Annotated in this window: 86 protein-coding genes and 1 tRNA gene; 65 read left to right on the forward strand and 22 right to left on the reverse strand. The window is 65.7% G+C overall.

Translation table 11 applies throughout. The features are described from left to right. Nucleotides 1–5 precede the first annotated feature (5 nt). The 28 genes from rpsC (at nucleotide 6) to ACQR1L_RS15135 (ending at nucleotide 19,304) form a co-directional block, all read left to right on the forward strand. Nucleotides 6–716 carry a 30S ribosomal protein S3 gene (gene rpsC / locus ACQR1L_RS15000; RefSeq protein WP_434858701.1) on the forward strand — a complete coding sequence of 237 codons (711 nt, stop codon included), beginning with the start codon at nucleotides 6–8 and terminating at the stop codon, nucleotides 714–716. A 40-nt stretch (nucleotides 717–756) separates the two neighbouring features. Further along, nucleotides 757–1,170 (forward strand): 50S ribosomal protein L16, encoded by a 414-nt coding sequence (gene rplP / locus ACQR1L_RS15005; RefSeq protein WP_006611845.1) that lies wholly within the window; start codon nucleotides 757–759, stop codon nucleotides 1,168–1,170. Between the two features lie 5 nt (nucleotides 1,171–1,175). Next, nucleotides 1,176–1,382, forward strand: a complete 207-nt coding sequence (gene rpmC, locus ACQR1L_RS15010) for a 50S ribosomal protein L29 (protein ID WP_006611846.1) — start codon at nucleotides 1,176–1,178, stop codon at nucleotides 1,380–1,382. Between the two features lie 10 nt (nucleotides 1,383–1,392). Continuing rightward, on the forward strand, nucleotides 1,393–1,641 hold the full coding sequence (rpsQ, locus tag ACQR1L_RS15015; protein WP_008963469.1) for a 30S ribosomal protein S17: 249 nt from the start codon (nucleotides 1,393–1,395) through the stop codon (nucleotides 1,639–1,641). Nucleotides 1,642–1,741: 100 nt separating this feature from the next. After that, complete coding sequence (rplN, locus tag ACQR1L_RS15020; protein ID WP_006611848.1) at nucleotides 1,742–2,110, forward strand: 50S ribosomal protein L14; 369 nt, start codon at nucleotides 1,742–1,744, stop codon at nucleotides 2,108–2,110. Further along, nucleotides 2,110–2,424 (forward strand): 50S ribosomal protein L24, encoded by a 315-nt coding sequence (rplX, locus tag ACQR1L_RS15025; RefSeq protein WP_006611849.1) that lies wholly within the window; start codon nucleotides 2,110–2,112, stop codon nucleotides 2,422–2,424. Before rplN ends, rplX begins: the two co-directional genes overlap by 1 nt. Then, complete coding sequence (gene rplE / locus ACQR1L_RS15030) at nucleotides 2,417–2,974, forward strand: 50S ribosomal protein L5 (RefSeq protein ID WP_006611850.1); 558 nt, start codon at nucleotides 2,417–2,419, stop codon at nucleotides 2,972–2,974. The genes rplX and rplE overlap by 8 nt, the downstream gene beginning before the upstream one ends. A gap of 46 nt (nucleotides 2,975–3,020) precedes the next feature. After that, entirely contained in the window at nucleotides 3,021–3,326 is a 306-nt protein-coding gene (gene rpsN / locus ACQR1L_RS15035; protein WP_006611851.1) for a 30S ribosomal protein S14, read from the forward strand. Between the two features lie 12 nt (nucleotides 3,327–3,338). Beyond that, entirely contained in the window at nucleotides 3,339–3,737 is a 399-nt protein-coding gene (gene rpsH / locus ACQR1L_RS15040; protein ID WP_012045037.1) for a 30S ribosomal protein S8, read from the forward strand. Nucleotides 3,738–3,750: 13 nt separating this feature from the next. Further along, nucleotides 3,751–4,284, forward strand: coding sequence for a 50S ribosomal protein L6 (gene rplF, locus ACQR1L_RS15045; RefSeq protein WP_434858702.1), 534 nt, complete (start codon nucleotides 3,751–3,753; stop codon nucleotides 4,282–4,284). An 11-nt stretch (nucleotides 4,285–4,295) separates the two neighbouring features. Beyond that, the gene (rplR, locus tag ACQR1L_RS15050) at nucleotides 4,296–4,658 is read left to right on the forward strand and encodes a 50S ribosomal protein L18 (protein ID WP_008963474.1); all 363 of its coding nucleotides are present in this window, start codon (nucleotides 4,296–4,298) and stop codon (nucleotides 4,656–4,658) included. A 48-nt stretch (nucleotides 4,659–4,706) separates the two neighbouring features. Further along, complete coding sequence (rpsE, locus tag ACQR1L_RS15055; protein ID WP_006611855.1) at nucleotides 4,707–5,279, forward strand: 30S ribosomal protein S5; 573 nt, start codon at nucleotides 4,707–4,709, stop codon at nucleotides 5,277–5,279. 45 nt (nucleotides 5,280–5,324) lie between these two features. Continuing rightward, the gene (gene rpmD / locus ACQR1L_RS15060; RefSeq protein ID WP_434858703.1) at nucleotides 5,325–5,516 is read left to right on the forward strand and encodes a 50S ribosomal protein L30; all 192 of its coding nucleotides are present in this window, start codon (nucleotides 5,325–5,327) and stop codon (nucleotides 5,514–5,516) included. A gap of 11 nt (nucleotides 5,517–5,527) precedes the next feature. Further along, nucleotides 5,528–6,013, forward strand: coding sequence for a 50S ribosomal protein L15 (rplO, locus tag ACQR1L_RS15065; protein WP_015667606.1), 486 nt, complete (start codon nucleotides 5,528–5,530; stop codon nucleotides 6,011–6,013). Nucleotides 6,014–6,170: 157 nt separating this feature from the next. Beyond that, nucleotides 6,171–7,508 (forward strand): preprotein translocase subunit SecY, encoded by a 1,338-nt coding sequence (gene secY / locus ACQR1L_RS15070; protein ID WP_434858704.1) that lies wholly within the window; start codon nucleotides 6,171–6,173, stop codon nucleotides 7,506–7,508. Between the two features lie 87 nt (nucleotides 7,509–7,595). Further along, complete coding sequence (locus ACQR1L_RS15075) at nucleotides 7,596–8,504, forward strand: adenylate kinase (protein ID WP_434858705.1); 909 nt, start codon at nucleotides 7,596–7,598, stop codon at nucleotides 8,502–8,504. 194 nt (nucleotides 8,505–8,698) lie between these two features. After that, entirely contained in the window at nucleotides 8,699–9,067 is a 369-nt protein-coding gene (gene rpsM, locus ACQR1L_RS15080) for a 30S ribosomal protein S13 (RefSeq protein ID WP_008963796.1), read from the forward strand. 129 nt (nucleotides 9,068–9,196) lie between these two features. Beyond that, entirely contained in the window at nucleotides 9,197–9,586 is a 390-nt protein-coding gene (gene rpsK, locus ACQR1L_RS15085; protein WP_006611861.1) for a 30S ribosomal protein S11, read from the forward strand. A 115-nt stretch (nucleotides 9,587–9,701) separates the two neighbouring features. After that, entirely contained in the window at nucleotides 9,702–10,733 is a 1,032-nt protein-coding gene (locus ACQR1L_RS15090; RefSeq protein WP_009029162.1) for a DNA-directed RNA polymerase subunit alpha, read from the forward strand. Between the two features lie 133 nt (nucleotides 10,734–10,866). Continuing rightward, entirely contained in the window at nucleotides 10,867–11,280 is a 414-nt protein-coding gene (gene rplQ / locus ACQR1L_RS15095) for a 50S ribosomal protein L17 (RefSeq protein ID WP_006611863.1), read from the forward strand. A 119-nt stretch (nucleotides 11,281–11,399) separates the two neighbouring features. After that, nucleotides 11,400–11,846 (forward strand): hypothetical protein, encoded by a 447-nt coding sequence (locus ACQR1L_RS15100; RefSeq protein ID WP_434858706.1) that lies wholly within the window; start codon nucleotides 11,400–11,402, stop codon nucleotides 11,844–11,846. Nucleotides 11,847–12,046: 200 nt separating this feature from the next. Next, on the forward strand, nucleotides 12,047–12,841 hold the full coding sequence (locus tag ACQR1L_RS15105; RefSeq protein ID WP_434858707.1) for an SDR family NAD(P)-dependent oxidoreductase: 795 nt from the start codon (nucleotides 12,047–12,049) through the stop codon (nucleotides 12,839–12,841). Nucleotides 12,842–12,861: 20 nt separating this feature from the next. Continuing rightward, nucleotides 12,862–13,158, forward strand: a complete 297-nt coding sequence (locus ACQR1L_RS15110) for a DUF1330 domain-containing protein (RefSeq protein WP_434858708.1) — start codon at nucleotides 12,862–12,864, stop codon at nucleotides 13,156–13,158. Nucleotides 13,159–13,179: 21 nt separating this feature from the next. After that, on the forward strand, nucleotides 13,180–14,499 hold the full coding sequence (locus ACQR1L_RS15115; RefSeq protein ID WP_434858709.1) for a chloride channel protein: 1,320 nt from the start codon (nucleotides 13,180–13,182) through the stop codon (nucleotides 14,497–14,499). 273 nt (nucleotides 14,500–14,772) lie between these two features. Further along, entirely contained in the window at nucleotides 14,773–15,828 is a 1,056-nt protein-coding gene (locus tag ACQR1L_RS15120) for an ABC transporter substrate-binding protein (protein WP_434858710.1), read from the forward strand. Between the two features lie 249 nt (nucleotides 15,829–16,077). Further along, the gene (locus ACQR1L_RS15125; RefSeq protein WP_434858711.1) at nucleotides 16,078–16,962 is read left to right on the forward strand and encodes an ABC transporter permease; all 885 of its coding nucleotides are present in this window, start codon (nucleotides 16,078–16,080) and stop codon (nucleotides 16,960–16,962) included. Continuing rightward, nucleotides 16,962–17,750 (forward strand): ABC transporter ATP-binding protein, encoded by a 789-nt coding sequence (locus ACQR1L_RS15130; RefSeq protein ID WP_434858712.1) that lies wholly within the window; start codon nucleotides 16,962–16,964, stop codon nucleotides 17,748–17,750. Before ACQR1L_RS15125 ends, ACQR1L_RS15130 begins: the two co-directional genes overlap by 1 nt. 15 nt (nucleotides 17,751–17,765) lie before the next feature. Next, nucleotides 17,766–19,304, forward strand: coding sequence for an amidohydrolase family protein (locus tag ACQR1L_RS15135; RefSeq protein WP_434858713.1), 1,539 nt, complete (start codon nucleotides 17,766–17,768; stop codon nucleotides 19,302–19,304). Nucleotides 19,305–19,469: 165 nt separating this feature from the next. On the opposite strand, the gene ACQR1L_RS15140 is transcribed toward ACQR1L_RS15135, so the two are convergent. Then, a complete protein-coding gene (locus tag ACQR1L_RS15140; protein ID WP_434858714.1) occupies nucleotides 19,470–20,486 on the reverse strand; it encodes a zinc-binding alcohol dehydrogenase family protein in 1,017 nt (338 codons plus the stop codon). 117 nt (nucleotides 20,487–20,603) lie between these two features. On the opposite strand from ACQR1L_RS15140, the gene ACQR1L_RS15145 reads away from it, so the two are divergent. The 3 genes from ACQR1L_RS15145 to ACQR1L_RS15155 are packed head-to-tail and all read left to right on the forward strand — an operon-like array spanning nucleotide 20,604 to nucleotide 23,766. Further along, nucleotides 20,604–20,981 (forward strand): winged helix-turn-helix transcriptional regulator, encoded by a 378-nt coding sequence (locus tag ACQR1L_RS15145; RefSeq protein WP_434858715.1) that lies wholly within the window; start codon nucleotides 20,604–20,606, stop codon nucleotides 20,979–20,981. Nucleotides 20,982–21,040: 59 nt separating this feature from the next. After that, complete coding sequence (locus ACQR1L_RS15150; RefSeq protein ID WP_434858716.1) at nucleotides 21,041–22,435, forward strand: DegQ family serine endoprotease; 1,395 nt, start codon at nucleotides 21,041–21,043, stop codon at nucleotides 22,433–22,435. Continuing rightward, entirely contained in the window at nucleotides 22,432–23,766 is a 1,335-nt protein-coding gene (locus ACQR1L_RS15155) for a replication-associated recombination protein A (protein WP_434858717.1), read from the forward strand. The genes ACQR1L_RS15150 and ACQR1L_RS15155 overlap by 4 nt, the downstream gene beginning before the upstream one ends. A gap of 345 nt (nucleotides 23,767–24,111) precedes the next feature. Here ACQR1L_RS15155 and ACQR1L_RS15160 read toward each other — a convergent pair whose 3' ends face one another. Further along, nucleotides 24,112–25,062: an alpha/beta hydrolase gene (locus ACQR1L_RS15160; RefSeq protein ID WP_434858718.1), complete on the reverse strand. Its 951-nt coding sequence runs from the start codon at nucleotides 25,060–25,062 to the stop codon at nucleotides 24,112–24,114. Nucleotides 25,063–25,168: 106 nt separating this feature from the next. On the opposite strand from ACQR1L_RS15160, the gene ACQR1L_RS15165 reads away from it, so the two are divergent. Then, nucleotides 25,169–26,575, forward strand: a complete 1,407-nt coding sequence (locus tag ACQR1L_RS15165; protein WP_434858719.1) for an RluA family pseudouridine synthase — start codon at nucleotides 25,169–25,171, stop codon at nucleotides 26,573–26,575. Between the two features lie 148 nt (nucleotides 26,576–26,723). On the opposite strand, the gene ACQR1L_RS15170 is transcribed toward ACQR1L_RS15165, so the two are convergent. Next, entirely contained in the window at nucleotides 26,724–27,164 is a 441-nt protein-coding gene (locus ACQR1L_RS15170; RefSeq protein WP_434858720.1) for a hypothetical protein, read from the reverse strand. A 90-nt stretch (nucleotides 27,165–27,254) separates the two neighbouring features. On the opposite strand from ACQR1L_RS15170, the gene ACQR1L_RS15175 reads away from it, so the two are divergent. The 5 genes from ACQR1L_RS15175 to ACQR1L_RS15195 all read left to right on the forward strand — a co-directional run bounded on the left by ACQR1L_RS15175 (nucleotide 27,255) and on the right by ACQR1L_RS15195 (nucleotide 32,341). After that, nucleotides 27,255–28,037, forward strand: coding sequence for an ATP12 family chaperone protein (locus ACQR1L_RS15175; protein ID WP_434858721.1), 783 nt, complete (start codon nucleotides 27,255–27,257; stop codon nucleotides 28,035–28,037). A 62-nt stretch (nucleotides 28,038–28,099) separates the two neighbouring features. Further along, complete coding sequence (locus tag ACQR1L_RS15180) at nucleotides 28,100–29,713, forward strand: flagellar hook-length control protein FliK (RefSeq protein WP_434858722.1); 1,614 nt, start codon at nucleotides 28,100–28,102, stop codon at nucleotides 29,711–29,713. After that, on the forward strand, nucleotides 29,710–29,994 hold the full coding sequence (locus ACQR1L_RS15185) for an EscU/YscU/HrcU family type III secretion system export apparatus switch protein (protein WP_434858723.1): 285 nt from the start codon (nucleotides 29,710–29,712) through the stop codon (nucleotides 29,992–29,994). Before ACQR1L_RS15180 ends, ACQR1L_RS15185 begins: the two co-directional genes overlap by 4 nt. A gap of 82 nt (nucleotides 29,995–30,076) precedes the next feature. Continuing rightward, nucleotides 30,077–30,895, forward strand: a complete 819-nt coding sequence (blaOXA, locus tag ACQR1L_RS15190; protein ID WP_434858724.1) for an OXA-1091 family oxacillin-hydrolyzing class D beta-lactamase — start codon at nucleotides 30,077–30,079, stop codon at nucleotides 30,893–30,895. 144 nt (nucleotides 30,896–31,039) lie between these two features. Further along, the gene (locus tag ACQR1L_RS15195; RefSeq protein WP_434858725.1) at nucleotides 31,040–32,341 is read left to right on the forward strand and encodes a sulfotransferase family 2 domain-containing protein; all 1,302 of its coding nucleotides are present in this window, start codon (nucleotides 31,040–31,042) and stop codon (nucleotides 32,339–32,341) included. On the opposite strand, the gene ACQR1L_RS15200 is transcribed toward ACQR1L_RS15195, so the two are convergent. Then, nucleotides 32,330–32,815: a hypothetical protein gene (locus tag ACQR1L_RS15200; RefSeq protein WP_434858726.1), complete on the reverse strand. Its 486-nt coding sequence runs from the start codon at nucleotides 32,813–32,815 to the stop codon at nucleotides 32,330–32,332. The genes ACQR1L_RS15195 and ACQR1L_RS15200 overlap by 12 nt on opposite strands. Nucleotides 32,816–32,915: 100 nt before the next feature. Then, nucleotides 32,916–33,992: a dienelactone hydrolase family protein gene (locus ACQR1L_RS15205; protein WP_434858727.1), complete on the reverse strand. Its 1,077-nt coding sequence runs from the start codon at nucleotides 33,990–33,992 to the stop codon at nucleotides 32,916–32,918. A gap of 299 nt (nucleotides 33,993–34,291) precedes the next feature. Here ACQR1L_RS15205 and ACQR1L_RS15210 point away from each other — a divergent pair, with 299 nt between their 5' ends. Next, nucleotides 34,292–35,008: a hypothetical protein gene (locus ACQR1L_RS15210; protein WP_434858728.1), complete on the forward strand. Its 717-nt coding sequence runs from the start codon at nucleotides 34,292–34,294 to the stop codon at nucleotides 35,006–35,008. Between the two features lie 58 nt (nucleotides 35,009–35,066). Here the strand turns inward: ACQR1L_RS15210 and ACQR1L_RS15215 are convergent, their stop codons facing one another. Then, entirely contained in the window at nucleotides 35,067–36,668 is a 1,602-nt protein-coding gene (locus ACQR1L_RS15215; protein ID WP_434858729.1) for an alkaline phosphatase D family protein, read from the reverse strand. A 1,241-nt stretch (nucleotides 36,669–37,909) separates the two neighbouring features. Here ACQR1L_RS15215 and ACQR1L_RS15220 point away from each other — a divergent pair. From ACQR1L_RS15220 to ACQR1L_RS15250, 7 genes are all read left to right on the forward strand, one after another. After that, nucleotides 37,910–39,091, forward strand: a complete 1,182-nt coding sequence (locus ACQR1L_RS15220; protein ID WP_434858730.1) for an efflux RND transporter periplasmic adaptor subunit — start codon at nucleotides 37,910–37,912, stop codon at nucleotides 39,089–39,091. Nucleotides 39,092–39,121: 30 nt separating this feature from the next. Further along, nucleotides 39,122–42,265 carry a multidrug efflux RND transporter permease subunit gene (locus ACQR1L_RS15225; protein WP_434858731.1) on the forward strand — a complete coding sequence of 1,048 codons (3,144 nt, stop codon included), beginning with the start codon at nucleotides 39,122–39,124 and terminating at the stop codon, nucleotides 42,263–42,265. 238 nt (nucleotides 42,266–42,503) lie between these two features. Then, on the forward strand, nucleotides 42,504–44,036 hold the full coding sequence (locus ACQR1L_RS15230; protein WP_006613293.1) for an acyl-CoA carboxylase subunit beta: 1,533 nt from the start codon (nucleotides 42,504–42,506) through the stop codon (nucleotides 44,034–44,036). Nucleotides 44,037–44,268: 232 nt separating this feature from the next. Beyond that, a complete protein-coding gene (locus ACQR1L_RS15235) occupies nucleotides 44,269–44,721 on the forward strand; it encodes a hypothetical protein (protein WP_434858732.1) in 453 nt (150 codons plus the stop codon). A 176-nt stretch (nucleotides 44,722–44,897) separates the two neighbouring features. Beyond that, on the forward strand, nucleotides 44,898–45,617 hold the full coding sequence (locus ACQR1L_RS15240) for an alpha/beta hydrolase (RefSeq protein ID WP_434858733.1): 720 nt from the start codon (nucleotides 44,898–44,900) through the stop codon (nucleotides 45,615–45,617). 56 nt (nucleotides 45,618–45,673) lie between these two features. Beyond that, entirely contained in the window at nucleotides 45,674–45,988 is a 315-nt protein-coding gene (locus ACQR1L_RS15245) for a hypothetical protein (protein WP_434858734.1), read from the forward strand. Nucleotides 45,989–46,107: 119 nt separating this feature from the next. Further along, the gene (locus tag ACQR1L_RS15250) at nucleotides 46,108–46,362 is read left to right on the forward strand and encodes a GCG_CRPN prefix-to-repeats domain-containing protein (RefSeq protein WP_434858735.1); all 255 of its coding nucleotides are present in this window, start codon (nucleotides 46,108–46,110) and stop codon (nucleotides 46,360–46,362) included. Between the two features lie 61 nt (nucleotides 46,363–46,423). On the opposite strand, the gene ACQR1L_RS15255 is transcribed toward ACQR1L_RS15250, so the two are convergent. Both ACQR1L_RS15255 and ACQR1L_RS15260 read right to left on the reverse strand, forming a co-directional pair. Further along, nucleotides 46,424–47,428, reverse strand: a complete 1,005-nt coding sequence (locus ACQR1L_RS15255) for an alpha/beta fold hydrolase (RefSeq protein WP_434858736.1) — start codon at nucleotides 47,426–47,428, stop codon at nucleotides 46,424–46,426. Nucleotides 47,429–47,539: 111 nt separating this feature from the next. Then, nucleotides 47,540–48,214 carry an ArsR/SmtB family transcription factor gene (locus tag ACQR1L_RS15260; RefSeq protein ID WP_434858737.1) on the reverse strand — a complete coding sequence of 225 codons (675 nt, stop codon included), beginning with the start codon at nucleotides 48,212–48,214 and terminating at the stop codon, nucleotides 47,540–47,542. A 99-nt stretch (nucleotides 48,215–48,313) separates the two neighbouring features. Here ACQR1L_RS15260 and ACQR1L_RS15265 point away from each other — a divergent pair, with 99 nt between their 5' ends. Next, the gene (locus ACQR1L_RS15265; protein WP_434858738.1) at nucleotides 48,314–48,628 is read left to right on the forward strand and encodes an NIPSNAP family protein; all 315 of its coding nucleotides are present in this window, start codon (nucleotides 48,314–48,316) and stop codon (nucleotides 48,626–48,628) included. Nucleotides 48,629–48,674: 46 nt separating this feature from the next. Next, nucleotides 48,675–49,490 (forward strand): isocitrate lyase/PEP mutase family protein, encoded by an 816-nt coding sequence (locus ACQR1L_RS15270; RefSeq protein WP_434858739.1) that lies wholly within the window; start codon nucleotides 48,675–48,677, stop codon nucleotides 49,488–49,490. Nucleotides 49,491–49,560: 70 nt separating this feature from the next. Here ACQR1L_RS15270 and ACQR1L_RS15275 read toward each other — a convergent pair whose 3' ends face one another. Further along, the gene (locus ACQR1L_RS15275; RefSeq protein ID WP_434858740.1) at nucleotides 49,561–49,872 is read right to left on the reverse strand and encodes a hypothetical protein; all 312 of its coding nucleotides are present in this window, start codon (nucleotides 49,870–49,872) and stop codon (nucleotides 49,561–49,563) included. Between the two features lie 193 nt (nucleotides 49,873–50,065). Then, a complete protein-coding gene (locus ACQR1L_RS15280) occupies nucleotides 50,066–50,488 on the reverse strand; it encodes a hypothetical protein (RefSeq protein ID WP_434858741.1) in 423 nt (140 codons plus the stop codon). Between the two features lie 156 nt (nucleotides 50,489–50,644). Between ACQR1L_RS15280 and ACQR1L_RS15285 the strand changes: the two genes are divergently transcribed. The 11 genes from ACQR1L_RS15285 to ACQR1L_RS15335 all read left to right on the forward strand — a co-directional run bounded on the left by ACQR1L_RS15285 (nucleotide 50,645) and on the right by ACQR1L_RS15335 (nucleotide 65,707). Then, nucleotides 50,645–51,289 carry a trimeric intracellular cation channel family protein gene (locus tag ACQR1L_RS15285; protein WP_434858742.1) on the forward strand — a complete coding sequence of 215 codons (645 nt, stop codon included), beginning with the start codon at nucleotides 50,645–50,647 and terminating at the stop codon, nucleotides 51,287–51,289. Between the two features lie 313 nt (nucleotides 51,290–51,602). After that, nucleotides 51,603–55,094, forward strand: a complete 3,492-nt coding sequence (locus tag ACQR1L_RS15290) for an indolepyruvate ferredoxin oxidoreductase family protein (protein WP_434858743.1) — start codon at nucleotides 51,603–51,605, stop codon at nucleotides 55,092–55,094. Nucleotides 55,095–55,324: 230 nt separating this feature from the next. After that, nucleotides 55,325–55,882 (forward strand): hypothetical protein, encoded by a 558-nt coding sequence (locus ACQR1L_RS15295; protein WP_434858744.1) that lies wholly within the window; start codon nucleotides 55,325–55,327, stop codon nucleotides 55,880–55,882. A gap of 788 nt (nucleotides 55,883–56,670) precedes the next feature. Next, nucleotides 56,671–57,819, forward strand: a complete 1,149-nt coding sequence (locus ACQR1L_RS15300) for a thiolase domain-containing protein (RefSeq protein WP_434858745.1) — start codon at nucleotides 56,671–56,673, stop codon at nucleotides 57,817–57,819. After that, entirely contained in the window at nucleotides 57,819–58,208 is a 390-nt protein-coding gene (locus ACQR1L_RS15305) for a Zn-ribbon domain-containing OB-fold protein (protein WP_434858746.1), read from the forward strand. The genes ACQR1L_RS15300 and ACQR1L_RS15305 overlap by 1 nt, the downstream gene beginning before the upstream one ends. A gap of 249 nt (nucleotides 58,209–58,457) precedes the next feature. Further along, nucleotides 58,458–59,318, forward strand: a complete 861-nt coding sequence (locus ACQR1L_RS15310; RefSeq protein ID WP_434858747.1) for a MaoC/PaaZ C-terminal domain-containing protein — start codon at nucleotides 58,458–58,460, stop codon at nucleotides 59,316–59,318. Nucleotides 59,319–59,515: 197 nt separating this feature from the next. Beyond that, entirely contained in the window at nucleotides 59,516–60,394 is an 879-nt protein-coding gene (locus tag ACQR1L_RS15315) for an SDR family oxidoreductase (protein ID WP_434858748.1), read from the forward strand. Nucleotides 60,395–60,551: 157 nt separating this feature from the next. Next, a complete protein-coding gene (locus tag ACQR1L_RS15320; RefSeq protein WP_434858749.1) occupies nucleotides 60,552–61,505 on the forward strand; it encodes a dihydrodipicolinate synthase family protein in 954 nt (317 codons plus the stop codon). A 2-nt stretch (nucleotides 61,506–61,507) separates the two neighbouring features. Further along, the gene (locus ACQR1L_RS15325) at nucleotides 61,508–62,311 is read left to right on the forward strand and encodes an NUDIX hydrolase (RefSeq protein ID WP_434858750.1); all 804 of its coding nucleotides are present in this window, start codon (nucleotides 61,508–61,510) and stop codon (nucleotides 62,309–62,311) included. 114 nt (nucleotides 62,312–62,425) lie between these two features. After that, a complete protein-coding gene (locus ACQR1L_RS15330) occupies nucleotides 62,426–65,107 on the forward strand; it encodes a PAS domain-containing protein (protein WP_434858751.1) in 2,682 nt (893 codons plus the stop codon). 138 nt (nucleotides 65,108–65,245) lie between these two features. Beyond that, nucleotides 65,246–65,707, forward strand: coding sequence for a hypothetical protein (locus ACQR1L_RS15335; RefSeq protein WP_434858791.1), 462 nt, complete (start codon nucleotides 65,246–65,248; stop codon nucleotides 65,705–65,707). Nucleotides 65,708–65,722: 15 nt separating this feature from the next. On the opposite strand, the gene ACQR1L_RS15340 is transcribed toward ACQR1L_RS15335, so the two are convergent. Further along, a complete protein-coding gene (locus ACQR1L_RS15340) occupies nucleotides 65,723–66,106 on the reverse strand; it encodes a VOC family protein (RefSeq protein WP_434858752.1) in 384 nt (127 codons plus the stop codon). Nucleotides 66,107–66,325: 219 nt separating this feature from the next. On the opposite strand from ACQR1L_RS15340, the gene ACQR1L_RS15345 reads away from it, so the two are divergent. The 5 genes from ACQR1L_RS15345 to ACQR1L_RS15365 all read left to right on the forward strand — a co-directional run bounded on the left by ACQR1L_RS15345 (nucleotide 66,326) and on the right by ACQR1L_RS15365 (nucleotide 69,180). Further along, on the forward strand, nucleotides 66,326–67,033 hold the full coding sequence (locus ACQR1L_RS15345; RefSeq protein WP_434858753.1) for a hypothetical protein: 708 nt from the start codon (nucleotides 66,326–66,328) through the stop codon (nucleotides 67,031–67,033). Between the two features lie 115 nt (nucleotides 67,034–67,148). Beyond that, nucleotides 67,149–67,628: a hypothetical protein gene (locus ACQR1L_RS15350; RefSeq protein WP_434858754.1), complete on the forward strand. Its 480-nt coding sequence runs from the start codon at nucleotides 67,149–67,151 to the stop codon at nucleotides 67,626–67,628. A 149-nt stretch (nucleotides 67,629–67,777) separates the two neighbouring features. Next, nucleotides 67,778–68,188, forward strand: coding sequence for a DUF3775 domain-containing protein (locus ACQR1L_RS15355; RefSeq protein WP_434858755.1), 411 nt, complete (start codon nucleotides 67,778–67,780; stop codon nucleotides 68,186–68,188). Between the two features lie 68 nt (nucleotides 68,189–68,256). Continuing rightward, complete coding sequence (locus ACQR1L_RS15360; RefSeq protein ID WP_434858756.1) at nucleotides 68,257–68,703, forward strand: host attachment protein; 447 nt, start codon at nucleotides 68,257–68,259, stop codon at nucleotides 68,701–68,703. A 237-nt stretch (nucleotides 68,704–68,940) separates the two neighbouring features. After that, nucleotides 68,941–69,180 carry a hypothetical protein gene (locus tag ACQR1L_RS15365; RefSeq protein ID WP_434858757.1) on the forward strand — a complete coding sequence of 80 codons (240 nt, stop codon included), beginning with the start codon at nucleotides 68,941–68,943 and terminating at the stop codon, nucleotides 69,178–69,180. A gap of 25 nt (nucleotides 69,181–69,205) precedes the next feature. Here the strand turns inward: ACQR1L_RS15365 and ACQR1L_RS15370 are convergent, their stop codons facing one another. The 4 genes from ACQR1L_RS15370 to ACQR1L_RS15385 all read right to left on the reverse strand — a co-directional run bounded on the left by ACQR1L_RS15370 (nucleotide 69,206) and on the right by ACQR1L_RS15385 (nucleotide 71,370). Next, complete coding sequence (locus ACQR1L_RS15370) at nucleotides 69,206–69,466, reverse strand: hypothetical protein (RefSeq protein ID WP_434858758.1); 261 nt, start codon at nucleotides 69,464–69,466, stop codon at nucleotides 69,206–69,208. A gap of 81 nt (nucleotides 69,467–69,547) precedes the next feature. Continuing rightward, nucleotides 69,548–70,765 carry an acyltransferase family protein gene (locus tag ACQR1L_RS15375; RefSeq protein ID WP_434858759.1) on the reverse strand — a complete coding sequence of 406 codons (1,218 nt, stop codon included), beginning with the start codon at nucleotides 70,763–70,765 and terminating at the stop codon, nucleotides 69,548–69,550. 154 nt (nucleotides 70,766–70,919) lie between these two features. Continuing rightward, nucleotides 70,920–70,996: transfer RNA gene (locus ACQR1L_RS15380), tRNA-Arg, on the reverse strand. Nucleotides 70,997–71,109: 113 nt separating this feature from the next. Beyond that, nucleotides 71,110–71,370 (reverse strand): hypothetical protein, encoded by a 261-nt coding sequence (locus ACQR1L_RS15385; protein ID WP_434858760.1) that lies wholly within the window; start codon nucleotides 71,368–71,370, stop codon nucleotides 71,110–71,112. 216 nt (nucleotides 71,371–71,586) lie between these two features. On the opposite strand from ACQR1L_RS15385, the gene ACQR1L_RS15390 reads away from it, so the two are divergent. After that, a complete protein-coding gene (locus tag ACQR1L_RS15390; RefSeq protein ID WP_434858761.1) occupies nucleotides 71,587–72,030 on the forward strand; it encodes a hypothetical protein in 444 nt (147 codons plus the stop codon). A 140-nt stretch (nucleotides 72,031–72,170) separates the two neighbouring features. Here the strand turns inward: ACQR1L_RS15390 and ACQR1L_RS15395 are convergent, their stop codons facing one another. Next, nucleotides 72,171–72,458, reverse strand: coding sequence for a histone (locus ACQR1L_RS15395; RefSeq protein WP_434858762.1), 288 nt, complete (start codon nucleotides 72,456–72,458; stop codon nucleotides 72,171–72,173). Nucleotides 72,459–72,528: 70 nt separating this feature from the next. Further along, complete coding sequence (locus ACQR1L_RS15400) at nucleotides 72,529–73,974, reverse strand: cryptochrome/photolyase family protein (RefSeq protein ID WP_434858763.1); 1,446 nt, start codon at nucleotides 73,972–73,974, stop codon at nucleotides 72,529–72,531. 125 nt (nucleotides 73,975–74,099) lie between these two features. Between ACQR1L_RS15400 and ACQR1L_RS15405 the strand changes: the two genes are divergently transcribed. Next, nucleotides 74,100–75,803, forward strand: coding sequence for a Cache 3/Cache 2 fusion domain-containing protein (locus ACQR1L_RS15405; protein WP_434858764.1), 1,704 nt, complete (start codon nucleotides 74,100–74,102; stop codon nucleotides 75,801–75,803). A 248-nt stretch (nucleotides 75,804–76,051) separates the two neighbouring features. Here ACQR1L_RS15405 and ACQR1L_RS15410 read toward each other — a convergent pair whose 3' ends face one another. The 5 genes from ACQR1L_RS15410 to ACQR1L_RS15430 form a co-directional block, all read right to left on the reverse strand. Continuing rightward, complete coding sequence (locus ACQR1L_RS15410) at nucleotides 76,052–77,356, reverse strand: TRAP transporter large permease (protein WP_434858765.1); 1,305 nt, start codon at nucleotides 77,354–77,356, stop codon at nucleotides 76,052–76,054. Between the two features lie 484 nt (nucleotides 77,357–77,840). Beyond that, nucleotides 77,841–78,446 carry a TRAP transporter small permease subunit gene (locus tag ACQR1L_RS15415; RefSeq protein ID WP_434858766.1) on the reverse strand — a complete coding sequence of 202 codons (606 nt, stop codon included), beginning with the start codon at nucleotides 78,444–78,446 and terminating at the stop codon, nucleotides 77,841–77,843. Then, complete coding sequence (locus ACQR1L_RS15420) at nucleotides 78,439–79,440, reverse strand: TRAP transporter substrate-binding protein (protein WP_434858767.1); 1,002 nt, start codon at nucleotides 79,438–79,440, stop codon at nucleotides 78,439–78,441. The genes ACQR1L_RS15415 and ACQR1L_RS15420 overlap by 8 nt, the downstream gene beginning before the upstream one ends. Before the next feature lie 380 nt (nucleotides 79,441–79,820). Next, on the reverse strand, nucleotides 79,821–81,476 hold the full coding sequence (locus ACQR1L_RS15425; RefSeq protein ID WP_434858768.1) for a hydantoinase B/oxoprolinase family protein: 1,656 nt from the start codon (nucleotides 81,474–81,476) through the stop codon (nucleotides 79,821–79,823). A 2-nt stretch (nucleotides 81,477–81,478) separates the two neighbouring features. After that, nucleotides 81,479–83,563 (reverse strand): hydantoinase/oxoprolinase family protein, encoded by a 2,085-nt coding sequence (locus tag ACQR1L_RS15430; RefSeq protein ID WP_434858769.1) that lies wholly within the window; start codon nucleotides 83,561–83,563, stop codon nucleotides 81,479–81,481. Between the last annotated feature and the right edge of the window lie 331 nt (nucleotides 83,564–83,894).

Raw genomic sequence — 83,894 nt, forward strand, 5'->3', positions numbered from 1 at the left:
ATACGATGGGTCAAAAGATCAATCCGATCGGTCTGCGTCTCGGCATCAACCGGACCTGGGATTCGCGCTGGTTCGCCGGCAAGGCCGAGTACGGCAAGCTGCTGCATGAAGACGTCAAGATCCGCGAGATCCTGCACAAGGAGCTCAAGCAGGCGGCCGTCGCCCGCATCGTGATCGAGCGTCCGCACAAGAAGTGCCGCGTCACGATCCACTCGGCCCGTCCGGGCGTCGTGATCGGCAAGAAGGGCGCCGACATCGACAAGCTGCGCAAGCGCGTCGCCGACATCACCTCGTCGGACGTCGTGATCAACATCGTCGAGATCCGCAAGCCGGAGCTCGATGCCACGCTGGTCGCCGAGTCGATCGCGCAGCAGCTCGAGCGCCGCGTCGCGTTCCGCCGCGCCATGAAGCGCGCCGTTCAGTCGGCGATGCGTCTCGGCGCCGAGGGCATCCGCATCAACTGCTCGGGTCGTCTGGGTGGCGCGGAAATCGCCCGCATGGAGTGGTATCGTGAGGGCCGGGTGCCGCTGCACACGCTGCGCGCCGACATCGACTACGGTGTGGCCACCGCGTTCACGACCTTCGGCACCTGCGGCGTGAAGGTCTGGATCTTCAAGGGCGAGATCCTCGAGCACGATCCGATGGCACAGGACAAGCGGATGAACGAGAGCGGTGGCGAAAGCCCGTCGCCGCGTTCGCGCCGCGACGCGGCCTGATCGATCAGCCGCGACAAGACAGGTTTGAGGGCTCAAAGCCATGATGCAACCAAAGAAGACCAAGTTCCGAAAGGCGCATAAGGGCCGTATCCACGGCGTTGCGTCCTCGGGCGCGACGCTGGCCTTCGGCCAGTTCGGGCTGAAGGCGATGGAGCCGGATCGCGTCACCGCGCGCCAGATCGAGGCCGCCCGTCGTGCGCTGACTCGTCACATGAAGCGTGCCGGCCGCGTCTGGATCCGGGTGTTCCCCGATCTGCCGGTGTCGAAGAAGCCGGCCGAAGTCCGCATGGGCTCCGGCAAGGGTTCGCCGGAATTGTGGGTGGCCCGCGTCAAGCCGGGCCGGGTGATGTTCGAGATCGACGGCGTCAGCAACCAGATCGCGCGCGAGGCGCTGACGTTGGCCGCTGCCAAGCTGCCGATCAAGACGCGCTTCGTCGAACGCATTGCGGAGTAATGGTCATGGCCGAGATGAAGATTGCCGACATTCGCGCGATGAGCCCCGACCAGATGGACGATGCGATCGTCAATCTGAAGAAGGAGCGCTTCAACCTGCGTTTTCAGCGCGCCACCGGGCAGCTCGAGAACACCGCCCGCCTGCGTGAGGCGCGCCGCGACATCGCCCGTATCAAGACCATCGCCGCGCAGCAGCGCGCCAAGACGAAGTAAGAGGCTCGACATGCCGAAACGGACCCTCCAGGGCGTTGTCGTCAGCGACAAGCAGGCCAAGACGGTGGTCGTGCGCGTCGACCGGCGCTTCACCCACCCGATCTACAAGAAGACGATCCGCCGCTCGAAGAACTACCACGCCCACGACGAGAACAACGAGTTCAAGCCGGGCGACATGGTCTGGATCGAGGAGAGCAAGCCGATCTCGAAGCTCAAGCGCTGGACGGTGGTCCGCGGCGAGCATAAGAAAACCGCCTGAGTCGTGAGACGCGGCCCTGATTGAAGGGGCCGGTTTCGCTTTCGGGATCAGAAAAGGCGCAGCTTTCCTGCGCAGCATATGAAGAGGACGAGGTGCATCAATGATTCAGATGCAGACCAACCTCGACGTGGCCGATAATTCCGGCGCACGCCGTGTTATGTGTATCAAGGTGCTGGGTGGCTCGAAGCGCCGCTATGCCACCGTCGGCGACATCATCGTGGTGTCGATCAAGGAAGCCATTCCGCGTGGCAAGGTGAAGAAGGGCGACGTCATGAAGGCCGTCGTGGTGCGCGTCCGCAAGGACATCCGCCGCGCCGACGGCTCGGTGATCCGCTTCGACCGCAACGCGGCCGTCCTGATCAACAACCAGTCCGAGCCGGTCGGCACCCGTATCTTCGGGCCGGTGCCGCGCGAGCTGCGCGCCAAGAACCACATGAAGATCATTTCGCTCGCGCCGGAGGTGCTGTGATGGCTGCCAAGATCCGCAAGGGCGACAAGGTGATCGTCCTGACCGGCCGCGACAAGGGTCGCACCGGCGAGGTGTTCGAGGTGCGTCCCGACGCCGGCACGGCGCTGGTGCGCGGCATCAACCTGGTGAAGCGTCACCAGAAGCAGACGCAGAACCAGGAGGGCGGCATCATCACCAAGGAAGCCCCCATCAACCTGTCGAACGTCGCCTACGTCGGCAAGGACGGCAAGCCGACGCGCATCGGATTCAAGATTCAGGCGGACGGCAAGAAGGTCCGCGTTGCCAAGAGCTCGGGAGTTGAGATCGATGGCTGAGACCGCTTACACCCCGCGCCTCCGCACGGAATACGACCGCAAGATCAAGAGCGCGCTGACCGAGAAGTTCGGCTACGCCAACGTCATGCAGGTGCCGCGGCTCGACAAGGTCGTGCTGAACATGGGCATCGGCGAGGCCGTCAACGACCGCAAGAAGGCGGAGACGGCTGCGGCCGACCTGTCGCTGATCGCCGGTCAGAAGGCCGTCGTGACCTATTCGCGCGTCGCCATCGCGACCTTCAAGCTGCGTGAGAACCAGCCGATCGGCTGCAAGGTCACGCTGCGCAAGGCCAAGATGTACGAGTTCATCGACCGCCTGATCAACGTCGCGCTGCCGCGCGTCCGCGACTTCCGCGGCCTGAACCCGAAGAGCTTCGACGGCCGCGGCAACTACTCGCTCGGCATCAAGGAGCACATCATTTTCCCCGAGATCGACTTCGACAAGGCCGGGGAGAGCTGGGGCATGGACATCACGGTGTGCACCACCGCGACGACCGACGACGAGGCCCGTGCCCTTCTGACCGCATTCAATTTCCCGTTCCGGCAGTGAGCAGCTGACTTCTAGCTTCTCAAACGCGGATACCCAGGAGCCAAGCATGGCAAAGAAGAGTTCAGTCGAGAAGAACAACCGGCGCAAGAAGATGGCGAAGAACGCCGCTCCGAAGCGCGCCCGGTTGAAGGCGATCATCGCCGACAAGGAAAAGCCGATGGAGGAGCGCTTTGCCGCGACCCTGAAGCTCGCGGAAATGCCGCGCAACTCGTCGACGACCCGCATCCGCAACCGGTGCGAGCTGACGGGCCGCCCGCGGTCGAACTACCGCAAGAACAAGCTGAGCCGCATCGCGCTGCGCGAGCTCGGATCCAAGGGCCTGGTTCCGGGCCTCGTGAAGTCGAGCTGGTAAGGAGGGTCGAACATGTCAACGCACGATCCCATCAGCGATCTGATCACCCGCATCCGCAACGCGCAGATGCGCTCGAAGTCGAAGGTCACGACCCCCGGCTCGAAGATGCGCGCCAGCGTGCTCGAAGTGCTGAAGTCCGAGGGCTACATCCGTGGCTATGCCACGCTGGAGCATCCGTCCGGCCGCAGCGAGATCGAGATCGAGCTGAAGTATTTCGACGGCGAGCCCGTGATCCGCGAGATCGAGCGCGTCTCCAAGCCCGGCCGGCGCGTCTACACCTCGGTGAAGAACCTGCCGCGCGTGAACAACGGGCTCGGAATTTCTGTTTTGTCGACGCCGAAGGGAATCATGGCCGACCATAGCGCGCGTGACGCGAATGTCGGCGGTGAAGTTCTCTTCACGGTGTTCTAAGAAGGATTGAGCCATGTCACGTATTGGCAAGAAGCCTGTGACGGTGCCGTCCGGTGTGACCGCCACCGTCGACGGACAGACCGTCAAGATGAAGGGGCCGAAGGGCCAGCTTCAGTTCCTCGTCCATGACGACGTCGAGGTGAAGTTCGAGAACGGCCAGGTCAGGGTCGCTCCGCGCTCCGAGACCAAGCGCGCCCGTTCGCTGTACGGCACCGCGCGCGCCCAGATCGCCAATCTGGTCGAAGGCGTCACCAAGGGCTTCGAGAAGAAGCTCGAGATCACCGGCGTCGGCTACCGCGCCGCGATGCAGGGCAAGAACCTGCAGCTCGCGCTCGGCTACAGCCACGACGTCGTCTACCAGATCCCGGAAGGCATCACGATCGCCGTGCCGAAGCCGACCGAGATCACGATCACCGGCATCGACCCGCAGCGCGTCGGCCAGGTGGCCGCCGAAATCCGCGCCTACCGGCCGCCGGAGCCCTACAAGGGCAAGGGCGTGAAGTACGCGGGTGAATTCATCTTCCGCAAGGAAGGCAAGAAGAAGTAACGGAGCCGGACATGTCGAGAGCAAAGGTTACGAATGCCCGGCGCAAGCAGCGCGTGAGGCTGTCGCTGCGCCGCTCCGCCGGCGGCCGTCCGCGTCTGTCGGTGTTCCGCTCGTCGAAGCACATCTACGCTCAGGTCATCGACGACCAGAAGGGCGAGACGCTCGCCTCGGCGTCGTCGATGGAGAAGGAGATGCGCGCGGCCGGCAACACCGGTGCCGACATCGACGCGGCCAAGGCGGTGGGCAAGCTGCTCGCCGAGCGCGCGGTGAAGGCCGGGATCAAGGAAGTCGTGTTCGATCGCGGCGGCTATCTCTATCATGGTCGCGTCAAGGCGCTGGCCGACGCGGCGCGCGAGAGCGGGCTGAGCTTCTAATATCAACGGATTTGGGCGCGAGAGCCCCACAGAAGATTGGATAGCACCATGGCAGGTGAACGGGAACGAGGCGGTCGCGATCGCAAGGAGCGTGAGGAGCGCGACAGCGAGTTCGTCGACAAGCTCGTCCACATCAACCGAGTCGCGAAGGTCGTGAAGGGCGGTAAGCGCTTCGGCTTTGCGGCGCTCGTCGTGATCGGCGATCAGAAGGGCCGGGTCGGTTTCGGCCACGGCAAGGCGCGCGAAGTGCCGGAGGCGATCCGCAAGGCGACCGACTCCGCCAAGCGCAATTTGACCCGCGTCGCGCTGCGCGAGGGCCGGACCCTGCACCACGACATCTTCGGTCGTCACGGTGCCGGCCGCGTCTATCTGCGTGCCGCTCCGGCCGGTACCGGCATCATCGCCGGCGGCCCGATGCGCGCCGTGTTCGAGACGCTGGGCATCCAGGACGTGGTGGCGAAGTCGATCGGCTCGTCCAACCCGTACAACATGGTGCGCGCGACCTTCAACGCGCTGAAGCATCAGGACAGCCCGCGCTCGGTCGCTGCCCGCCGCAACATCAAGGTGTCGACCCTGCAGGCCCGCCGCGTCGGTGGCGATGCCGAGGCAGCCGCCGACTAACGAACGCGCGCCGCCTTTGGCAGGCGCATCTCGGAGTTAAGGACAATGGCTGACGCCAAGACGATCAAGATCGAGCAGATCGGCAGCCCGATCCGCCGGCATCACTCGCAGCGCGAGACGCTGATCGGGTTGAAGCTCAACAAGATCGGCCGCGTGACCGAGCTGGCGGATACGCCGGCGGTCCGTGGCATGATCACGAAGGTTCATCATCTCGTCCGCATCGTCGACGAGAAGTAAGGAGAAGGGCGATGAAGCTCAGCGATATCGCCGACAACGCCGGCGCGCGCAAAAAGCGCATGCGCGTCGGCCGCGGCATCGGCTCCGGCAAGGGCAAGACGTCCGGCCGTGGCGGCAAGGGCCAGACCGCGCGCTCCGGCGTGCGCATCAAGGGCTTCGAAGGCGGTCAGATGCCGATGCATCGACGTCTGCCGAAGCGCGGCTTCAACAACATCTTCGCGCTCGATTTCGTCGAGATCAATCTCGACCGGATCCAGCAGGCGATCGATGCCAAGAAGCTGGACGCCGGCAGCGTGATCAACGCCGAGGCGCTGGTGAAGTCGGGCGCGCTGCGCCGCTCCAAGGACGGCGTGCGTCTGCTTGGCCGCGGCGAGCTCAAGGCCAAGATCAACATCGAGGTGTATGGCGCCTCGAAGTCGGCGATCGCGGCGGTCGAGAAGGCCGGCGGCACCGTCAAGATCCTGGCGCCCGCCAAGGATGAAGGCGAAGCGGCGTAACTTCTGCGTCATTGCCCTGCGGCCGGCTTGCGCCGAAGAGGGCAGGGCAATGGACAGAACGCGTTCGCGTACCAGATAATATCCGACGTCTGCCCAAGCCCCGCGAGCCCTCGCGGGGCTGATGCGGTCAAGAACGGGCGGCGGGAGAAAGCTAGATATGGCCTCAGCAGCGGAACAACTTGCGGCAAACCTCAATTTCGGCGCGCTTGCAAAAGCCGATGAGCTGAAGAAGCGCATCTGGTTCACCCTCGGCGCGCTGCTGGTCTACCGCCTCGGCACCTATATTCCGCTGCCAGGCATCGACCCGAACATCTGGGATTCGGTGTTCCGTAGCCAGTCCGGCGGCATCCTCGGCATGTTCAACATGTTCGCCGGCGGCGGCATCCACCGCATGGCGATCTTCGCGCTGAACATCATGCCGTACATCTCGGCATCGATCATCATCCAGCTCCTGACCACGGTGTCACCGCAGCTCGAAGCCCTCAAGAAGGAGGGCGAGGCGGGCCGCAAGATGCTGAACCAGTACACCCGCTATCTGACGGTGATCCTGGCCGCCGTGCAGTCCTACGGCATCGCCGTCGGCCTCGAGGGCGCCGGCAATGTCGTCGCCGATCCCGGCCTGTTCTTCCGCCTGTCGACCGCGATCACGCTGACCGGCGGCACCATGTTCCTGATGTGGCTGGGCGAGCAGATCACCTCGCGCGGCATCGGCAACGGCATCTCGCTGATCATCCTGTCCGGCATCGTGGCGGAGCTGCCCTCGGCGCTCGCCAACATGCTCGAGCTCGGCCGCCAGGGCGCGCTGTCGACCGGCCTGATCCTGGTCGTCATCGTGATGGCGGTCGCCGTGATCGCCTTCATCGTGTTCATGGAGCGTGCCCAGCGCCGCCTCCTGATCCAGTATCCGAAGCGCCAGGTCGGCAACAAGATGTTCGAGGGCCAGTCCTCGCATCTGCCGCTGAAGCTGAACACGTCCGGCGTCATCCCGCCGATCTTCGCCTCGTCGCTGCTGCTGCTGCCGGCCACCTTCGCCAATTTCAACGTCGGCAAGGGCTCTGGGTGGGAGTGGTTCCAATGGATCACCACCCAGCTCGGCCATGGCCGGCCGCTGTTCCTGGTGCTGTATCTGGCGCTGATCCTGTTCTTCGCCTTCTTCTACACCGCGATCGTGTTCAACCCGACCGAGACCGCGGACAACCTGAAGAAGCATGGCGGCTTCATCCCGGGCATTCGACCGGGCGAGCGCACTGCGGAATACATCGATTACGTGTTGTCGCGGATCACCGTCATCGGTGCCATCTATCTGGCGATCGTGTGTCTAATCCCGGAAATTCTGATTTCCTACGCTTCCGTCCCGTTCTACTTTGGTGGCACTTCGCTTCTGATCGTGGTCAGCGTTACGATGGATACCGTGGCGCAGGTTCAGGGTTATCTGCTCGCCCATCAGTATGAGGGCCTGATCAGGAAATCGAAGTTGCGGGGGCGCCGCCGCTAGTTGCGGCGGATCGCGGCCCGGGAACCAACAAGCCAAGAACAAGGTGTGCGGGAGGGTCGCCCACCGTGTGCCGGGGGGCGGAATTCGATGAGACTCATTCTTTTGGGACCGCCCGGTTCGGGCAAGGGGACGCAGGCGCAGCGCCTGGTCCAGCAGTACGGCATTGTCCAGCTCTCGACTGGTGACATGCTGCGCGCCGCCGTGGCCGCACAGACGCCGATCGGGCTGAAGGCCAAGGACATCATGGCCGCCGGCGGCCTGGTGCCGGACGAGGTCGTGGTCGGCATCATTGCCGACCGGATCGAGCAGCCCGACGCCAAGAACGGCTTCATCCTTGATGGTTTCCCGCGCACGGTGCCGCAGGCCGAGGCGCTGGACCAGCTCCTGAAGAAGAAGCAGATGACGCTGGATGCGGTCATCGAGCTGCGCGTCAACGAGGGCGTGCTGCTGGAGCGCGTCGAGCGCCGGGCGGCCGAAATGAAGGCGCGCGGCGAGGCTGTCCGGGCGGACGATACGCCGGAGGTCCTGACCAAGCGGCTGTCGAGCTATCGCGAGCAGACCGAGCCCTTGATCCACTATTATTCCGACCACCGGATGCTGGCGACCGTCGACGGCATGATGTCGATCGAGCAGGTCACCGAGGAAATCGGCCGGATCCTGGCCGCCGTCGGCAAGAGCAGCGGCAGCCGGGCTGCCAAGAAGGCGAGCCCGGCCAAGCGCAGCGCCAAGGCGCCGGCCAGAGCCAACAAGACCGCCGCCAAAAAGGTGGCCAAGAAGGCTGTGAAGGCTGCCGCACCAGCCAAAAAGGCTGGCAAGACGGCGAAGACGGCGGCCAAAACCGGCAAAAAGGCCGCCAAGAAGGCTCCCAAAGCTGCGGCGAAGAAGGCCGGCAAGACGGCCAAGGCCTCCAACAAGGCCTCCAAGCCGGCTTCCAAGTCGGCCAAGGGCAGCCGGAAAACCTCTGCAAAGGCTGCAAAAAAGCGTTCGGCGAGGTGATCGAATCTTGTACGGGCGGTTGACGACCGCCGTGTGAATCCATTAATAAGCCCGCATCCAAGTCGGATGGTTTTCGAAGATGCCGGGCCCCACGAATCGAGGGGTGGGCGTCTTGTTCGCGTTTGCGGACACCTGCCCGAGATAGCGAGAATGAAGGCCGGCCCGTCATGGGATCGGCGACAGGAGAGAAGTCCGTGGCCCGTATTGCCGGTGTCAACATCCCGACCAACAAGCGCGTCCTGATCGCGCTCCAGTACATCCATGGTATCGGCCCGAAGATCGCGGGCGAGATCATCGAGAAGGTGAAGATCGCCGAGGATCGCCGCGTCAACCAGCTGAGCGACCAGGAAGTTCTTCAGATCCGTGAAATCATCGACCGCGATTACGTCGTCGAGGGTGACCTCCGTCGTGAGACCGGCATCAACATCAAGCGGCTGATGGACCTCGGCTGCTATCGCGGCCTGCGTCATCGCCGCGGCCTGCCGGTGCGCGGTCAGCGTACCCACACCAATGCGCGCACGCGCAAGGGTCCGGCCAAGGCGATCGCCGGCAAGAAGAAGTAATTTCGCGAGTTGCTGACAGCGGGTGGCGAGTAGGGGAGATCCCTATTCGCTACCCGCTGTTCACCATTCGCGATTTCGGTGTAGCCGCTGGCATTACGGCGGCGTTGAGATCTCAAGAAAGGTACTTATATGGCCAAGGAAGCCGCACGTGTCCGCCGTCGTGAGCGCAAGAACATCGCCTCCGGCGTCGCCCATGTGAACTCGTCGTTCAACAACACCACGATCACCATCACCGACGCGCAGGGCAACACCATTGCCTGGTCGTCCGCCGGCACGATGGGGTTCAAGGGATCGCGCAAGTCGACCCCGTATGCCGCCCAGGTCGCGGCGGAGGACGTGTCCAAGAAGGCCCAGGAGCACGGCATGCGCACCCTCGAGGTCGAGGTGGCCGGTCCGGGCTCCGGACGTGAGTCGGCCCTGCGCGCGCTGCAGGCCGCGGGTTTCACCGTCACCTCGATCCGCGATGTGACGACGATCCCGCACAATGGTTGCCGTCCGCGCAAGCGTCGTCGCGTCTGATCTGAAGGAGGCGGGCAGCATGTCCGCCTTCTCTTGCTTTTGAACCATTTCGATTGCCGCGATCCGATGCGCGGTTCTCCAACGCCAGTCAGTCGTCCCCCAGACGGACTGGCCCATGGGTGAAACAGTGACGATCCAGAAGAATTGGCAAGAATTGATTCGGCCGAACAAGCTCCAGGTCACGCCGGGCTCCGACGCGACCCGTTTCGCCACCGTGGTCGCCGAACCGCTGGAGCGCGGCTTCGGCCAGACGCTGGGCAATGCGCTTCGCCGCATCCTGCTGTCGTCGCTGCAGGGCGCCGCCGTGCAGTCGGTGCACATCGACGGCGTGCTGCACGAGTTCTCCTCGATTGCCGGTGTTCGTGAGGACGTCACCGACATCGTGCTGAACATCAAGGACATCTCGATCAAGATGCAGGGCGAAGGCCCGAAGCGGATGGTCGTGAAGAAGCAGGGTCCGGGCGCGGTCACCGCCGGTGACATTCAGACCGTCGGCGACATCGTCGTGCTCAACCCCGACCTGCAGCTCTGCACCCTCGACGATGGCGCCGAGATCCGCATGGAGTTCACGGTCGCGACCGGCAAGGGCTACGTCCCGGCTGAGCGCAACCGTCCCGAGGATGCGCCGATCGGACTGATCCCAATCGACAGCCTGTTCTCGCCGGTCCGCAAGGTCTCCTACAAGGTCGAGAACACCCGCGAGGGCCAGATCCTCGACTACGACAAGCTGACCATGACGATCGAGACCAACGGCGCGATCTCGCCGGAGGACGCGGTGGCCTATGCCGCCCGCATCCTGCAGGACCAGCTCAACGTGTTCGTCAACTTCGAAGAGCCGCGCAAGGAAGTCGCCCAGGAGATCATCCCGGACCTCGCCTTCAACCCTGCCTTCCTGAAGAAGGTGGACGAGCTCGAGCTGTCGGTGCGTTCGGCGAACTGCCTGAAGAACGACAACATCGTCTACATCGGCGACCTCGTGCAGAAGTCGGAAGCGGAGATGTTGCGCACCCCGAACTTCGGCCGCAAGTCGCTGAACGAGATCAAGGAAGTGCTGGCCCAGATGGGGCTGCATCTCGGCATGGAAGTGCCGGGCTGGCCGCCGGAGAACATCGACGAGCTGGCCAAGCGCTTCGAGGATCACTACTGAGCCTTCGTCATTCCGGGATCGCCTCTTCGAGGCGCCCCGGGGTGACAATGACCACCGGGCGAACGCAGGCAGCCCACCTGAGCAACATGTCCGACGAACCGTCGCGGCAGATTGAAATTGAGGACTTAAGACAATGCGTCACGGCAAGGTTCATCGGAAGCTCAACCGCACCGCCGAGCATCGCAAGGCGATGTTCGCCAACATGTGCGCCGCGCTGATCAAGCACGAGCAGATCGTCACCACGCTGCCGAAGGCCAAGGAGCTGCGGCCGATCGTCGAGAAGCTCGTGACCCTCGGCAAGAAGGGCGGCCTCGCCCTGCGCCGCCAGGCGATCGCCGAGATGCGCGACGTCGACCAGGTCAAGAAGCTGTTCGACGTGCTGGCGCCCCGCTACAAGGACCGCAACGGCGGTTACACCCGCATCATCAAGGCCGGCTTCCGCTACGGCGACAACGCCGCGATGGCCGTGATCGAGTTCGTCGATCGCGACGTCGACGCCAAGGGCCAGGATTCCGGCCCGGTGCAGGAGACCTCGGAAGCCGCGTAAGCTGTGCTCCGATCTTAATTTGCAAAACGGCGCCTTCGGGCGCCGTTTTCGTTTTGATGGGCCCGTAGCCCGGATGAGCGCAGCGACATCCGGGTTACGCAAAATCAACGGAGCCGTGCATGAGCACCGCAGAGCTGCGCCTCGCCTACGAGCCGGATGAGGACGGCACGGGCAAGATCATCGCTGTGGCGAGGGCCGGCGCGTTTGCCGGGCGCGGAGAGGCGTGGTTCGGCAATGATCTGGACGCCTTTCTGAAGAAGCTGCGTTCTTTTCCGCTGTCATCCGAGGCGGCGCCGATGATCGAGGGCGGGTATTACGACGGCAAAGGCGGCCTCGCGGAATGTCGTGTCCGGATCATCATCAAGCCGCACGATATGAAGGGCACCCTGCTGGTCCATGCCGATCTCGCGACCCTCGTTCAGCACACACCGGATTTCGACGTGCAGAACAGCGCCTCGATCCGCTTCCTGACGGAGTATGCGGAGCTGGACCGCTTCGCCGTGCAGATTGGGGAGCTGTTAAAAGGGCGGCGCGAGGTTGCAATCCTGATGGGGGTGACGAGCTGAAGCGGGCGGGGGGGGGCCGCCTCGCTTTGTACCCCGGATGAGCGCAGCGAAATCCGGGTCATCGCCGCTGCTCGTGAGATCCCGGATGTCGCTGCGCTCATCCGGGCTACGCTCAAAAAGGATCAGCTTTGCATTCTGCGCGTTGGGATCGACGCATCGGCGACCTACATGCGTTTCTCCAGCACAACGGAGAGCTGCCCATGCATATCGACCTCTCGGGTAAGACCGCGCTCGTCACCGGTTCCACCGCCGGCATCGGCTTCGCCATCGCCAAAGGGCTCGCCGCGTCCGGCGCGGAGGTGATCCTCAACGGCCGCAGCCAGGGGCGTGTCGATGAGGCCGTCGCGCGACTGAAGCAGGCTGTGCCGTCCGCCAAGGTCCGCGGCGTCGCCGGCGACGTCGCACAGGTCGACGGCGGCAATGCCATCGTCACTGCGGTCCCCGAGGTCGACATCCTCGTCAACAATGCCGGCATCTTCGAGCCGAAGGATTTCTTCGAGATTCCCGACGAGGACTGGAGCCGCTTCTTCGAGGTCAACGTGCTCTCCGGCGTGCGCATGGCGCGCGCCTACATGCAGGGCATGCTGACGCGCAACTGGGGCCGCATCATCTTCATCTCCTCGGAATCAGCCCTGAACATTCCGACCGAGATGATCCACTACGGCATGACCAAGACCGCGCAGCTCTCGATCTCCCGCGGGCTGGCCAAGCTGACGCGCGGCACCGGCGTCACCGTGAACGCCGTGCTGCCGGGCCCGACGATGTCCGAAGGCGTCGAGACCTTCGTCAAGGATCTGGCGCGGCAGAACAATCAGTCGGAGGCGGATGCGGCGGCCTCGTTCGTCAAGCAGCACCGACCGGCGTCGCTGCTGCAGCGCTTCGCCAGCGTCGACGAGATCGCCAACATGGTCGTCTACGTCGCCTCGCAGCAGGCCTCGGCGACCAATGGCGCCGCGCTGCGCGCCGAGGGCGGCATCCTCGATACGATCGCGTAGGGACAACAGGGGCAAGCCAGATGCCTGCTTACGTCATCTCCGAGGTCGAGGTCCGTGATGCCCAAGCGATGGAGCGCTACCGCGATCTCGCGGCGCGCTCGATCGCGCAACATGGCGGCCGGTATCTGGTGCGCGGCGGGGAGTCCGAAACGGTCGAAGGCGGGCCGCCGGCCAAGACCCTGATCGTCGTCGAGTTCCCGTCGATGGCCCGGCTGCGCGAGTGGTATGCGTCGGCCGAATATGCGGCAGCGCTTGACGAGCGCGGGAAGGCGCTGGACCGCCGCCTGATTTTCGTCGAGGGTGCTGCACCTGCGTAAAGCCCGGACCGGCTCCTCTCGATGTTGACGATCAATCCCCGCCGCAAGCGCTGGCTGAAGCTGACCTCGGCGCGCTGGCAGCGGCGGGTGTTGTTCGTGGCCGGCGGGCTCGTGGTCGGTGCCGCCGCGGTAGCGCTGGCCGAACTCGCCGATTGGGCCCAACTCGCCTTCAACTGGCTGCTGTCGCAATCGCGCTACGCCTCGTTGATCGTCACGCCGGCCGGCTTTGCGCTGTCGGTCTATCTGACCCAGCGCTACTTCCCGAACGCGCAAGGCAGCGGCATCCCGCAGGCGATCGCCGCGCGGCACCTCACCGACACAAGCGCGCGTAGCCCGCTGGTGTCGATCCGCATCGCGATCGGCAAGGTGCTGCTGACCTTGCTCGGACTGCTGTGCGGCGGCTCGGTCGGCCGCGAGGGACCGACCGTGCAGGTCGGCGCCTCCATCATGTTCGCGCTCGGCCGGCTGTCGCCGCGCCGGCAGCCGGGACTGATCCTGGCCGGCGCCGCGGCCGGCGTCGCCGCCGCCTTCAACACGCCGCTCGCTGGCATCGTGTTCGGCATCGAGGAGATGAGCCGCGCCTTCGAGACGCGCACATCGAGCCTCGTCATCGCCACCGTGATCGCCGCCGGTCTCACCTCGCTGGCGCTGATGGGCAATTACGCCTATTTCGGCACGACGCCGATCGCACTGGCCAAGGGCATCGACTGGCTCGCGGTCCCGATCTGCGGTGTGATCGGCGGAGCCGCCGGCGGCCTGTTCAGCCGCATCCTGATCACCATGGCGCGCGGGCTGCCCGGCACGATCGGCCGAGCCATCAAGACACACCCGCTGCCGTTTGCACTCGTCTGCGGCTTCGCGGTCGCGCTGTGCGGGCTCGCCTCCGGTGACACGGTCTACGGCACCGGCTATGCCCAGGTGAAGGCCGCGCTCGAGACCGGCACCCCGCTGCCGCATGATTTCGGCGCGCTGAAATTCCTCGCCACCACCTTCGCCGCGATCAGCGGCATTCCCGGCGGCATCTTCGCGCCGTCGCTGGCGGTCGGCGCCGGCATCGGCGCAAATGTGGCGAGCCTGTTCCAGCAGACGCCGCTGGCGCCGATCATGCTGCTCGGCATGGTCGCCTATTTCGCTGGCGTGGTGCAGGCGCCGATCACCGCCTTTGTCATCGTCACCGAGATGACCGACAACCACGCCATGGTGGTGCCGCTGATGACGGCGTCGCTGATCGCCTACGGCACCTCGAAACTGATCTGCGAGGAGGGGCTGTATCACGCGCTCGCCAAGGGCTTCGTCGCGCAAGCCGAGGCCAAGAGGGCGCCGGCGTCTCCGGCCTCCTGATGCTCCGGCGGTGGGCAGACTGATGCGAGATTGAGCGCGCCCGCCCGCGCTCGCATCGCTCACCGAAAAATTCCGTTGTTAGTTCAATATTGGCCCGCTGGCACACGGCTTGCGTAGCGTTGTCCAGCGCAGAGCATCGCTCTCTTGGGTTGGCGTGCCCATCGTCGGGGATCCCGTGGGGTCGGTGAGACGATGTTGGTCGTCCGCCGTCGATGGAGCTTTCGGCTCGTCGCCATCATGGGGTCCATCCCGTCGTCATGGATGGAGACTCGCATGTGCGATCGTGACGGAACTTTCCACCGCAGCTTCTCTCGCCGCAACTTCCTCAAGTCCTCGGTGGCCGCAACAGCCGCCACCGTCGCCGTTCCCGCCTCTCTCGCCGCGCTGCTGACGCCGACGCCGGCGATGGCCGGGACCGTCATCAAGGCGACCCATGGCTCCGGCTTCTGCAACATGGGCATCTTCCTCGCCAAGGAGCGCAACCTGACGGTCGCCGACGGCGTCGACCTCGAATTCGTCGTGACGCCGTCGAACACCGAGATCACCACGATGTTCGGCGCCGGCCTCGTCGACATCTCGATGATCCCATACTCCAACTTCATGACGCTCTACGATGCCGGCGCGCCGGTGAAGATCGTCGCCGGAGGAGGCGTGCAGGGCTGCATCATCGTCGCCAAGGAGGGCATCAAGTCCGCCGCCGACCTCAAGGGCAAGACCTTCGGCACGTTCCAGGCCGATACGCTCGAAGTGCTGCCCTACGACTACCTCAAGAAGGCGGGGCTGTCGTTCAAGGACGTCGACATCAAATATCTCGACACCTCGCCGGAGCTCGCGCAGGCCTTCATGGCCGGTGCGCTCGACGCCATCTGCCATATCGAGCCGTATGCGACGCAATGCGTGCAGCAGCGCAAGGGCGCGACCGTGCTGTCCGACGGCACCGATCTCTACGGCAAGGGCTATTCCGACTGCGTGCTGGCGGCGCGCGTGCCGCTGATCGAGAAGAACCCGGCGGCCGTGAAGGCGGTGATCAAGGCCCTGATGGTCGCGCAGAGCCAGGCCGAGGCCGACAAGACCGCCGCGCTGAAGGACACCGTCGGCAAGTACTACAAGACCTCGATGGAGGCGGCGATCGACGCCTCCTCGAAGCAGCCCATCGTGGTCGACCAGCGCAGCCAGACCCAGTTCATCATCGACCGCGGCGTGTCGATGAAGGAGCTCGGCTACGTCAAGAAGCTGCCCGACCAGGGCGCCTTCGACTGGTCGCTGCTGGAGGCCGTCATCGCCGACAACAAGGCGCTCTATGAGGGGCTGAAGCTGAAATCGGCGTGAGCGATCGCGCCGCCCTCGGCTTTTGACCCTCATGGTGAGGAGCGCCGCGCCGATCAGTGGCTACTTTGCAGAAATCGTCGTGCGCGGCGCGTTCAGGCGATGCTCTCGCATCGCCTTGAGAACCATGAGGCCACAGCTCGGGCCTCGCCCTTCGAGACGCGCGCCAAGCGGCGCGCTCCTCAGGGTGAGGGTTTGGAGGGTTCATGCGGGGTGACGGAGATCATGCGCTTGCCAACTGACACCTTAGCCATGGGCGCGCCGGCTAAGGACGCGCCGTCACCTCCCGCGTCTCCGCCACGCAACTGGCGCAAGGCCCAGCGCCAGCTCGCAGCAGTCGGCTGGGGCGTCATCTCCATCGGCCTGTTCGCCGCGATCTGGGAAGCCCTGTGGTACTTCGACAAGGTGAACCCGCTGCTGCTGCCGCCGCCGCATCTGTTCCTGCAGGACATTCCGGGGACGCTGAAATTCTTCGACCGCTCCAACCGCGTCGGCTCGGTCGCCTCGGGCGGCGGCGCCGGCGCGCTGGCGATCACGATGTTCTGGACGACGTTCCGCGTCTTCACCGGTCTCGCGCTTGGCTTCGTCAGCGGCGTCGCCGTCGGCGCCGCGCTGCACTACGTGCGCTGGCTGCGCAACCTCCTGATGCCGACGGTGCTGCTGCTGGCGCCGATCTCACCGGTCGCCTGGCTGCCGGTCGCGATCTTCGTGTTCGGCATCGGCGACGTGCCGGCGATCTTCCTGGTCTTCATCACGGTGTTCTTCGCCATCGTGCTGTCGACCTCCGCGCAGATCGAGAGCGTGCCGATCAACTACATCCACGTCGCCCGCATCATGGGCGCCACCCAGACCCAGATGTTCTGGCGCGTGATCCTGCCGTCGATCCTGCCGAGCCTGTTCATGACCCTGCGGCTCAACCTGTTCGGCGCCTGGATGGTGGTTCTGATCGCCGAGACCGTCGGCGTCGGCACCGGGCTCGGCCAGATCATCTCGATGGCGCGCGCGACCTTCAACGCCAAGCTGGTGTTCTTCACCATGGCCGTGATCGGCGCGCTCGGCTTCCTCAGCGACTGGGGCCTGCGCCAGATCCAGCGACGCATGCTGTGGTGGGTGGCGCCGCAGCGGGGAGGAATGTGATGGTGACGCCCGCGGTCTCCATTCGCAATGTCGGCAAGACCTGGACCATCGAGGGCCGGCCGCCGCTTCGCGCCATTGACGACCTGTCATTCGACGTCGCGCCGGGCGAATTCGTCGTCCTGCTCGGCCCGTCGGGCTGCGGAAAATCCTCGCTGCTGTACATGATCGCGGGGCTCGAGACCGTGAGCGACGGCATCATCGAGGATGACGGCATCGCCATCGCGGGTCCGTCGCCGGAACGCGGCCTGATCTTTCAGGAAGCCTCGCTGTTTCCCTGGCTGACCATTCTCGACAACGTCGCCTTCGGCCTTGCCATCCGCGCCGAACTGCCGGAGCGACGCCGAGAGAAGGCGCGCGAGATCCTGCGCCGCGTCGGGCTCGGCGACGTGCTCGACAAGAAGCCGGACGAACTCTCCGGCGGCATGCGCCAGCGCGCCGCGTTCGCGCGCGCTTTGGTGATGCAGCCGCGCGTACTGATGATGGACGAGCCGTTCGCCGCGCTCGACGTCCAGACCCGCGCCAAGCTGCAGGATTTCCTGCTGCAGATCTGGCAGGACAGCCGCGCCTCGGTGCTGCTCGTCACGCATTCGATCGACGAGGCGATCAGCCTCGCCGACCGCGTGATCGTGTTTACGGCGCGGCCGGGCCGGGTCAAGGAGATCGTGCCGATCGACCTGCCGCGGCCGCGGCCGACACGCTCGCCGCGCTACCACGAATATCGCGACTATTTCACCGAGCTGCTCGCGGCCGAGGTCGACAAGGCCTTCGCCGAGCAGTCGGGTCTGTGAGAAGGAGAACGAGACATGGCTGAAGTGTTGGTTGGCGCGAAGTGGGTCGTGTCCGGCATCCAGGATCGCCACACGCCCGTCGTGATCGAGGACGGCGCGGTGCTCGCCCGTGACGGCGTGATCGTTGCGGTCGGGCCGATCGCGGAGCTCGAACGTCTCGCGCCGCAGGCGACCGTGACGCGCCATCCGAACCACGTGATGCTGCCGGGCTTCGTCAACAGCCACCACCATGTCGGACTGACGCCGCTGCAGCTCGGCTCGCCCGATCATGCGCTGGAATTGTGGTTCGCGAGCCGGCTGCCGGCGCGCCGTATCGATCTCTATCTCGACACGCTGTATTCGGCGTTCGAGATGATCGCCTCCGGCGTCACCACGGTGCAGCACATTCATGGCTGGATGGCGGGCGGCTTCGATGCGATCCATGGCGCCGCCACCAAGGTGTTGCAGGCCTATCGCGCGATCGGCATGCGCGCCTCCTATTGCTACGCGGTGCGCGAGCAGAACCGGCTGGTCTACGAGGCCGACGAGGCGTTCTGCGCCCGTCTGCCGTCGCCGTGGAACGAGCGGCTGGCGGCGCATCTCAAGGCGCAGCAGGTGCCGTTCGAGGACTACATCAAGCTGTTCGACGTGCTCACTGCCGATAATGCCGGCGAAACGCTGACACGCATCCAGCTCGCGCCGGCCAATCTGCATTGGTGCACCGACGACGGTCTCGTGGCCCTGCACGAGAAGTCGCGGTCTGCAAAGGTACCAATGCACATGCATCTATTGGAGACCGCGTATCAGAAGGAATATGCGCGGCGGCGCACCGGCAAGACGGCCGTGCGCCATCTGCACGATCTCGGCGTGCTCGGCCCGCACATGACCCTCGGCCATGGTGTCTGGCTCACGGAGGAGGACATCGACATCGTCGCCCACACCGGCACCTGCATCTGCCACAACTGCTCGTCGAACTTCCGGCTGCGCTCGGGGCTGGCGCCGCTCAATGTCTGGGAGAAAAAGGGCATCACCATCGGCATGGGTCTCGACGAAGCCGGCATCAACGAGGACCGCGACATGCTGCAGGAATTGAAGCTGGCGCTGCGCGTCCACCGCACGCCCGGCATGGACGACGAGGTGCCGACCGCGCCGCAGATCGTGCGCATGGCGACCGAGGGCGGCGCCAAGACCACCGCCTTCGGCGACAGCATCGGCCGCCTCGCCGAGGGCAAGCTGTTCGATGCCGTGCTGGTCGACTGGAACGCCGCGACCTATCCGTTCCAGGATCCGGACATTCCGATGCTCGATGCGCTGGTGCAGCGCGCCAAGTCGCAACATGTCGCCGCCGTCTATGTCGGTGGCGAGGTCGTCTATGCCGGCGGCCGCTTCACCCGCATCAACCGCGACGAGGTGCTGGCCGAAATCGCCGGCATCCTGGCCAAGCCGCGCAACGAGGAGGAGATCGCCCGCCGCGAGCTTGGCCTTGCCGTGTTTCCGCACGTCAAGCAGTTCTACGACGGCTATTTCGACAGCACTCAGCATACGCCGTTCTACAAGACGTCGACGCGGACGTAGTCCCTCCGTTGACCAGGGCGGGCCTGGGCATGACGGAGAAAATCATCGACAGGATCGTTCGCCGAGACAGCTCCGCTTGACCGTGTGCGAAAGCCCTGCCGCCACGACGGTGGACACGCTGCCGCCTGACGGCGGCTGCTTTGCCCACCTTACGTGCGCTATGACTTAGCTCCACCCCTCCAGCACGATCTTGCCGCGGGCCTTGTTGCTCTCGATCAGCGCGTGCGCGCGCTTGAGATTGGCGGCATTGATGGTGCCGTAGTTGTCGCCCAGGGTGGTGCGGATGACGCTCTTGTCGATCAGGTCGGAGACGTCGTTGAGCAGATTGTGCTGGGCGATGATATCAGGCGTCGTGAACGAGGAGCGGGTGAACATCGACTCCCAATGGATCGAGATCGCCTTGCCCTTGAACGGGGCGATCGAGAACTCGGCGGGATCGTCGATCAGGCCGAACTTGCCCTGTGGCGCCATGAACTCGGCGATCGCCTTGTAGTGCTGGTCGCTGTGGGTGAGGCTGGCCACGAGGCCGACCGGCGGCAGCTTGAGTGCCTCGATCTGCTCCTTCATCGGCTTGCCGTGATCGACGACCGCATGGGCGCCGAGTGACAGACACCAGTCGCGCGATTCCGGACGCGTCGCGGTCGCGAGCACCGTGAGGCCAGTGAGGCGGCGCGCGAGCTGGATCAGGATCGAGCCGACGCCACCGGCGGCGCCGGTGATCAGCAGGGTGCGGTCATCGAGGCTCTTGCCGGGAGTGGCGCCGAGCCGGTCGAACAGCAGCTCCCAGGCGGTGATCGAAGTCAGGGGCAGGGCGGCGGCCTCCGCGAACGACAGGCTCTTGGGCTTGCGGCCGACGATGCGCTCGTCGACGAGATGGAATTCGGCATTGGTGCCCTGGCGCAGGATCGAGCCGGCGTAGAACACCTCGTCGCCGGCCTTGAACAGCGTCACGTCAGGGCCCACCGCCTCGACGACGCCGGCGGCGTCATAGCCGAGGATCTTGGTCTCGCCGGCCGGCGGCGCGGCGCGCTTGCGCACCTTGGTATCGACGGGATTGACCGAGATGGCCTTCACCGCGACGCGGATGTCGCGCCCTTTTGGCTCGGGCTTGGCGGTCTCGAAATCGAACAGCGCGCGCTCCTCGGAAATGGGCAGCGACTGCTGGTAACCAATGGCCTGCATGAACAACCTCCTGGGCTGGCCGGTGATGGGGCGAAATTGTCCTGCTGGCGCCATTCCTGCAAGTACTGTAAAAACAGGGAACTAGTCCCCGTTTGGATACTATTGGGCCAGAACGCGATGAAGCGGAAGAATTTCGCCCGACGTCCCGGCTGCGCGGTCGAAGCCACGCTCGATCTGATCGACGGCAAGTGGAAGGGGGTGATTCTCTACCACCTGCAGGGCGGCAGCCAGCGCTTCGGCGAGCTGCGCCGGCTGATGCCGGGCATCACCCAGCGCATGCTGACCAAGCAGCTGCGCGCGCTGGAGGAGGACGGGCTGGTGATCCGCAAGGTCTATGCCGAGGTGCCGCCGCGGGTGGATTACACGCTGTCCGAGGTCGGCGAGAGCCTGCGGCCGGTGATCGAGGTCTTGCGCAGTTGGGGGGAGCGGCACCACGAACGGCTGTCCTGCGCCCCCGTGGCGGAGACCATCAAAACGCCGCATCCGGCCGCCTGAGCTTGGCCGCACCGGCCGTTCCGCCTATATCGAAGTCCTCATTGTCCAGGATTTTTCGCATGACGTTGATTCGCTCCACACTGGTCCTGCTGCTCTCCTTGCTGGCCGCGTCTCCGCTCGCGGCGCAGGACCGGCGCGTGCCGCAATCCCAGGCCGAGCTCAGGCTGTCCTATGCGCCGATCGTGCAGCGCGTGCAGCCCGCGGTCGTGAACGTCTATGCCGCCAAGGTGGTGCAGAACCGCAATCCATTCCTCGACGATCCGATCTTCCGCCGCTTCTTCGGCCTGCAGGGCGGCCCGCAGGAGCAGATGCAGCGCTCGCTCGGCTCGGGCGTGATGATCGATGCGTCCGGCCTGGTTGTCACCAACGTGCATGTGATCGAGGGCGCCGACGAGGTGAAAGTGTCGCTCGCCGACAAGCGCGAGTTCGAGGCCGAGATCGTGCTGAAGGACAGCCGCACCGACCTCGCCGTGCTCAGGCTGAAGGGCACCAAGGAGCAGTTTCCGACGCTCGAACTGTCCAACTCCGACGATCTGCTGGTCGGCGACGTCGTGCTGGCGATCGGCAATCCGTTCGGTGTCGGCCAGACCGTGACCCACGGCATCGTCTCGGCGCTGGCGCGCACCCAGGTCGGCATCACCGACTATCAGTTCTTCATCCAGACCGACGCCGCGATCAATCCCGGTAATTCCGGCGGCGCGCTGGTTGACATGACCGGCCGCCTCGTCGGCATCAACACCGCGATCTATTCGAAGTCCGGCGGCTCGCAGGGCATCGGCTTCGCGATTCCGGCCAACATGGTGCGCGTCGTCGTGGCCTCGGCCAAGGCCGGCGGCAAGGCGGTGAAGCGGCCGTGGCTCGGCGCGCGCCTGCAGGCAGTGACGCCGGAGATCGCCGAGAGCCTCGGCCTGCGCTCGCCGACCGGCGCGCTGGTCGCCTCGGTGGTGGCGAATGGCCCGGCGGCCAAGGCCGGCATCAAGTCGTCGGACCTGATCGTGTCGATTGACGGCCAGACCGTCGATGATCCCAACGCCTTCGACTACCGCTTCGCCACGCGTCCCCTGGGCGGCACCGCGCAGATCGAGGTGCAGCGCGGCGGCAAGCCGGTGAAGGTCGCGGTGGCGCTGGAGACGGCGCCGGACACCGGGCGCAACGAGATGGTGATCAACGGCCGCTCGCCGTTCCAGGGCGCCAAGGTCGCCAACATCTCGCCGGCGGTCGCCGACGAGCTGCACCTCGATGCGGATACCGAGGGCGTCGTCATTCTCGAGCCCGGCGACGGCACCACGGCAGCCAATGTCGGCTTCCAGAAGGGCGACGTCATCATGGCCGTCAACAACCAGAAGATCGCCAAGACCAACGACCTCGACAAGGCCTCGCGTGACGGCGCGCGGATCTGGCGGATCACCGTGCTGCGCGGCGGCCAGCAGATCAACGTCACGCTCGGCGGATGAGTCCGAAGCGTCCCCAGCAGGGAGGGCCGAGCCTCTTCGCTGCCGCGGGGATGGAGCATGACGCGCCGCGGCCGCTGCCGGAGCGGCTGCGGCCACACCAGCTGTCGGATGTCGTCGGACAGGATCACATCCTTGGCCCCGACGGCGCGCTGACGCGTATGCTGGAGACGCGGACGCTCGGCTCCTTGATCTTCTGGGGCCCTCCGGGCACCGGCAAGACCACGGTCGCGCGACTGCTGGCCGACGCCACCGAGCTGCACTTCGAGCAGATCTCGGCGGTGTTCTCCGGCGTCGCAGATCTGAAGAAGGTGTTCGACGCCGCCCGCGCGCGGCGCGAAACCGGGCAGGGCACGCTTCTGTTCGTCGACGAGGTGCATCGCTTCAACCGGGCCCAGCAGGATTCCTTCCTGCCGGTGATGGAGGACGGCACGGTCGTGCTGGTCGGCGCGACCACCGAGAACCCGTCGTTCGAGCTCAACGCCGCTCTGCTGTCGCGCTCGCGCGTACTGGTGTTTCATTCGCTCGACGCCGCCGCGATCGAGAAGCTCTATAGCCACGCCGAAGCGGTCGAAGGCCGCAAGCTGCCGCTCGATGAGGAGGCGCGCCATGTGCTGATCCGCATGGCCGACGGCGATGGCAGGGCGTCGCTGACGCTCGCCGAGGAGGTCTGGCGCTCCGCGCGCAAGGGCGAGATCTTCAATGCGGTACAGTTGCAGGAGATCCTGCAGCGCCGCGCGCCGATCTACGACAAGTCGGCCGACGGCCACTACAATTTGATCTCCGCCATGCACAAATCGGTGCGCGGCTCCGATCCGGATGCCGCGCTGTACTACTTCGCCCGCATGCTCGATGCCGGCGAGGATCCGCTGTTTCTCGCCCGCCGCATCGTCCGCATGGCGGTGGAGGACATCGGCCTGGCCGATCCCCAGGCGCTGGTGATCGCCAACGCCGCCAAGGACGCCTACGACTTCCTCGGCTCGCCCGAGGGCGAGCTCGCGATCGCGCAAGCCGTGATCTACGTCGCCACCGCCCCGAAATCCAACGCCGCCTACAAGGCCTTCGGTGCCGCCAAGCGTGTCGCGAAACAGGGCGGCTCGCTGCTGCCGCCCAAGCACATCCTCAATGCGCCGACCAAGCTGATGCAGAGCGAAGGCTACGGCTCGGGCTATCAGTACGACCACGACGCGCCGGATGCGTTTTCCGGGCAGGATTACTTCCCGGAAGCGCTCGGCCGCCAGCAGTTCTACGATCCCCCCGAACGCGGCTTCGAACGCGAGATCCGCAAGCGGCTGGATTACTGGGCCAAGCTCAGGAAGGAGCGGGGCGGGTAGGGGATACACGCGTCGCTGCGGGCTGTGCCGTTGATGCGGTGCAATGCCTTCACCGCGTCATTGCGAGCGCAGCGAAGCAATCCAGAGTCCCGCCCACCATCCTGGATTGCTTCGCTGCGCTCGCAATGACAGTGGAGAGAGCGAACGAATTTCCCTAGCTGTCATTCCGGGGCAGTCGCGTGCCCCGGAGGGGCGCGTGACTGAGCCCGGAATCCATAACCACAGGCAGTCGCGAGTCGAAGGCTTCACGCCACAAAATTCTCGCATCATCATAGACATTCGTGGCTATGGATTCCGGGCTCGCGCTGGCGCGCGCCCCGGAATGACGGCGGAGAGAGCGCGTTATTACTTCCCCGTCTGCACGAACTCCGCGATCTCCCGCGTCAGCCGGTCGTCGTCGGTGTTGATCGAGTACACCTCTGACATATGACTATGCTGCGGCAGCATCACGCTTCGTGCACAGCCCGCGGGCCGCTTGCACGCCGCCTGCTTCAACAGATCGAACTGCTCGACGAAGCGCGGCGGGTCCATCTCGGCGGAGGCGATCATCAGCGGCAGCGACGAGGCCTGCAAACCCTGCAGCGACGAGCGCTCCTTGAAGCGCGAGGGATCGGTGCCGAAATAGGCCATCTCCTGGTCGCCGAGCGGCGTCGCCGTGAGGTCGTAGACGCCTGAGGCCATGATCGCGCCGGCCAGGCCACCGCCGCCGACCTTGTGGAATTCGGGATGCGCCACGTAGGTCGCGACATGCACCGCGCCGGCGGAGTGGCCCATCAGAAAGATCCGCGCGGGATTGCCGCCATTCTCCGCGGCATGCGCCGCCACCCATTGCACCGCGGTGGCGACGTCCTCGACGCCAGCGGGCCAGGGGAATTTCGGCGCGAGCCGGTAGGTGATGTTGACGCCGACGAAGCCGTTCTTCACAGCCCACAGCATGATGTTGTCGTAGAACGGGCTGTCCGGCGTGGTGCGCTTGTTGCCGCCGATGAAAGCGCCGCCATGCACGAAGATCAGGATCGGGCGCGGCGCAGCCGTCGCGGTCTCCGGCGTAAAGACGTCGAGCAGGTTGCGCTCGGCGGTGCCGTAGCGGACGTCGCGCTGGACCTTGACGCTCGCGTAGGGTTCCCGCGTCTGCAGCGGCGCGTAGATCGCAGCCGTCTTCAGCGGATCGATGGCGCGGCCGATCTCGATCAGCTTCCAGGCGATGTCGTCGGGCATCGGGCTCTGCTGCGCCTGTGCGATACCGAGTGTCAGCGCGGTCGTCAGGATCGTCAGGGCCAGTCTCGTCAGCAGCATCAGGTCAGCTCCGATCACGTCCGATTCGCGCAAGGGTACGCCTTGCCGGGCCGATTTACCGTGATTTCGCCGTGACTGGCAGGGGCTTTTGCGATAGGCACCTCGCATGAGCCGCCGCATCAAGCGAACCCAGACCCGATCCGACCGCCCGACCGACCGCCGCAACGGTGAGCGGCCCAAAACCGAGCGGCCTAAGAGCGAGGCCGCGCGCAGCAGCGGCGCGCCCGCCAAGCGCGAGTCGGCGAAGCGTGAGCCGGTGAAACGGACCGAGGGCGAGCGTCCGCGGCGCGAGCGCTTTGCTGGCGAACGTGACGCCGCACCGCGGAGCGAGTTCGGGCGCGGCAAGGGTGAACGCGTCCGCGCACCTCGCGCCGAACGTGAGGACCGGCGCGAGACGTTCGAGCCGCGCGGCAAGCGTGCCGCTGCAGCCAAGCCCGCGCGCTTCGGCTCCGAGCGGTCCGAGCGAAAGCCAGTCGCTGCGCCGCCGCCGAAGAAGCCCGAGCCGGAAACGGCCGTGCTGCCGACCAAGGTGCAGACCGTCGTCGTCACCGCCGACGAAAACAACATGCGCGTCGACCGCTTCCTCGAGGCGCGCTTTCCCGGCCTGTCGTTCTCCCACATCCAGCGCATCGTCCGCAAAGGCGAGCTGCGCGTCGACGGCAAGCGCGCGGACTCCAAGGACCGCCTGGAGGAAGGCCAGACCGTCCGCATTCCGCCGCTCAAGCTCGACGCGCCCAAGGTCGCGGGCGTGCTCTCGGACGCCGAGCAGAAGACCCTCGACAGCCTGAAAGCGATGACCTTGTACGAGGATGACGACGTGCTCGTCCTCAACAAGCCCGCGGGCCTCGCGGTGCAGGGCGGCTCCGGCATGACGCGGCACATCGACCAGATGCTGGAGGTGATGCGCGACGCCAAGGGCCAGAAGCCGCGGCTCGTGCACCGCATTGACCGCGAGACCTCCGGCTGTCTGCTGATCGCCAAGACCCGTTTCGCCGCGACGCATCTGACCGGCGCGTTCCGCCATCGCTCCGCGCGCAAGGTCTATTGGGCGCTGGTGGCCGGCGTGCCGAAGCCGAAGCAGGGCCGCATCTCGACCTATCTCGCCAAGGACGAGGGTGAGGACGACACCATCATGCGCGTCGCCGCGCATGGCGACGAGGGCGCCAGCCACGCGGTGACCTACTACGCTGTGGTCGAGGCCTCCGCCAACAAGCTCGCCTGGGTGTCGCTGAAGCCGGTGACGGGGCGAACCCATCAGCTGCGCGCGCATATGGCCCATATCGGCCACCCGATCGTCGGCGATCCCAAATATTTCAACATCGAGAACTGGTCGCTGCCCGGCGGGCTGCAGAACCGGCTGCATCTCCTGGCGCGCCGCATCGTCATCCCGCATCCGCGCGGCGGCGTGATCGACGCCACCGCGCCACTGCCGCCGCATATGCTGCAGTCCTGGAACCTGCTCGGCCTCGAGCACGACCGTTTCGACCCGATCGAGAACGCACCGGAGGAGTAAGCCGGTCTATCTCCCACCTCCGTTGCGACTGAGTTCGAGCGCTTTCACCGCGTCATTGCGAGCAAAGCGAAGCAATCCAGAGCCCCGCACACCACCCTGGATTGCTTCGCTACGCTCGCAATGACGAAGTGATTGGCGACTCTGATGCTCACTTCCTGAACTGCTCCAAAAAAAGCCGCAGCGAATCGTGCAGGGTCTCGACGTCGAGGATCACCCAGCCGTCCGGTCCCTTGACCACGATGAAGTTCAGGCTGACGCGGCGGCCCTGGTTGTCGAAGCTCGCCGCGACGTAGGTCCTGTCGAACTGTTTGCGCAAAATCGAGATCGCCACCGGCCCGAGCTTCCAGCGCGGGCTTTGCACCAGGAAATCGTAGGGCTCGCGCCGCGGCGCGGTCCACGCCTTGGCAAGGCTCGGGTCGAAGAACTGCGCCGCCGCCTCGGTCGTGCGCGGCAAGCCGCTGGAGAGTTCCGGCGATCCCTGGCCGTAATAGGCATAGACGTTGCGCACCAGCGATTCCGGTGTGCGGAAGCCGGCGGCGGCCGTGACGGTGCTGCCGAGCAGGAGGAGGGCGGAGAGCAGGAGACGCATCGGCGGCTCGCATTTCGGTCGATCAGGCCTTATCTAGCGCGCAAACAACCGATCTGGTGTGATCTTCCCTGCAAGAGGGCCGGAATTCCGATGCGTGAGCTGTTTGACGAGGTGGTCGGCCAGGGCAAGCCCGATCCGCAGGAGGCGGCGCGGCAGGCGATGCGCGCGCCGCAGCGCAAGCGCTTCTACAAGGAGGCCGGCACGGCCGAGACCGAGGGCGGCCATCACGTGACACTCGACGGCCGGCCGATCCGTACGCCCTCGGGCCGCGTCGTCGTCGTTCCGGTCAAGCAGCTTGCCGAGGCGGTGGCCGCGGAATGGGGCGCGCAAGGCGAGACCATCGATCCCGCGACGATGCCGCTGACCCGCTTCGCCAACAGCGTCGTGCAGTCGGTGGTGGACCGCGTCGACGACGTCCGCGAGGACATGGCCAGATACCTCCAGTCTGACCTGCTGTTCTACCGCGCCGGCCATCCCGAGGGGCTGGTCGAGCGCGAGGCCGCGCATTGGGACCCGGTGCTGGACTGGGCGCGGGATACGCTCGGCGCGCATTTCATCCTGTCCGAGGGCATCATGCATGTCACGCAGCCGGCCGCCGCCGTGGCTGCCGCGCGCGCGGCGCTGCCGACCGGACCCTGGGCGGTGGCGGCGGCGCATGTCGTGACGACCGTGACCGGCTCGGCGCTGCTGGCGCTGGCGCTCGCCCACGGCGTCCGCGATGCCGGCCAAGTCTGGGCCGCCGCCAATGTCGACGAAGACTGGAACGTCGAGCAGTGGGGCGCCGACGAGGAGGCGATGAGCCGCCGCGCCGCCCGGGAGGTCGACTACCTCGCCGCCGTCCGCATCCTCGGGGCGGTCGATGCGACGGCCTGAGGCCGGTTAACGCCGGGTTTAGGGCGAAGGTTTAGTCTGCCGCGCGTAACCCGAGTACGCGCATGGTCCAGAGTGTCACCCCGCCGCCATCAGTGAGCGCCGTCCGCGGCGTGGGAACCGCGGCGACCAGCGCACCCGCTACCGCGACGGCCGGGACGACCTTGCAGGCTGGTGCGCTGATCAGCGCCAGGGTGCAGCAGGTGCTCGCCGAGAACCTGGTCCAGGTCGCGATCGGAAACCTGTCCTTGGAGCTCGCCACCGAGCTTCCGTTGCAGGCCGGCCAGTCCGTGCAGGTCGCAGTGTCGCAGACCGCGCAGGGCCTGCAGCTCGCGATCGTCGGGCAGGGCACGGCGTCCGGCACCAGCGGCACGCCGACTCCCGCCGCCACCGTCGTCGACGTCACCGGCCGCCTCGCGCCGACCTTGGCCCCGCCACCGGACCCCTTGACCGGGCTGGAGCGGCTCGCGGTCTCGATCGCCAGCGAGGAGGCGGCGACCCGCCAGGGCAGCCAGGGCCAGTTGTTCGCCGATCTCCAGGCGGTGGCCGACTCGCCGAACCTGACGCCCGCCTTGCGCGCCGCCGTCGCCCAGGTGCTGGCGCAGCAGACGCCGCTGACCGCGGCGCTGACGGCCGAGGACGTCCAGGCTGCCGTCCAGAACTCCGGCCTGTTCCTCGAAACCTCGCTCGCCAAGGGCAGCATCGCATCGGCGCCGTCGGACCTGAAGGCCGCGTTGATCGTGCTGCGCCAGACCCTGGCGTCGGTGCTGCAGAGCGTCGATCCCGGCACGACCGCGTCGACGCCGCTGTCCGGCGCCTCCTACGCCTCCGTGCTGTCGGAGGCCGGGCGCGCCGCGGCCGCGCAACAGAACGCCGCGCCCTCGCTGGTGCCGGACATCGAGATCGAGCTGCCGCCGCAGCCCTGGGCCGCCGCCATGGGACGGTCCGGCGCGGCGCTGCTCGAGAGCCTGACCGGCGCCAAGGCGCAGTCGCTCACCCCTGGCGCGGTGCTCGCCGTGCTGCAGGAGGCGCAGCAGCAGATCCCGCGCGCCGCCGGCCTCGTGCCCGGCCGCAACGCCCATGGCGAGGTCGTCGTCCGCACCAACACGCCGCCGCCGCCGTTCCGCGGCGGGGCTCCTGTGCCGCAGCATGTCGCCACGCCGATGCTCAACCAGGACTCGCCGCTGCCGGCGATCGCCCATCGCCTGCTCGACGAGACCGACCAGGCGCTGTCGCGCCAGACCCTGCTGCAGGTCGCCTCGCTGCCCGATCGTCCGGACGCATCGGCCCCGCGCAATGATCCCACGCTGCCGCGCTGGAATTTCGAGATTCCCTTCGCCACGCCGCAGGGCACGGCGATGGCGCAGTTCGAGATCTCGCGCGACGGCGGCACGCAGGCGCCGGATGCCGCCAAGCGCACCTGGCGTGCGCGCTTCTCGCTCGACGTCGAGCCGGCGGGTCCCGTGCATGCGCTGATCTCCTTCAACGCCGAGCGCACTTCGGTGCGGATGTGGGCCGAGCGTCCCGCGACCGCCGCGCGGCTGCGCGCCGGCCTCTCCGAACTGAGCCAGGCGCTCAGCCGCGCCGAGCTCTCGCCCGGCGATCTCGTGGTGCAGGACGGCGCGCCGCCGGCCGTGATGCCGCCCAAGGCCGGCCATTTCCTGGATCGCGCGCTATGAGCATCGACGTGAAGGCCGCCAACAAGACCCAGCTCGCCGTCGCCCTGCATTACGAGAAGGGCCAGGGCGGCGCGCCCCGCGTCGTCGCCAAGGGCAAGGGCACGATCGGCGCCAAGATCATCGAGGTCGCCAAGGCGCACGACATCCCGATCGAGGAGAACGAGGTGCTCGCCGGCGCGCTCTCCAATGTCGAGCTCGGCGACGAGATTCCGGAAGAGCTCTACAAGGCCGTCGCCGAGGTGCTGGTGTTCGTGCTGAACCTGTCGCGGCCGGTGCGCTAGCGCCGCATTGTGATCTCCGTCGCGCTTCGATCGTCCTCGCTCTGTGATAGGGAGAGCCTGACCCCGACGGAGAGATGATGCGATGCCGATGATGAGCCGCCGCCATGCCCTGGGCCTGTTCGCCGGCGCCGGACTGTTGCCCGCGCGTGCCTTCGCCCATGTCGCGCCGCCGCGGAACGAGATCCGCGCATCGCTCGCGCAAAGCTTCGCCGATGTCGGCACCAAGGGCACGTTCTTCGCCTACAAGGTCGAGGAGTATCTGATCATCGCCAGCGACAAGGATCGCTCCGGCGAGGCGAAGCTGCCGGCCTCGACCTTCAAGATCGCCAACTCGCTGATCGCACTGGAGACCGGCGTGGTGGCCGATCCCGACAAGGACGTGTTCAAGTGGGACGGCGTCGTCAGGCCGATCGAGGCCTGGAACAAGGACCACACGCTCCGCAGCGCGATCGCGGTGTCCGCGGTGCCGGTCTACCAGGAGATTGCGCGCCGGATCGGGCCTGAGCGCATGCAGACCTATGTCGAGGAGCTCGACTATGGCAATCACGACATCGGCGGCGGCATCGATCAGTTCTGGCTCACCGGCGCATTGCGCATCGATCCGGTGGAGCAGGTCGACTTCATCGACCGCCTCCGGCGCGGCGCGCTGCCGGTGTCGAAGCGCAGCCAGGATCTGACGCGCGACATCATCCCGGTCACCAAGGTCGGCGACGCCGTCATTCACGCCAAGTCGGGATTGCTCGGCAAGGAGCAGGGCTCGCTCGGCTGGATGGTCGGCTGGGTCGACAAGGGCGATCAGCCGACCGTGTTCGCGATGAACATGGATTGCCCCGAGCCGCGCCACGTCGAGGCCCGGATGACGCTGACGCAGGACTGCTTGAAGCAGATCGGCGCGCTATAGGGCGCTTGCTGGACGCGATGGGTTGTGAAGCGTCCGCAAAGCTGCCTTGGGAACTCCGATCCAACCGCGCGTCAATCTGCAGGCTCGCCTGAGCGGTATCGCCGTGCTAGCAGCGCAACCTGTGGTCACATGATCCTCCGTCGCGTGACCGGCTCGAGCAACCTTTTTGACCTGCGTGAGATTGTGTTGATGATTGTCTACCCTGCGAAGCTTGGAATCATGATGCGGCGTGCCGCCAGGCGGCTCGGCGCGAAGATTGCGGCGCTTTCCGGTTCGGCCGCAAAGTCTGAGCCAGCCGATTTCGGCCAGTTCCAGGAGCGAAGCGCGGAGGACGAGGCGAGCGCGCTGCGACAAAGTCGTGATGGATACAAGGCGGCCTTCGAGGCCCTGAGTGTGGAGGCCACCGAGCTACGCCAGGCGGCCGATGGATACAAGGCAGCCTTCGAGAACCTGAGCGCCGAGGCGAGCGAGCTGCGCAGGGGGCGTGACGGCTACAAGAGCGCGTTCGAAAACCTGGACCTCGAGGCCAGCGAGCTGCGCCGAGGTTACGACGGCTACCGTCGCGCCTACGAAGAGCGCTGCTCTGATCTGGCCTTGGCGCAGGATCGGCGGAAGCGGGTGCTGGACAGCCTCGAAAAATCCAGAGACCCCAAGCGGACTCTGCCGCAGGGCCTGGCGGGACGTCAGCTCTGCTTCATGCACATCGGCAAGACGGCGGGCACCTCTCTCCAGCACGCCCTCTTCGAAGCCATGCAGGGCGCGGCGATCTTTCACGAGTCGCTCGAGAATTTCGATGAAGCGTCGCCGGCGGAGATTTCGCTCAATGATCTCGTGATCGGACATTTCAGCTATCAGCATGTCGCCAAGCTTCGTCCCGACCGTTTTCTTTTCACCTTCCTGAGAGACCCCGTCGAGCGGGTGATTTCGAACTATTACTTCCTGCGATCGGCATCGCCGGTGTCGGACTATAGCAGACGGGCGGTCGAGATCGCCCGGGAGACGACGCTGTCCGAGTTTCTCGCCTGCGAAGATCCGTCAGTCCTGATGGTGACGCAAAACCTGCAAGCCAAGTTCATCGCACATGACATCCGACCGGAGAATCAGGCCGCAATCCGCGATCTGCGCCACGAGGCCGAACAAAATCTGTCGCGCTTCGACTTTGTCGGCATCGTGGAGCGGTTCGATGAGGGCGTCGCGATCCTGTCGCAGATGATCGGGCTCGATCTGACGGCGAAGCGCCTCAACGTCAACGAGCTCCGCGCGTCGAACCCGACCGTTTCGCAACACGACATCGACAGCATCAGGCGCCTGAATGCCGTCGATCTAGCGCTCTACGACAAGGCACGCGGTCTCTTCGAGCAACGCCTCCGTATGACCCAGAGGGGGCCTGGTCATTGGCATGGAGATGAGCGCGCCCGGCTTGCAGGCCGGCCATCACCGCCGTGACATCTCGATATCGACCCCGGTGATTTCAGTGCCCGCCGGCCGAATGGATACCGTCTGCCGGCGACCTTGCGTGGTCAGCGCCAGTCCGGCCGAAAAAGTCTGGCCGCGCGCCTGGGCTTCGATGCGGTTGCCGACAGCGCGGCCCTCGATCGTGCCGGAGGCGTTGTGGCTCGACTCCGTCCACTGGCCGGAGATCTCGCCGCCGCGATAGGCGACGTCACTGGAGAGGTCGATGTTGTAGCTGTCGCTGGCGCAGCGGATGTTGAGCCGCAGCTGCTCGCCGGCGCCGCCGACGTCATAGGCCGCGCGGCAGCGCAGCCGCTCCTGGTTGCCGCCGGACAGGTTGATCACGCCGCCGCCGGTCCAGGCGCCCTCCAGCGCGCGGAATGGCGAGGCGGGCGCGCCATGGGCTGCGCCGCCCAGTGCGAGGGCGGTGAGCAAAGTGGGAATTGCAAGGCGTGAGGCGCGCATCATCGGGCTCCGTTTCATCGTCGAAAAGCGAGCGACAACGCCTGATCACCCGATACGTTCGATGCGTCACCTCAAAAATTGACCGGAATCGTTCTATTTCTGGTCACGACAGCTTGAACAGCGTCCGCAGGAAGTCCGTCACCGCCTGCCGCGCCGCCTCGGCTGTGGCCGGATTGCCGCCGACATGCGGATCAAGCTCGACGCAGGCGTCCTGATAGGTGAAGGGCTGCTGCGTCTCCGCATTCATCAGCATGCCGCCGTCACCTTCGACGATCCGGCAGTTGCGCACGGTCTGAGCCTTGGGCGCGAGCGCCAGCATGTTGGCGCCGAGCAGGCCGAGATCGAAGCCATGCGGCGAGTCCGGATATTCGGTCAGCTCGACGTCGCGCCCGGCGGCCCTCAGCCGCTCGACGAAAGCCTTGCAGGTGCGCACCGGGTTGTAGTCATCAGGCCCGCCGTGAAAGATCCGGATCGGCCGCGCCACCAATTCGGTGTCGTCGCGATAGGTGGTGGAGCAATCCGGATAGAACGGGATGTAGGCGGCAAACTGCAATCCGGAAGTGTTCCAGCGCTTGTGGAAGCGCTGCAGGCTCGCATACAGCGCCGCCTGTCCGCCGCGCGAGAAGCCCATCAGCGCGATGCGCTCGGGATCGACGCGCGGATGCTTCGCCAGCACATCGAGCGCATGATAGATGTCCACGATGAAATTGAGCCGGCCGAGCAGCGCCTGGTTGGTGCTGGTCGCGGTGATGCCGCGCCCGGTGAAGCCGTCGATCACGAAGGTCGAGATCCCCATCGCATTGAAGGTCCGGCTCCACGCTGCGATATTGCCGCCGACGCCGCCCGAACCGTGCATCAACACGACCACCGGCATCCGGCCGCTGCCCTGCGCAACGCGCAACTCGCCGGCCAAGGTGACCGGCTTGCCGCCCTCGTCGCCGGCAAGGAACTGCCGGTCGGACAAAGTGAGCGAAGGGATCGGATACATCTCGATCCGCGCCGGCAGGTCCTTGGAAATACCCTGGGCCTCTGTGCCGAGCGAAACACTGACTAAGGTGAGCAGTGCCAGGGCAGCCGTCGTAACCAGGTTTCGCCAGCACTGAGCAGCGTAGCGCGCCACAGGCGCAAAACAAACATGCGCGGCATGTGCGATCCGCGCCGCACCACCGTATCGCTCCATCGGCATGCTCCTGGTCTGCCGCTTTTTGGCGCGGCTTTGGATCCGAGTAGAACGGGCGCGGGAGAAACTGTCAAACTCGTGCCAGAGTTGTGTCCACGATGAGCAGTGGACAATTTGGCCGAGGGAGGAGGAATGATGCGCCGCACGAATCCGCGTCGGATACCTATGGAGCCGGGCGGCGAGCGAAGAAGTTAGAAGTCTGTCATATAGTCGCGGTCTATTCAGCGCCCAGATGGGCGGCGTAGGGGGCGCCGTGGTGCGAGCCGCTGCTGCTTCCGTCGCATTGCAGGGACGAGCCGGTGACAACTGCTGAGAACGTGCTGCCGTGGAAAAACGCGCCCGACGCCGTGGCTTGCAACTATGCGCTTGGCCATTTGTTTCGCAATGTTCCGGCGTGCCTGACGATCGACGGACGCATTCATGCCGAGACCTACATGTCCGCTGTCGGAGCGATCGCGGGTTATGCCGCTCAGCGCACGCTGTTTGCGGCCAGCCCGCCTGTTGTTGGGAGCAATATCAACCGGCTGACCGTCAAATCCGGCGACGCATATTGGTTTGGCGATTCCCTCAACAACATGCTCGTGCCGGAAACGCAGGCCGATGGAAATCGCTGCGTCTGGTCGCTGGCAGCTGGCGGCGCTCTCGGAGCAGGCCTGAAGATCGAGCAGATGCCGAAGCTGGGTGCAATGTTCGAACATGTGGCGTCGACGATTGGTGGACCCGATGAAGGCAGGTCATCGGTCCCTGCACCGCACCAGGCTCACGTAGCGGCACGCGATCTATTGAAGGCGGTTTGGCCGGTGGCAATGGTCTGTTTCGCCGGAAAAATCCCTGGCGCCGGTCGCGAGTTCGGCATCGCCCCAATCGCGTGGTGGTCTGCGATCGCTGCGCAGGCAGCAAGCCGTCCCATTCATGATGTGAGAGGCGTATTGTCTCCAGATATCGCGCTGACCTTGTTGATGGAGTCGGCCATCTACTGCAGCAAGCTTGACCAGGCACGTATCGAAGCGGCCTAGCTGCTGAACGCCTGATGTCTGCAAGACAGCCGTCCAATTGGCGGCCGCGGTAGGCGCCTCACGCGTCGACCAGCCCCGGCTTGCCCGCGAGCGTGACGAACGACCGCGCGGTCGACACCGTGCCGTCGGCGACGCTGATGCGGTCGACGACGCGGTAGTCGGCCTGCCAGCGGTTGGGCGTCACGACATGGCGGATGTAGCCGCGCTGGTTGCTGAAGAACTTCAGGTGCGGATTGTTGGCCATCAAGGTCGGCTCGTTGTCGTAGCGCGCGAAGCCGTCACCGTCGGACGAGATCGAGGTCGCCAGGAATTCCACGCCGACGCAGGGCGAGGCCGGGTTGCGCCAGTCCTGCTTGAGCTCGAGCGCGACGCCCTTGTGCAGATCACCGGTCAGCACCACCGTGTTGGTAATGCCGGCCTCGCGCAGCATCTGCATCACGCGGTCGCGCGCGGCGCTGGCGCCGTCCCATTTGTCGAGGCTGCGCAGCGGCGCGTCCGACGACGGCAGCCATGGGAACGAGCGCCAATCGAACGGGGCGAACATCACCTGCTGCGCCAGCACCTGCCAGGTCGCGCGGCTGCCGCGCAGGCCGTCGGCCAGCCAGCGCTCCTGCTGCGCGCCCATCATGGTGCGATCGGGCTCGCTGGCCTCCGCACAGTCCTTGATGCCGTCGCCGCAGGGCTGCTTCGAGCGGTATTGCCGCGTGTCGAGCACGGCGATCTCGGCGAGCCGGCCGAAGGCGAGGCGTCGATAGGCGAGAACGTCCGGCCCGCGCGGCAGCTGCGCCCGCCGCACCGGCATGTGCTCATACCAGGCCTGGAACGCGGCCGCGCGCCGGAACAGGAAGACTTCCGGCGGCGTATCGCGGCTGTCGCGGTCGCCGGCCCAGTTGTTCATCACCTCATGGTCGTCGAAGCTCGGCAGGAACGGGCACGAGGCGTGCGCGGCCTGCAGGTCGGGATCGGTCTTGTAGAGCGCATAGCGCTGCCGGTACTCAGGCAGGGTGTAGCAGGTGGCGAAGTTCTTCGGCATCGGGCGCGGCAGCGCCACGCCCTTGTGGTCGGCGGCATAGGGATGTTCGTAGATGTAGTCGCCGTAGTGGAAGACGAAGTCGAGCTGGTCCTGCGCGATCGCGCGCCACGCCGTGTAGTAGCCGCGATCCCATTCCTGGCAGCCTGCCGAAGCGAAGCGCATCTGCGCGACGTCGGCGCCGGCCGCGGGAAAGGTCCGCGCACGCCCGACCGGGCTCTCCGCCTCGGGCAGGCGGAACCGATAGTAGTAGTCGCGCCCGGGAGCGAGGCCCGCGACCTCGACATGCACGGAGTGCCCGAGCTCCATGCGGGCGATCGCAAGTCCGGACTGCACGATGTCCTTCATCCCCGCATCGCTGGCGACCTCCCAGCTCACCTCGCGGGGCAGCGCGATCATCCCGCCGCGCGGCTGCAGCGGCTCGGGCGCGAGCCGGGTCCAGATCACGAAGCCGTCGGGAGCGGGGTCACCGGAGGCAACGCCGAGCGTGAACGGGTTGGATTTCAGCGCCGGCGTCTGCGCCCGCGCGATGTGCGTGAGCGGCGCGCCGAGCGGCAGCAGGCCGGCCTGCAATGCCATGCGGAGCAATGTTCGCCGGTCGAGGCCGGAGCTGATCGGGAATCTGGGCATGGCGGCAGTCTAGCCGCCGGAGCCGCGCCTTGCATCAGGCTTCGCAAGGCCGTCTCCTCCTGGGCCTTGTCTGTCACGGAGTCATGACAGCAGATCGCAACGGTCTTGACGCCGTTGATATGTCACCTGCACGACGGGCAATCTCCGCATGGCGCGCATGTCCAAACCGCCCGTCGTGCCAGTTTGTCGCGCATGCATCCCTTGCCTTGTCGGGCAAATCACCCTCACAGTCTCGCGCATCCCGGCTCGCTGAAGAGGGACGTTTCGCGATCGTCACGAACGTCGAGCCGGAGATGCGATGGGCGCGTCGCTCTGCAGCCTGATGTCACAGTCGGGCCGACGAACGGAGTGAGGCGACGGCGAAGTGGTGTGGTCCTGGTCTCCCGACGCTGAGACCAAGCCGGTGGTGATGATCCGCTGGTGACGGGGGCAAGACAGCCGGTCCCCGGGGAGAGCACCTATAACCCGCAAAACCGTCGCGCAGGGAAGGCCGGATATTGGGCTGAACCTGTGGTTCTGCCGCGTGCTTATCTGCTGCACGCGGACCGCGGGTGTCAGTCGATACCCGGTCTTCCCTGCGCCTCTTCGTCCAGAGAAGAGGTTGGCCGAATGCAAAGCTCGGGCGCAAGTCGCCGCGGGATCGCTTCGTCATATCCGCTGTTTGACGCGTCCAGGCCAATACACATCCAGCGGACGATGTCATGCAGTGACATCAACGGAGTCGGTGTGATGACACCAGATGACGGCATCGTGAACGATCCGTTAGCAGCTCGACGAAAGCCTGAGAATATGCGCGCCGGCAGAGGCCAATCGGAGGCAAGGCGCCTCTCGACCGCGTCGGAGCGGGACTGATGAGCAGCGAGCTCCGCGAAAAAATGTCGCGCAGTCTGCAGCGTCACTGATCCGTAACGGATATGCGGTCGTCTTATCGTGGCGGGCTCATGCGCTATCTCGTGGCCCGCGTCGAATGGGAGGACCGCGACAAAGTGCGCAGCCGCCGTCGATGTCCTCGGCGTCGTTGTCGCAGGCGGCGTTTTGTTCAGGAAAGAAGCTGGCCGGGAGCTAACAGGTCACCTATGTAACCGCCGCACGAAAGTTCGTCAGCTCGCGACCGTGGTATACGGCGCGCCAAGTTTGTGAGCGACGACCTGGGGCAGGGCGACCGGTCATTCTTCGATGATCGGACCGGCCCTGAATCGACCCGGGAATGATGCGCGCCGCGAAGTAATCAGATGGGCTTCATGTTGAAAGAGCAGTTGATCCGTTCTGCCGGTGCGATGGTCTGTGGCGCATCGCTCCTGACGCTTGCGGCGTGCAGTGACCGCAATGCCGCCTCAGCGCCGGGAACCGGTAATCCTCCGGAGGTTGGCGTCGTCAATGTCATCTCGGCGCCGGTGACCTTGACCAAGGACCTGCCGGGACGGATCACGTCGATGCGGATTGCGGAGGTGCGTCCACGCGTCAGCGGCATCGTCGTCGAGCGCAGCTTTCAGCAAGGCGCGATGGTCGAGGCGGGCGCCGTGCTCTACCGGATCGATCCGGCTCCGTTCGAGGTCGAGCTCGAGAAGGCGCGCGCCGCGCTCGCCAAGGCCGAGGCCGTGCTCTATCAGGCGGACCGGCAGGAAGATCGACTGAAGAACCTTTTGAAGGGCGAGGCGACCACGCAGGCGCAGTATGAGCTGGCCGTCGCGGCGGAGCGTCAGGCCCAGGCCGAGGTCGCCGCGCAGAAGGCCTCGGTGGCGCAGGCCCAGCTCAATCTCGACTGGGCCACGGTGCGGGCGCCGATCTCCGGCCGCATCGGACGTGCGCTGGTGACCGAAGGCGCGCTGGTCAATCCGAACGAGACGACGCATCTTGCGACCATCCAGCAGCTCGATCCTGTGTATGCCGACTTCACGCAGTCCGTGGACGAGCTGAATCAGTTGCGGCGTGATCTCGCCGAAGGCCGGCTCAAGAGCGTGTCGCCGGAGGCGGCGCGTGTCCGTCTCGTGTTCGACGACGGCTCGACCTACAAGCATGCGGGACGGCTGCTGTTCTCCGATGTCAGCGTCGATCCGTCCACGGCCAAGGTCACCTTGCGCGGCGAGTTTCCGAATCCGGAGGGCGAGCTGCTCCCGGGCATGTATGTCCGCGTTCAGATCGAGGAGGCGATCGACACTGCGGGCATCGTCGTGCCGTCGCAGGCCGTGCAGCGGACGACGGCCGGCAACAGCGCCGTCTACGTCGTCAACAATGAGGGGCGCGCGAACCTGCAGCCGGTGCGGCTCGGGCGTTCGCTCAACGGCGGCATGCTGATCGAGGATGGTCTCAAGCCCGGCTGGAAGATCGTCGTCGACGGCTTCCAGAAGTTCGGGCCCGGCAGTGCGGTCACGCCGGTGCCGTGGAAGATGTCGGTCGCCGACAAGCCGTCCGCTGCGAAGTAAACGTGGCCCGCGGCCCGGAGAGCATCTCACATGTCACCCTTTTTCATCGCACGTCCGATCTTTGCCTGGGTCGTGGCGATCTTCATCTGTCTCGGCGGCATCCTGTCGATTCCGTTCCTGCCGGTCGCGCAATATCCGATCATCGCGCCGCCTTCGATCTCGATCTCGACCGCTTATCCGGGCGCGTCGACCGAGAACCTGTATTACAGCGTCACGCGCCTGATCGAGGAGGAGCTCAACGGCGCCGCCGGCATCCTGAACTATGAATCGACCAGCGACACCACGGGCGAAGTCGAGATCATCGCCCAGTTCAAGCCGGGCACCGATATCGAGCTCGCCGCGGTCGACGTGCAGAACCGTATCAAGCGCATCGAGCCGCGTTTGCCTGAGGCCGTGCGCAAGCAGGGCATCGTCATTCTCGAGGCCTCGAGCGCCATCCTGCAGTTCGTCACGCTGACCTCCACCGATGGCAGCCTCGACGAAATCGGTCTCGGCGACGTGGCCACCCGCTACGTGCTGCCGGAGCTGCGGCGCCTGCCGGGCGTCGGCCGCGCCCGTCTGTTTGCCACCGAGCGCGCGATGCGCATCTGGCTCGATCCGGACAAGCTGCTCGGTCTGGGCCTCACCGCGCAGGACGTCGATGCCGCGATCGCTGCGCAGAACGCGCAGGTCGCCTCCGGCATTCTCGGCGTGCCGCCGTCGCCCAGGGCCCAGCGCACGCAGAACACCGTGCTGGTGAAAGGGCAGCTGGAGTCGCCGGAGGAGTTCGGCAACATCGTGCTGCGCGCCAATCTCAATGGCTCCGCCGTCAAGCTGTCCGACGTCGCCAAGATCGAGGTGGGCGGCCTGACCTACGCCTTCTCGTCCTGGCTCGACGGCAAGCCGGCCGCCGCGGTCGCGGTACAGTTGGCACCGACCGGCAACGCGCTCGCCACGGCGACGGCGGTGAAGACTCGCATGGCTGAGCTCGCCGCGTTCTTCCCGCCGGGCGTCAAATACGAGGTCTCCTACGACATCACCCCGGTCATCGCCGCCTCCGTCAAGAAGGTGCTGATGACCCTGGGCGAGGCGGTGATCCTCGTCTTCCTGGTGATGTTCCTGTTCCTGCAGAACATCCGCTACACGCTGATTCCGACCATCGTGGTGCCGATCGCGCTGCTCGGCACCTGTGCGGTGCTGCTCAGCCTCGGCTTCTCCATCAACGTGCTGACGATGTTCGGCATGGTGCTCGCGATCGGCATCCTGGTCGACGACGCCATCGTCGTCGTCGAGAACGTCGAGCGCATCATGGCGGAGGAGGGGCTGTCGCCCCGCGAGGCCACCGTCAAGGCGATGGAGCAGATCACCGGTGCGGTCATCGGCATCACGCTGGTGCTGATGGCGGTGTTCGTGCCGATGGCCTTCTTCCCGGGCTCGGTCGGCATCATGTATCAGCAGTTCTCGGCGTCGATGGTGGTGTCGATCGGCTTCTCGGCCTTCCTCGCGCTGTCCTTGACGCCGGCGCTGTGTGCGACCCTGCTCAAGCCGATCGAGAAGGGCCACGGCCATGCCAAGCGCGGCTTCTTCGGCTGGTTCAACCGCTGGTTCGGCCGGGTGACGGAGCGCTACACCGGCGCGACGCGCTGGGTCGTCGCCCGCGGCGGCCGGTTCATGATCATCTACGTCCTGCTGCTCGCGGGCCTCGGCTATTCGCTGTGGCGCCTGCCGGGCGGCTTCCTGCCGGTCGACGACCAGGGCTTCGTGATGGTCGACGTGCTGACGCCGGCCGACGCCAGCACCAACCGCACGCTCGATGTGGTGCAGACGGTGGAGAAGAAGCTCGCGGAGACGCCCGGCATCGACACGGTGTCCTTCATCGCCGGCTTCAGCTTCTACGGCCAGGGCTCGAACACGGCGCAGGCCTTCGTGACGCTGAAGGACTGGTCGGAGCGCGGCCGCAACGAGAGCGCGGACGCCCTGATCGCGCGTCTCAATCCGGAACTGGCCAAGATCCGGGACGCCGAGGTCTCGGTGCTGGCGCCGCCGCCGATCGACAACCTCGGCAACACGTCGGGCTTCAGCTTCCGTCTGCAGGACCGTTCGCAGCGCGGCTATGACGCGCTGATGGCGGCGAAGGACCAGTTGTTCAAGGCCGCCGCGGAATCGCCCGTGCTCGGCAAGCTCAGCGTCGAAGGCCTGCCGCCGGCGCCGCTGGTGCGGCTCGAGATCGACCGCGCCAAGGCGGCCGCGCTCGGGGTGACCTTCGCCGCGATCAACGGCGCGCTGTCGACCAGCCTCGGCTCGAACTACATCAACGACTTCCCGAATCTCGGGCGCATGCAGCGCGTCGTCGTCCAGGCCGACGAGGACAAGCGCACCAAGCCCGATCATCTGCTGACCTACAGCGTCCGCAACAATGCCGGCGAGATGGTGCCGTTCTCGTCGTTCGCGCGCATCGCCTGGTCGGTCGGTCCGACCCAGGTCGTCGGTTTCGACGGCTATCCGTCGGTCCGCATCACCGGCAATCCGAAGCCCGGCTACACCTCGGGCGACGCGATCGCCGAGATGGAGCGGCTCATGGGCACCTTGCCGAAGGGCTTCGGCTACGCCTGGACCGGACAGTCCTTGCAGGAGAAGCTTGCGGGATCGCAGGCGGTGTTCCTGCTCGGCCTGTCGATCCTGTTCGTGTTCCTGTGTCTCGCCGCGCTGTATGAGAGCTGGGCGATTCCGTTCGCCGTCATGCTCGCGGTGCCGCTCGGCCTCATCGGGTCGGTCGCCGCCGCCTGGCTGCGCGGCCTGCCCAACGACGTCTATTTCACGGTGGGCGTCATCACCATCATCGGCCTGTCGGCCAAGAACGCCATTCTCATCATCGAGTTTGCCAAGGACCTCCGGGCCCGCGGCACGCCGCTGATCGAGGCGACGGTGACCGCCTGCGAGCTCCGCTTCCGGCCGATCATCATGACGTCGCTGGCCTTCATCCTCGGCGTCGTGCCGCTGGTGATCGCCACCGGCGCGAGCGGCGCCAGCCAGCAGGCGCTCGGCACCGGCGTGCTCGGCGGCATGATCACGGCGACCTTCCTCGCCGTGTTCTGGGTGCCGGTGTTCTTCGTGATGGTGATCCGGTTCTTCACCCGCGGCAAGGAGACGGTCCCAGCCGGAGCCAAGGAGGAGGTGCCGTCGGCGGCGCATTGAGTCTGATGCGGCGGCCCAGGTCCGCAGGGCGGATCTGGGCCGTTCCCACGAGAGGAGGGCGCCGGAGGTGGCCGAGATCGGCGATCCCGCGTCCGGCCGGTGGCCATATCCCTGATTCTGCTTCTAATTCCGAACTGTGGGATGAGGGGCAGCCCTGCCGAAAGCCGCTTTTCGCCGCCGAAACAGCCGTGTTAGAAGGCCGCCAACGGTCACGATATCGGGAACGGGCGGGAAGCGCATGAAGGACATCCTGGACACCCTCGAGGAGCGGCGCAAAGGCGCCAAGCTCGGCGGCGGCGAGAAGCGTATCGAGGCGCAGCATGCCCGCGGCAAGCTGACGGCCCGCGAGCGCATCGAACTGCTGCTCGACAAGGGCTCGTTCGAGGAGTTCGACATGTTCGTCGAGCACCGCTCGACCGAGTTCGGGATGGAAAAGAACAAGATCCCCGGCGACGGCGTCGTCACCGGCTGGGGCACCGTCAACGGCCGCAAGACCTTCGTCTTCGCCAAGGATTTCACCGTGTTCGGCGGCTCGCTGTCCGAGACCCACGCGCTGAAGATCACCAAGCTGCAGGACATGGCGATGAAGGCGCGCGCGCCGATCATCGGGCTTTATGATGCCGGCGGCGCGCGCATCCAGGAGGGCGTCGCGGCGCTCGCGGGCTATTCCTACGTCTTCCGCCGCAACGTGCTGGCCTCCGGCGTGATCCCGCAGATCTCCGTGATCATGGGCCCCTGCGCCGGCGGCGACGTCTATTCGCCGGCCATGACCGACTTCATCTTCATGGTGAAGAACACCAGCTACATGTTCGTCACCGGCCCCGATGTCGTGAAGACCGTGACCAACGAGGTGGTGACGGCCGAGGAGCTCGGCGGCGCCTCGGTGCATGCGACGCGCTCCTCGATCGCCGACGGCGCGTTCGACAACGATGTCGAGACGCTGTTGCAGATGCGCCGTCTGATCGACTTCCTGCCGTCCAACAACTCCGACGGCGTGCCGGAATGGCCGAGCTTCGACGACATCGAGCGCGTCGACATGTCCTTGGACACGCTCATCCCGGACAATCCGAACAAGCCCTACGACATGAAGGAGCTGATCCTGAAGGTGGTCGACGAGGGCGACTTCTTCGAGATCGCGGACCTCTTTGCCAAGAACATCGTCACCGGCTTCGGCCGCATCGCCGGCCGCACCGTCGGCTTCGTCGCCAACCAGCCGATGGTGCTGGCCGGCGTGCTCGACTCGGACGCCTCGCGCAAGGCCGCGCGCTTCGTCCGCTTCTGCGACGCCTTCAACATCCCGATCGTCACCTTCGTCGACGTGCCGGGCTTCCTGCCGGGCACCGCGCAGGAATATGGCGGCCTGATCAAGCACGGCGCGAAGCTCTTGTTCGCCTACTCGCAATGCACCGTGCCGCTGGTCACCGTGATCACCCGCAAGGCCTACGGCGGCGCCTTCGACGTCATGGCCTCGAAGGAGATCGGCGCCGACATGAACTACGCCTGGCCGACGGCGCAGATCGCGGTGATGGGCGCCAAGGGCGCGGTCGAGATCATCTTCCGGGCCGACATGGCGGACCCGGAAAAGATCGCCGCCCGCACCAAGGAATATGAGGACCGCTTCCTGTCGCCGTTCATCGCCGCCGAGCGCGGCTATATCGACGACGTGATCATGCCGCACTCCACCCGCCGCCGCATCGCCCGCGCGCTCGCGATGCTGCGCGACAAGAAGATGGAGATGCCGGCGAAGAAGCACGACAATCTGCCGCTGTGAAGCGGGGAACGAGGGGGGGGCGGAGGAGGTCCCCGCTTTGAAGTCTCACGAAATCGAAGGGCGCGGCAGCTTTCCCGCTGCTGTGCTCGGCGCGGCAATCTGGCACTTCCGCGGACCCTGGCGTTAAGCATCCGGCTTAACTAACCTTTAACGATGGGTTTGCGGGAACTGGGCCGCTGGCCTAGCTTTGATGGTCAAGGCAGGCGAGTGCGTAGGGTAGAGGTCGCGTATCATGGCTGATAGAACATCGGCGTTTTCTTATCGGGTTTGGGTTGCCTGCGCAGGGGCCGCCGCGCTGATGCTGTCGTCGCAGGCCGCCTCGGCCGGCTCAGGCGCTGCGGTGGCGGCGCCGGTCGCCGCTGCGCCCGCTGCAGCTGGCCACGTCGCGCCGCCGGTGACCATCGTCCGTCCGCACCACCGCTTCTATCGGCCCTATTTGCCGGCGACCGGCGCGTTTGCGTATGGCGGTACCGGCGAGCCGGTGATCCAGCAGATCCCCGAGCGCACCTCGGCGGACGTGCGTTACACCTATACCTACGACGTGCCGTGGGACTGGGCGCACCGCTATCCGCCGAACGTCGTGCCGTCCGACCGGCCCTATGTGTCGAGCTGTCCGATGCAGACGGTGACGGTGCCGGGACGCCGCGGCGGCGATCACAGCGTCACGATTACGCGCTGCTATTGACGGCTTGAGCCAGCTCAATGCGGTCCGCGTGAGCGCGGCCTAGATATCACCAAACACCGACCGGCTTCGCTCGCGCGAGGTCGCGAGGTGACGAGGCCCGGACTCCTAGGCACTCCGGGCCTCGTTGTCTTTCTGCTAGTCTTCCGCCCGCCTGAGTCGGCGCGGGGGAGGCTGCGATGATCGGACTGACGACCAGGTCGTGTCGCGTGATCGTGCGGAGCTGTCTGGCGCTGGTGCTCTTGGTTACAGCGGCTGAAGCGGCCCGTGCCGACGAAACTGTGACTTTCGGCGGCTCGCGTGTCGCGCTGATCCGGCCCAAGGCGGTGCGCGCCAGCGTGATCCTGCTGCCCGGCGGCGACGGCGCCATCAATGTCGGCGACCACGGCGACATCCACGGCCTTCTCGGCAATCAGTTGGTGCGAACGCGCAACGCCTATGCGGCCCGCGGGCTCGCGGTGATGATCGCCGACGCCAATACCGACCTCAAGGCGGCCGTCGACTATATGGCCGCGATCAAGCGCCCGGTGACGGTGATCGGCACCAGCCGCGGCACCTTGCGCGCCGCCGAGGGGATCGCGCGTGGTGCGCGGCCGGATGCGCTGGTGCTGACCTCCGGATTGCTCAGCCAGGACTCGGGCAGTTCGTCGAACGTGATGTCGATCCTGGGCTCGCCCGCGGCGCTGCCGCGCACGCTCGTCATCCATCACACCAATGATGCCTGCAAGGTCACGCTGCCGGCCGGCGTCGAGCCCTTCATCAAATGGTCCGGCGGCCGCGCCCGCGTCAAATGGCTGTCGGGCGGCGCGGAAGAGGGCGATCCGTGCCAGGCCCGTGGACATCACGGCTTCAACGGGCTCGATGGACAGGTGGTGTCGCTGGCCGCAGGATTTCGCTGAGCCTTTGATCGCTGGTAGGCTGTGGCGCCAAGACCAATAACAACCCGGAGGAACCCATGCCCGCAGCCATCTTCGTCGTCCGCGCCACCGTGCCCGATCCGGCTAGGCGCGACGCATTTGACCGCTGGTATCGCGACGTCCATCTGCCCGACGCGATCAAGAGCTTTGGAGTCAGCAAGGCGTGGCGCGTCTGGAGCCTCACGGATCCCGCCGTGCATCAGGCGATGTATCAGTTCGACGACGCCGTCTCGATGGAGCGGGCGGTGGGCGGCGGCGAGATGAAGCGGCTGATCGCCGACTTCAATCGCGACTGGCCCGACGTCACGCGCACGCGCGAGAGTTTCGTGCTGGCGCAAATTGTCGGGGCCTGAGCCGCAGTCGGCGGCCCTTGCACCGGCATCATTCCTGGCGATGCCTGAACGTTTCAGCTCGCCCTGAGACTACTCCAGGGAACGCCGCATCGCGGCGTCTTGAGGGAGGGAATGGTGCGATGAAGATTCTAGCCGCTTCCGCGATCGTGATCGGGCTTGGCCTGTTCGGTGTGTCGGCTGCTCAGGCAGTCCCGCTCGCGCCGGTGTCGCCAGCCTTGCTGCAGGGCCCGTCCGGCGTGGAGATCATCCAGGTGGCGCAGGGGTGCGGGCCCGGTTTCCACCGCGGACCACGCGGCGCATGCCGGCCGCTCTACAATTGTCCCCCGGGCTGGCACACCGGCCCTTATGGCAAGCGCTGCTTCCGCAACTGGTGAGCCCGGCGCCGCGGCAGGGACGCGGCCTCGCCGGTGTCCCTTCCGCGTGTGATCGCCTGGGCTATTTGCCGAGAAACTCCAGCAGCAACGCGTCGTACTTTGCGGGCGCATCCAGAAACACGAGGTGGCCGGCATTTGCGATCACCTCGGCCCGGGCGTCGCGCATCTGACTTGCGAGGGTTTTGGCAAGTTCCGCATTCTGTCCCATCTTGGCGCGCAGGGCCTCCGGCGCATTCGGCCGTCCCGGCGCGTTGTGATCATCGGCGCCCATGATGAACAGCGTCGGCTGTGTGAGCAGCGGAATTTCGTGCACGACCGGCTCACGATAGATCATCTGATAGGAGCTGACGAAGCTCTTCAGCCAGCGAGAATAATCCGCGCTGTCCTTCAGATTGAACCGTGCGTCGATGAACGGCGTGACCTGATCGGTCGGCAGCTTGAGTGCGTAGTTGGTTTCGAGCTGCTTGCGGTAACCCTCGGCGGTGAGGCGATCCTCGTTCGCCATGATGGTCTCGGAGGCGATCGGCGGAACGTACATGCGATAATCCTCCAGGCCGATCGGCGCGGTCAGCACGAGATGCGTGACGCGGTCGGGATAGGCGCGGGCGATGCGCACCGCGAGCATGCCGCCCATCGAATGCGCAACGACCTCGGCCTTGCCAATCCCGAGGTGATCGAGCAGCGCGATGGTGTTGCGCGCCAGCGTATCGAAATGCAGCTCGCCCGTGGGCTTGGACGATTTGCCGAAGCCGACCTGATCCGGCACCACGACGCGGAAGCCGGCGCCGGTCAGCGTCTTGATGACCGGTGCCCAGTAGCTCGAGGGGAAGTTGCGGCCATGCAGCAGCAGAACGGTCCGGCCGTTCGGCTGCGCCGGCGCCACGTCCATATAGGCCATGCGCAGTTGCTCGCCGTCGTTCACCAGGGGCAGCAGGCTGACCGGGTAGGGATAGGGGAAGCCTTCGAGATTGACGCCATAGGGTTCGCGCGCAGTATCGGCAGCCGGGGCCATGGTGGGCGCGACTGCGAGCAGGGCGGCGAAAAGTGCGACGGCGAAGCGAGACATTGAAACTCCAGGACGGACACGACGACATCGTCGTCAACCGTCCTGCGGTGACCCGCGTTCGCTCGGGACGCAAGCACGCTCCGCTCGCAAGCGATAAACAGCGCGTGATGCTCAGCCGTCAGCCGGCCCGAACAGCGCCGCGAAATGCCTTTCGCCGGCACGGCTGAAGTTGACGACCCTGCTACCCGGCGTCGTATCGCGCGCGGCCCATTTCAATTCGGTGAAACGCTTCATCAAGGCTGCGCCGAGCGTTCCGGCCAGATGGTGACGCCGCGCGCTCCAGTCGAGACAAGCCTTGCACACGGGGCGGCGCGGGTGCGCCAGCATCTCCGGCGAGATCCGCAGATGCCGCGCCAGGAACTGCTCGCCGTCCTCGGTCAGCACGATCTCCTGCTTGCGCCGGCGCACCAGCCGCTGCCGCACCATGCTGTCGAGCATCTGCACGCCGAGGTCGCCGGCCAGATGGTCGTAGCAGATGCGTGCGCGGCGCAGCTCCGGCTCTTTTGGCCCGGTGCGCACGCGCATGTGACCGGCACGGGCCGCAAGCCCGGCGAGCTTTTCCAGGACGTCGGCGACATCGGGATCGGCGAGCCGGTAGTAGCGATGGCGGCCCTGCTTCTCCGGCTCGACCAGCCCGCCGCCCTCGAGCTTGGCGAGATGCGAGCTCGCGGTCTGCGGCGTCACGCCCGCCTCCTGCGCGAGCTCGGTGGCGGTCAGCGCGCGGCCCGAGAGCAGGGCGGTCAGCATGTTCGCGCGGGCGGGGTCTCCGACCAACGCTGCAACCATCGCGATATCAGGGCCTGATTTCATACTTCGATGCTAGGCGAAGCATTGCCGCCGGGCAAGCGGATAGTGTCGGTTGTGTCAAACATACTCGAGGTTGTCATGACGATCACCGTCTTCATCCGCTATCGCATCGATCCGTTCAAGCGCGACGTGTTCGAGCACTATGCGCAACGCTGGCTCTCGATCATTCCGCGCTGCGGCGGCGATCTGATCGGCTATTTCATGCCGCATGAGGGGACTAACGACGTCGCCTATGGCCTGATTTCCTTCGACAGTCTGGCCGCTTACGAGCGCTATCGCGCGACCTTGCGCAATGATGCGGAGGGCCGGGCGAATTTCGCACTCGCGGAGGAGCACAAGCTCATTCTGGGCGAAGAACGAACATTTCTGCGCAATGTCGTAGCCGTGCGATGAGAGCGGTATTATGCTGGTGCAACCAAAAAGAGTTGGGAGGGATGACATGACGGTCACCACGGCAGACAAGCGCGCCGCCTTTCGCAGGCTTCATGAGTCCGGCTGCTTCGTGCTGCCGAATCCGTTCGACGTCGGCACCGCGAAGATGCTGCAGCATCTCGGCTTCAAGGCGATCGCCTCGAGCAGCGCCGGCTTCGCCTGGTCGATCGGCAAGGCCGACACCCACACGGCGTTGGACGAGATGCTGGCGCATCTCGCCGCGCTGTCGGCGGCGGTCGACATTCCCGTCAATGCCGATTTCGAGGGTGGCTTCGCCGAGGCGCCGGAGGGTGTGGCGGCCAATGTCGCGCGCGCGGTCGCGACCGGCGTCGCTGGTCTATCGATCGAGGATTCCACGGGCGACAAGGACCATCCGCTGTATGATCGCGAGTTGGCGGTGGCGCGCATCCGCGCCGCGCGAGGAGCCATCGATGCCAACGGCGGCGACGTGCTGCTGACCGGCCGCTGCGAGGCGTTTCTCTGGGGCAAGCCCGACCTCGGCCTCGTCATCGATCGACTCTCGGCGTACGCCGAGGCTGGCGCGGATTGTCTCTATGCACCGGGGATCAAGACAGTCGAGGAGATTGCCGCCGTCGTCAAAGCGGTCGCGCCGAAGCCGGTCAACCTGCTGATCGGGGCGTCCGGTCTCTCGCTGAGTCAGGCCGCCGACCTCGGCGTGCGCCGTATCAGCGTCGGTGGTTCACTGGCGCGGATGGCCTGGGCCGGCTTCATGCGCGCAGCCAAGGAGATGGCCGAGCAGGGCACCTTCACCGAATTGGCCAACGGCTATCCCGGGGGCGACTTGAACAAGATCTTCGGTTGAGACCAGGCTGCACATGAGAGAAGCCGCGGCCCGGGCCGCGGCTTCTTTTGACGATCAAAACGCGCTGCGCCTAGTCGCGGTCTACACCAATGCCGACGCTCACGCCGGGCGCACGGATCCCGATGCCGCCGCGGTCCTCATAGCGATGGCGTTCGATGTAGCGCTCCCGCGGCGCATAGGCGTAGGAGCCGCGGTCGCGGTCCTCGATGATGACACGACGCTCGCGGTGCTCCCGCCAGCAGCGGCCGTCCTCGTTGCAAACCATGCGGACCGTCTGGACGTCGCGCTGCGGGGTCACCGAAACCTGCGGCGAGAGTGGCGCAGCCGAAGCAGCCGTCATCATGAGCGTGCCGGCCGCAGCCGCGAGAGCCAAAGCTTTCATTGTTCGTCTCCTCCAGGAGTGTTGTGTCAAAGTGCCGCACGTTCAATCGCGAAGCGCGGCAATCGTTCCAGCGCGGCCTCCTTCGCGTGCAACAAACACGTCGTGTGCAACAAACAAAAAGGCGGCGGATGATCGCTCACCCGCCGCGGAGTTGCTGATGGCGCTGAGCCATCCGCGAGATTGGTTGTTGGTCTTATTTGGCGTTGTTGGTCTGGCCAGCCGGCGGCGCTGCCGGCGTGGTCCGGTCACCCGCGGCACCGGTGGTCACGCCGGGCGAGGTGTTGGTGCTGCCCTTGCTGGTCGACGCCGACTGCGAGGCAGGGGTCGTGCTCGCCTGGTCGGTCCGCATCGAGGCGCTGTTCAATCCATAGAACACGGCGCCGAGCAGGATCGCGATGCCCAGAGCATAGGCCGCCATGCGGCCCGTCGACGCCCGCCCTTCGGTGAGTTCGGGATCGGGCTGCAGTTGGCTGTCCAGCCGCGCGGCGCGCTCGTACTCAGTGCCGCTCATGCCGGCGCCGGTCATGTCAGCACCGGTCACGCCGGGCCGCGTGCTCATGTCTGGGCGGTTCATGCCGTCGGGGTAACGTTCGTTCGGAAGTCGTTCGTTGGCCATGGAGGTCCTCCTTGCAATTGTCCCCCGACAACCAGGGCAGCCCCGGCTCTGTTCCGCGAAACCCTGCGAATTCGCGCGTTGCGCCGCGCATCGACGCGCTAAGGTTCCGCGTCAGCGTGAGCGATTCTGATTGACTGATTTGCCCTGGAGCTCCCGATGTGGAACCTGCCGCCCGCCGATAGCGTGTTGCATCTGTTGTCGTGGATCGCGCTCGCGGCGCAGGCGATGACGGCGGCGCTTGCGGCCGGCCGTCGCAGCATGGACTGGATGGGCGTCTGCCTGCTCGGCGCCATCACGGCGCTCGGCGGCGGGACCCTGCGCGATGTGCTGCTCGGGCATTATCCGCTGGCCTGGGTCGCGCAGCCCTCGCTGCTGCTGCTGACCTTGCTGGCGCCGTTCGTGACCATCGCGATGGCGCGCGTCGTGCACCGGCTGACCATGGCCTTCCTCGTGCTCGATGCCATCGGGCTCGTCGTGTTCACGATGTCGGGCTGCACCATCGCCTGGCAGATGAACGTGCCGTTCGGCATCGTCATCGTCGCCGGCATGATCACTGGCTGTGCCGGCGGCGTGCTGCGTGACATCCTGTGCAACGACGTGCCGCTGCTGTTCCGTGCCGAGCTCTATGCCAGCGTGTCGCTGCTCACCGGGCTGATCTATGCGACGGGCCTGTTGTTCGGTCTCGGCAGCGGCATCCTGACCGCGCTGACTTTCGCCTTCGGCCTGTCGTTCCGGCTATTGGCGATCCGCTACAAATGGAACATGCCGCAGTTCGTGTTCACGGGGGAGGGCCGGAGCTGACGCATCTTTCGCGATGCACAATGAGCCAGCTTGCGGGGTCAGCGCCGGCGGCAACGATTCGGTAACTGTCCGCTTGCCGGCGAGAAGCCATGGCGGACATCATCCCATTTCGCGCGAGCGGCGGTTTTCGACACAAACCGCAAAGACCGACGCCGTCGGCTGCCATGAAATTGCGATTTCGAGTGGCTGCCCTGCATCCGCGAGATTTGTGATGCGCATTCTTGAAAAGCAGACTTAAATCATTGGCAGATCGCGCGCTTCCGCCGGACAGCGGCTCGGCGCGCACCCCGATAAAGCACGGCAAGAGGGCGGAATGGGCATCAACGAGAGCGAGATCAATCTCGACCAGAAATACACCGCAAGCTCCGGCCACATCTTCCTGACCGGCATCCAGGCGCTGGTGCGGCTGCCGATGGCCCAGATCCGGCGCGACCGCGCCGCCGGCCTCAACACCGCAGGCTTCATCTCCGGCTATCGCGGCTCGCCGCTCGGCGGCTACGATCAGCAGCTGTTCTCCGCCCGCAAACATCTCGAGCAGTACAACATCAAGTTCCAGCCCGGCGTGAACGAGGACCTCGCGGCGACAGCCGTGTGGGGCTCGCAGCAGCTGCATCTGTCGCCCGGCGGCAAGTATGACGGCGTCGTCGGCATCTGGTACGGCAAGGGCCCCGGCGTCGACCGCTGCGGAGACGTGTTCCGCCACGGCAATGCCGCGGGCTCGGCCAAGAACGGCGGCGTGCTGTGCCTCGCCGGCGACGACCATGGCGCCAAATCCTCCACCGTGCCGCATCAGTCCGACCACGCCTTCATGTCGGCGCTGATGCCGTATCTCTATCCGTCCTCGATCCACGAGATGATCGAGATGGGCCTGCTCGGCATTGCGATGTCGCGCTATTCCGGCTGCTGGGTCGGCATGAAGGTCATCACGGAAACAGTCGAGACCACCGCCGAGATCAATCTCAACGACGAGATGACGCCGTTCGTCATCCCCACGGATTTCGAGCTGCCGCCGGGCGGCCTCAATCTGCGCTGGCCCGACGACCGCTTCGAGCAGGACCGCCGGCTGCAGGACTACAAGGGCTTTGCCGCGATCGCCTTTGCCCGCGCCAACAAGGTCAACCGCATCACGATGGATTCCCCGAACGCCCGCTACGGCATCATGGCGTCGGGCAAGAGCTACGAGGACATCCGCCAGGCGCTGCGCGAACTCGGGATCACCGAGGAGGTCGCCGCCAAGATCGGCTTGCGCCTCTACAAGATTGGCATGCCCTGGCCGCTGGAGCCGGAAGGCGTGCGGCAATTCGCGGTTGGTCTCGAGGAGATCTTCATCATCGAAGAGCGCCGCGAGATCGTCGAGAACCAGGTCAAGCAGGAGCTGTTCAACTGGCGCGACGACGTCCGCCCGCGCATCGTCGGCAAGATGGACGACCACGACAAGCGCTTCCTGCCGTTCGCGACCGAGCTCTCGGTCGCCTCGCTCGCGACCTCGCTGACCGAGCGGCTGCTTCGCCTCGACCTCAATCCCGAGATCAAGGCGATGCTGCGCGCCAAGGCCGACTGGTTCAACGGCCGCGACGCCTCGCAGATGCAGCTGGTCTCGCCGGTGGCGCGCACGCCGTATTTCTGCTCGGGCTGTCCGCACAACACTTCGACCAAGGTGCCCGAGGGCAGCCGCGCGCTGGCCGGCATCGGCTGCCACTTCATGTCGCTGTGGATGAACCGCAACACCGAGACGTTCACGCATATGGGCGGCGAGGGCGTGCCGTGGGTCGGCATCGCGCCGTTCACGGGCGAGGAGCACATCTTCGCCAATCTCGGTGACGGCACCTATTTCCACTCCGGCAGCCTCGCGATCCGCCAGGCGGTCGCCTCCAAGGCCAACATCACCTACAAGATCCTCTACAACGACGCCGTCGCGATGACCGGCGGCCAGCGCCATGACGGCGATCTGTCGCCGCAGCAGATCACCTTCCAGCTCCATGCCGAGGGCATCCGCGAGATCTATCTGGTCTCGGAAAATCCCGACGCTTATCCGGCCGACAGCATCGCGCCGGGCGTCAAGCTGGCGCATCGCGACGAGCTCGAGAACGTCATGAAGACCTTGCGCCAGACCAAGGGCGCCTCGGCCATCGTGTTCGTGCAGACCTGCGCCGCCGAGAAGCGCCGCCGCCGCAAGCGCGGCACGATGGAGGACCCGCAGCGCCGCGTCTTCATCAACCCGGCCGTCTGCGAGGGCTGCGGCGACTGCTCGGTGCAATCGAACTGCATCTCCGTCGAGCCTTTGGAGACCGAGCTCGGCCGCAAGCGTGTCATCAACCAGTCCTCGTGCAACAAGGACTATTCCTGCGTGAAGGGCTTCTGCCCGTCCTTCGTCACCATCGACGGCGGCAAGCCGCGCTCGCGCGCACCGGCCGAGCTCGGCGACATCGGCGAGATGCCGGAGCCCTTGACCAAGCCGTCGCTCGACCGGCCCTACAATGTCGCCGTCGGCGGCGTCGGCGGCACCGGCGTGCTGACCATCGGCGCGCTGCTCGGCATGGCCGCGCATATCGAGGGCAAGGCCTCGATGATCCTCGACATGTCCGGTCTCGCGCAGAAGGGCGGCGCGGTGCTCAGCCATGTCCGGCTGTCGCAGAACACCGCGGATGTGACCTGCTCACGCATCGTCACCGGCACCGCCGATCTCGTCATCGCCGCCGACGAGGTGGTGGCGGGCGCCAAGGAGACGATCACCTTGTGCGACAGCGAGCGCACCCATGGCGTGATCAACAGCCACCTGATCCCGACCGCCGACTTCGTGCTCAACCGCGATTTCAATTTCCAGAACCGCAAGGTGACGAGCCTGCTGGAGACCGCGCTGCGCAAGGACGCGACCTTCTTCGACTTCACCAAGCCGGCCGAGGCGCTGCTCGGCGACTCCATCGCCACCAACATGATGATGATGGGCTATGCCTATCAGAAGGGCCTTCTGCCGCTGTCGGCGGAGGCCATCGAAAAGGCGATCGCGATCAACGGCGTCGCCGTCAAGATGAACACCGAGGCGTTCCGGCTCGGCCGTCTCATCGTCGTCAATCCCGAGCGTGTCGCCGGCATGATGACCGGCCAGGACGAGACGGTGCCGCCGAAATCGCTCGATGCGATGACCTTGGACGAGATCATCGCCCACCGCACGGCGCATCTCACCGCGTATCAGAACGCACGGCTGGCCAAGCGCTACCGCAAGCTGGTCGACCAGGTCCGCGAGGCCGCTGAGAAGGGCGGCTATGGCGAGGCGCTGCCGCGCGCGGTCGCGATCAATTACGCCAAACTGCTGGCCTACAAGGACGAGTACGAGGTCGCGCGGCTGTTCTCGGACGGCACCTTCGAGAAGCAGCTCCACGACGCCTTCGAGGGCGACTACAAGGTCTCCTTCAACCTGGCGCCGCCGATCTTCAACTCAGGTCTCGACCCGCAGGGCCGCCCGAAGAAGAAGAGCTATGGCCCGAGTATGATGAAGACCTTCCGTCTGCTGGCGAAGCTGAAGGGCCTGCGCGGCACGCCGCTCGACATCTTCGGCTACTCGGCCGAGCGCAAGATGGAGCGCGACCTGATCGCCGGCTACGAGAAGGACGTCGCCACGGTGCTGAGCCTGCTGTCGCCGGCCAATGCCGAGATCGCCGCCGAATTCCTGTCGCTGCCCGACAAGATCCGTGGCTACGGCCCGGTCAAGGAGAAGGCCGTGCAGGATGCCAAGGTGCGCTACGCACAATTGGCCGCCGACCTCGCCAACCCGCCGCCCGCGCCGCGCCAGATGGCGGCCGAGTAGGGCGCCACACGCGAGGTGTCGTAGAGTGGGCAAAGCGCCGCCACCGGCGGCGCGTGCCCACCGTCTGGCGGCGTGTTCATTGCTCGATGGCGGGCACGTCGCGCCGCTCCGCGTCGCGCCTTTGCCCCCCCTACGACATCCTCGTGTCTCTGTGATATTCGACGCTTCAGGCTCGTAGCGGGCGAGGATCAATGATGCGGCGCATGGGATGTTTGGCTGTGATGATGTTCATGGCGTCGCTGTCCGCGAGCGCCCATGAGTTCTCGATGCAGGGCGTTGGCCCGGTCCGGCTTGGCATGACCGTCGCACAGGCCGAGCGCGCGCTGAAGGCAAAGCTGGGGCCGGTCTTGCCGCCATTCGCGAGGGATTGCTACGTCACCGGTCGTAGGGACGGGAAAGACAAAGCGCTGTCCTACGTCATCGTCAATGGACGGATCGTCGTCGTGACCGTGTTTCTCCGCGACTATGCGAAGCCGGATCCGGCCGTCGTCGATGCGAACGGGATTGGGGTGGGCGCGACGGAGGCGGACGTTCGCCGCGGATATCCGCAAGTCAAGAAGGAGCTGTCGCCCGACTTCCGGGGCATCAGTCCGGAGCAGGCCGAGGAATTCGCACGCGACCGCGCCCGCCACGGAGTCACCGAGCCGGAGCCCCCGCCGCATTATTGGATGATCGCAGAGGGAAGCGATGGCAAGCGCGCCATCGTCTTCGAGACGCAGGATGGCAAAGTCCTTTCCTTCAGCGTTGGGCTCAAGCCTGAGGTTCTGCTCAACGAGAATTGCATTTGACCATGCCCGTCGTGCAGATTTTGCTTTACGAAAACCAGAAATCATGCTCTATTGTCGCTATCCCGTCTCACTTCGGAGGGGCGTTGCGCGCGATCGTCACGACACGCGAGGCGGGGAGCGATGGCCGCGAGGAAGCCGCAGCGTAGCTTGCTACGCGGACGAACGGTTTTGCGCGGACGTGAAGTCGCAGCGTGCTGGCACCCCGATGCTGGTGTCACGTTCGTGACGGCGCTCGCGCGCCGCGCGGGCAATGGTGGCCAACAAGCCCGGCGCACCAGGCAGACTGCGTATAAGCGTGAAGACCATCGCGCAGGGAAGGCCGGGCGTTTCTCGGCTGCACCTGTGGTACCTGCCGCCTGCATTTTTTCTCGCAGGCGGGCCGCAGGCGTCAGTCGACGCCTGGCCTTCCCTGCGCCCTCCGAATTGATGAGGGTGAAAGAGATCAGCATGACTCGGGCAGAGATGTCGCGGGAACGCGCTCTCGTGTAGTTCGATATCGGCTCGCTCGCGCTACACCCATCGGTGTCGTCCCGGGCTTGACCCGGGACCAATACCCACCGGCGGATATTATTAGACTTGATGGTCAACCAGTGTGCACTCTCACACCCGTCTGTGGTTATGGGTCCCGGGTCAAGCCCGGGACGACGGCGGAGTCGGAGGCGCGATCGCGCTCCATCTCCACCCGGCGGAATATTTTCTGCGCTCGCCAAGACGCTTGCCAAGCCTCCTGCAACGGTCCAGAAAATCTCCAACCATCGGGCAGGAAACGACGACAAGCGGAGACGGAATTGACCATCAAGGGCAAGGCCTACATTGCCGGGATCTACGAGCATCCGACCCGGCACGCACCGGACAAATCGACCGCGCAGCTGCATGCCGAGGTCGCCAAGGGTGCGCTGGAGGATGCCGGGCTCAGCGCCAGGGACGTGGACGGCTATTTCTGCGCGGGCGATGCGCCGGGCGGCGCCTGGCCGATGGTCGATTATCTCGGGCTCAAGGTGCGGCACATCGATTCCACCGAGACCGGCGGCTGCTCCTATCTGATCCATGTCGGCCACGCCGCCGAGGCGATCGCCGCCGGCAAGTGCTCGATCGCGCTGATCACGCTCGCCGGCAAGCCGCGCACCGGCCCGATGCCGCCGCGCGCCGCCGGCGCGGAAGCCGATTTCGAGATGGCCTATGGCGCGACCACGCACAACGCCTATGGCATGTGCGCCATGCGCCACATGCACGACTACGGCACCACCTCCGAGCAGCTCGCCTGGATCAAGGTCGCGGCCTCGCATCACGCGCAGTACAATCCGCATGCGATGCTGAAGGAGGTCGTGACGGTCGAGGACGTTATCAACTCGCCGATGATCTCCGATCCGCTGCACCGCATGGACTGCTGCGTCGTCACCGACGGCGGCGGCGCGCTGATCGTGACAACGCCCGAGATCGCCAAGAGCTTGAAGAAGCCGCTGGTGCGTTTGATCGGCCACGGCGAGGCGATGAAGGGGCCGCGCGGCGGCAAGGATCTCGACCTCACTTACTCCGCCGGCGTCTGGTCAGGGCCGCGCGCGTTCGAGGAGGCGGGTATCACGCCGAAAGACATCAAGTACGCCTCGATCTATGACAGCTTCACCATCACCGTGCTGATGCAGCTCGAGGACCTCGGCTTCTGCAAGAAGGGCGAGGGCGGCAAGTTCGTCGCCGACGGCAATCTCATCTCCGGCGTCGGCAAGCTGCCGTTCAACACCGACGGTGGCGGCCTGTGCAGCAACCATCCCGTCAACCGCGGCGGCATGACCAAGGTGATCGAGGCCGTGCGCCAGTTGCGCGGCGAGGCCCATCCCAAGGTGCAGGTGCCGAACTGCGATCTCGCCATCGCTCACGGCACCGGTGGACTCCTCGGCGTGCGCCACGCCGCCTCGACCTGCATTCTGGAGCGCGTCTGATGTCTGAAGCCAAGAAACTGCCGGCCCCCGTCACCAACCCGGAGACCAAGGCGTTCTGGGACGCGGCCGCCGAGGGCAAGTTCCTGATCAAGCGCTGCACCGCCTGCGGCGAGGCGCACTACTTCCCGCGCTCGATCTGTCCGTTCTGCTTCTCGGATCAGACGGTGTGGGAGCAGAGCGCGGGCGAGGGCGAGATCTACACGTTCTCGATCATGCGGAAGTCGCCGACGGGCCCGTATGCGATTGGCTATGTCACTCTGAAAGAGGGGCCGTCGTTGCAGACCAATTTCGTGGACTGCGATTTCGATAGCTTGAAGATCGGCCAGAAGGTGAAGGTGGTGTTCAAGCCGACGGATGGCGCACCGCTGCCGTTCTTCACGCCGGTTTAGGTGAGGGCACAGATGCGTCCACGCGTCATTGCGAGGAGCGAAGCGACGAAGCAATCCAGGGCGTCTTGCGCGGCCCTGGATTGCTTCGCTTCGCTCGCAATGACGATGGAGGGCGAGCTTTGCACCCCATAACAAGTGTGGAGGGTGGGCAAAGGCGCGGAGCGCCGTGCCCACCGTGATCGTTGCAAGAAAGGTGGCGGGCACGCTGCGCTTTGCCCACCCTACGATGAAGAAATTCAGGGAGGCGACATGCCGATCAACTACGATGAGCTGATGGCGATGAAGGCGATCGGGCAGCCCTATGCCTACACCGATCGCGACGTCATGCTGTACGCCTATGGCATCGGCATGGGCGCCGATCCGATGGATGAGCGCGAACTCGCCTTCGTCAACGAGGCCACGGCCGAGCCGCGGCCGCTGAAGGTGGTGCCGACCTTTGCGTCGGTCGCCGCATGGGGCGCGGGCCCCGGCGACATGAAGCTCAACCGCGTGCTGGTGGTCGATGGCGAGCGCGACATCACCTTCCACAAGCCGCTGGCGATCGCTGCGAAGATCACCGCGGACTCCTCCGTCCTCGCCGTGTCCGACAAGGGCAAGGACAAGGGCGCCGTGATCCGCCATCAGACCATCCTGCGCGATGAGAGCGGCGCGCCGCTGGCAACCCTCGTCGCTTCGCGCTTCGCCCGCGGCGATGGCGGCTTCGGCGGTCCGGCCAGTGGCATCCCCGATCCACATCCGGTGCCGTCACGTGCGCCGGACCGCAGCGTCGACATTTCGACGCGTCCCGATCAGGCGCTGATCTACCGTCTGTGCGGCGATCGCAACCCGCTGCACTCCGATCCCGAATTCGCCCGCCGCGCCGGCTTCCCGCGCCCGATCTTGCACGGCATGTGCACCTACGGCCTGACCTGCCGCGCGGTGCTGCAGACCTATGCGGACTACGATGCCTCGGCGTTCAAACAGCACGCGGCACGGTTCTCCTCGCCGGTGTTTCCGGGCGAGACGGTCACGGTCGATCTGTGGAAGGACGGCAACGTGATCTCCTTCGAAGCGCGGGTGAAGGACCGCAACGTCACCGTCATCAAGAACGGCAAGACGGTGCTGAGTTAGGAAGGCACGGACCGTGGTCTCCCTCTCCCCGTTCTTCACGGGGAGAGGGTGGGGTGAGGGGCGGCCACGCCCACCGGACTCGCGGAGAGTCCCCCTCACCCGGATTGCATCTTCGATGCAATCCGACCTCTCCCCGCACGCGGGGAGAGGTGAACAAGCGGCGCGGAGCTGCAACCGTAAAGCGTAGGAGGACACCCATGGGACTGCTCGACGGCAAGGTGGCGCTGATCACCGGCGCAGGTGGCGGGCTCGGTGAGGCCTACGCAAAACTGTTCGCGCGCGAGGGCGCGGCGGTGGTGGTCAACGATCTCGGCGGCCCGCGCGACGGCTCCGGCTCGGACCTGTCGATGGCCGAGCAGGTGGTCGCCGCCATCAAGGCCGAGGGGGGCCGCGCGGTTGCGAACGGCGCCGACATCTCGACCATGGCCGGCGGCCAGTCGGTGTTCGAGGACGCCATCCGCCATTTCGGCCGCGCCGACATCCTGGTCAACAATGCCGGCATCCTGCGCGACCAGACCTTTGCCAAGTCGAGCGAGGCCGACTGGGACAAGGTGATCCAGGTCCACCTCAAGGGCACGTTCTGCTGTACCCTGCCGGTGTTCCGCTGGATGCGCGACAATGGCGGCGGCGTCATCGTCAACACCTCGTCGACCTCGGGCCTGATCGGCAATTTCGGCCAGTCCAACTACGGCGCCGCCAAGGGTGGTATCTGGGGCCTGTCCAACGTGCTGGCGATCGAGGGCCGCAAGTACAACATCCGGGTCTGGACGCTCGCGCCCGGCGCGCTGACCCGCATGACCGCCGACCTGCCGCGCTACAAGGAGAACCCCGGCGCGGCGCTGACGCCCGAAGGCATCGCGCCAGCCGTGCTCTACATGGTCAGCTCCCTCTCGGGCGATCAGACGGGGAAGGTCCTCGGCGTCTCCGGTCCGCGCGGCGTGCGCGAGTTGCGCATGATGGAAATGGACGGCTGGAAACCGCCATCCTCGGCCTGGAAGGCCGAGGACATCGCGGATCATGCAGGGGAGATATTCTTTTCGGAGGACGAGATTCGAAAGTCCGCGCGGCGGTTTTGATGTATGTCTGGCCCCGTTCCGGGGGCCCGCCGAAGCTCTGCAGAGCGAGGCGAAAGTGAGGTTCCGGAATCCAGAACGATGATCGGCCAGATCGACTCCGCGCCCTGCGCCGGGCAGCGCCTTGCGGAACGACGCCAGAGAGATTGGAGACCAGACGATGAAGCTCACCGCCGCCGCCAAAGGCACCTTCGCGATCGCGCCGACGCCGTTCCACGATGACGGCCGCATCGACGAGGCCTCGATCGATCGCCTGGTCGATTTCTATGCCGAGGCGGGCTGCGACGGCATCACCGTGCTCGGCATCATGGGCGAGGCGCCGAAGCTCGACGCGACCGAGTCCGCCGAGGTGGCGATCCGCTTCGTCAAGCGCGCGAAGACCATGCAGATCATCGTCGGCGTGTCGTCGCCGGGCTTCGCCACGATGCGCGCGCTGGCCCGCGCCACGATGGATGCGGGCGCAGCCGGCGTCATGATCGCGCCGCCGCCGAGCCTGCGCACCGACGACCAGATCACCAACTATTTCAAGCAGGCGCAGGACGCGATCGGCGAGGACATTCCCTGGGTGCTGCAGGACTATCCGCTGACGCAGCAGGTCCAGTTCACGCCCTCCGTCATCCGCAAGATCGTGATGGACAGCCCGTCCTGCGTGATGCTCAAGCACGAGGACTGGCCGGGTCTGGAGAAGATCTCTGCACTCCGTGCGTTCCAGAAGGACGGCTCGCTGAAGCCGTTGTCCATCCTGTGCGGCAATGGCGGTCTGTTCCTCGACTTCGAGATGGAGCGCGGCGCCGACGGCGCCATGACCGGCTACGCCTTCCCGGAGATGCTGGTCGACGTCGTCAAGCTGTCGCAGGCCGGCAAGCGCGACGCCGCGCATGACCTGTTCGACGCGCATCTGCCGCTGGTGCGCTACGAGCAGCAGCCCGGCGCGGGCCTCGCCGTGCGCAAATACGTGCTGCAGAAGCGCGGCGCCATCGCCTCGAGCGCGCAGCGCAAGCCGGCGTCCGGCATCAGCGCCGCGGCCAAGGCCGAGGTCGACTATCTGCTGTCGCGCGTCGCTCGCTATGACGCCCGTGCCAATTTGCAACCCCGAGCCACTGCCGCGGAGTAACCATGGCTGACGCTGCCGCCGTTCGTCCCGCCTCGACCGTGCTGCTGCTGCGCGACAGCGCAGCGGCTCGGGAGATCGAACTCTTCATGATGGTGCGTCACCATCAGATCGAGTTCAACTCGGGCGCCCTGGTGTTTCCAGGCGGCAGCGTCGACAAGGGCGATCGCGAGATCGCCGGCAACCCCGAGCTCTATGCCGGCGATCACGGTCTCGATGCAGAGGCGCTCGGCTTCCGCATCGCCGGCGTCCGCGAGACCTTCGAGGAGAGCGGCATCCTGCTGGCGCGCCGCAAAGGCGCGCAGGCGCTGATCGAAGCGGACGCCGCCCGGGCCATCGAGGCCGAGCATCGTCTCGCTTTGTGCGAGAGCAAGATCAGCTTCCGCGACGTCATCGAGGCCCATGGCCTGGTGCTGGCGCTCGATGCCCTCGTGCCCTACGCGCACTGGATCACGCCTGAGGGCATGCCCAAGCGGTTCGACACCTGGTTCTTCCTGGCGGCCGCGCCGCCGGCACAGCTCGGCGCCCATGACGGGCGGGAGTCGACCGATTCCATCTGGCTGTCGCCGCGCGAGGCGCTGGCCGGCGGCGACGACGGCCGCTTCAAGCTGCCGTTCCCCACCACGCGCAACCTGATCCGGCTGGGCAAGCAGGCCACCGTTGCCGACGCGCTGGCGACGGCGCGGGATATGGCGATCGTGACCGTGATGCCGGTCATGACCAAGACGGCCGACGGTGGCCGCCAGCTGCGCATCCCGCGCGAGGCCGGTTATGACGGGGAGGTGTTCGAGTTCGGTGCGGCCGGTTAACCGCACACGGTATTTTTCCTGCCTTCGGGGATGCGCCGAAAGCCATTGTTCCTTATTTGTTCACGCAGCCGTTTGACGGCTGGTGTATAGTGCGGTTCCGACCCATCGGATCCCATGAGTAAACGCGCTGATTTCGGCCTGGCTTGCGACCGACTCCGATCCCTCACGATCGGACGGATGATCTTTGGCAGCTTTTTGCTGCTGCTGGCCGTCATCACCGCCACCAGCATGGCGAGCGTCATCGCCATCCGGCACATCGACTCCACCTTTGCCGAGCTGCAGCGCCTGCAGGGTGTTGGCGATCTCGCCGAGGAGATCGACCAGCGCATGAACGAGCTGCGGCTCGCGGCGCGTGATTTCGTCACCGATCCCGGCTCGCGCTCGGACCGCGTCATGGAGGCTGCGACCGAGCTCAGCGCGCTCCTGAAGAAGACCCGCCTGCAACTGGCGCCGGAGCAGCAGGCGACCATCGACGGCGTCGCCCAGCGGCTCGCCAATTACCGCGAGGGCATCGACCGCATCAGCGCCCTGATCGCGCAGCGCGCAGAATTGCTGACGGGGCTTCCGGCGGCGCGCGCGGGTTTCGAGGAAGCCATCGCTGGTGTCACCGAGCGCAGCACCGCGCGAGCGCTGTTCCAGGTTCAGAACCAGATCGGCGCGGCCTTGCTGGCGCGCGATCCGGCCGGCGCGGAGCAGGCGGCCCGCAGCATGCGCGCGCTGCCGATCCAGGACAGCACGCTGCGCGCGGCTGCCGACCGCTATGCCGAGGCGATCATCGCCATTGCCGGCACCGAGGACGAGATCGCACGGCTCGACAAGGAGGTGCTGGGCATCGAGGGCCGGCTCATCGGCCGCGTCACCGAGCTGTTGCGGACCCTGAGCGACAGCCAGGGCAAGGTGCTGTCGCGCGACTTCGCCCGGACGCTCGCGGAAACCAAGTGGCAGAGCATCATCTTCGGAACGGCGGGAGTTCTGATCGGAATCTTTGCCGCCTCGTTCGTGGTGCGCCGGACCGTGAAGCCGCTCGCCTCGATCGCGCGCTCGATCCGGGCTCTCGCCGCCGGCGAGAAGGCGGCGTCGATCCCGCAGACCGATGTTCAGAACGAGATCGGCGACATCGCGCGGGCGGCCGAGGTTTTCCGTCAGACGCTGCAGGACGCCGATGCCGCGCGTGAGGCCGCGGTTCGCGCGCTGGCCGAACAGCGGCTGGCCGAGGAGAGCTATCGCAAACTGTTCGAGGCCTCGATCGACGGCATCTACGTCACGACGCCGAGTGGGCTCGTGCTGAACGCCAATCCGGCCCTCGCACGCATCATGGGCTATGAATCGCCGGGCGAGCTGATCCAGAGCGTCAACGACATCGCCGATACGATCTACGTCCATCCCCTGGCGCGCGAGCGCTACCAGCGGCTGATGCGGCGCGACGGCATGGTGCGCGAGTTCGAATACCAGGTACGCCGGCGCAACGGCGAGATCCGCTGGCTCTCCGACAGCGCCACCGTGGTGCGCGACGAGAACGGCGAGGTCGTGCGCTACGAGGGCGTGGTCCGCGACATTACCGACCAGAAGCGGGCCGAAGATGCGATCGCCGAAGGACGGCGCTTGCTGCAGCAGGTCATCGACACCGTGCCGGCGGTCATCAACGTCAAGGATCGCGAGCTGCGCTATGTCCTGATGAACCGTTACATGGCCGGCATCTTCAACGTCGAGCCCGAGGATGCGCTGGGCCGCACGACGGGCGAGCTGATGTCGCGCTACGGCGCGAGCAAGACCGACTCCAACGACAAGCGCGTGCTCGCGACCAAGGATGGCCTTGGCTTCTATGAGGAGGAATACCTCGATTCCTGCAACGTGATGCGGCAATGGCTGGTCAACAAGCTGCCGTTGCTGGATTCCGATGGTGAGGTCGACAAGATCGTGACCGTGGCGCTCGACATCGGCGAGCGCAAAAAGAGCGAACAGGAGATGCGCAAGGCCAAGGAGGCCGCCGAGACCGCGCTTCGCAACCTGCGCGAAACGCAGGCCTCGCTGATCGAGGCCGAGAAGCTCGCGGCGCTCGGACGCATGGTCGCGGGCGTCGCACACGAGGTCAACAATCCCGTCGGCATCAGTCTGACGGTGGCGTCCGCGCTCGAGCGCAAGACCGAACGCTTCAGCGAGGCGGTGACGCGCGGCGATCTCCGGCGCTCCAGCCTGAATGAGTTCATCGAGACAAGCCGCAATGCGGCGGCTCAGCTGGTCGCCAATCTCAACCGCGCGGCGGAGCTGATCCAGTCGTTCAAGCAGGTGGCGGCGGACCGCAACTACTCCGACCAGCGCAGCTTCGATCTGGCCGATCTCACCGAGCAGGTCGTGATGAGTCTGCGCCCGGGCGTGCGCAGACAGAACCTGACGGTCAATGTCGACTGCCAGCCCGGTCTCGTGATGAACAGCTATCCCGGGCCTTATGGCCAGGTTCTGACCAATCTGTTCCTCAATGCCGTCGCGCATGCATTTCCCGACGGCAGGCCCGGCGTGATCGAGATTCAGGCCCGCGAGTCCGGGCGCGACAATGTCGAGATCATCTTTTCCGACAATGGCTGCGGCATGTCGCTCGACGTGCGGCGGCGCGCCTTCGATCCGTTCTTTACGACGCGGCGCGATCAGGGCGGCACCGGTCTCGGCCTGCACATTGTCTACAACATCGTCACCAACCGGCTCGGCGGCCGGCTCGATCTCGATTCCGAGCCGGGCGCGGGGACGCGCATTCAGCTCATTCTGCCGCGCACAGCGCCGCTGGAGCAGGCGGCGGAGTAGGGCGGCGCGCCAAGATGTGGCGCGACCACGTCAGACTCCGGATTGACTCTCACGAAGCCGCGATCGAATCAAAATCTGGCCCGGTCGATGCATCTGTCCTGATGCACCCTGAGGTGGTGCAGGAGCCAGATGGACCAGATGGAAATGAGCAAATGGATCGTGCCCCGCGGCCATGCGCCGCATCGTTCTGATCGCGCCGTCACCAGCATTGGCGCTTCAAGGCGGCATCACGCCGGCCGTTGGAAGCCGCCCATCCAGATGACCGGCGCGGCGCTGCTGATCGCGCTTGCCGCACCGCCGGCGCAGGCGCGCGACCGCGGCCAGTACGCGAACTCATCGCCGGAGATGAAGGCCTGGTTCGACGGCCTGCGCAGCGGCAAGGGCCCATGCTGCTCCGATGCCGACGGCAGCGCCGTCAGCGATGTCGATTGGGAGAGCAAGGGCGGCCACTACAGGGTCCGCATCGAAGGAGAGTGGCTCGATGTCCCCGATGAGGCCGTCATCACCGAACCGAACCGCGTCGGACGCACCATGGTGTGGCCGATGCGCGGTTATCAGGGGCTCTCGATCCGCTGCTTCATGCCGGGCAGCATGACATAGCGGACACCCGGCCGCTCAGACGTATTTCTTGTCGCGCTCCAGGAGCTCGATCGAGATGCCTTGCGGCCCGCGAATGAAGCAGATGCGAACACCGGGGCGGATCGTCGTCGGCTCGGTCGTGAAAGCGACGCCTTTGGCCTTGAGTGCGGCGGCCGCGGCGTCGATGTCCTTCACGGTCAGGCCGAAATGGTCGAGGCCCTGGTGTGGCGTCACGGGCGGCTCGTTGACGCCGTCGCCGGGCTCGACCTTGGCAATGAAGATGTTCGCGCCGCCGAGCTTCACGTCGATGCGGCCGGGATTGCGTGCGATCTCGCCGCCGAGGATGTCGCGGAGCCAATTGGCGGTCGCTTCGGGGTCCGGGCTGCGCAGATGGATGTGGTCCCAGGTGACTTGCAGCATCGTCGATGTCTTTCGAGTGAGTGAACCGCGGCCGCGGCAGCGGCGTTGGGCATGTGACGGAAGTGTGCGGACTTCTACCGGCTCGCCGTCGGGGACGCCAGTCCAGCACATGAAGCGGTATCCGGGCCTGCCCTCCTATTGTCGGCTTTGCATGCCACCTTGTCTCTGCGTGTCGATTGAAGCCTCCAGACGCCCGGCCGGGCAGCCGATGGTGCAGACATGAGCGCGGGTCTCTTTCATTCGCAGGAGCGCAAGCTTGGTCCTGCAGCTTCGCCGGCCGCGAAGCGGCGCGGATCGGCTTATCTGCCTCTCGGTGCCGCGCTGTTCGGATTGGCGACGCTCGCGGCATTGACGTTCGGGATGGTCGGCTGGGTGGTTCTGTCCGTCGACGAGGGCGAACTGGCCGAGGCCGACGCCAGCCTGATGCCGTTGACGTCTGATGCGTCGGCCGAGCCATCCGCGGGAGAAGAGGATCGAACGGAACCGTCGCGAGGCTTCGTGTCGGTGACGCCAGGAGCAGCGGCATACGGCGCCCAAGCGACCGTCGGTGCGGTGGCCGGCCCGGCCTCCAGTTTCATGAATGCCAATGCGAGTCTTCCGCCGCAGCGGTCGGTACCGGCTGCTGGTGACCCGGCAGTTTTGTCCGGCCTGCGGATCAGTTCCCAGTCCTGGCAGCGCGGCGGCATGGGATCGAAGGCGCTGGTGACGTTCACGCTCCGAAACAGCAACGGCTTCGCCGTGCGGGGCGTCGAGATCAACTGCGCCTTCAGCCGCCGTGACGGCAGCCATGTGACCGAGCGCCGCCGAGTGGTCCCGGGCGAAGTCGGCTCCAGAAGCCGCAAGACCTTCGCCGCCGTCCCTGTCGGATTTGTCAACGTTAATGTCAGTACGGCCAAATGCGCGCTGGTTGCAGCGACGAAAATCTAATTATGTCGCGCTAGTTCTCCGTGACCTTTGAACCTGAGCGTTCGGCGCGGGAACATACTGTCATGATCCTCCGTTAGGTGGATGTCGGCGCAGGTGCCGACGGAGCGGTAAAGTTATGCCCATTCTGCGTTACTTCCTTTTTGTCGGCGGAGCTTTGCTCGCGTTGTTGGTCCTCGCCGATTCGGTATTGCCGAGCGTGCCGCTGCCGACCACGTTAACATCTGCGTCGGAACTTCCCCCCGTCCGCATCCAGTCCACGCGCAAGTGGCCGGAGCGGATCGTGATGGATACGGCGGCCGTGGTTCCCGCAAGCGCTTCCGAGAAACTGGCCAAGGTGGAGCAGCCCGCGCAGCCGGCGGTTGCTGTAGAGCCGGCCAAGAGCAGTGCACGGGACGCCTATGCCCAGATGACACCTGCCGAGGTGCGCCCACAGGCGGTCGCGCCCAAGTCGGCCGAAAAGCTCCACGCCGCGAAGCTCTCCGAGGCGGTCAAGACGACGGACTCGAAGAAGCGCAAGGTCGCGAAGGCGCCGGGCCGACCGATGATCCTCGTGGCGCAGCAGCCGCACTCCGGCCTGTTCAACTCGACCTGGTAACTCTGCGCTTCCGATCAGCCGACGGCGGCAAGCCGCGTACCACGCCGCCAGACTGCCTTGATCTTGCGCAAAGTGCGCTCTGCCCGGAGCGCCTAGCGTCACTTGGATGGGACCAGGGAGCGTTGCCCGGGGACCCACGGAGACGCTGTATGACTACCACGCCCACTTTGTCGATCTCGCCGGAAAAGGTCGCCTTTGTCGTCACCAAGACGCATCAGTACGAAATGGAAGCGTCCGAGCCCGAGCTGCTGGCCGGTCTGACTGATGATGATTCGTCCACCGGCACGGGCGGACGGGGGACGAGCACCGATCGCTCCGAGCTAGTCAGCTTCATTCGTGGGCTCAACGTCGACGAACAGATCGATCTCGTGGCGCTGACCTGGCTGGGCCGGGGCGACGGCTCGCTGGAGAATTGGGATGAGCTCCGCGCTCAGGCGGCTCAGGCTCACAACAATCGCACGGCAAACTATCTGATCGAAACGCCGATGCTTGGCGACTATCTGGAAGAGGCGCTCTCGGAGTTCGGCCTCTCCCTGGAAGACTTCGAAGAAGGCATCTAGCTGGACGACTTCTGTCTCCCAGCCAGCCGCTTGGTTCTTCGTTGATATTGCGAGGATGGAGTAAGCTCATGGACAAGATGAAGGTCGGAACGGGTGATTGGGTCGTCGTGTGCGACGGCCGCAAGGCGCTGATCCTTGAGAACATCGGCGACAGCATGTTTCCGAATCTGCATACCAAAGAGGTCCGCGAGCACGAGAACGAGCGGACCGGCGCTCAGGGTACGGATGCGCCCGGCTCGGTGCAGCAGTCGTTCGGCCACGCCCGCAGTTCGGTTGAACAGACCGACTGGCATGACCAGGCTGAGCGCGCGTTCCTGAAGCAACTGGCCGACCGCTTGCATCATGCCGTTCTGGCGGGCGAAACCAAGGCTGTGACCATGGTGGCCTCGCCCCGTGCGCTCGGCATGATCCGCGCCGACTATTCGGACGCTGTCCGCAAGGTCCTGCACGGCGAGGTCCACAAGGACCTGGTCAAGCTGCCGGTCTACGAGATCGAAAAACAACTGCTGGCTTGAGCCGAGGAGCCGGCCTTCGAACCGACGCCGCCGACACATTCGGCATCTGGATCCCGTCGCTGTCGTGTGGCAGCGACGGGATCTTTTTATGGCGCTCTCCTGCAACGCCTTATCGAGGCTGTTGGCCAAAATCCGTCCAAACATGGTCGTACTGACGCCGCCCTGGAACCGGAGAAGTCGTTCCCGGTTGGATCTTGCGGAACGTTGGCGGGATGCGGAGTGAAGGGGATCGGGCCGATGCGGCTGTTGTTTTGGGTTACACTGCTTGGCGCGCTTGCGGTTGGCACGGGGATCTCGGCCGCCAACGAGACGTGCGGTCCAGGATGTCACGTTGCGCCTAACGGCGGCTGCGTGGTCAACGGCTGGGAAGTCGGCGCACCGGTGTGGAATGAGTGTCCCGCGGGCGCCCGCCCGCGACCGCCGTGTGGCGCGGGATTTCGATGGAGCAGGCAAGCCAGGATCTGCTTGATGAAGTGAACCGCCGACGCGTGCGGCGTCGAGTTCAGGACTGTGAGGAGGGGACAGTTGGCGCGGGCACGGACTCGATGTCCAGCGTGAACAGTCGCTCTTCGTCCGAAACGTCCGAATGAGCCAACACCTGCTGCAGCAGCGTGATGATTGCAGTCGCCCGGTCCTGCTGATCTGCGTCGTCATAGCTCGCAGCCGCCAGCACCGAGCCGTTGGTTTCGCACTTCGCCTTGATCTGGATAATCATCGTTGCATCCTTGCCGTATTCGATGCGCGACAGACTGGCTGCAATCATCTTAAATTCGCACCAAATGATCCGAGTAAACCCGCGGTAGAAAATGACCGGTGGGCTTGAACCGGCTGAAGTCGACTTCGTTCAGACCGGCTTTGCGCGGATCACGTCCCGCGGGGCGCTGGTGCCGAAAGACTTCCTTAACCATGTCCGTGCGGGAGCCTCGATCAGCATGTAGGCAATCCAGGCAATTGCCGTCGCGATCATGACGAACAGGCCCAACCGAAGCACAAGCTCGACGGCTCCAGGCGCGTCGGACTTGCCGATCATCGCCAGCCGAATGAGGAAAGGGTGCAGCAGATAGATCGAATAGCTGCATTCGCCGCCGACGATCATCGGTCGTGACGACAGCCAACGCGCATGGCCGTAGCGGCTAGCCGCAATGAACACGATCGTGAAGCCGATGATCTCGATCAATCGGACGGCGAGTTCGATGGAGAACGACCAGCCCGGCAGCCGCGGTTGCAGGAACAGCAGTACGGGTGCGCAGACGAGGCTGACCAGTGAAATCCAGAACAGGATGCCGACGCCGCGCCGTTCTCCATCGGTCACACTCGTATTCGCGCGGTTCTGATAGATCATCGCGGCAAAGCAGCCGGCGATGAACTGGGCGATATGGAGGTAGGGCGAGTAATAGGTGAGCCACTGCATCCCGTGCTGCGTGAGACTCGGCGCAATGGCCTTCAATGCGGCATCGCCAACGCTGAAGAAGGCAACGATCGTCAATGCAAACAGAGCGACGTTCACGAGCGCGAGCCCGATCATGGTCGACAATCTGACGACGCTCCCGAGCAGCAGACAGACGAACGGAAACAGCAGGTAGAAGAACAGTTCGACGCTGATCGACCAGAGGTGCTGCAATGACGGAACAACCGCAACCAGCATCGTGCCGTTCTGAACAGGAAACCAGGCCTGGGTCATCGTCAGAATGAACCCCAGCGAAGGAGCCGACAGACTTCGGGCAATCATCAGATACGTGATGATCACAAGCACCACCGCCGCGTACATGGGATAGAGACGCGCAAATCGTGCGATCGCGAATTCGCGCAGGGCGGGGCCAAGCGGTTGCGACCGCAGGCGTTCGGCATAGTTCAGCCACAGCACGAATCCGCTGAGCACGAAGAACATTGTCATGCCGATGCTGCTGACCTGGGCGATCAGGTCCGGCAGCGGGCCTGACGCCAACGAGGGGGCGCCATGTCCGACGGCCACCGTCGCGGCCGCGACGAAGCGCAGGCCGGTCAGCGAACCGATGAAGCGTTGGTCATTCACGGTCGGAGATTTTCCTGAGGGCTGGGTCACGCGGGCGTTTTAGAAACAGCAGCCCGCGCAGGCAACCGGATCTCCTGAGGGTGTGTTAGGCAAGAGGTCAAATCCGGCGATGTGACCCCAGCTCCCCGTCGCGGCATGATAAAGTGCCGACGAACGTTTTTCCAACTCTGGACGGAGAGCATACTGGCGCGCTCGGAGAGATTCGAACTCCCGACCCTCGGAATCGAAATCCGATGCTCTATCCAGCTGAGCTACGAGCGCGCAGTGCGGGTCAAACCCCACGTGAACCGGATACCAGACTTGGCTGGGCAAGGCCAGCCTCCGTCACGCATGAGGTGGGCGGTCGCAGAGGTGCGACATGCCGTGGAAGAAGTTTAGAAGCAGGGATGCCGGCGTCGGTCCTGGCCGATATAGGCCGCCGAACTCTGGTAGCAATGGTTGGTCGACGGGCCATCATAGAACGCGAAGGTGCCGGGCAGGGGGCCGGGACTGTAGTTATGGAGGAAGCTGATCGCGTAAGGCAGGCCATGGTGGTGGCGATGGTGCCTATGGTGGTGGCGCGCCTCCGAGGGCGCGGGACATAGGGCTACCCCGGCCGTGACCAGGGCGGCGGCGAGGAAAGCGAGCTTGATCATGTCTTTTCTCCGGAAACAGCGCTAAGGCCAGCCAACTGGCCGACAATCTAACCCCGAACGGGCGGAAAGGGTGCCGCAAAGGCGGATATCGGTCAAAATTTTGGCCTTTTCCGCATGCTTAACGAATCCGTGACAAAGTCCGGCAAATTCGTCGTGCAGTGGCGGCCGGCCTTGTCGCGACCTTGCCGAGATACGACCAGGTTTTTCGTCCGCTTCATGAACCGCCTGATTCCATGCGTGCTGCTTTCGCTGGTCGCCGCCGCTCCGGCGCGCGCGGATCTGCATATCACGCGCGATCATGGCGGCTACATCGAGGAATACAAGGCGAAGTATAAGCACATCCGCGACACCCGCCAGCGTGTCATCATCGACGGCATCTGCAATTCCGCCTGCACGCTGGTGTTCGGCATCGTGCCGATGAACAAGATCTGCGTCACGCCGAAAGCGAGCCTCGGTTTTCACCAGGCCTACTACGACAAGGCCTTCACGTTCGGCATCAAGGTCACCAGCGTGGAGGGGACATCCGAGCTGATGTCCTATTATCCGGATTCCGTGAAGGACTGGATCCGCCGCAATGGTGGGCTGACCACCGAGATGAAGCGGATCAAGAACGGCATCGAGCTCTGGAAGATCGTCGATCCATGCCCGGACGCCTGGTGAGCGGAACCCGGGCAAACAGCGACGCCGTCGACACGAACGAAACAATCCAGCGCCAGATCGTCCCCACTACCGGGCACTGGATTGTTTCGCCTGGACTGTCAGCACCGGGCGTTACCCGCTTCAGTCCCCAACCAAGCCGATCAGCGCTTGGCCTTCTTCGTCTTCTTGGCCGCTTTCTTGGTGGCCTTCTTCGCCGTCTTCTTCGCAGCCTTCTTGGCGGCTTTCTTCACGGTCTTCTTGGCCGACTTCTTGGTGGCGACCTTCTTGGCCTTGGCGGCGGCCCGCTTGGGGGCGGCCTTCTTGGCGGGGGTCTTCTTCTTTGCGGCCCGCTTGGCCTTGGGAGCCGCGGCGGTCACAGGATCCGTCGCAGCCTCGGGCGGCGTGCCCGGCGCGGCGACGGTCGGGTCGGTGAGTGTGGTGTCGTCCATATCGGTCCCCCGATTTGTTGGAAACCCGACGACGATAGCTGGATTCTCCGTGCTGTCAAAGCGAGCGCAACTAATCACTTGTGCGCAAGCGTGCGTAGGCCGCCAGCGCGCGCTCGCGCCCCAGCTTGTGGTCGACGGCCGGCGCCGGGTAGGAGCGTCCGAGTGCCACGCCCGCCTCGGCGAGCTCGAGCGGCTTTGCTGCCCAAGGTTGATGGACCAAAGGGGCCGGCAGGCGCGCCAGTTCGGGAACCCAGCGCTTCACATAGGCGCCTTGCGGATCGAACTTCTCGCCCTGCAGCACGGGATTGAAGACCCGGAAATAGGGGGCCGCATCCGCGCCGGAGCCCGCGACCCATTGCCAGCTCGCCGGGTTGCTGCCCGGGTCGGCATCAACCAGCGTATCCCAGAACCACTGTTCGCCCTGCCGCCAATCGATCAGCAGGTGCTTCACCAGCAACGAGGCCACCACCATGCGGACGCGGTTGTGCATGCTGCCGGTGTGCCACAGCTCGCGCAGGCCGGCGTCGACGATCGGATAGCCGGTCTGGCCGCGCTGCCATGCCGCAAGCGCGGCGTCATTCTGAATCCACGGAAAGGCGTCGAACGACGGTTGCAGGTTGCGGGTGGCGAGGTCGGGATTGTTGAACAGCAAATGCCGGCTGAACTCGCGCCAGCCGACCTCGCTCAGGAACTTGTCGATCCCCTTCGCCAATGCGGGACGCTCCTCGGCGGCGAAGCGCGCGGCGTGAAAGACCTGGCGCGGGCTGATTTCGCCGAAACGTAAATGCGGTGACAGCCGCGAGGTGGCTTCGATGTCGGGGCGGTCGCGTTCGGCGGCATAGCTGCCGACCGCCGTTTCGAGGAACTGAGTGAGGCGCTGCTGCGCCGCGCGCGCACCCGGCCGCCAGGCGTCGCGCAGCCCGCCGGCCCAGTCCGGCTTTGTCGGCTCCAATCCCAATTCGTCGACGGCGAGGCTCGCAAGGCCGGCCAGCGGCGTCAGCCGGACCGGCGTCGGCAGCGGCTTCGGCGGTGCGCCCAGCGCCAGCACGCGCTTCCAGAACGGAGTGAACACGCGCGGCCCGCGTCCGTCCTTGCCGCGCATCTCGGCCGGGTCGACCAGCAGATCATCCGCGAAGACGCGGGTCTTCACATCGATCCTGCCAAGCGCCGCCTCGACACCGTCGGCGACGGCGCGGGGACCGCTCTGCGCGACGTCGTTCCAGTACACTGCGGCGGCCTTGGTCTCCGCCGCGAGGTCGCCGAGCACCTTTGCCGCCGGCCCCCGGCGAATCACCAGGTCGCTGCCGAGCGACTGCAACTCCGCGCGGAGTGCACGCAGCGATTGCGCCAGCCACCATCGCGTCGCTCCTCCGAGAGGACGGAGTTCGGGACTCTCCTGATCGTAGATGTAACTACAAACAACCGGGCCGCCGGCCTGGGCTGCAGTATACAACGCGGGGTGGTCAGATAGCCGCAGGCTCTCGCGAAACCATACGATGATAGGGCTGGAACTCATTCTCAGGTATCTTTTTGCCGCTTTGTGCAGGAGAGTCCGTATTCTTCCTGCCGGAAAATAATGGGTTGGAAACGAAGTACGGGCAGTTTGAGATTCAGTTGCAGTTCCCTGGGAAGGTTTCTGACGTGCCCGTCAAATTGAAGCTCGGCACCAAGGCGCTGATTGGCGCCGTTGTCGTCATCGCGTTGAACACGGCCCTCGTGGTCGGCGCCGCCTACTGGTCGCTCACGAACGAATTCGCCGATCGCGCCAAGCGTGACATCGAAGGTAATCTGCGGACGTTTGCGCTGGCGTTCGGCGAGACCTTCAAGGACGCCAAAGTCAACGTGCAGAACGGCGTCGTTTCGCGCATCGAGATCCCGGCCATTCCGGAGATCAAGGATCACGCCATCGTCGACCGCGCCGTCTCCTATGTCGGCGGCAGCGCCACCTTGTTTGTTGTCGATGACGGCGGGCAGTTCGTGCGCCGCTCGACCAATGTGAAGAAGGAGAACGGCGACCGCGCGGTTGGCACGCAGCTCGCGGCCGACCATCCGGCGCAGGCGCTGCTGCGCAGGGGCGAGGCTTATAAGGGGCCGGCCACGCTGTTCGGCAAGCCGTTCATGACCGCCTATTTCCCGGTGACCAGCCCGGCCGGCAAGGTGATCGGCATCCTCTATGTCGGCGTGCCCATGGCCGAGCTCGACGCGATGCTGTCGCAGGCGATGCAGACCATGATCGTAGCGGCCGCGGTCGCGGCGCTGCTGGTGCTCGGACTGACGATGCTGGCCGTGAGCCGCATCACCAAGCCGTTGAGCGCCGTCACCGAGGCGCTGACGGCGATCGCCGAGGGACGCGAGACTGTCGAGATCAACTCCGACGAGCGCGGCGACGAAATCGGCGAGATTGCCCGCAGCCTCGTCGTGTTCCGCAGTGCGGCCAGCGAGCGCCGCCGCATGCGCGAGGAGCAGGTGGCGGCCGCGACGGCCGCGGTCGAGCAGCGCAAAGCCGAACTGCAGCGCTTCGTCGACTCCTTCCAGGCCAGCATCGGCGGCATCATCGAGAACGTGCTGACCTCGTCGAGCGAGTTCGAGCGCGAGGCTCGCCAGCTCACCCAGACGGCGCGCACCACCGCAGACCTGTCGGGGCAGTCGGCCGGCGCCTCCGAAAACGCCTCGGAGCATGTCCGCACCGCTGCGGCCGCGTCCGACGAGCTGTCCGGCTCGATCGCCGAGATCATCCGCCGCGTCCAGGAATCCAACGCCATCGCCGCCGAGGCGGTCAACCAGGCGACCGCGACCGACCAGCGCATCAAGGAGCTGTCCGACGCCGGCAACCGCATCGGCGACGTCGTCAAGCTGATCACCTCGATCGCCGAGCAGACCAATCTGCTGGCGCTGAACGCCACCATCGAGGCCGCCCGCGCCGGCGATGCCGGTCGCGGCTTCGCGGTCGTGGCCCAGGAGGTCAAGACGCTCGCCGGCCAGACCGCCAAGGCGACCGAGGAGATCTCCAGCCAGATCGCCAATATGCAGACTGTGACGCAGGAATCGGTCGACGCCATCAAGGCGATCAGTTCGACCATCGAGCGCATCAACGAGATCGCGGCATCGATCTCGGCCGCTGTCGAGCAGCAGCGCGCCGCCACCCAGAACATCACCCAGAGCGTTCGCTCGGCCGCGAGCGGCACCGCCGAGGTCGTCAGCAACATCCGCAGCGCGGCGCGCGGTGCGGGCGAGACCGGCGAAAGCTCCAACCGGATGTTCGCCTCCGCCCAGGCGCTGTCCGGCGAGAGCCTGCGGCTGAAGGCCGAGGTGCAGAAGTTCCTCGACGGGATGCGCGCGGCGTGATCTGGCCGCTCCCGTCACGCTGATGCCAACTCCCTCGTCATTCCGGGGCGCGCGAAGCGCGAGCCCGGAATCCATAACCACGAGCGGTCGTTGGTTCGAAGAGCGGTGCCACTCGCATCTCGCCATGCCACGACCGTTCGTGGTTATGGATTCCGGGCTCATTCGCGCGGCTTCAAAATGGCTTCGCCATTTTGCGCGCGAATGCCCCGGAATGACGGCTTGGAAAGATCTCGTCGAAATCACATGGATCACCCGTAGAGCAGCTTTGGCAGGATCGTCACGATGCCCGGGAACAGCGTGAGCAGCAGCACGAAGGCGACCATGATGATGAGATAGGGGGCGGTCACGCGGGCGATGTAGCCGAGGCCGTCCTCCGTCAGGCCCTGGATCACGAACAGGTTGAAGCCGACCGGCGGCGTGATCTGGGCCATCTCGACGGCGAGCACCAGGAAGATCCCGAACCACACCTCGTCGAAGCCCGCGCCCTTCACGATCGGCAGCACGATCGGCAGGGTCATCACGATCATCGAGAAGCCGTCGAGGAAGCAGCCCAGGATCAGGTAGAACACGATCAGCACGACGATGAGCATGAACGGCGACAGGCCGAGGCCCTTGACGAAGGCGGCCACCGCCTGGGGGATGCCGAGGAAGGCCGCGGCATTGCCGAGGATCGAGGCGCCGAGCACGATCAGCGCGATCATCGAGCAGGTGATGACCGAGCCGATCATCACGTCGCGGATGACCTGCTGCGACAGCGCCCCCTGGAAATACGCCACCAACGCCGCGCCGAGCACGCCGACCGCGGCGGCCTCCGACGGTGTGGCGAGGCCGCCATACATCGAGCCGAGCACGCAGGCGATCAGGAACAGCGCAGGGGCGAGGTCCTTCAGCGCGGCGAAGCGCTCCGCCCACGGCACCTGCGACAGCTGTGCCTCGGCCTTCGGCACCATCGCGGGCTTAAGCGTGGTGTGCAGCATCACCCAGCCCATGAAGGTGCCGGCGAGCAGCAGGCCCGGAAGTACGCCTGCGGTGAACAGTTTCAGGATCGAGACGTCGCCGAGCACGCCATAGATGATCATGATGTTCGACGGCGGGATCAGGAAGCCGAGCGTGCCGGCGCCGGCGAGCGAGCCGATCGCGATGTCGCGCGAATAGCCGCGGCGCAAGAGCTCGTTGAGCGACATCCGGCCGATCACCTGCGTGGTCGCGGCCGACGAGCCGGAGATCGCGGCGAAGATGGTGCAGCCGATGACGTTGACGTGGAGCAGCCGGCCCGGAAGCAGCCCGGCCCAGGGCGCGAGGCCCTGGAACAGCGAGCGCGACAGGCGGGTGCGGAACAGCAGCTCGCCCATTAGGATGAACAGCGGCAGCGCCAGCAGCTCCTGGGTGGTCAGGATGTTCCAGGCATATTGCGGCAGCAGCTTGTCCAGCGGGATCGAGCGGAACATCGCCAGCAGCAGGGTCGCGGTGAAGGCGAGCGTGAGCCCGATCCACAGGCCGCCGGCCAGCAGCGCGAACAGGATGGCGAAGAGGGCGATGACTTCGATGGTCATGGGGAGGGGCAGTCCGCGATGAGGAGGGCAGGCGGGAGAGGGAGGCGGAATGATGCGCTGGATATGTCGTTTGCCGTTGCAAAGCGTCTTCGCGATACGCGGAGTGCGTAGCCGATGCTCGGGAGTCTGCTTCCGCCTGCTCGGTCATTCCGGGGCATTCGCGCGCAAAATGGCGAAGCCATTTTGAAGCAGCGCGAATGAGCCCGGAATCCATACTCACAGGCCAATGTGGTGGAGCGAAATGCCAACCACACGCGTGCCCCACAAGGCATCCTGTGGCTATGGGTTCCGGGCTCGCGCTCCGACTTGAGGCCGACATTCGTCGGCCTCAAGCTCCGCGCGCCCCGGAACGACGCGGGGGGAGAGCAGTCGTCCCGATGAGCATCACGTCCGCAGGCTCGCCTTTCGGCGCGCCTATGGCCGCTATCGTTGCTGGCTGCTGCCCGAAGCAGGCACATGCGCGTCTCGAGTCGTCTACGTCCCCTCATTCGACCGGCGACGCCTTCATGCGGTGGTCTTCCAGCGGCAGTCCCAGCGCGGCCTGGATGGCGCGGGCGAGGAATTGCAGGGTGAGCAGCAGCATGCCGAAGGTGACGACGGCTTGCGGAAACCACAGCGGGGTGTCGCTCGAGGTCGAGACCTGGCCGCGGATGAAGGAGCTCCACGCGAACTTCGTCATGGCCGAGGTGAGGTAAGCCATGAAGGCGAAGCCGGCGGCGGCGGCCAGCACTTCCAGCGCGCGTTGCAGCGGTGCCGGCACGTTCTTCAAGAGCAGCACCACGCGGATGTGGCCACCGGTCCGCAACGTCATCGCGGCGCCGAAGGTGAAGGAGGCCGCCATCAGGTAGGACGAGTATTCCCACGCGATCGAGATCGTCGGCGGTAAGAACGGCAGCACGTTCGACAGCGCCCGCGTGGTCACCTCCGCCAGCATCAGCGTGGTCAGCAGCAACAGGCAGCCGCCGCCGATCCAGCCATCGAGCCGGCCGAGCCGGTCGATGACATCAAGCAGGATGCGCAGCGGCGCGGGCGCCGCTGCGTTGAGGCTCGCCCGATCGGCCGGCGAGGTGGCTTGCGCGACCTCAGCCACGCTTCATCTCGGCGAGATAGGACTTCACCGGGGCTTCCGCCGCCGGCACGCGCTTGAGGAAGGCCTCCATCTGCGGCGCGGTCTTGGCCCGGATCTCCGTCATCATCGCGTCCGAGACCGGCACCACCTCCATGCCGCCTTCCGTCAGGCGGTTGAGGCTGTCGACGTCGGCCTTGAGCGAGTTGGCCCAGAAGGTCGGCTCCATCTTCGCGGCGACGTCAGCGACGATCTTCTGCTGTTCAGGCGTCAGCGCCTTCCAGGAGTCCAGGTTCACATTGAGCATCTGCGACGACCACACATGGTTGGTCGGGTAGACGTATTTGAGGAACTCCCAGAACTTGCCGTCGACACCCGACACCGACGAGGTCGAGACGCCGGCGACGGCGCCAGAGGCCAATGCCGGAATGGTCTCGCCCCAGGGGATCATCACCGCGGCCATGCCGATGGCATTGAGCATGTCGACCGCGTTCTTGTCAGGCACGCGGATCTTGATGTTCTTCAAGCCGGCGACGTCGGAGGACTTGACCTTCAGATGCAGGTACTGCGTCGGCCACGGCACGATGTAGAGGATCTTCTGGTTGTTGCGAGCGGCGATCTTCTCGTATTCCGGCCGGACGTATTTGTGCAGGACCTTGAGCTCGTCCATCGAGCCGGCCAGGAACGGGATGCTCTCGACGCCCATGAACGGCTCGTCGCCGACCTGCTGGATATTGAGCACGTCGGCGAGCGGCACGAGGCCGTCGCGCATCGCGCGCAGATGCTCGGGCCCCTTGAAGCCGAGCTGACCGCCGGCCTTCACCGTGATGTTGACGGCGCCATTGGTCTGCTTCTTCACCTCCTCGGCGAAGGCCATCGCGTTCTGGGTGTGGAAATTGCCGTCGGGCCAGACCGTGGACATGTCCCAGTTGGTGGTGGCGGCGCGGGCGCGCGTCGAAACCTGGGTCGCAGCGAGCAGGGAGGCTGCTCCGGCGGTGAATGTGCGTCGCGTGATCATGAGGGTCTCCGCTTCGTTGCTGAGCTATCGAGTTTAAAGGATGCAGTGAGGTAGGCAGAGTTGCGGCCGCCTCTCACGTGCGGCGCCGGTCTCGAATGTCGACCCTGTCCATCAACATGCGTTTCGGTGTGTTCATGGTCAGGTTTTCAGTGCCGATCTCGGCTCTTGACCCTCATGGTGAGGAGCGTCGCCCTTGCGACGCGTCTCGAACCATGAGGCCCAAGTCCGGGCCTCGCCCTTCGAGACGCTCGCCTTCGGCGAGCTCCTCAGGGTGAGGAGTAACAGTTGCGCGCCTTCCTCCCACGAGGACTCGGAGAGATGATCTCACGAACGGACTCCTGGGCTTGCGAAGCGTCTGGCGTTCGGCGCGTACGAGTTGCTCACAGTCCATGCCCATAAACCTTCGCCGCGTTGTCCGCCGACACCAGCCCGCTCTCGACATCGCCCTGCACCAGCGCCGCCGCGCGCTCACGCGGATCGCCGATGCCCGCGCCGCCCGGGGTCAGCACTACCAGCCGATCGTCCGGCGGCACGGTCTGGAAGCCCTTGCCGCGCAGCCTCTTGCCCGAGGCGAGCCCGACATAGCCGGCCTCGCCATTGTGGCCGCCGTCGCGGCCGCGGGGCGGGTGGTCGATGCGGTCGAAGGCGGCGAGGATGTCGAACGGCGCGTCGACGCCGCTGCCGACCTCGATGATCTGGCCAAGGCCGCCGCGGGTGCGGCCGGCGCCGCCGGAATCCGGCCGCAGCTCCTTGCGCCAGAAGATCAGCGGCGTCTGCGTCTCCGCGATCTCGACCGGCGTGCCGCGCACGCCGGACGGATAGGCCGTCGCCGACAGCCCGTCCTTGTCGAAGCGCGCGCCGGTGCCGCCGTTCGACGTCACCGCCATCGAGAATCCGTAATTGCCGCCGGCGCCGGAGCGGGTCTGGCCGCGCACGTTGAGATTCCACAGGCAGGAGGTGCCTTCGGCGGGCACCCGTTCCGGAATGATCTGGCGCAAGCAGCCGAACACGACGTCGGGCAGCATCTGGCCGATGACGTGGCGCGAGGCGACCGGCGCGGGCTTTGGCGCGTTCAGGATTGCGCCCGATGGCGCTGACACGGTCAACGGCGACAGCGAGCCGGCATTGTTGGGGATCGCAGAGGCCACCACGCAGCCGAGGCCGAACACCGTGTAGGCGGTGGTGTAGGACAGCGGCACGTTGATGCCGAACTTCGACGCTGTCGACGTGCCGTCGAAATCGACGTGAATGCCGTCATCGCTGATCTTCAGCGCGGCCTTGATCGTCACCGGCGCATCGTAGCCGTCGACCACCATCTCGTTGCGCCAGGTACCCTTCGGCAGCTTGGCGATCTCGGCCAGCACAGCCTCGCGCGAGCGGTCGCAGACGTAGTTGCCGAGCTCGTCGAGCGTTGAGATGCCGAACTCGCGCATCATCTCGACCAGGCGCTGGCAGCCGACATCGTTACAGGCGGCGAGCGAGTAGGTGTCGCCCTCGGTGTCGACTGGCAGCCGCGTGTTGGCGCGGATCATCGCCATCAGGGTCTCGTTGACGACGCCCTGGTCGATCAGCTTCAGCATCGGGATGTACAGTCCCTCCATGAACACGTCGGTGCCGTCGGGGCCGAAGCCGATGCCGCCGATGTCCATCAGATGGCTGGTGCAGGAGAACAAAGCGACCGGCTGGCCGTCCTTGAAGCAGGGCGTGGTGACGACGAAGTCGTTGAGATGGCCGGTGCCCATCCAGGGATCGTTGGTGATGTAGGCATCACCGGGCTTCATCGTCTCGATCGGAAAATGCGCGATGAAGTGCTTCACCGACTCCGCCATCGAGTTGACGTGGCCTGGCGTGCCGGTGACGGCCTGCGCGAGCATGCGACCCTTCAGATCGAACACGCCCGCTGAGAGGTCGCCGCATTCGCGCACGATCGGGCTGAAGGCGGTGCGCAGCAGCACCTGGGCCTGCTCCTCGACCACGGCGATCAGCCGGTGCCACATGATCTGCAGGTCGATCAGGCTGGTTTGCGATGAGCTCATGGTCACGCCGCCTTCCGTTCCATGACGATGCTGCCGGCACCGTCGATATGTGCGTCGAAACTGTTGGAGATGAAGGTCGAGGTCTCGTCCTCGGCGATCACGGCGGGACCTGCGATGACAGCGCCCGGCGCCATCTGCTCGCGGCGGTACAGTGGGATGTCGACGAAGCGGCCGGCGCGGCCGTCGAAGAATTTGCGGTGGCCCGAAGCCGCGCCGGCGGGCTTGCGCGTGATCTCGGCGACGGTGGCCGGCTGGCGGGCGTCCGTCGTGGCCAGCACCGACCAGCTCAGCACCTCGATCGCGGCACCTGGAATGGCGCGCTCGAACAACGCAGCATAGCCGGCCTCGAAGGTCTTGCGCAGGGCAGGGAGGTCCTCCGCGGTCAGTGCGCGGTTCGGCAGCTCGACGCTGATCTCGTGACCCTGGCCGACATAGCGCATGAACGCCGCACGGCGCTCGCGGACCGGTGCGCCGGCCGCGCCGGGCTCGACGAGGGCACGGGCCTCATCGGCCATCTCCTGCAGCAGGCTGGAGACGAGCGCGGTGTCGAAGTCATCCAGCCGCGCGTGGCGGCTGCGTACCAGCTCATAGGCGATCGGCGCGGCAAGGAAGCCGACGGCCGAGCCGACGCCGGCATTCGATGGCACGATGACCCTGGCGACGCCGATCTTCTCGGCGACGCGGGCGGCGTGCAGCGGCGCGGCGCCGCCGAATGCGATCAGCGTGTGCTGGCCGATGATCGCGCCGCGTTCGACGGCGTGAACGCGCGCGGCGCTCGCCATGTTCTCGCAGACGACCTCGTGCACCGCATAGGCTGCGGTCTCGGCATCCAGGCCGAGCGGCGCGCCGACGTCGCGGAGCAGCGCCTGCTTCGACAACTCGGGATCGAGCTTGATGGTGCCGCCGGCAAACGCGTCGGGATCGATCATGCCGAGCGCGACGTCGGAATCAGTCACGGCCGCATGCTGGCCGCCGCGGCCATAGCACGCCGGGCCCGGCTCAGAGGAGGCGCTCTCGGGGCCGACGGTGACGCGCTTCATCGCATCGATGCGCGCGATCGAGCCGCCGCCGGCGCCGATCTCGACCATCTCGATGACGGGGATGCGCACCGGCAGGCCGGAGCCCTTCAGGAAGCGCGCGGCGCGATCGACCTCGAACACGCGCGAGCTCTCCGGCTCGAAGTCCTCGATGAGACAGATCTTGGCGGTGGTGCCGCCCATGTCGAACGACAGCACCTTGCGCTCGCCGAGCCGTGCGGCAATCTGGCCCGCGAAGATCGCGCCGCCGGCGGGACCGGATTCGACGAGGCGCACCGGGAAACGCCGCGCCGTGTCGATCGAGGTGACACCGCCGCCGGAGGTCACGAGATAGATCGCGCCGCGGAACTGCTCGATACGCAGCGCCTGATCCATCCGCGCGAGATAGGAGTCCATCAGCGGCTGCACATAGGCGTTGGCGACGGCGGTCGAGGTACGCTCATATTCCCGGATTTCGGGACAGACCGCCGACGACAGCGTGATCGAGATACCGGGCATCGCGTCCGCCAGGATCTCACCGGCACGACGCTCGTGCGCGGGATTGGCGTAGGCGTGCAGGAAGGCGATGGCGATGCTGCTGACCTCCAGCGCGCGCAATTGTGGAACGAGCGCGCGCACCGCCGCTTCATCGAGCGGCAGCCTGACGTCGCCATGAGCATCGACGCGCTCAGGGACGGTGAAGCGCAAGCTGCGCGGCACCAGCGGCTTCGGCTTGTCGATGGAGATATCGTACTGGTCGTAGCGGCTCTCAGTTCCAATATCCAGAACATCGCGGAAGCCTGAGGTGGCGATCAGCGCCGTCTTCGCGCCGCGTCGCTCGATGATGGCGTTGGTCGCGAGCGTGGTGCCGTGGATGAAGACGTCGATGTCGGAGATGCGGGCCTTCGCATCGGCGAGAATCAGGCGCGTCCCGTCCAGCACGGCCTGCTCTGGCTGCGTCGGCGTCGTCAGCACCTTGCGTGTGCGGCGGTGATCGCCGATGTCGAGAACGATATCGGTGAATGTGCCCCCGATATCGACGGCCAGCCGGACTTCGGCTCCTTCAAGCATTCGGTCATCTCCGCAAGCGACGAATTGAGGTGCGATTTGAGCAAGTCCCATGCCATTGCGCCAGCGGAGATGCGTGTTGCTGCTCTGCGTTTTGTGCGGCGCGGACTTGAGGTCGCGGTGTCGTGCGGGCTCAACCTTGCTGATCGACATGCGACCGTTGCCTGCTCCATCCTCATGCTGTTGCGCGAAGCCAGCCATGTGAGATGTACGATGTTTCCACACCGTCATTCCGGGGCGCCCGGAGGGCGAGCCCGGAATCCATACTCCCGATCGTGGTTATGGATTCCGGGCTCGTCGCTTCGCGCCGCCCCCGGAATGACAGCGTATGTGT

Origin of the sequence: Bradyrhizobium sp. HKCCYLR20261 (genome assembly GCF_051168435.1) — a bacterium.
Taxonomy (GTDB): Bacteria; Pseudomonadota; Alphaproteobacteria; order Rhizobiales; family Xanthobacteraceae; genus Bradyrhizobium.

What these genes read in the sequence shown, in the direction of transcription:
- rpsC (WP_434858701.1), top strand. Translation starts at nt 6, where the DNA reads ATGGGTCAAAAGATCAATCCGATCGGTCTGCGTCTCGGCATCAACCGG.
- rplP (WP_006611845.1), top strand. Translation starts at nt 757, where the DNA reads ATGATGCAACCAAAGAAGACCAAGTTCCGAAAGGCGCATAAGGGCCGT.
- rpmC (WP_006611846.1), top strand. Translation starts at nt 1,176, where the DNA reads ATGGCCGAGATGAAGATTGCCGACATTCGCGCGATGAGCCCCGACCAG.
- rpsQ (WP_008963469.1), top strand. Translation starts at nt 1,393, where the DNA reads ATGCCGAAACGGACCCTCCAGGGCGTTGTCGTCAGCGACAAGCAGGCC.
- rplN (WP_006611848.1), top strand. Translation starts at nt 1,742, where the DNA reads ATGATTCAGATGCAGACCAACCTCGACGTGGCCGATAATTCCGGCGCA.
- rplX (WP_006611849.1), top strand. Translation starts at nt 2,110, where the DNA reads ATGGCTGCCAAGATCCGCAAGGGCGACAAGGTGATCGTCCTGACCGGC.
- rplE (WP_006611850.1), top strand. Translation starts at nt 2,417, where the DNA reads ATGGCTGAGACCGCTTACACCCCGCGCCTCCGCACGGAATACGACCGC.
- rpsN (WP_006611851.1), top strand. Translation starts at nt 3,021, where the DNA reads ATGGCAAAGAAGAGTTCAGTCGAGAAGAACAACCGGCGCAAGAAGATG.
- rpsH (WP_012045037.1), top strand. Translation starts at nt 3,339, where the DNA reads ATGTCAACGCACGATCCCATCAGCGATCTGATCACCCGCATCCGCAAC.
- rplF (WP_434858702.1), top strand. Translation starts at nt 3,751, where the DNA reads ATGTCACGTATTGGCAAGAAGCCTGTGACGGTGCCGTCCGGTGTGACC.
- rplR (WP_008963474.1), top strand. Translation starts at nt 4,296, where the DNA reads ATGTCGAGAGCAAAGGTTACGAATGCCCGGCGCAAGCAGCGCGTGAGG.
- rpsE (WP_006611855.1), top strand. Translation starts at nt 4,707, where the DNA reads ATGGCAGGTGAACGGGAACGAGGCGGTCGCGATCGCAAGGAGCGTGAG.
- rpmD (WP_434858703.1), top strand. Translation starts at nt 5,325, where the DNA reads ATGGCTGACGCCAAGACGATCAAGATCGAGCAGATCGGCAGCCCGATC.
- rplO (WP_015667606.1), top strand. Translation starts at nt 5,528, where the DNA reads ATGAAGCTCAGCGATATCGCCGACAACGCCGGCGCGCGCAAAAAGCGC.
- secY (WP_434858704.1), top strand. Translation starts at nt 6,171, where the DNA reads ATGGCCTCAGCAGCGGAACAACTTGCGGCAAACCTCAATTTCGGCGCG.
- ACQR1L_RS15075 (WP_434858705.1), top strand. Translation starts at nt 7,596, where the DNA reads ATGAGACTCATTCTTTTGGGACCGCCCGGTTCGGGCAAGGGGACGCAG.
- rpsK (WP_006611861.1), top strand. Translation starts at nt 9,197, where the DNA reads ATGGCCAAGGAAGCCGCACGTGTCCGCCGTCGTGAGCGCAAGAACATC.
- ACQR1L_RS15090 (WP_009029162.1), top strand. Translation starts at nt 9,702, where the DNA reads ATGGGTGAAACAGTGACGATCCAGAAGAATTGGCAAGAATTGATTCGG.
- rplQ (WP_006611863.1), top strand. Translation starts at nt 10,867, where the DNA reads ATGCGTCACGGCAAGGTTCATCGGAAGCTCAACCGCACCGCCGAGCAT.
- ACQR1L_RS15100 (WP_434858706.1), top strand. Translation starts at nt 11,400, where the DNA reads ATGAGCACCGCAGAGCTGCGCCTCGCCTACGAGCCGGATGAGGACGGC.
- ACQR1L_RS15105 (WP_434858707.1), top strand. Translation starts at nt 12,047, where the DNA reads ATGCATATCGACCTCTCGGGTAAGACCGCGCTCGTCACCGGTTCCACC.
- ACQR1L_RS15110 (WP_434858708.1), top strand. Translation starts at nt 12,862, where the DNA reads ATGCCTGCTTACGTCATCTCCGAGGTCGAGGTCCGTGATGCCCAAGCG.
- ACQR1L_RS15115 (WP_434858709.1), top strand. Translation starts at nt 13,180, where the DNA reads ATGTTGACGATCAATCCCCGCCGCAAGCGCTGGCTGAAGCTGACCTCG.
- ACQR1L_RS15120 (WP_434858710.1), top strand. Translation starts at nt 14,773, where the DNA reads ATGTGCGATCGTGACGGAACTTTCCACCGCAGCTTCTCTCGCCGCAAC.
- ACQR1L_RS15125 (WP_434858711.1), top strand. Translation starts at nt 16,078, where the DNA reads ATGGGCGCGCCGGCTAAGGACGCGCCGTCACCTCCCGCGTCTCCGCCA.
- ACQR1L_RS15130 (WP_434858712.1), top strand. Translation starts at nt 16,962, where the DNA reads ATGGTGACGCCCGCGGTCTCCATTCGCAATGTCGGCAAGACCTGGACC.
- ACQR1L_RS15135 (WP_434858713.1), top strand. Translation starts at nt 17,766, where the DNA reads ATGGCTGAAGTGTTGGTTGGCGCGAAGTGGGTCGTGTCCGGCATCCAG.
- ACQR1L_RS15140 (WP_434858714.1), bottom strand. Translation starts at nt 20,486, where the DNA reads ATGCAGGCCATTGGTTACCAGCAGTCGCTGCCCATTTCCGAGGAGCGC.
- ACQR1L_RS15145 (WP_434858715.1), top strand. Translation starts at nt 20,604, where the DNA reads ATGAAGCGGAAGAATTTCGCCCGACGTCCCGGCTGCGCGGTCGAAGCC.
- ACQR1L_RS15150 (WP_434858716.1), top strand. Translation starts at nt 21,041, where the DNA reads ATGACGTTGATTCGCTCCACACTGGTCCTGCTGCTCTCCTTGCTGGCC.
- ACQR1L_RS15155 (WP_434858717.1), top strand. Translation starts at nt 22,432, where the DNA reads ATGAGTCCGAAGCGTCCCCAGCAGGGAGGGCCGAGCCTCTTCGCTGCC.
- ACQR1L_RS15160 (WP_434858718.1), bottom strand. Translation starts at nt 25,062, where the DNA reads ATGCTGCTGACGAGACTGGCCCTGACGATCCTGACGACCGCGCTGACA.
- ACQR1L_RS15165 (WP_434858719.1), top strand. Translation starts at nt 25,169, where the DNA reads ATGAGCCGCCGCATCAAGCGAACCCAGACCCGATCCGACCGCCCGACC.
- ACQR1L_RS15170 (WP_434858720.1), bottom strand. Translation starts at nt 27,164, where the DNA reads ATGCGTCTCCTGCTCTCCGCCCTCCTCCTGCTCGGCAGCACCGTCACG.
- ACQR1L_RS15175 (WP_434858721.1), top strand. Translation starts at nt 27,255, where the DNA reads ATGCGTGAGCTGTTTGACGAGGTGGTCGGCCAGGGCAAGCCCGATCCG.
- ACQR1L_RS15180 (WP_434858722.1), top strand. Translation starts at nt 28,100, where the DNA reads ATGGTCCAGAGTGTCACCCCGCCGCCATCAGTGAGCGCCGTCCGCGGC.
- ACQR1L_RS15185 (WP_434858723.1), top strand. Translation starts at nt 29,710, where the DNA reads ATGAGCATCGACGTGAAGGCCGCCAACAAGACCCAGCTCGCCGTCGCC.
- blaOXA (WP_434858724.1), top strand. Translation starts at nt 30,077, where the DNA reads ATGCCGATGATGAGCCGCCGCCATGCCCTGGGCCTGTTCGCCGGCGCC.
- ACQR1L_RS15200 (WP_434858726.1), bottom strand. Translation starts at nt 32,815, where the DNA reads ATGATGCGCGCCTCACGCCTTGCAATTCCCACTTTGCTCACCGCCCTC.
- ACQR1L_RS15205 (WP_434858727.1), bottom strand. Translation starts at nt 33,992, where the DNA reads ATGGAGCGATACGGTGGTGCGGCGCGGATCGCACATGCCGCGCATGTT.
- ACQR1L_RS15215 (WP_434858729.1), bottom strand. Translation starts at nt 36,668, where the DNA reads ATGCCCAGATTCCCGATCAGCTCCGGCCTCGACCGGCGAACATTGCTC.
- ACQR1L_RS15220 (WP_434858730.1), top strand. Translation starts at nt 37,910, where the DNA reads ATGTTGAAAGAGCAGTTGATCCGTTCTGCCGGTGCGATGGTCTGTGGC.
- ACQR1L_RS15225 (WP_434858731.1), top strand. Translation starts at nt 39,122, where the DNA reads ATGTCACCCTTTTTCATCGCACGTCCGATCTTTGCCTGGGTCGTGGCG.
- ACQR1L_RS15230 (WP_006613293.1), top strand. Translation starts at nt 42,504, where the DNA reads ATGAAGGACATCCTGGACACCCTCGAGGAGCGGCGCAAAGGCGCCAAG.
- ACQR1L_RS15235 (WP_434858732.1), top strand. Translation starts at nt 44,269, where the DNA reads ATGGCTGATAGAACATCGGCGTTTTCTTATCGGGTTTGGGTTGCCTGC.
- ACQR1L_RS15240 (WP_434858733.1), top strand. Translation starts at nt 44,898, where the DNA reads ATGATCGGACTGACGACCAGGTCGTGTCGCGTGATCGTGCGGAGCTGT.
- ACQR1L_RS15245 (WP_434858734.1), top strand. Translation starts at nt 45,674, where the DNA reads ATGCCCGCAGCCATCTTCGTCGTCCGCGCCACCGTGCCCGATCCGGCT.
- ACQR1L_RS15250 (WP_434858735.1), top strand. Translation starts at nt 46,108, where the DNA reads ATGAAGATTCTAGCCGCTTCCGCGATCGTGATCGGGCTTGGCCTGTTC.
- ACQR1L_RS15255 (WP_434858736.1), bottom strand. Translation starts at nt 47,428, where the DNA reads ATGTCTCGCTTCGCCGTCGCACTTTTCGCCGCCCTGCTCGCAGTCGCG.
- ACQR1L_RS15260 (WP_434858737.1), bottom strand. Translation starts at nt 48,214, where the DNA reads ATGGTTGCAGCGTTGGTCGGAGACCCCGCCCGCGCGAACATGCTGACC.
- ACQR1L_RS15265 (WP_434858738.1), top strand. Translation starts at nt 48,314, where the DNA reads ATGACGATCACCGTCTTCATCCGCTATCGCATCGATCCGTTCAAGCGC.
- ACQR1L_RS15270 (WP_434858739.1), top strand. Translation starts at nt 48,675, where the DNA reads ATGACGGTCACCACGGCAGACAAGCGCGCCGCCTTTCGCAGGCTTCAT.
- ACQR1L_RS15275 (WP_434858740.1), bottom strand. Translation starts at nt 49,872, where the DNA reads ATGAAAGCTTTGGCTCTCGCGGCTGCGGCCGGCACGCTCATGATGACG.
- ACQR1L_RS15280 (WP_434858741.1), bottom strand. Translation starts at nt 50,488, where the DNA reads ATGGCCAACGAACGACTTCCGAACGAACGTTACCCCGACGGCATGAAC.
- ACQR1L_RS15285 (WP_434858742.1), top strand. Translation starts at nt 50,645, where the DNA reads ATGTGGAACCTGCCGCCCGCCGATAGCGTGTTGCATCTGTTGTCGTGG.
- ACQR1L_RS15290 (WP_434858743.1), top strand. Translation starts at nt 51,603, where the DNA reads ATGGGCATCAACGAGAGCGAGATCAATCTCGACCAGAAATACACCGCA.
- ACQR1L_RS15295 (WP_434858744.1), top strand. Translation starts at nt 55,325, where the DNA reads ATGGCGTCGCTGTCCGCGAGCGCCCATGAGTTCTCGATGCAGGGCGTT.
- ACQR1L_RS15305 (WP_434858746.1), top strand. Translation starts at nt 57,819, where the DNA reads ATGTCTGAAGCCAAGAAACTGCCGGCCCCCGTCACCAACCCGGAGACC.
- ACQR1L_RS15310 (WP_434858747.1), top strand. Translation starts at nt 58,458, where the DNA reads ATGCCGATCAACTACGATGAGCTGATGGCGATGAAGGCGATCGGGCAG.
- ACQR1L_RS15315 (WP_434858748.1), top strand. Translation starts at nt 59,516, where the DNA reads ATGGGACTGCTCGACGGCAAGGTGGCGCTGATCACCGGCGCAGGTGGC.
- ACQR1L_RS15320 (WP_434858749.1), top strand. Translation starts at nt 60,552, where the DNA reads ATGAAGCTCACCGCCGCCGCCAAAGGCACCTTCGCGATCGCGCCGACG.
- ACQR1L_RS15325 (WP_434858750.1), top strand. Translation starts at nt 61,508, where the DNA reads ATGGCTGACGCTGCCGCCGTTCGTCCCGCCTCGACCGTGCTGCTGCTG.
- ACQR1L_RS15330 (WP_434858751.1), top strand. Translation starts at nt 62,426, where the DNA reads ATGAGTAAACGCGCTGATTTCGGCCTGGCTTGCGACCGACTCCGATCC.
- ACQR1L_RS15335 (WP_434858791.1), top strand. Translation starts at nt 65,246, where the DNA reads ATGGAAATGAGCAAATGGATCGTGCCCCGCGGCCATGCGCCGCATCGT.
- ACQR1L_RS15340 (WP_434858752.1), bottom strand. Translation starts at nt 66,106, where the DNA reads ATGCTGCAAGTCACCTGGGACCACATCCATCTGCGCAGCCCGGACCCC.
- ACQR1L_RS15345 (WP_434858753.1), top strand. Translation starts at nt 66,326, where the DNA reads ATGAGCGCGGGTCTCTTTCATTCGCAGGAGCGCAAGCTTGGTCCTGCA.
- ACQR1L_RS15350 (WP_434858754.1), top strand. Translation starts at nt 67,149, where the DNA reads ATGCCCATTCTGCGTTACTTCCTTTTTGTCGGCGGAGCTTTGCTCGCG.
- ACQR1L_RS15355 (WP_434858755.1), top strand. Translation starts at nt 67,778, where the DNA reads ATGACTACCACGCCCACTTTGTCGATCTCGCCGGAAAAGGTCGCCTTT.
- ACQR1L_RS15360 (WP_434858756.1), top strand. Translation starts at nt 68,257, where the DNA reads ATGGACAAGATGAAGGTCGGAACGGGTGATTGGGTCGTCGTGTGCGAC.
- ACQR1L_RS15365 (WP_434858757.1), top strand. Translation starts at nt 68,941, where the DNA reads ATGCGGCTGTTGTTTTGGGTTACACTGCTTGGCGCGCTTGCGGTTGGC.
- ACQR1L_RS15370 (WP_434858758.1), bottom strand. Translation starts at nt 69,466, where the DNA reads ATGATTGCAGCCAGTCTGTCGCGCATCGAATACGGCAAGGATGCAACG.
- ACQR1L_RS15385 (WP_434858760.1), bottom strand. Translation starts at nt 71,370, where the DNA reads ATGATCAAGCTCGCTTTCCTCGCCGCCGCCCTGGTCACGGCCGGGGTA.
- ACQR1L_RS15390 (WP_434858761.1), top strand. Translation starts at nt 71,587, where the DNA reads ATGAACCGCCTGATTCCATGCGTGCTGCTTTCGCTGGTCGCCGCCGCT.
- ACQR1L_RS15395 (WP_434858762.1), bottom strand. Translation starts at nt 72,458, where the DNA reads ATGGACGACACCACACTCACCGACCCGACCGTCGCCGCGCCGGGCACG.
- ACQR1L_RS15400 (WP_434858763.1), bottom strand. Translation starts at nt 73,974, where the DNA reads ATGAGTTCCAGCCCTATCATCGTATGGTTTCGCGAGAGCCTGCGGCTA.
- ACQR1L_RS15410 (WP_434858765.1), bottom strand. Translation starts at nt 77,356, where the DNA reads ATGACCATCGAAGTCATCGCCCTCTTCGCCATCCTGTTCGCGCTGCTG.
- ACQR1L_RS15420 (WP_434858767.1), bottom strand. Translation starts at nt 79,440, where the DNA reads ATGATCACGCGACGCACATTCACCGCCGGAGCAGCCTCCCTGCTCGCT.
- ACQR1L_RS15425 (WP_434858768.1), bottom strand. Translation starts at nt 81,476, where the DNA reads ATGAGCTCATCGCAAACCAGCCTGATCGACCTGCAGATCATGTGGCAC.
- ACQR1L_RS15430 (WP_434858769.1), bottom strand. Translation starts at nt 83,563, where the DNA reads ATGCTTGAAGGAGCCGAAGTCCGGCTGGCCGTCGATATCGGGGGCACA.